General features: G+C 62.0%; 99 protein-coding genes and 1 pseudogene (1 of these 100 running past the window's edge). 48 read left to right on the top strand and 52 right to left on the bottom strand.

Annotation, left to right across the window (positions count from 1 at the left end; all coding sequences use genetic code 11):
• The 4 genes and pseudogenes from J2X76_RS28375 to J2X76_RS28360 form a co-directional block, all read right to left on the bottom strand.
• Positions 1-114, bottom strand: a pseudogene (locus J2X76_RS28375) ((2Fe-2S)-binding protein) (it extends 281 nt beyond the left edge of the window).
• Positions 115-179: 65 nt separating this feature from the next.
• Positions 180-3,632, bottom strand: a complete 3,453-nt coding sequence (locus J2X76_RS28370; RefSeq protein ID WP_310220863.1) for an error-prone DNA polymerase — start codon at positions 3,630-3,632, stop codon at positions 180-182.
• A complete protein-coding gene (locus tag J2X76_RS28365; protein WP_310220959.1) occupies positions 3,629-5,050 on the bottom strand; it encodes a DNA polymerase Y family protein in 1,422 nt (473 codons plus the stop codon). The genes J2X76_RS28370 and J2X76_RS28365 overlap by 4 nt, the downstream gene beginning before the upstream one ends.
• Before the next feature lie 40 nt (positions 5,051-5,090).
• Entirely contained in the window at positions 5,091-6,029 is a 939-nt protein-coding gene (locus J2X76_RS28360) for a hypothetical protein (RefSeq protein ID WP_310220862.1), read from the bottom strand.
• A 172-nt stretch (positions 6,030-6,201) separates the two neighbouring features.
• Between J2X76_RS28360 and J2X76_RS28355 the strand changes: the two genes are divergently transcribed.
• Positions 6,202-6,639 carry a metallopeptidase family protein gene (locus J2X76_RS28355; RefSeq protein WP_113125314.1) on the top strand — a complete coding sequence of 146 codons (438 nt, stop codon included), beginning with the start codon at positions 6,202-6,204 and terminating at the stop codon, positions 6,637-6,639.
• A 25-nt stretch (positions 6,640-6,664) separates the two neighbouring features.
• Here J2X76_RS28355 and J2X76_RS28350 read toward each other — a convergent pair whose 3' ends face one another.
• Positions 6,665-6,871: a DUF1737 domain-containing protein gene (locus J2X76_RS28350; RefSeq protein WP_113125315.1), complete on the bottom strand. Its 207-nt coding sequence runs from the start codon at positions 6,869-6,871 to the stop codon at positions 6,665-6,667.
• Positions 6,868-7,770 (bottom strand): CoA ester lyase, encoded by a 903-nt coding sequence (locus tag J2X76_RS28345; RefSeq protein ID WP_310220861.1) that lies wholly within the window; start codon positions 7,768-7,770, stop codon positions 6,868-6,870. Before J2X76_RS28345 ends, J2X76_RS28350 begins: the two co-directional genes overlap by 4 nt.
• Before the next feature lie 107 nt (positions 7,771-7,877).
• Between J2X76_RS28345 and J2X76_RS28340 the strand changes: the two genes are divergently transcribed.
• From J2X76_RS28340 to lpxE, 5 genes are all read left to right on the top strand, one after another.
• Complete coding sequence (locus tag J2X76_RS28340) at positions 7,878-8,105, top strand: hypothetical protein (protein ID WP_113125317.1); 228 nt, start codon at positions 7,878-7,880, stop codon at positions 8,103-8,105.
• Positions 8,106-8,246: 141 nt separating this feature from the next.
• The gene (gene leuD / locus J2X76_RS28335) at positions 8,247-8,852 is read left to right on the top strand and encodes a 3-isopropylmalate dehydratase small subunit (protein ID WP_113283849.1); all 606 of its coding nucleotides are present in this window, start codon (positions 8,247-8,249) and stop codon (positions 8,850-8,852) included.
• A gap of 16 nt (positions 8,853-8,868) precedes the next feature.
• Positions 8,869-9,258 carry a RidA family protein gene (locus J2X76_RS28330; RefSeq protein WP_310220860.1) on the top strand — a complete coding sequence of 130 codons (390 nt, stop codon included), beginning with the start codon at positions 8,869-8,871 and terminating at the stop codon, positions 9,256-9,258.
• 109 nt (positions 9,259-9,367) lie between these two features.
• Positions 9,368-10,477 carry a 3-isopropylmalate dehydrogenase gene (leuB, locus tag J2X76_RS28325; RefSeq protein WP_310220859.1) on the top strand — a complete coding sequence of 370 codons (1,110 nt, stop codon included), beginning with the start codon at positions 9,368-9,370 and terminating at the stop codon, positions 10,475-10,477.
• A 135-nt stretch (positions 10,478-10,612) separates the two neighbouring features.
• The gene (lpxE, locus tag J2X76_RS28320) at positions 10,613-11,425 is read left to right on the top strand and encodes a lipid A 1-phosphatase LpxE (protein WP_310220858.1); all 813 of its coding nucleotides are present in this window, start codon (positions 10,613-10,615) and stop codon (positions 11,423-11,425) included.
• A 98-nt stretch (positions 11,426-11,523) separates the two neighbouring features.
• Here the strand turns inward: lpxE and J2X76_RS28315 are convergent, their stop codons facing one another.
• Positions 11,524-13,407: an MFS transporter gene (locus tag J2X76_RS28315; RefSeq protein WP_113283853.1), complete on the bottom strand. Its 1,884-nt coding sequence runs from the start codon at positions 13,405-13,407 to the stop codon at positions 11,524-11,526.
• 75 nt (positions 13,408-13,482) lie between these two features.
• On the opposite strand from J2X76_RS28315, the gene J2X76_RS28310 reads away from it, so the two are divergent.
• The 3 genes from J2X76_RS28310 (at position 13,483) to J2X76_RS28300 (ending at position 15,962) form a co-directional block, all read left to right on the top strand.
• Positions 13,483-13,800 (top strand): hypothetical protein, encoded by a 318-nt coding sequence (locus J2X76_RS28310; protein ID WP_310220857.1) that lies wholly within the window; start codon positions 13,483-13,485, stop codon positions 13,798-13,800.
• 111 nt (positions 13,801-13,911) lie between these two features.
• Entirely contained in the window at positions 13,912-14,946 is a 1,035-nt protein-coding gene (locus J2X76_RS28305) for an aspartate-semialdehyde dehydrogenase (protein ID WP_113283854.1), read from the top strand.
• Positions 14,947-15,149: 203 nt separating this feature from the next.
• The gene (locus tag J2X76_RS28300) at positions 15,150-15,962 is read left to right on the top strand and encodes a lytic transglycosylase domain-containing protein (RefSeq protein ID WP_113125324.1); all 813 of its coding nucleotides are present in this window, start codon (positions 15,150-15,152) and stop codon (positions 15,960-15,962) included.
• Between the two features lie 18 nt (positions 15,963-15,980).
• On the opposite strand, the gene J2X76_RS28295 is transcribed toward J2X76_RS28300, so the two are convergent.
• Both J2X76_RS28295 and pdxY read right to left on the bottom strand, forming a co-directional pair.
• Complete coding sequence (locus J2X76_RS28295; RefSeq protein ID WP_310220856.1) at positions 15,981-16,655, bottom strand: carbonic anhydrase; 675 nt, start codon at positions 16,653-16,655, stop codon at positions 15,981-15,983.
• Between the two features lie 69 nt (positions 16,656-16,724).
• Positions 16,725-17,597, bottom strand: a complete 873-nt coding sequence (gene pdxY / locus J2X76_RS28290) for a pyridoxal kinase PdxY (protein ID WP_113283855.1) — start codon at positions 17,595-17,597, stop codon at positions 16,725-16,727.
• A 174-nt stretch (positions 17,598-17,771) separates the two neighbouring features.
• On the opposite strand from pdxY, the gene J2X76_RS28285 reads away from it, so the two are divergent.
• Together J2X76_RS28285 and J2X76_RS28280 are read left to right on the top strand one after the other, a co-directional pair.
• Entirely contained in the window at positions 17,772-22,538 is a 4,767-nt protein-coding gene (locus tag J2X76_RS28285; protein WP_113125327.1) for an NAD-glutamate dehydrogenase, read from the top strand.
• A 34-nt stretch (positions 22,539-22,572) separates the two neighbouring features.
• Positions 22,573-23,955, top strand: coding sequence for an MFS transporter (locus tag J2X76_RS28280; RefSeq protein WP_113283857.1), 1,383 nt, complete (start codon positions 22,573-22,575; stop codon positions 23,953-23,955).
• Between the two features lie 83 nt (positions 23,956-24,038).
• Here J2X76_RS28280 and purH read toward each other — a convergent pair whose 3' ends face one another.
• The 4 genes from purH to htpX all read right to left on the bottom strand — a co-directional run bounded on the left by purH (position 24,039) and on the right by htpX (position 29,906).
• Positions 24,039-25,655 carry a bifunctional phosphoribosylaminoimidazolecarboxamide formyltransferase/IMP cyclohydrolase gene (purH, locus tag J2X76_RS28275; protein WP_113125329.1) on the bottom strand — a complete coding sequence of 539 codons (1,617 nt, stop codon included), beginning with the start codon at positions 25,653-25,655 and terminating at the stop codon, positions 24,039-24,041.
• Positions 25,656-25,740: 85 nt separating this feature from the next.
• On the bottom strand, positions 25,741-27,423 hold the full coding sequence (locus tag J2X76_RS28270; RefSeq protein WP_310220957.1) for a heparinase II/III family protein: 1,683 nt from the start codon (positions 27,421-27,423) through the stop codon (positions 25,741-25,743).
• A 99-nt stretch (positions 27,424-27,522) separates the two neighbouring features.
• On the bottom strand, positions 27,523-28,941 hold the full coding sequence (locus J2X76_RS28265) for a transcription antitermination factor NusB (protein WP_310220955.1): 1,419 nt from the start codon (positions 28,939-28,941) through the stop codon (positions 27,523-27,525).
• Complete coding sequence (htpX, locus tag J2X76_RS28260; RefSeq protein WP_113283860.1) at positions 28,932-29,906, bottom strand: zinc metalloprotease HtpX; 975 nt, start codon at positions 29,904-29,906, stop codon at positions 28,932-28,934. Before htpX ends, J2X76_RS28265 begins: the two co-directional genes overlap by 10 nt.
• A gap of 124 nt (positions 29,907-30,030) precedes the next feature.
• Here htpX and J2X76_RS28255 point away from each other — a divergent pair, with 124 nt between their 5' ends.
• Entirely contained in the window at positions 30,031-30,249 is a 219-nt protein-coding gene (locus J2X76_RS28255) for a DUF1674 domain-containing protein (protein ID WP_113125369.1), read from the top strand.
• A gap of 49 nt (positions 30,250-30,298) precedes the next feature.
• Positions 30,299-30,745: a thermonuclease family protein gene (locus tag J2X76_RS28250; protein WP_113125333.1), complete on the top strand. Its 447-nt coding sequence runs from the start codon at positions 30,299-30,301 to the stop codon at positions 30,743-30,745.
• Here J2X76_RS28250 and J2X76_RS28245 read toward each other — a convergent pair whose 3' ends face one another.
• Positions 30,746-31,384, bottom strand: a complete 639-nt coding sequence (locus tag J2X76_RS28245) for a tetratricopeptide repeat protein (RefSeq protein ID WP_310220855.1) — start codon at positions 31,382-31,384, stop codon at positions 30,746-30,748.
• A gap of 129 nt (positions 31,385-31,513) precedes the next feature.
• A complete protein-coding gene (gene acs / locus J2X76_RS28240) occupies positions 31,514-33,466 on the bottom strand; it encodes an acetate--CoA ligase (RefSeq protein WP_113125335.1) in 1,953 nt (650 codons plus the stop codon).
• Between the two features lie 238 nt (positions 33,467-33,704).
• Between acs and J2X76_RS28235 the strand changes: the two genes are divergently transcribed.
• Entirely contained in the window at positions 33,705-34,415 is a 711-nt protein-coding gene (locus tag J2X76_RS28235; protein ID WP_310220853.1) for a DUF1013 domain-containing protein, read from the top strand.
• Between the two features lie 57 nt (positions 34,416-34,472).
• Here the strand turns inward: J2X76_RS28235 and J2X76_RS28230 are convergent, their stop codons facing one another.
• The gene (locus J2X76_RS28230) at positions 34,473-36,404 is read right to left on the bottom strand and encodes a propionyl-CoA synthetase (RefSeq protein ID WP_310220852.1); all 1,932 of its coding nucleotides are present in this window, start codon (positions 36,402-36,404) and stop codon (positions 34,473-34,475) included.
• A 106-nt stretch (positions 36,405-36,510) separates the two neighbouring features.
• Positions 36,511-37,170 carry a YggS family pyridoxal phosphate-dependent enzyme gene (locus J2X76_RS28225; RefSeq protein ID WP_310220851.1) on the bottom strand — a complete coding sequence of 220 codons (660 nt, stop codon included), beginning with the start codon at positions 37,168-37,170 and terminating at the stop codon, positions 36,511-36,513.
• A 196-nt stretch (positions 37,171-37,366) separates the two neighbouring features.
• Between J2X76_RS28225 and leuS the strand changes: the two genes are divergently transcribed.
• Genes leuS through holA form a run of 3 tightly spaced genes read left to right on the top strand, consistent with a single transcriptional unit; the run spans position 37,367 to position 41,566 of the window.
• Positions 37,367-39,997, top strand: coding sequence for a leucine--tRNA ligase (gene leuS, locus J2X76_RS28220; protein WP_310220850.1), 2,631 nt, complete (start codon positions 37,367-37,369; stop codon positions 39,995-39,997).
• Positions 39,987-40,547: a hypothetical protein gene (locus tag J2X76_RS28215; RefSeq protein WP_113125339.1), complete on the top strand. Its 561-nt coding sequence runs from the start codon at positions 39,987-39,989 to the stop codon at positions 40,545-40,547. The genes leuS and J2X76_RS28215 overlap by 11 nt, the downstream gene beginning before the upstream one ends.
• Entirely contained in the window at positions 40,535-41,566 is a 1,032-nt protein-coding gene (gene holA / locus J2X76_RS28210; protein ID WP_310220849.1) for a DNA polymerase III subunit delta, read from the top strand. Before J2X76_RS28215 ends, holA begins: the two co-directional genes overlap by 13 nt.
• 10 nt (positions 41,567-41,576) lie before the next feature.
• Here holA and J2X76_RS28205 read toward each other — a convergent pair whose 3' ends face one another.
• From J2X76_RS28205 to hemE, 8 genes are all read right to left on the bottom strand, one after another.
• Entirely contained in the window at positions 41,577-42,458 is an 882-nt protein-coding gene (locus tag J2X76_RS28205; protein WP_310220848.1) for a ParB/RepB/Spo0J family partition protein, read from the bottom strand.
• 28 nt (positions 42,459-42,486) lie between these two features.
• Positions 42,487-43,278, bottom strand: coding sequence for a ParA family protein (locus tag J2X76_RS28200; protein ID WP_113125342.1), 792 nt, complete (start codon positions 43,276-43,278; stop codon positions 42,487-42,489).
• A gap of 15 nt (positions 43,279-43,293) precedes the next feature.
• Positions 43,294-43,911 (bottom strand): 16S rRNA (guanine(527)-N(7))-methyltransferase RsmG, encoded by a 618-nt coding sequence (rsmG, locus tag J2X76_RS28195; RefSeq protein WP_113125343.1) that lies wholly within the window; start codon positions 43,909-43,911, stop codon positions 43,294-43,296.
• Positions 43,911-45,791, bottom strand: coding sequence for a tRNA uridine-5-carboxymethylaminomethyl(34) synthesis enzyme MnmG (mnmG, locus tag J2X76_RS28190; RefSeq protein ID WP_310220847.1), 1,881 nt, complete (start codon positions 45,789-45,791; stop codon positions 43,911-43,913). Before mnmG ends, rsmG begins: the two co-directional genes overlap by 1 nt.
• A 45-nt stretch (positions 45,792-45,836) precedes the next feature.
• Positions 45,837-47,144 carry a tRNA uridine-5-carboxymethylaminomethyl(34) synthesis GTPase MnmE gene (gene mnmE, locus J2X76_RS28185; protein ID WP_310220846.1) on the bottom strand — a complete coding sequence of 436 codons (1,308 nt, stop codon included), beginning with the start codon at positions 47,142-47,144 and terminating at the stop codon, positions 45,837-45,839.
• Between the two features lie 86 nt (positions 47,145-47,230).
• Entirely contained in the window at positions 47,231-48,496 is a 1,266-nt protein-coding gene (gene rho / locus J2X76_RS28180; RefSeq protein ID WP_110118995.1) for a transcription termination factor Rho, read from the bottom strand.
• Between the two features lie 193 nt (positions 48,497-48,689).
• Positions 48,690-49,235: a protoporphyrinogen oxidase HemJ gene (gene hemJ / locus J2X76_RS28175; protein ID WP_113125346.1), complete on the bottom strand. Its 546-nt coding sequence runs from the start codon at positions 49,233-49,235 to the stop codon at positions 48,690-48,692.
• On the bottom strand, positions 49,232-50,194 hold the full coding sequence (hemE, locus tag J2X76_RS28170; protein ID WP_405030113.1) for a uroporphyrinogen decarboxylase: 963 nt from the start codon (positions 50,192-50,194) through the stop codon (positions 49,232-49,234). Before hemE ends, hemJ begins: the two co-directional genes overlap by 4 nt.
• 476 nt (positions 50,195-50,670) lie before the next feature.
• Here hemE and J2X76_RS28165 point away from each other — a divergent pair, with 476 nt between their 5' ends.
• From J2X76_RS28165 to dnaQ, 5 genes are read left to right on the top strand one after another with little or no spacing between them, the layout of a single operon-like run.
• Complete coding sequence (locus tag J2X76_RS28165; protein ID WP_310220844.1) at positions 50,671-51,492, top strand: pyruvate, water dikinase regulatory protein; 822 nt, start codon at positions 50,671-50,673, stop codon at positions 51,490-51,492.
• A 33-nt stretch (positions 51,493-51,525) separates the two neighbouring features.
• A complete protein-coding gene (locus J2X76_RS28160) occupies positions 51,526-52,119 on the top strand; it encodes a Maf-like protein (protein ID WP_310220843.1) in 594 nt (197 codons plus the stop codon).
• Positions 52,112-52,969 (top strand): shikimate dehydrogenase, encoded by an 858-nt coding sequence (locus J2X76_RS28155; protein ID WP_310220842.1) that lies wholly within the window; start codon positions 52,112-52,114, stop codon positions 52,967-52,969. The genes J2X76_RS28160 and J2X76_RS28155 overlap by 8 nt, the downstream gene beginning before the upstream one ends.
• Positions 52,970-53,581: a dephospho-CoA kinase gene (coaE, locus tag J2X76_RS28150; protein WP_310220841.1), complete on the top strand. Its 612-nt coding sequence runs from the start codon at positions 52,970-52,972 to the stop codon at positions 53,579-53,581. It abuts the gene before it with no gap.
• Positions 53,574-54,278 (top strand): DNA polymerase III subunit epsilon, encoded by a 705-nt coding sequence (gene dnaQ / locus J2X76_RS28145; RefSeq protein WP_310220840.1) that lies wholly within the window; start codon positions 53,574-53,576, stop codon positions 54,276-54,278. Before coaE ends, dnaQ begins: the two co-directional genes overlap by 8 nt.
• A 51-nt stretch (positions 54,279-54,329) precedes the next feature.
• On the opposite strand, the gene secB is transcribed toward dnaQ, so the two are convergent.
• Both secB and J2X76_RS28135 read right to left on the bottom strand, forming a co-directional pair.
• On the bottom strand, positions 54,330-54,806 hold the full coding sequence (secB, locus tag J2X76_RS28140; protein WP_113125353.1) for a protein-export chaperone SecB: 477 nt from the start codon (positions 54,804-54,806) through the stop codon (positions 54,330-54,332).
• An 83-nt stretch (positions 54,807-54,889) separates the two neighbouring features.
• Entirely contained in the window at positions 54,890-55,405 is a 516-nt protein-coding gene (locus J2X76_RS28135) for an FxsA family protein (RefSeq protein WP_113283877.1), read from the bottom strand.
• A 126-nt stretch (positions 55,406-55,531) separates the two neighbouring features.
• Between J2X76_RS28135 and J2X76_RS28130 the strand changes: the two genes are divergently transcribed.
• The 5 genes from J2X76_RS28130 to gyrB all read left to right on the top strand — a co-directional run bounded on the left by J2X76_RS28130 (position 55,532) and on the right by gyrB (position 60,859).
• The gene (locus J2X76_RS28130; RefSeq protein ID WP_310220839.1) at positions 55,532-56,230 is read left to right on the top strand and encodes a Tim44/TimA family putative adaptor protein; all 699 of its coding nucleotides are present in this window, start codon (positions 55,532-55,534) and stop codon (positions 56,228-56,230) included.
• Positions 56,227-57,345 carry a murein transglycosylase A gene (locus tag J2X76_RS28125; protein WP_310220838.1) on the top strand — a complete coding sequence of 373 codons (1,119 nt, stop codon included), beginning with the start codon at positions 56,227-56,229 and terminating at the stop codon, positions 57,343-57,345. The genes J2X76_RS28130 and J2X76_RS28125 overlap by 4 nt, the downstream gene beginning before the upstream one ends.
• The gene (locus J2X76_RS28120; protein ID WP_310220837.1) at positions 57,342-57,923 is read left to right on the top strand and encodes a Smr/MutS family protein; all 582 of its coding nucleotides are present in this window, start codon (positions 57,342-57,344) and stop codon (positions 57,921-57,923) included. Before J2X76_RS28125 ends, J2X76_RS28120 begins: the two co-directional genes overlap by 4 nt.
• Positions 57,920-58,285: a helix-turn-helix domain-containing protein gene (locus J2X76_RS28115; protein WP_113125357.1), complete on the top strand. Its 366-nt coding sequence runs from the start codon at positions 57,920-57,922 to the stop codon at positions 58,283-58,285. Before J2X76_RS28120 ends, J2X76_RS28115 begins: the two co-directional genes overlap by 4 nt.
• Positions 58,286-58,423: 138 nt before the next feature.
• The gene (gene gyrB, locus J2X76_RS28110; protein ID WP_310220836.1) at positions 58,424-60,859 is read left to right on the top strand and encodes a DNA topoisomerase (ATP-hydrolyzing) subunit B; all 2,436 of its coding nucleotides are present in this window, start codon (positions 58,424-58,426) and stop codon (positions 60,857-60,859) included.
• Between the two features lie 252 nt (positions 60,860-61,111).
• On the opposite strand, the gene J2X76_RS28105 is transcribed toward gyrB, so the two are convergent.
• On the bottom strand, positions 61,112-61,711 hold the full coding sequence (locus J2X76_RS28105; RefSeq protein ID WP_310220835.1) for a nitroreductase family protein: 600 nt from the start codon (positions 61,709-61,711) through the stop codon (positions 61,112-61,114).
• A 151-nt stretch (positions 61,712-61,862) separates the two neighbouring features.
• Between J2X76_RS28105 and J2X76_RS28100 the strand changes: the two genes are divergently transcribed.
• The 9 genes from J2X76_RS28100 to J2X76_RS28060 all read left to right on the top strand — a co-directional run bounded on the left by J2X76_RS28100 (position 61,863) and on the right by J2X76_RS28060 (position 71,742).
• Complete coding sequence (locus tag J2X76_RS28100; protein ID WP_113125361.1) at positions 61,863-62,705, top strand: fumarylacetoacetate hydrolase family protein; 843 nt, start codon at positions 61,863-61,865, stop codon at positions 62,703-62,705.
• 262 nt (positions 62,706-62,967) lie between these two features.
• On the top strand, positions 62,968-64,251 hold the full coding sequence (locus J2X76_RS28095) for a polyhydroxyalkanoate depolymerase (RefSeq protein WP_310220953.1): 1,284 nt from the start codon (positions 62,968-62,970) through the stop codon (positions 64,249-64,251).
• 315 nt (positions 64,252-64,566) lie between these two features.
• Positions 64,567-64,989 (top strand): DUF2852 domain-containing protein, encoded by a 423-nt coding sequence (locus J2X76_RS28090; protein ID WP_113125362.1) that lies wholly within the window; start codon positions 64,567-64,569, stop codon positions 64,987-64,989.
• Between the two features lie 89 nt (positions 64,990-65,078).
• Positions 65,079-65,843 carry a M48 family metallopeptidase gene (locus J2X76_RS28085; protein WP_113125363.1) on the top strand — a complete coding sequence of 255 codons (765 nt, stop codon included), beginning with the start codon at positions 65,079-65,081 and terminating at the stop codon, positions 65,841-65,843.
• Between the two features lie 846 nt (positions 65,844-66,689).
• Positions 66,690-67,346, top strand: a complete 657-nt coding sequence (locus J2X76_RS28080) for a phosphoribosylanthranilate isomerase (RefSeq protein ID WP_113126954.1) — start codon at positions 66,690-66,692, stop codon at positions 67,344-67,346.
• Between the two features lie 11 nt (positions 67,347-67,357).
• A complete protein-coding gene (gene trpB, locus J2X76_RS28075; protein WP_113126955.1) occupies positions 67,358-68,578 on the top strand; it encodes a tryptophan synthase subunit beta in 1,221 nt (406 codons plus the stop codon).
• Between the two features lies 1 nt (position 68,579).
• Positions 68,580-69,419, top strand: a complete 840-nt coding sequence (gene trpA / locus J2X76_RS28070; RefSeq protein ID WP_310220834.1) for a tryptophan synthase subunit alpha — start codon at positions 68,580-68,582, stop codon at positions 69,417-69,419.
• Positions 69,420-69,460: 41 nt separating this feature from the next.
• Complete coding sequence (accD, locus tag J2X76_RS28065; protein ID WP_113126957.1) at positions 69,461-70,357, top strand: acetyl-CoA carboxylase, carboxyltransferase subunit beta; 897 nt, start codon at positions 69,461-69,463, stop codon at positions 70,355-70,357.
• A gap of 41 nt (positions 70,358-70,398) precedes the next feature.
• Positions 70,399-71,742: a bifunctional folylpolyglutamate synthase/dihydrofolate synthase gene (locus J2X76_RS28060; protein WP_405030110.1), complete on the top strand. Its 1,344-nt coding sequence runs from the start codon at positions 70,399-70,401 to the stop codon at positions 71,740-71,742.
• 84 nt (positions 71,743-71,826) lie between these two features.
• On the opposite strand, the gene trxA is transcribed toward J2X76_RS28060, so the two are convergent.
• The 12 genes from trxA to J2X76_RS28000 form a co-directional block, all read right to left on the bottom strand.
• Positions 71,827-72,147 carry a thioredoxin gene (gene trxA / locus J2X76_RS28055; RefSeq protein ID WP_113126958.1) on the bottom strand — a complete coding sequence of 107 codons (321 nt, stop codon included), beginning with the start codon at positions 72,145-72,147 and terminating at the stop codon, positions 71,827-71,829.
• A gap of 72 nt (positions 72,148-72,219) precedes the next feature.
• Positions 72,220-75,768, bottom strand: coding sequence for a double-strand break repair helicase AddA (addA, locus tag J2X76_RS28050; protein WP_310220832.1), 3,549 nt, complete (start codon positions 75,766-75,768; stop codon positions 72,220-72,222).
• The gene (addB, locus tag J2X76_RS28045; protein WP_310220831.1) at positions 75,761-78,964 is read right to left on the bottom strand and encodes a double-strand break repair protein AddB; all 3,204 of its coding nucleotides are present in this window, start codon (positions 78,962-78,964) and stop codon (positions 75,761-75,763) included. The genes addA and addB overlap by 8 nt, the downstream gene beginning before the upstream one ends.
• Complete coding sequence (locus J2X76_RS28040) at positions 78,961-79,707, bottom strand: nucleotidyltransferase family protein (protein ID WP_310220830.1); 747 nt, start codon at positions 79,705-79,707, stop codon at positions 78,961-78,963. Before J2X76_RS28040 ends, addB begins: the two co-directional genes overlap by 4 nt.
• Positions 79,708-79,719: 12 nt before the next feature.
• Positions 79,720-81,231, bottom strand: coding sequence for a tRNA (adenosine(37)-N6)-threonylcarbamoyltransferase complex ATPase subunit type 1 TsaE (gene tsaE, locus J2X76_RS28035; RefSeq protein ID WP_310220828.1), 1,512 nt, complete (start codon positions 81,229-81,231; stop codon positions 79,720-79,722).
• Complete coding sequence (locus J2X76_RS28030) at positions 81,228-83,822, bottom strand: ATP-binding protein (RefSeq protein WP_405030109.1); 2,595 nt, start codon at positions 83,820-83,822, stop codon at positions 81,228-81,230. The genes tsaE and J2X76_RS28030 overlap by 4 nt, the downstream gene beginning before the upstream one ends.
• Before the next feature lie 274 nt (positions 83,823-84,096).
• Complete coding sequence (gene ahcY / locus J2X76_RS28025; RefSeq protein WP_113126963.1) at positions 84,097-85,497, bottom strand: adenosylhomocysteinase; 1,401 nt, start codon at positions 85,495-85,497, stop codon at positions 84,097-84,099.
• A gap of 175 nt (positions 85,498-85,672) precedes the next feature.
• Positions 85,673-85,951 (bottom strand): HPr family phosphocarrier protein, encoded by a 279-nt coding sequence (locus J2X76_RS28020; protein WP_113126964.1) that lies wholly within the window; start codon positions 85,949-85,951, stop codon positions 85,673-85,675.
• 13 nt (positions 85,952-85,964) lie between these two features.
• The gene (locus J2X76_RS28015; protein WP_113126965.1) at positions 85,965-86,366 is read right to left on the bottom strand and encodes a PTS sugar transporter subunit IIA; all 402 of its coding nucleotides are present in this window, start codon (positions 86,364-86,366) and stop codon (positions 85,965-85,967) included.
• 126 nt (positions 86,367-86,492) lie between these two features.
• On the bottom strand, positions 86,493-86,957 hold the full coding sequence (locus tag J2X76_RS28010) for an HPr kinase/phosphorylase (protein ID WP_310220827.1): 465 nt from the start codon (positions 86,955-86,957) through the stop codon (positions 86,493-86,495).
• Positions 86,954-88,717, bottom strand: coding sequence for a stimulus-sensing domain-containing protein (locus J2X76_RS28005; RefSeq protein ID WP_405030112.1), 1,764 nt, complete (start codon positions 88,715-88,717; stop codon positions 86,954-86,956). The genes J2X76_RS28010 and J2X76_RS28005 overlap by 4 nt, the downstream gene beginning before the upstream one ends.
• Positions 88,718-88,812: 95 nt before the next feature.
• Positions 88,813-89,541, bottom strand: a complete 729-nt coding sequence (locus J2X76_RS28000; RefSeq protein WP_113126990.1) for a response regulator transcription factor — start codon at positions 89,539-89,541, stop codon at positions 88,813-88,815.
• Positions 89,542-89,868: 327 nt separating this feature from the next.
• Between J2X76_RS28000 and J2X76_RS27995 the strand changes: the two genes are divergently transcribed.
• The 3 genes from J2X76_RS27995 to J2X76_RS27985 all read left to right on the top strand — a co-directional run bounded on the left by J2X76_RS27995 (position 89,869) and on the right by J2X76_RS27985 (position 92,798).
• Positions 89,869-91,482: a phosphoenolpyruvate carboxykinase gene (locus J2X76_RS27995; protein WP_310220826.1), complete on the top strand. Its 1,614-nt coding sequence runs from the start codon at positions 89,869-89,871 to the stop codon at positions 91,480-91,482.
• Between the two features lie 243 nt (positions 91,483-91,725).
• On the top strand, positions 91,726-92,160 hold the full coding sequence (gene arfB, locus J2X76_RS27990; protein WP_113126969.1) for an alternative ribosome rescue aminoacyl-tRNA hydrolase ArfB: 435 nt from the start codon (positions 91,726-91,728) through the stop codon (positions 92,158-92,160).
• 26 nt (positions 92,161-92,186) lie between these two features.
• Positions 92,187-92,798, top strand: a complete 612-nt coding sequence (locus tag J2X76_RS27985; protein ID WP_310220825.1) for an alpha-ketoglutarate-dependent dioxygenase AlkB — start codon at positions 92,187-92,189, stop codon at positions 92,796-92,798.
• Between the two features lie 31 nt (positions 92,799-92,829).
• Here J2X76_RS27985 and coaA read toward each other — a convergent pair whose 3' ends face one another.
• Genes coaA through hisB form a run of 7 tightly spaced genes read right to left on the bottom strand, consistent with a single transcriptional unit; the run spans position 92,830 to position 97,491 of the window.
• The gene (gene coaA / locus J2X76_RS27980; RefSeq protein ID WP_113126971.1) at positions 92,830-93,825 is read right to left on the bottom strand and encodes a type I pantothenate kinase; all 996 of its coding nucleotides are present in this window, start codon (positions 93,823-93,825) and stop codon (positions 92,830-92,832) included.
• On the bottom strand, positions 93,822-94,145 hold the full coding sequence (locus J2X76_RS27975; RefSeq protein ID WP_113126972.1) for a phosphoribosyl-ATP diphosphatase: 324 nt from the start codon (positions 94,143-94,145) through the stop codon (positions 93,822-93,824). The genes coaA and J2X76_RS27975 overlap by 4 nt, the downstream gene beginning before the upstream one ends.
• Before the next feature lie 18 nt (positions 94,146-94,163).
• Positions 94,164-94,952, bottom strand: coding sequence for an imidazole glycerol phosphate synthase subunit HisF (gene hisF / locus J2X76_RS27970; protein WP_113126973.1), 789 nt, complete (start codon positions 94,950-94,952; stop codon positions 94,164-94,166).
• On the bottom strand, positions 94,949-95,692 hold the full coding sequence (hisA, locus tag J2X76_RS27965) for a 1-(5-phosphoribosyl)-5-[(5-phosphoribosylamino)methylideneamino]imidazole-4-carboxamide isomerase (RefSeq protein WP_310220824.1): 744 nt from the start codon (positions 95,690-95,692) through the stop codon (positions 94,949-94,951). The genes hisF and hisA overlap by 4 nt, the downstream gene beginning before the upstream one ends.
• A 29-nt stretch (positions 95,693-95,721) precedes the next feature.
• Positions 95,722-96,372, bottom strand: coding sequence for an imidazole glycerol phosphate synthase subunit HisH (gene hisH, locus J2X76_RS27960; RefSeq protein WP_113126975.1), 651 nt, complete (start codon positions 96,370-96,372; stop codon positions 95,722-95,724).
• Positions 96,372-96,863 carry a DUF2628 domain-containing protein gene (locus J2X76_RS27955; RefSeq protein WP_310220823.1) on the bottom strand — a complete coding sequence of 164 codons (492 nt, stop codon included), beginning with the start codon at positions 96,861-96,863 and terminating at the stop codon, positions 96,372-96,374. Before J2X76_RS27955 ends, hisH begins: the two co-directional genes overlap by 1 nt.
• 19 nt (positions 96,864-96,882) lie before the next feature.
• Complete coding sequence (gene hisB / locus J2X76_RS27950) at positions 96,883-97,491, bottom strand: imidazoleglycerol-phosphate dehydratase HisB (RefSeq protein ID WP_310220822.1); 609 nt, start codon at positions 97,489-97,491, stop codon at positions 96,883-96,885.
• A gap of 190 nt (positions 97,492-97,681) precedes the next feature.
• Here hisB and hslV point away from each other — a divergent pair, with 190 nt between their 5' ends.
• The 8 genes from hslV (at position 97,682) to J2X76_RS27910 (ending at position 108,041) form a co-directional block, all read left to right on the top strand.
• Positions 97,682-98,209 (top strand): ATP-dependent protease subunit HslV, encoded by a 528-nt coding sequence (gene hslV, locus J2X76_RS27945; protein WP_038547464.1) that lies wholly within the window; start codon positions 97,682-97,684, stop codon positions 98,207-98,209.
• Positions 98,196-98,714 (top strand): GNAT family N-acetyltransferase, encoded by a 519-nt coding sequence (locus J2X76_RS27940; RefSeq protein WP_310220821.1) that lies wholly within the window; start codon positions 98,196-98,198, stop codon positions 98,712-98,714. The genes hslV and J2X76_RS27940 overlap by 14 nt, the downstream gene beginning before the upstream one ends.
• Position 98,715: 1 nt before the next feature.
• Positions 98,716-100,023 (top strand): ATP-dependent protease ATPase subunit HslU, encoded by a 1,308-nt coding sequence (gene hslU / locus J2X76_RS27935; RefSeq protein WP_310220820.1) that lies wholly within the window; start codon positions 98,716-98,718, stop codon positions 100,021-100,023.
• Positions 100,024-100,235: 212 nt separating this feature from the next.
• The gene (locus tag J2X76_RS27930; RefSeq protein WP_113126979.1) at positions 100,236-101,171 is read left to right on the top strand and encodes a DUF1402 family protein; all 936 of its coding nucleotides are present in this window, start codon (positions 100,236-100,238) and stop codon (positions 101,169-101,171) included.
• A gap of 44 nt (positions 101,172-101,215) precedes the next feature.
• Positions 101,216-102,634 carry a cytochrome P450 gene (locus tag J2X76_RS27925; protein WP_310220819.1) on the top strand — a complete coding sequence of 473 codons (1,419 nt, stop codon included), beginning with the start codon at positions 101,216-101,218 and terminating at the stop codon, positions 102,632-102,634.
• A 52-nt stretch (positions 102,635-102,686) separates the two neighbouring features.
• On the top strand, positions 102,687-104,705 hold the full coding sequence (locus tag J2X76_RS27920; protein WP_310220818.1) for a hydantoinase/oxoprolinase family protein: 2,019 nt from the start codon (positions 102,687-102,689) through the stop codon (positions 104,703-104,705).
• A gap of 130 nt (positions 104,706-104,835) precedes the next feature.
• A complete protein-coding gene (locus J2X76_RS27915) occupies positions 104,836-105,756 on the top strand; it encodes a LysR family transcriptional regulator (RefSeq protein ID WP_310220947.1) in 921 nt (306 codons plus the stop codon).
• 113 nt (positions 105,757-105,869) lie between these two features.
• A complete protein-coding gene (locus J2X76_RS27910) occupies positions 105,870-108,041 on the top strand; it encodes a malate synthase G (protein WP_310220817.1) in 2,172 nt (723 codons plus the stop codon).
• Positions 108,042-108,260: 219 nt separating this feature from the next.
• On the opposite strand, the gene J2X76_RS27905 is transcribed toward J2X76_RS27910, so the two are convergent.
• On the bottom strand, positions 108,261-108,932 hold the full coding sequence (locus J2X76_RS27905; protein ID WP_113283409.1) for a L,D-transpeptidase: 672 nt from the start codon (positions 108,930-108,932) through the stop codon (positions 108,261-108,263).
• A 178-nt stretch (positions 108,933-109,110) separates the two neighbouring features.
• On the opposite strand from J2X76_RS27905, the gene J2X76_RS27900 reads away from it, so the two are divergent.
• Positions 109,111-109,599 (top strand): MmcB family DNA repair protein, encoded by a 489-nt coding sequence (locus tag J2X76_RS27900; RefSeq protein ID WP_310220816.1) that lies wholly within the window; start codon positions 109,111-109,113, stop codon positions 109,597-109,599.
• 1 nt (position 109,600) lies between these two features.
• Here J2X76_RS27900 and J2X76_RS27895 read toward each other — a convergent pair whose 3' ends face one another.
• The 4 genes from J2X76_RS27895 to J2X76_RS27880 all read right to left on the bottom strand — a co-directional run bounded on the left by J2X76_RS27895 (position 109,601) and on the right by J2X76_RS27880 (position 115,085).
• Positions 109,601-110,176: an ActR/PrrA/RegA family redox response regulator transcription factor gene (locus J2X76_RS27895; protein ID WP_038591703.1), complete on the bottom strand. Its 576-nt coding sequence runs from the start codon at positions 110,174-110,176 to the stop codon at positions 109,601-109,603.
• A gap of 66 nt (positions 110,177-110,242) precedes the next feature.
• Entirely contained in the window at positions 110,243-111,538 is a 1,296-nt protein-coding gene (locus J2X76_RS27890; protein ID WP_113126985.1) for an ActS/PrrB/RegB family redox-sensitive histidine kinase, read from the bottom strand.
• Between the two features lie 107 nt (positions 111,539-111,645).
• Positions 111,646-114,132 carry an ATP-dependent helicase HrpB gene (gene hrpB / locus J2X76_RS27885; protein ID WP_310220815.1) on the bottom strand — a complete coding sequence of 829 codons (2,487 nt, stop codon included), beginning with the start codon at positions 114,130-114,132 and terminating at the stop codon, positions 111,646-111,648.
• Positions 114,132-115,085, bottom strand: coding sequence for an ornithine cyclodeaminase family protein (locus J2X76_RS27880; protein ID WP_310220814.1), 954 nt, complete (start codon positions 115,083-115,085; stop codon positions 114,132-114,134). The genes hrpB and J2X76_RS27880 overlap by 1 nt, the downstream gene beginning before the upstream one ends.
• Positions 115,086-115,343: the final 258 nt, after the last annotated feature.

Below are 115,343 nucleotides of genomic sequence, written 5' to 3'. Positions count from 1 at the left end.
CGGTGATGTAATTGCAACTGCAAACCAGCATTCTCGGTCGACCTGCCAAACATGACCTGTAACATCCTCTTTTTGCGAAAGCGGACAGGAGATGTCAAGAAAGAATCGACATATATGCGCCCCTTCTTATGGAGGCTGTTGCAATCCTTTCTTCTCCCTTCGTGTTATTACAGCAGCATTCAGTGGAAATTACGGCCTTTCGGCATGACACTCCCTGGTCCGGTTCCGTAGGAATCGTGGGCTGCGGTTTCCTTCGCGCTCTCCCTGCCTGCCCCCTCCATTCCATTCGAGCGTCTTTTCTGCCGATGGTCGCCGCTGGACTGCAACACTTCATCGGAGCTGGCCGACACGCCGAACCGCCTTGCTTCCTTCTGCAGCAGCCCCAGCATCGGGGTGATATCCTCGATATGCTCGACCACCGTATGGATGACGCCGCTCTGGCTTTGCAGCCTGCCATGGATCTTCACGAGGCGGGCGCCCATGACGACCGGGCGATATTTGTCGAATGTCTTTTTCCAGACGATTGCATTCGCGACACCGGTTTCGTCCTCCAAGGTCATGAAGATGACCCCCTTGGCAGAACCTGGACGCTGCCGCACGAGAACGAGCCCACCGATCGTCACCCTCTGCCCGTTCGGAACCGTCAGCAGATCGACACTGCGCTTGATCCCCATCTGCTTGAATTCTTCGCGAAGGAAGGAGACGGGATGTCCTTTCAACGAAAGCGACAGATATCGGTAGTCCTCGATCACCTCTTCGCCCGGCAGCATTCCGGGAAGCTTTGCTTTCGGCTCCGGCCGGAGATCCGCACCATCGGCGAGCTCGAACAAGGATCGGTTCTCCGCCGAATTCCTTGCATCCAGTCCCCGAACCGCCCAAAGCGCGTCACGGCGCGGTAGCCTCATGCCTTTGAAGGAATCGGTAAAAGCATCCGCATCCGCAAGACGCTCGATATCCGATTTGCCGAGCCCCGACCGAAGCCAGAGATCATGGATGGACGTATATCCTTCCCCGCGATTGGCGATGAGCCTGTTAAGCACGTCATCTTCGGAAAGGCCTTTGACCTGGCGGAAACCCAGGCGCACGGCATATTTCGTCTTGATGACATCACGCATGGACTCGTGACGCCTGTCGATTGCGGTTCTATCGAACGGAGCCTCCTCAAGAGTGCAGTCCCATTGCGACCTGTTGACATCAACGGGAAGAATTTTCACCCCATGCTCACGCGCATCGCGAATAAGCTGTGCCGGCGCATAAAACCCCATCGGTTGCGAATTCAGCATCGCCGCGCAGAAGACGTCCGGGTAATAGGCTTTGATCCAGGACGAAACGTAGACGAGCAGGGCAAACGAAGCCGCGTGGCTCTCCGGGAACCCATATTCGGCAAATCCTTCGATCTGGCTGAAACAGCTTTCCGCAAATTCCTTGGTGTAAATTCCTTTCTTAAGCATACCCCCTACAAAGTCGCGCCTAAATTCTTCGACACGTCCCGACCGTTTGAAAGTTGCCATCGACCGGCGAAGCTTGTCGGCCTTTTCAGGAGAAAAACCGGCCGCAGTAATGGCAATCTGCATTGCCTGCTCCTGGAAAAGCGGGACGCCAAGCGTCCTCTCCAATACGTCTTCAAGCTCGGGACTGGGATAATCGATAGGCTGATTTTTTCTGACAGCTTCCCGCCGCTTCAAATAGGGATGGACCATGTTTCCTTGAATAGGGCCTGGACGAACGATCGCGACTTCGACAACAAGATCATAAAATTCCCTTGGCCGAAGCCGTGGCAGCATGCTCATTTGAGCACGGCTCTCGATCTGGAACACCCCGATCGTATCAGCCCGGCAAATCATGTCGTAGACATCGTCCCGCTCGTCCTTTTGAAGCCCGTCCAGGGTCGCCTTATACTGGTAGTGCACTTCCATGAGCTCGAACGCTCTCTTCAGGCAGGTCAGCATCCCCAGGGCCAAAACGTCGATCTTCAGGAGCTTCAGCGTATCGAGATCATCCTTGTCCCATTCAATCATGTAACGGCCGGGCATGGCCGTCTTCATGATCGGGACGACTTCATCGAGACGGTCGCGCGTGATCAGAAAACCACCGACATGCTGGGTGAGATGACGCGGAAACCCCATGAGCTCCTGGGCATGTGACATGACTTTTAATGTTGTGGTATCTTCCACATCAAGCCCAGCCGCTTTCGCATCCCGCTCCGAGAGAGCGTCTTCCGACCAACCCCAGACAAGGCTGGAAAGCGCGGCCTGTACATCCTCCGACAGGCCAAAAGCCTTGGCGACTTCACGCCCCGCCATCCGGGTCCGATAACTCGTGACTGCTGCTGTCAAGCCGGCATGGCGATAGCCGTAATGCTCATAGATATATTGGATGACCTCTTCGCGACGAGCATGTTCAAAATCGACATCGATATCCGGCGGTTCATTACGCTGTGTTGAAATGAACCGCGCGAAAAGTAATTTTGTCGTGGTTGGATCAACCTCGGTGATTCCCAGGCAATAACAGACCGTTGAATTGGCCGCCGACCCGCGCCCCTGGCACAGGATCTTCAATACATCCCGAGCATGCCAAACGATGTGACGAACCGTCAAAAAATAGGGTTCGTATTGCATTTCCTTGATGAGACCCAGCTCATACCCGATTTGATCTAAAACGGTCTCAGGAATCTTCTTCGGATATCTGCGTCTTGCCCCCTCCCATGTCAGTCGTTCCAGGGTTTCCGACAAGGTTTCGCCTGGCACAGTTTCATCCGGATAATTATGCTCCAGCTCTTCAAGAGAGAATTTGAGCTGGCCCGCGAATTTCCGGGTGTTCGCGATTGCATCCGGGTATGCATGAAAAAGCCGAGCCATCTCGGCCGCCTGCTTGATGTAGCGTTCTCCATTCGGAGCCAGGCGAAAACCGGCCTCCTGAATTGTAACATGTTCTCGAATGGCCGTTACGACATCCGATAGCGATCGTCGTTCGGGAAGATGGAAGAGCGGCTGGTTGGTTGCAATCAATGGCAAGCCGTTTCGAGAGGCGATCTGGGCAAATGCCGCAAAAACAAGCCTGTCCCGCCCATCATAGGTAGGAGACAAGGCAAGATAGACGTCCTTTTTGAACTTGCTTCGATAAGCCTTCAGTTTTTCGCTCAGGTCTGCCAGATAGGCGCCATCTTCAGCGCGGGAAAAATCCGGCACGACCGCAAGCCTCATCTCGTCGCACCATTCCAGGAAGTCCCATTCCTCAAGAATGCAGGAGCCTTTTTCGGTCCTCAGATTTCCCCGGCTCAGGAGCCGACAGAGATTAGCCCAGCCTTGACGGTTCTTCGGATAGGCCAGGACATCCGGCGTATCGTCCGAGAAGACAAGTCGGGCTCCGGGATGGAAAGCACAGGGCCAGACAGCGTCTTCTTCATCCTCCTTTTTGCCCTGCTCCTGCTGCCGTTTATAAGTCTCCTTCATCTCACGGACTTGATTATGCGCCCGCACCACGCCTGCAACCGAATTGCGATCCGCGATCCCAAGACCGGAAAGCCCAAGAATACTGGCGGTCAGCACCATCTCCTCCGGTCGGGCTGCGCCTTCCAAGAAGGAAAAATTGCTTTTGGCGCCGATCTCGAAAAAAGCAGCAACATCCGTCATGCGAAGATTCCATGGACGTGCCAGGTCGGCGGCTCATTCTTAGGGTTGTAGCGACCCTTTCTGAAAATCCAGAAGCGGCGGCCCATCTCGCTTTCGAGCCGGAAATAGTCACGCTCCTCGGCGCTTTCCTTGTCGGCCCACCATTCCGGCGAAATACGTTCCGGGCCTTCTGCGCGGATTACCTGGTGGACGGTACGGCGCCAGCGGAAGCGCTGGGGAGGTCCGTCCGGCACTTCCGCCGCAAAGGCTTCCATGAGTTCGGGATGCCGGAACAGCCGCAGGGGGCGATCGGCTTTCGGTGCAAAGACAAAAACCTCCTCGGTCTTTTCCGGAGCGACTTGCACGGCAATGGCCGGAACGAAAATCTGGGCGCGTTCCGGCATATGGCTCTGGCGGAGTTCAGCCACTTGCAAACAGTCCGTCCCTAACCGCGCCGAGACCCGATCGATAAAATCCGCCAGTGAAATTTTGCCATCGTCCTCGCCGGTGAAATCGCCCTGATCCGTCCTGAACGGATCGTGCTGCAACACGTTGAGGCGCAAGAGTTCGAAACCGTATCCGGCATCAATATCGTCATAAATCGCGGTCAGACGCTCGGCAAACAGTGCGGAGATACGGCACGGATCGCGAAGCGGTCGTGATGCGCCGGCGGCGATGCGGAAAACCCGGCCGTCGACCCGGAACAGCACGAGTTCGAAAACCCGGCCGCCCACGCCGCGCGCCTCCAGCCCCGGTTTCAGGGAACTGGCGATCTGGCCGGTCAATTGAAGGATATGGTCTTCCGCCTGGATCGGCTCGGCAAGTTTTCGCTCGGCGGAAAGTGCCGCCACCGGTCGGCGAGGCGAAATGGCCTCCTCGTTCACACCCAGGGCCTGATCCAGGCGAAGCAGAAGCTGTTTTCCGAAACGACGGGCGAGCGGGGCGCGCGGCAGCGGCAGCAGGTCGCCGATCCGCTTCAGCCCGAACTTGTGGAGCGAGGCGATCGTTGCGTGGTCGATCCTCAGGGCATTGACCGGCAGCCGCGCCAGAACCTCTTCCACCGGCCCCTCGGCAATCACCCCGCCCCGGCCGAAGCGACAGGCGGCCCAGGAAAGGCCGGGTGAGGAAGAAATCGCTCCCCTGACATCGAATCCCATATGGAGAAGCCGGCCGAGCACCTCCTTGAGCAAGACGTGTTCGCCGCCGAAGAGATGTGCGCAGCCGGTAATATCCAAAAAGAGACCATCGCGTCCGTCCAGCGCCACCAGCGGGGTATAACGGTCGCACCAGTCCGCAATCGCTTCGAGCAAAGCACGGTCGGCCGCCTCGTCCTCATCCACCACGTCGATCTTCGGGAACATCGCGCGCGCTTCCGCCAGACCCTGTCCGCGTTTAAGGCCGAGCCGCTCGGAAATCTCGTCCAGCGCCGTGAGCCGCATCGCGTTTTCGCGCCGCCCCGCACAGAGGATCGGCGGGTGCTCAGGACGCTCTTTCAAGCGCCACGACATCCCCCAGAGCCGGCGTGCGATCCTGTCGGTCGGCAGATGCGGGAAGACGAGTGCCAGGATGCGCTGGCCGCTTGCGGAAAGAGAAAGCCTCTCCTGCGTCTCGGGTAAGGGAAAATTGACGGTCATGGGGGTTCCACTCCAGAAGTAAGGACAGCGGAGCCGGGTTACGGCTCTTCTCCAGGGTGAGTCTGAAAACAGGATGACCGATACTGCCGCCAAACACGGATCCATCCGGAAGGTGCCGGTGAGCCGCCAGCGCCGGTTCGACAAGGAAGCGGAACGAGGCGCTGCTCGCCTCCTCCTCTCCCGCATGCCGCAGCAGGAAAAGCGGCCGCCCCGCCGCCTTTGCCCTGAGACCCAGCCTGCGGCTTTCGGTGAGCCCGAAATGCTTAGGGTTTCCCCGGATTTCGAGAATGGTGGCGACAAGAGCCCCGCTGGCCACCGCGGTCTCTGCAAGCCACAAGGCATCGTCCAGCTTGCGCGGCGAGGCGTAGAGAATATCCCGCGAGCTCAACCCGAACTGCCTGAGGCCGACGGAATAGAGAATACCGGCTTCCTGCCCGGAGACGACGTCGCCAATCCACAGAACCGGCGCTTCGCTCGGGTGCCTCGCTTTGAGGTGAGAGGCAAGCGAGAGAGCAAAACCGCTGGCTGCCCCGGCATCCCCCATCAGCAGCGAGCGGATTTCCGTGATGCCGTCGAGCGGCAGGCCACCTTCCAACGCGGTGTCCATCTGCATTATGCCGAATGGCAGACGCGGTTGATTACCCTTAACTTTCTGCCCTTCCGGATCGACGGCCGAGTCAGCCTGTTGCGCCGCGGCAAGCGCCGGCAGGCACTTTCCTTCCAGTCTGGCGATCTGTTCGCGCAGGGCAAAAAGCGTCTCCTGCGCCGTGGCGTGCTCAGCCATGGCGTCAGCTCCATTCATACATGTTCTCTTTATGTTCTTATGGATTCCAGAGGTGCCCGAAAGAGTCAACAGCCAAATCCTGGGAATCTTTTCCTCGGATCCTAGGCCGATGATTCTTCACTCGAAAAATATCGTGGGAGGTACTATATGGGCCTGATCAGAAGGAGAGCCTATGGCCCGCATTGACCAGACCGACGATTGGCAGGATCGCCACGCGCCGACGATCAGCACGTTCGAGTCGCTGGCGATCGAAGCCTATGGTCATTTGCCGGAGGAATTCCGGGCTCTCACCACCAATCTGACGATCGAGATCGAGGATTTCCCGGACGACGACGTTTTCGAGGACATGGCGCTCGAGACGCCTTTCGACCTGCTCGGGCTTTTCGAGGGCCGCGGCATTTCCGAGCGTTTCAACATGGAAACGGGCGAACTGCCGAACCGCATCCGGCTTTATCGCCGGCCGATCCTCGATTACTGGGCGGAAAACGAGGAAACCCTGGGCGATATCATCACCCATGTGCTGATCCACGAGATCGGCCACCATTTCGGCCTCAGCGACGACGACATGGAACGCATTGAGGCGAGCGCCGAGGAAGCGGCCCAGCGCTGATCCCGAGCCGATCCACCGACTGCCGTTATTGCTCGCCGAGCTTCATCTCGGGATCGTAATCCTTGCCGTGCACGGTTTTCGTCACCGCCTGACCGCATTGCATCTCGCCGGTCGTGGCGTTGAAGGCATAGGTCGGCGAGCCGGACAGTTCCCAGCCCTTGTTCAGCGCCGCCGTCACCTTGTGGCAGAAGGAGGCATCGTCGGGACCGGTGAGGAAGCGATACAGTTTCATGGCGTTTTCTTTCGTTCCGCAATGATCCGGGCCTTGGCGGCAAGCTTTTCGGCCTCCACCAGATGCAGCCGTTCGACCATTTTGCCGTTCAGGTTGATGACGTTGAGATGTTGCGCCTGCGGTTCCGCAAAGGCGGCGATCACCGCTTTCGCCTCTTCCACGGCCAGGGGGTCCGGCCCGAAATACCGGTTGGCGGGTTCGATCTGGGCCGGATGGATCAGCATCTTGCCCGAAAAGCCCATGGCGCGGCCCTGCGCGCATTCCGCCTCGAAGGCTTCCATATCCTTGAAATCGTTGAAGACGCTGTCGATCACGTCGATCCCATGGGCGCGGCCGGCGAGCACGATCTGCATCAGCCATGGCACCAGATAGGCCCGGCCGGGCTGGGGCACCACGCCCGTCTCCTTGCGCAGATCGTTGAGGCCGACCACGAAACATTGAAGCCGCTCGTCCACGGGGGCAATCGCCGACGCGTTCAGGACGCCTTTCGGCGTTTCGATCATCGCCCAGATGGCGAGACTGTCCGGAACTCCGGCCTCGGAAAGCATATCCGCCACCGCCTGGACCTGAGACATGTGCTCGACCTTGGGGATCAGCACCGCGTCGGGAGAGACCTCGGTCACCAGATCCATATCGGCCTTGCCGAACTCGGTTTCGAGCGGGTTGATGCGGATGATGGTTTCCCTGCCCCGGAGCGGATTTTCAGTAAACAGCCGACGCAGGTTGTCGCGGGCTTCGGCCTTCTTTTCCGGCGCAACGGAATCTTCGAGGTCGAAGATCACCATATCGCAATCCAGCCCCTGCACCTTTTCCAGCGCCCTCGTATTGCCGGCCGGCACGCTCAGGATCGAGCGACGAAGATGAACGGAGGAATAATTGATATCGGTCAAGGCGGTCATGGACGCTTTGTGCCAATCTTTTTGGTCTGCGGCAATACCGCACCGCGCAAAGCCCTTGCAAGACAGGGCGAAAGGCCCCACATTCTTCGATGAGAAAGGTATATACCATGCAAAACATCCGCGTATTCTTCGTCATCGTATCGGCCATTGCCGTGCTTGCCATGGCAGCGCTTCTGACCGCTTCACTGACCGTCGCCTTTGCCGGCATCCTTGCGGTTCTGTCCATCGGGCGGGCGCTTTCGGCACGGCTGAAGCAGGTTCCGGTGCGGGCCAAGGCGAGCAAGCGGGAAATGCGCGTCTGGAACGACGGCCGCGGCACGATTATCGATCTTTGATGCTTTCGAAGCGGTAATTAAGACCAAATGCGCCGGTTTCCGGCGCCTCGGCGTACCGGTTCACGTCAAACAGGCCTTCAAATCCGCGAGGATTTGCTTTATGGCAGCTTCCGCATATTAAGTCCCACGTGGAGGCAGATCATGGAAAAGTTCACCAAGCTCACCGGCGTTGCCGCGCCGCTTCCGGTCATCAATATCGACACGGACATGATCATCCCGAAGGATTACCTCAAGACCATCAAGCGCACTGGTCTCGGCAAAGGTCTCTTTTCGGAAGCCCGTTACAAGGACGACGGTTCGGAAAATCCCGATTTCGTTCTGAACAAGCCGGCCTACCGCAACGCCAAGATTCTGGTTGCAGGCGATAATTTTGGCTGCGGTTCCTCCCGCGAGCATGCCCCTTGGGCGCTGCTCGACTTTGGCATCCGCTGCGTGATCTCCACCAGCTTCGCGGACATCTTCTACAATAACTGTTTCAAGAACGGCATTCTGCCGATCGTGGTGAGCCCCGAAGACCTCGAAAAGCTGATGGACGACGCTGAACGCGGCTCGAACGCCATCCTCTCCATCGACCTCGAGGCCCAGGAAATCACCGGTCCGGATGGTGGCTCGATCCATTTCGATATCGATCCGGGCCGCCGCCATATCCTGCTCGAAGGCCTTGACGACATTGCCTCGACGCTGAAGAGCGATGCCGCGATCAGCACTTTCGAAAACAAGAACCGAGCCGATCGCCCCTGGCTCTGATTTCCGGAGCATCGTGATGGTCAAGCGGATTTCCTCCGGATCGCCCTTCGAAGCGCGGATCGGCTATTCGCGCGCCGTGGTGGATCGCGACATGGTCTATGTCTCCGGCACGACCGGCTATGACTATGCCAGGATGGAAATGCCCGCCGACGCGGCCGCCCAGACGCGCAATACGCTCGCGACCATCGAGAAGGCACTGAACGAGGCCGGCAGCGGCCTCCAGGACGTCGTGCGGGTGCGCTACTATCTTACGGACATGGCTGACTACGATGCCATCGTCCAGGTTCTCGGTGAAACCTTCTCCGAGATCCGGCCCGCGGCGACCATGGTCGTCTGCGGCCTCACCACGCCGGAAATGAAAATCGAGATCGAAGTGACTGCCCGCATCGGTGCCGGCAGTCCCTAAAGCCTTTTCCAGCCTCGTCCTTTGGCAGGCTCGGACGAGGTTTTGCCAGGCGCGGAGATCCCGCGCGGGAGGACGCGAGCCTGCGAAACCCGCAAGGACACCAAACGATATGGCAAAGAACCTCTTCCTCCTTCCCGGCGACGGCATCGGCCCCGAGGCCATGGGCGAAGTCCGCAAGATCATCGCTCATATGAACAGCGCCATGAAGGCCGATTTCGTCCTCGACGATGGCCTGGTCGGCGGCTGCGCCTACGACGCTCACGGCGCCGCCATTTCCGAAGAGGACATGGCCAAGGCGATGGCTGCTGACGCCGTGCTTTTCGGCGCCGTCGGCGGTCCGAAATGGGATGACGTTCCTTACGAGGTGCGCCCGGAAGCCGGCCTGCTGCGCCTGCGCAAGGACATGGAACTGTTCGCCAACCTGCGTCCCGCCATCTGCTATCCGGCGCTTGCTTCCGCTTCCTCGCTGAAGCCGGAGCTGGTTGAAGGCCTCGACATCCTGATCATTCGCGAACTGACCGGCGGTGTCTATTTCGGCGAGCCGAAGACGATTACCGACCTCGGCAACGGCCAGAAGCGCGCCATCGACACGCAGGTCTATGACACCTACGAAATCGAGCGTATCGCCGGTGTCGCCTTCGAAATGGCGCGCACCCGCAAGAATGCCGTCTGCTCGATGGAAAAGCGCAACGTCATGAAGTCCGGCGTGCTGTGGAACCAGGTCGTGACGGCGACGCACAAGGAAAAGTATTCCGACGTCAAGCTGGAACACATGCTGGCCGATGCCGGCGGCATGCAGCTCGTGCGGGCTCCAAAACAGTTCGACGTCATCGTCACCGACAACCTGTTCGGCGACATGCTCTCCGACGTCGCGGCCATGCTGACCGGCTCGCTCGGCATGCTGCCTTCCGCCTCGCTCGGCGCGCCCGACGCCAAGACCGGCAAACGCAAGGCGCTTTACGAGCCGGTGCACGGTTCGGCGCCTGATATCGCCGGCACCGGCGTTGCCAATCCGATCGCCATGATCGCCTCGTTCGCCATGTGCCTGCGTTATTCCTTCAACATGGTCACGGAAGCCGATAACCTTGAAAAGGCGATCGCCAACGTGCTGGATCAGGGTATCCGCACCGGCGACATCATGGCCGAAGGCGCCCGCAAGGTCGGCACCGCAGAAATGGGCGATGCGATCCTCAAGGAATTCGTCAGCCTTTCCGCCTGACACACCGATCGGTGCCTTTCCGCCGCAGGGCGAAAAGGCACCTCGGCATTTGGCGTTCGGCATCCTGCTACCCATATCGCGAAATCTATGGGAAGAAGCGGCGCGGGATCGGTCCCGCGCCACGGATAAAGGCCGATGAAACGGACAATCGAAAAACTGAAACATCGGCGGTATCGCCATCCATCCGGCCCACCGGCGCCGCGCTGGCTGTCTTTTGCGCTGGTCACGATCAACCTGATCCTGATCGCCTTCTTCCTGCTCGATGCGCCGGTCGGCTCATACGCCGCCCATACGCCCAACGTACTTCTGCCGATCGGCAAGGCGATCACCGATTTCGGCACGTCCGGCTGGATCCTGTTTGGGGCGGCGATCCTCTTTTTCGAAGCGCTTGCCGTCACCCGGTTGGCACAAAGCCTGAAAGCCCGATTCCAGGCGATGCTGGTCAGCCATATCGCGATCTACATCTTTGTGGCCGTCGCCGGGTCGGGCCTTCTCGTCAATCTGCTGAAGCGCATCATCGGGCGCGCGCGCCCCGGTCTTTACGAACAATGGGGCTTTCACGGCTTCAATCCGTTTTCCGGCTCCCGGTTCGAGAGCTTCCCTTCCGGCCATGCAACCACGGTCGGTGCGTTCCTGATGGCACTGGCGCTGCTTGCGCCGCGCTACCGCCTGTTCTTTCTGATCATGAGCCTCTGGCTCGGTTTTTCGCGGGTCATCGTCGGAGCCCATTATCCGAGCGACGTGATTGCCGGCCTCTCCTTCGGAGCCTGGTTCTCGGTGATCATGGCAATCGTCTTTTCCCGTTACGGGCTGCTCTTCCGGCAGGAGCCGGACGGTTGGCCGGTTCTGCGCCGGCCCATCCCTTTCCTTTTGCGCCCCGACCGGACGAGCATGCCATTCCCGCCCCGCGGCGTGCCGCCGAAGCGGGAGGCCGAAAAGGCCGAATGACCAGGCCAGCGAAAAGCCCGGCGAAGTGAACTTCGCCGGGCTTTTTTGTTTGACGGGATTCTCCAGGAACCCCGGGGCAGGGAACCAAATCTTCCCGCTTACTCGGCGTGGATGTCGCGATCCTTGGTTTCCGGAAGGAACAGGACGCCGATGACCAGCGTGATTGCCGCGAAGACGATCGGATACCACAGGCCGTAGTAGATATTGCCGGCGGCCGCGCTCATCGCGAAGGCCGTTGCCGGAAGCAGACCGCCGAACCAGCCGTTGCCGATGTGATAGGGCAGCGACATGCCGGTATAGCGGATGCGGGTCGGGAAGAGTTCGACCAGCAGGGCGGCGATCGGGCCGTAGACCATCGTCACATAGAGTACCAGGACGAACAGGATGGCGATCGTGCCGATCCAGTTCACACGGGCCGGATCGGCCGACATCGTGAATGCACCGCCCTTGGCGATCGTATAGACCGGCATGTCGGTGACGCCCTTCGCTTCGTCTGCGGTGAGCAGCTTCTGGCTGACGAGGTCGGCTGCGGGAACGGACGCCTTTTCGCCGCCGCGAACGGAAGCGGCATTGAGAGCGAGTTCCGGATTGGCGGCGATGAAGGCATCGAGCTTGGAATCCGCCACCTTGATCGCACCGCGGGTCAGCGGATAACCGGCATCGTGAAGTGCGACGTTGACGCCCTTTTCGAAGGCGCGCTGCTTGGCGGCGGCATCGGCGCCGGCGGCAACCGCGTCATAGCTGGTGATGCTCTTGCCAGCGATCTTCACCGTAGCCGGCTGGCCGGCGGGACCTACGACCACTTCGTAAGGCACCGAGTTGCGGGTGAGGAACGACGTGGCGATATCGCAGGAGCTGGTGAACTTCGACGTACCGGTCGGGTTGAACTGGAATTTGCAGTCCGCCGGGTCGGCCGTGACCGTCGCCTTGATCGTCGCCTGGGCTTCGGCAAGTGCGGGGTTCGCCATCGAGGTCATTGCCTTGAAGAGCGGGAAATACGTCACGGCGGCGATCAGCAGGCCCGCCATGATGATCGGTTTGCGGCCGATCTTGTCCGAAAGGCCCCCGAAGATGACGAAGAACGGCGTGCCGAGGAAGAGCGCGATGGCGACCATGATGTTGGCCGACTGGAGATCGACCTTCAGCACGTTCTGCAGGAAGAACAGCGCGTAGAACTGGCCGCCGTACCAGACGACCGCCTGGCCCATCGTGGCGCCCAGAAGCGCAATGATGGCGATCTTGGCGTTGCGCCAGGTGCCGAAGGCTTCCGTCAGCGGAGCTTTGGAGCCCTTGCCTTCTTCCTTCATCTTCTTGAACGCTGGAGATTCGTTCATTTTCAGACGGATCCAGACGGAAACGCCGAGCAGAGCGACCGAGACGAGGAACGGGATGCGCCAGCCCCATGCCGCGAACGCAGTGGCACCCATGATCCACTGAACGAAGACGATGACGATCAGCGAGAGGAACAGACCGAGCGTCGCGGTCGTCTGGATCCACGAGGTGAAATAACCGCGCCGCCCGTTTGGCGCATGTTCAGCCACGTAGGTCGCGGCACCGCCGTATTCGCCGCCGAGCGCGAGGCCCTGCAGGAGGCGCAGGATGATCAGGATGATCGGAGCTGCGATGCCGATCGTCGCGGCGCCCGGCAGGACGCCGACCAGGAAGGTCGACATGCCCATGATCAGGATGGTCATGAGGAAGGTATATTTGCGGCCGACGAGGTCGCCGAGGCGGCCGAAGACCAGCGCGCCGAAGGGGCGGACCAGGAAGCCGGCAGCAAACGCGAGCAGCGTGAAGATGTTGCGCGTCGCTTCCGGATACTGGGTAAAGTAGGTCGCGCCGATATAGGTCGCGAGCGAGCCGTAGAGATAAAAATCATACCATTCGAATACGGTGCCGAGCGAAGAAGCGAAGATGACCTTCTTCTCCTCCCGCGTCATCGGTGAGGCCTTTGTGCTCACCCCCGTTGCGACATTTGCCATTGTCGTCCTCCCTCAAGATGAAACTCGCGTGCCGGCTCCGGCCCGTTTCCCTCCTGGGCCGGATATGGCGACGCATTGTCGCAGATTGACAGAATTCAAGCGCCAAGAAGAGGGATGCTTTGGGATTATGACTTTCGTCTAATATCACGCTCGCCGTGCAGGACGGATGTTGCGGCGCGCAATGAGCGCAATGCAGCGCAGCATCTGCGTCAGCCATCGCTTGACTCGTTGCGAAAATCTTCTAAACAGCTTCGCGAACGGGAAAACACCCACATGCGCGCCTGCGAATTCAATCTCGCTGCCTCCGCACTGCCGGCTATGCAAGCCGCGCGGTGGATGTGTGTTTCCGCTTTCTCCAAAACCAAGGCCAAAACGACGACGAAAACCGTCTGACGTCTCTGGCCGCCGCTCTCTCCCCGGATGGCCGGGGACAAGGAATTCCGCGGACTTCAACCGCGGCTTCCCCCTCACCGGAAACGAGGAGAGACAGAAAGAGAGCAAAAAATGGGTTTCAAGATCGCAGTCGCCGGTGCAACCGGCAATGTCGGCAGGGAAATGCTGACGATCCTTTCCGAGCGCGGCTTCCCGGTTGACGAAGTCGTGGCGCTGGCATCCGCCCGCAGCCAGGGGACCGAGGTTTCTTTCGGCGACCGGACGCTGAAAGTTTCCAATCTCGAAAACTACGATTTCTCCGACACCGATATCTGCCTGATGTCGGCGGGTGGCGAGGTCTCCAAGAAGTGGTCGCCGAAGATCGGCGCGCAGGGCTGCGTCGTCATCGACAACTCTTCCGCCTGGCGTTACGATCAGGACGTTCCGCTGATCGTTCCGGAAGTGAATCCCGATGCGGTCGCCGGCTTCACCAAGCGCAACATCATCGCCAACCCGAATTGCTCGACCGCGCAGCTCGTCGTCGCCCTGAAGCCGCTGCACGACTTCGCCAAGATCAAGCGCGTCGTCGTCTCGACCTACCAGTCGGTTTCCGGCGCCGGCAAGGAAGGCATGGACGAGCTCTTCACCCAGACCCGCGCCGTCTTCGTCGCCGATCCGGTCGAATCGAAGAAGTTCACCAAGCGCATCGCCTTCAACGTCATCCCGCATATCGATAGCTTCATGGAAGACGGATATACGAAGGAAGAGTGGAAGGTTCTGGCCGAAACCAAGAAGATGCTCGACCCGAAGATCAAGGTGACCTGCACCGCGGTGCGCGTTCCGGTCTTCATCGGCCATTCGGAATCGGTCAACATCGAGTTCGAAAACGAGATCACTGCCGACCAGGCCCGCGATATCCTGCGCGAAGCCCCGGGCTGCCTCGTCATCGACAAGCATGAGAACGGCGGCTACATCACGCCTTACGAATGCGCCGGTGAGGACGCTACCTACATTTCCCGCATCCGCGAGGATGCGACGGTGGAAAACGGCCTCAACATGTGGGTCGTTTCCGATAACCTGCGCAAGGGCGCGGCACTCAATGCCATCCAGATCGCCGAGCTGCTCGTCAACCGTGGCCTGATCAAGCCGCGCAAGGTTGCTGCCTGATAAATAATAAATTTATTAAGCATGTTCCGATAGAAACCCCGTCAGAAATGGCGGGGTTTTTCTTAACGAATCACCTAAATCACGAACTATTCATGAACGGGTGAGTTGCGATTGTCTGCAACCGCCGCCATAAGGCCGAAACAAACACATTATCCGGACGCTTCCGGCTGAAGCGATCCGGCTCTCGGGACGGGTTTGACCGCATGAAGAAGACTTTGCTGGCAGGATTGATCGCAACCGGTTTCATGACCGCTAGTCCGGCTTTTGCCGCGCTCCAATGCGGCAACGATTCATCCGGCTTCGCCCGCTGGGTCGACGAATTCAAACGGGTGGCGCCTTCGAACGGCGTCAACCCATCCGTCGTCGAAAAGGCCTTCTCGAACGTCTCCTACAACCGCCCGACCATCAGCGCCGATCGCGGCCAGAAAAGCTTCAAGCTTTCCTTCGACGAGTTCATGAAGAAGCGCGGCGGGGCTGCCATCATCTCCCGCGGCAAGGGCATGAAATCCGGCAATGCCGCCCTCTTCGCATCGATCGAGCGCCGCTTCGGCGTTCCCGCCGGCCCGATCATCGCGATCTGGGGCATGGAAACCGGTTTCGGCAGCTTCATGGGCGATCAGCACACGCTGTCCGCTGTCGCGACGCTCGCTTACGATTGCCGCCGCTCCGCCTATTTCACCGAGCAGCTCTATGCTGCCCTTCAGCTCGTCGACCGGGGTGACCTGAGCGTCACCGCCCGCGGCGCGGCCCATGGCGAAATCGGCCAGACCCAGTTCCTGCCGCTGAACGTCGTCCGTTACGGCGCCGATGGCGACGGCGACGGCCATATCGACATGGTCCGTTCGCGTGCCGACGCGCTTGCCTCGACCGCCAACTTCCTGAAGGGACACGGCTGGAGGCCGGGCGCCGGTTACCAGCCGGGCCAGCCGAATTTCGTTGCCATCCAGGGCTGGAATGCTGCTACCGTCTATCAGCAGGCGATCGCTTATATGGGCGCCCAGATCGACGGCCAATAAGCCTCGTTCGTCGTGAAATCAGGCCGAGACCTGCTCGGCCTCGAGCGGCGGTTCATCCAGGTTGGGACGGACGAAATCTCCCTTGCCGTCCATGATCCAGAGCTCGCCGGTCGAAATGTCGAACCAGGCGCCGTGAATGCCGAGTTTCCCCTCTTGGTCGTGTTTTCGAACAAAGGGAAACGTCTGCAGATTGGCGATCGAATTGCGGATCGAAACCCGCTCCAATGCCGTTTGGCGTTCGGCCTGCGTCATCAAGTCGTTGTTCTGGATCTGCTCGGCGGCGGGCCTGACCAGCCCCATCCACTTGCCGATGAAATCCCCCGGTGACAGCGGCTTCATGGAAGGATCGAGCGCCGCCTGGATGCCGCCGCAGCGGCCATGGCCCATCACCACGATATTGTCGATCTCAAGCACCTGAACGGCATATTCGATCGCCGCCGACGTGCCGTGGAACTGTCCGTCCGGCTCGTAGCGTGGCACCATGTTGGCGACGTTGCGCACCACGAACATTTCTCCGGGGCCGCAGTCGAAAATTGTCTCCGGCGCGGCACGGGAGTCGCAACAGGCAATCAGCAGCGTATGGGGCTTCTGCCCCTTGTCCGCCAGCACACGGTAGCGCTCACGCTCGTCAACATAGCGACCGCTCATGAAATTGCGGTAGCCCGCCAGAAGTCTGTCAGGAAAATCCGTCATGGAGCAACGATTATAGCGCCGCCGAGCGAAGATCAACGGCCATTGTGCATATGCGAAATTCCTATGCCCTCAACGCTTGGTCCTCTGCAGGGGGTGCACGAGCCGGCGCATCTGGACCATCGCCATGGGTGTGGAGAGGCTTGACGCGTCGGTCTCCAGCGTCAGCTCGTCGCCGCCGCGTTTTGCCGTGCGCGCAAGGATCTCGAAAACGCTCGCCGTTGCCAGCTGCAGCGCCTTTTCCTCGTCCATGCCGGCCAGGATGCGCCCGAGGAACAGGGCGCCCAGAAGGTCGCCGAGCCCGTTCGGCGGATTGTCGATCAGCCGGTGTTCGGCAAGCAGTGCATGTTTGCCGGTCAGGTAGAGATTGCCGGTGCCGCCCGTCATCATCGGCACCGCCGAGGTCACCAGGATGCGCGGTGGCCCGAGCGCGATCGCGGCATCCATGATCTCGTTGTTGGTTTCGAGTGGCGCGCCGGAAAGCCAGGCGAGTTCGTAGCGGTTCGGCGTGGCGATCGTCGCAAGCGGAATGAGTTCATCGCGGATCGCTTCCGCCGTCGGCTGCGGGATATAAAGTCCGCCGAGATCCCCCATCACGGGATCGCAGACATAGAGAAGGTCCGGGTTCTTTTCCTTCAGCGCGCGAATGAGACGCGCCACCGAACGCGGCTGGGCGGCATTGCCGAAATAGCCGGTCAGCACCGCCTTCACTTCTCCCAGCCATGGCGCGCGAATAAGATCGTCTATAGCCTTGTCGAAATCTGATTCGGGAAAGGTCAGGCGGGTGGAAGGCCCATGACCGGGATGCCAGGGGAGAACGACTGTCGGCATGGCCCAGACGGGAAATCCAAGCGTCTCGAGCGCGAAAACGGCGGCGCGATTGCCGACCGAGCCGCGCACGACATGGCTGGAGATGACGAGGACGGCACTGCTGGTATCCTGCATGAGATTGACTTCCGGCTATGATGGCCTGTTGATCGTTTCTTCGTCGCCGCATGTCAACAAGGCTTCACGGAAGAATGAAACGTGTAGTGCCGACTGACATGGATCAGCCACGTTGCCGCATGATGACACAAATCTATTTTATTCCGTCCGGGCACGGAAAAAGGGGAGAGGGACATGGCCGTCAGGCAGAATCCGAAACGGGAAAAACAGATCGAAAGCGCGCGCAAGATCGTTGCCGCGAGCAAGGGGCCGCATCTCGACCCCCTCATCCTGTTCGGCCGGGCCAGCACTGACGACCTCGAAAGCTATACGCCTGAAATGCTGGCGCTTTCCGCCAATCATGCGGCCGAACGGCTGATGGCCTGGACCCGGGTCAGGGCCGATATCACGGTCCAACCGGTCGCCGGCGTTGAGCCGGACGGAATTCCGGTCTCGGTGCTGACCGTCGTCGATCGCAACATGCCTTTCCTGTTCGATTCCGTCATGGGCGAGGTGACGGCGACCCACCGCGACCTCACCATGGCCGTCCATCCGATCCTGGTCGTCGAACCGGGCAAGGAGCCGGTTCTGCGCTCCAACGAACAGCCCGGCAGCCCGGCCCATCATGTGAGCCTCATCCAGATCCACCTGTCGCCGCTCAACGAGGAACAGGCGGCTTCGCTCACCGAGCGCATCCGTTACATCCTCGACCAGGTGCACCTGTCGATCACCGATTGGGGCTCCATGCTGGAGGTCCTCGACGGCGCCGCCAAGCAGCTCAACAATTCGACAAGCCGCCGCAAGGCTGATCGTGACGAGGCGCTCGCCTTCCTGGACTGGCTGCGCGACGACAATTTCACCTTCCTCGGCATGCGCGAATACGTCTATTCCGGCAAGGGCGCCGAGGCCAAGGTTGAACGCGGCAAGGGCCGCGGTCTCGGCATCCTGTCCGATCCGGATGTGCTCGTACTGCGCCAGGGCAAGGACGCGGTGACGACGACGCCGGAAATCCTCGAATTCCTCGACGGGCCCGATTTCCTGATCGTGACCAAGGCCAACGTGAAATCGGTCGTCCATCGCCGCGCCTATATGGACTATGTCGGCGTCAAGCGCTTCGACGAGAAGGGCGAAGTGGTCGGTGAACTGCGCGTCGTCGGCCTTTTCACGGCGACCGCCTATACCCATTCTGTTCGCGATATCCCGCTTCTGCGCGCAAAGGCCGGTCGGATCGAGGAGCATTTCGGCTTCGATCCCGACAGCCATTCCGGCCGCATGCTGGAAAACACGCTCGAATCCTATCCGCGCGACGACCTTTTCCAGATCGATACGGAACTGCTTGCCCGCTTCTGCGAGCAGATCATGGAACTGAGCGAGCGTCCGCGCGTCCGGGTCCTGCCGCGCATCGACCATTTCGACCGTTTCGTCTCGGTGATCGTCTACGTCCCCCGCGAAGACTATAATTCCCTCGTGCGCGAGAAAGTCGGCGACTACCTGACCAAAGTCTATGACGGCCACGTCTCCGCCTATTACCCCGCCTTCCCCGAGGGCGGCGTTGCCCGCGTCCACATGATCATCGGGCGCCGCAGCGGCAAGACGCCGAGGATCGCCCAGGCCAAGCTCGAGGAAGCGATCCGGCTCATCGCCACGCCTTGGGAGGAACGTTTCGCGGCGCTTGCGGAGGAGGGGCCGCGGCTCTCCGTCACCCAGGCCTTCCAGGAAGCCTTCTCGCCCGAGGAGACCTTCGCCGACCTGCCCGATATTGCCGCCTGCGCCGCCGGCGAAGCGATCCGCATCGCCTTCTATCGCCGTCCCGGCGACACGGCCAATACGGTATCCCTGAAGATCTTCCACCGGGACCGGCATCTGTCGCTTTCCCGCCGCGTGCCGCTGCTCGAAAACCTCGGTTTCCATGCCGTCAGCGAGCAGACATTCGAGATCCAGGTCGGACCCGAGAATGACCGCAGGCTGGTCGTCCTTCACGACATGGAACTGCAGCTTGGCGACGGCCGCGAGGTTGACCTTTCCCGCGAGGGTCAGCTGCTGGAAGAGGCATTCCTCTCCGCCTTCGAAGGCCTGATCGACAACGACGGCTTCAACCGCCTCGTCCTGCTCGCTGGCCTCTCCGCCCGCGAAGTCACGGTGCTGCGTGCGTACTCCCGTTACCTGCGCCAGACCGGCATCGTCTATTCGCAGTCCTATATCGCCGATACGCTGGTCAAATACCCGGCCATCTCCGCCGCCATCTTCCGTCTTTTCCGCGACGGCTTCGATCCGAAGATCACTGAGAAGGCCCGCGTCAAGAAACTTACCGACCATCACGCCGAGATCGAGGAAGCGCTCGGCAACGTTCCCAATCTCGATGAGGACCGGACGCTTCGCCGCTTCGTCAACGCGGTCGATGCGACGCTCAGGACCAACTATTTCCAGCGCGATGAGAACGGCGCCCCCAACCGGATGTTCGCCTTCAAGCTCGATCCGAAGCTTCTGGACAGCCTGCCGGAGCCCCGCCCCTTCCGTGAGATCTTCGTCTACGGCACCGAGGTCGAAGGCGTGCACCTGCGGTTCGGCAAAGTCGCCCGTGGCGGCCTGCGCTGGTCGGATCGCGGCGAGGACTACCGCACGGAAATCCTCGGCCTCGTGAAGGCCCAGCAGGTCAAGAACGCCGTCATCGTGCCGGTCGGCGCCAAGGGCGGCTTCTTCCCGAAAATGCTGCCCCCCGCAAGCGCCCGCGACGCCTTCTTCAATGCCGGCAAGGAGGCCTACAAGACCTTCATCCGCACGCTTCTGTCGATCACCGACAATATCGTCGGCGCAGACATCGTCGGGCCGCCGGATACGATCCGTCTCGATGGCGACGATCCCTATTTCGTGGTGGCCGCCGACAAGGGCACCGCGACCTTCTCCGACACCGCCAACGGCCTCGCCCAGGAAGCCGGCTTCTGGCTGGATGACGCCTTCGCATCGGGCGGTTCGGCCGGTTACGACCACAAGAAGATGGGCATCACCGCCCGCGGCGCCTGGGAAGCCGTGAAGCGGCATTTCCGCGAGAAGGACATCGATATCCAGACGACGCCGTTCACGGTCGCCGGCGTCGGCGACATGTCCGGCGACGTCTTCGGCAACGGCATGCTTTTGTCGCGCAAGATCCGCCTCATCGCCGCCTTCGACCACCGCGATATCGTCATCGACCCCGATCCGGACATCGAAAAGTCGTTCGCGGAACGTGAACGCATGTTCGCCCTGCCGCGCTCGAGCTGGCAGGATTACGACAAGTCGGTGCTTTCCGAAGGCGCGATGATCATTTCCCGCTCGGAAAAGTCGGTCAAGCTCACCAGGCAGGCCGCGGCAGCAATCGGTATCGACAAGACGACCGCAACGCCCTTCGAGATCATGACCGCGATCCTGAAGAGCCCCGTCGACCTTCTCTGGTTTGGCGGCATCGGCACCTATATCAAGGCGGCCTCCGAAACCGATACGGAAGTCGGCGACCGCGCCAATGATCCGATCCGCATCACGGCGGCGGAGGTGCGCGCCAGCGTCATCGGCGAAGGCGCCAATCTCGGCATGACCCAGAAGGGCCGCATCGCCTATTCGCTGAACGGTGGGCGCTGCAATTCCGACGCGATCGACAATTCGGCCGGCGTCAATTCCTCCGACGTCGAGGTCAATATCAAGATCGCTCTCAATCCGGCCATGCAGGACGGCCGCCTGACCCGAGACAAGCGCAACCAGCTTCTCGCGTCGATGACCGAGGAAGTCGGTCATCTCGTGCTGCGCAACAACTACCTGCAGCCGCTGTCGATCTCGCTGACCGAACGCAAAGGCGCCGGCAACCGCGAGGAACTGTCGCGGCTGATGTCCGTCTTGGAATCGCATGGTCAGCTCAACCGCAAGGTCGAAACCCTTCCCGACGATGCGGAACTTGCGGAGCGTTATGCCTCCGGCAGGCCGCTGACCCGACCGGAAATCGGCGTGCTGCTCTCCTATTCGAAGATCGTGCTCTTCGACGCCCTGATCGAGAGCAGCCTTCCGGACGATCCGTATTTCTCCGCCGTCCTGAAGGCCTATTTCCCGGCCAAGATGCAGAAGGCCTATGCGGCGGACATCCAGTCCCACCGCCTGCACCGCGAGATCGTCGCCACCGCGCTTGCCAACGAGGCGATCAACCGCGGCGGCCCGGGTTTCGTTCAGCAGATGAGCGACATGACCGGCGCCACTGCGGCAAATGTCGTCAAGGCCGCCTTCCTCGCCCGCGACGGCTTCGAGCTTCCCAAGCTCTGGGCCGAGATCGATGCGTTGGACGGAAAGATCCCCGGCCAGCTGCAAAATGACCTCTACGCCCGCACCACCGGGACCTTCGCGGAAGCCACCCGCCTCATCCTGCAGACGCAGGTCGGCACCGGCGACATGGACGGCGCGATGAGCCGGCTGAAGGCCGCGATCAAGGGGCTGCGCTCGTCGCTCGCCGGCGGAGATTTCGTGGAAACCGCGGCACGCGCCGCAGAACTCGAAGCGCAGGGCATACCGGCATCGCTTGCCCGCGAAATCCTGCTGCTTTCCACACTCGTCCTGGTGCCGGAGATCATGCTGATCGCCGACCGCACCGGCGAAACCATGGCGCGCGCCACGGAAAGCTATTTCGCCGTCACCGAGACCTTCCGCGTCAACCGCCTGATCGGCGCAGGGGATCGGATCAGCACCTCGGAGCACTACGAAAGCCTGGCGCTATCCCGCAGCCTGCAGCAGCTCGCTTCGGCACGCCGCGATATCGTCATCGCCGCGCTGACGGCCCATCCGAAGGAGAAGAAGCCTCTGGAAGCCTGGGTCGGCGGCGATCGGATGCGGGTCAACCGCATCGGCGCCGAGCTGGTGACCTTGAGCGAAAGCGGCGAGCTGACGCTTCCGAAGATCACGGTCGCTGCCGGTCTCCTGAGCGACCTTGCGCATGGACGTGCGATGTAGGACAACGGACCGAACTGGTTGCGCCGGGGGAAAAATGGCCGTTACTGATGTGGACGATGCGCCGGTGAAAACGAGCCGGCGCGGCATCTGGGGCTGGATGTTCTTCGACTGGGCGGCCCAGCCGTTTTTCACCGTCGTCACCACCTTCATCTTCGGCCCCTATTTCGTCTCCCGGCTGACGGAGGATCCCGTCTCGGCACAGGCGGCCTGGAGCAACATGGCGACGATCTCGTCGCTGGTCATCGCCGTCTTCTCGCCGGTCCTCGGCTCGATCGCCGATCAGGCCGGCCCGCGGAAACCCTGGATCGCCTTTTTCGCGGTGATCAAGATCGCCTGCGTCTCCGCCCTCTGGTTCGCAGCACCCGGTTCGCCGATCATCTGGCCGATGATCTTCATGATCTTCGCGTCGATCGCCGCGGAATTTTCGACGGTCTTCAACGATTCCATGATGCCGCGGCTCGTCTCCAAGAAGGATGTCGGCCGGATTTCCAATGTCGCCTGGGGACTCGGTTATCTCGGTGGCATGATCGTGCTGATCGCCGTCGTGGCGCTGCTTGCCGCCAATCCCGAAAGCGGCAAAACCCTGATCGGCATCCCGCCGCTTTTCGGCCTCGACCCGCATCTGGGCGAAGACGCGCGCATTACCGGCCCGATCTCGGCGTTCTGGTATTTCCTCTTCATCCTGCCGATGTTCTTTTTCACGCCGGACGCCAGCAAGGGTCTGCCGCTCGGCGAAGCGGTCCGCTCGGGCATCCGCGAGCTCAGCGGCACGGTGCGCGAGCTGAAACAGCGCACCGGCATCACCCGGTTCCTGGTTGCCCGCATGCTGTATCAGGACGGCGTCAACGGCCTGCTGATCCTCGGCGGCACGTTCGCCGCAGGCATGTTCGGCTGGGCGACGATCGAGATCGGCATCTACGGCATCATCCTCAACGTCGTGGCAATTTTCGGCTGCATCGTCGCCGGCTGGCTGGACCGCCTGCTCGGCTCGAAGATCGTGGTGGTCATCAGCCTCGTCCTGCTGGTCGTCGCGACGCTCGGCATCATTTCCACCGGCCCGGGCTTCGTCTTTTTCGGCCTTCTGCCGCTCTCGGCGGAAGACGGCGGCGGCCTGTTCGGCACTGCCGCCGAAAAGGCTTATATCCTGTTCGGATTGCTGATCGGCATCGCCTTCGGCCCCGTTCAGGCCTCGTCCAGATCCTATCTCGCCCGCAGCGTCAGCCTCTCGGAGGCCGGCCGATATTTCGGCATCTACGCGCTGTCCGGCCGGGCGACGAGCTTCCTCGCCACCCTGTTCTTCTCGCTCATGACCTATGCCAGCGGCTCTGCCCGGCTCGGCATGGCGACGCTGCTGATTTTCCTCGTCGCAGGGCTGGTGCTGCTGTTTGCGACGCCTTATCCGGCGGACAGGAAGTAGGCGGGTAGCTATTCGGTTGGGGCGTGGATCCTCGGGCTCGACCCGAGGATCCAAGCCACGCCCTCAGAGCAAACATCAAGCCCTCAATGCCGGAAATGCCGCATCCCGGTAAACACCATCGCCACGCCATGTTCGTCAGCGGCGGCGATCACCTCGTCGTCGCGCATCGAGCCGCCCGGCTGGATGACCGCCGTGGCGCCGGCGGCGATCGCCGAAAGCAGGCCGTCCGCAAACGGGAAGAAGGCTTCCGAGGCAACGGCGGAGCCCTTGGTCATCGGTTCGGCCCAACCCATGGCCCTTGCCGCCTCTTCCGCCTTGATGCCGGCGATGCGGGCGGAATCGACTCGGCTCATCTGGCCGGCGCCGATGCCGGCCGTCTGGCCGTCCTTGGCATAAACGATCGCGTTGGACTTCACGTGCTTGGCGACCTTGAAAGCGAACTTCATGTCTTCCAGCTCGGTCGGCGTCGGCGCACGCTTGGTGACGACGCGAAGATCGATATCCTCGACCATGCCGTTGTCGCGGGTCTGGACCAGCAGGCCGCCCGAAACGGTCTTGGCCGTCAGGCCGCGAGAGCGCGGGTCCGGCAACCCGCCGGTCACCAGCAGGCGCAGGTTCTTCTTGGCGGCGATGATCGCCTGCGCCTCGTCGGACACTTCCGGCGCGATGATGACTTCGGTGAACAGCTTGACGATCTCCTCGGCCGTTTCCGCGTCCAGAAGCTGGTTGACCGCAATGATGCCGCCGAAGGCCGAGGTGGAATCGCAGGCGAGCGCCCTGAGATAGGCGTCCTTCAGGCTCGGCCCGGTCGCCACGCCGCAGGGATTGGCGTGCTTGATGATCGCGCAGGCGGGCGCCTTTTCCGGCGAGAACTCGGCGATCAGCTCGAAGGCGCCGTCGGTATCGTTGATATTGTTGTAGGAGAGCTGCTTGCCCTGCAGCAGCTTTGCCGTCGCCACGCCCGGGCGGTTCTCGCCGGTGACGTAGAAACCGGCGCTCTGGTGCGGGTTCTCGCCGTAGCGCATCTCTTCCTTGAGCACGCCGCCGATCGTCCGGTAGCGGGGGATCTCGATGTCGAGCGCTTCGGCAAACCAGTTGGAGATCGCCGTGTCATACGCCGCCGTGCGGGCATAGGCCTTGGCCGCGAGCTTCTGGCGGAAGGCATAGACCGTCTGCCCGTCATTCGAGCGCAGCGCCTCGATCAGCGCCGGATAATCGGAAGGATCGGTGACGGTGGTCACATAGGCATGGTTCTTGGCCGACGCACGGATCATCGCCGGGCCGCCGATATCGATATTCTCGACCGTCGTCGGATAATCGCCGCCCGCAGCGCGCACCTCTTCGAACGGGTAGAGGTTGATGACGGCGAGGTCGATGCCCTCGATGCGGTGTTCCTTCATGGCGGCGACGTGTTCAGCATCGTCGCGGATCGCCAGCAGGCCGCCATGCACCGTCGGATGCAGCGTCTTCACCCGACCGTCCATGATTTCCGGGAATCCGGTGACTTCCGAAACGTCCGTGACGGCAAGGCCGGCCGCGGCGATCGCCTTGTGCGTGCCGCCGGTCGATAGCAGCTTCACACCCTGTTCGGTCAGCGCCCGGGCAAGCTCGATGATGCCGGTCTTGTCGGAGACCGAGAGCAGCGCGGTACGGATCCTGATGCGGTCGGGAGCGGGAATTTTCTTGGAAACGACGGCCATCGGTCTCTCCTGGAAACGCGCCGCGGAACCTGGCGCAGGGTAAGATGGCCGCCCGTTAGCACAGCTTGGCGGAAGAAGAAACGCCCTATTCGCCGCGTCTCAGCATCCAGCGTATTTCCGAAGTCTCCGGCAGCGAAAACTCGATGACGAGCTGCTGGCTCGGCCGCACGCCGGAAACGTCGGCAAAGAAGATGTCCTCGTCGATCATCACCTGCAGCCCAGGTGCCGCGAAGATCCATGTCTCGCCGTCGGGCGCGCGCATGGCCACGCTTTCCTCGTCCCGCCGCGACAGCGTGATGACCGGATGGATGTGGAACCGCGCCACCGCCAGCAAAGGGCCGCCTTCCGGAGCCTCGCCTTCCGGCAGGAAGAGCCTGTCGCGACCCTTGATCTTGTTGCCCTTCACGTTGAGGCCGATCTCCCGCTCGTGGAAATAGCCGAACTGATGGAGGTAACCGTCATGGCTGGCACGCAGCCAGTCATTGCCGTGCATGTCGTCCCAGCGCTCGACCTCGACATCCGATACGCCGCCAAGCAGCATGGAGCCGGCGAGGCGGGAGCGGATGATGCGGCTGGACGATGTCTCGTTGAGCGTCACGGTGGAATGGGCGGGCGTCGAGCGGGCCATGTGCCGGTAGTTCCGCCCGGCATATTTCGGCGAGCCGCAATTGACGATGAAACGGTGCCGGCCGGCCGACATCTCGAAGGAAAGGCAGCCCGCATGCGCGCCGCGGGAAAGACCGGAAGAAAGCGGCCGGCCGGTATCGACGATCAACGTCGTGCCGTCCGCCGACATGCGGTGATAATGCATATGCGGCAGCGCCTTGAACGGCTTGCCGGCGGTCTCGTCGTAGCGCAGCACCGACATCAGCTCGCTCGCCGGCGTCGAACTGGCGCCGTTGAACAGCGCAAGATCGCCGTCCTGGTGCCGGAAGAAGCGAAGCGCCGGATACATGCGGTCGATCGTCGGAATGAGTTTTTGCGGCAGGTCGTGGCCGAGATTGATATAGGTCTGGCGCAGCGGCAGAAGATCGATCAGCAGATCGAGCACCGCGCGCGGGTTGCGAGACACATGACCGCCATCGGCAAGGATCTGCCGCTCGAGCTCCCGGTCGAGCCGTCCGCCCTCGCGACGGATATAGGCGGCGCGAGTCGGCATCGAAATCGAGGCCATCGCGAGTGCGATCCTGAGCCTGAGCCGCGTGTCGCCCTCCGGCGTGCAGCCGGCTATCTTCCTCAGATATCGGACCTGATAGGCGAGACTTTTCATGAAGCGCCGGTAGAAACCGGCCTCGGCGCCCTGCAGCACCACGGTCGAATGCGACAGCCAGGCGATCACCCGCTCGGCTGCCACATGCGCCTCCCAGGCAATTCCCTGCGGGCTTCGGCCATAAAGCGCGATCCAGTCGGCCACCACCTGACGGGCGCTGGCGCAGGCCGCTTCGGTCTTGTTCGTGCGGATATGGCGCAGCCAGGCGAACGAATGCAGCCTTTCCGCCGCCGCCCGCGACGGCAGTTCGACGGAGAACGGCGATTGCCCATAGGTTTCGAGGATCCGCCCGGCGAGCGGGAACCGGCCTTCCAGGATTTCCTCGGCCACGAACGGGTCGAGCGCCCGCAAATCCGTCGGCGCGACGATCAGCCGGTCCGGCACCTGCATCGAAAAGGAGGTCACGGCCAGGCGAAATCCGGCGGAGCGCCGGCAAAGGCGCCGCCAGATTTCCCGCAAGCCGAAGGACATAAGCCTTCGGCGATCCGCGAGCCGCATCTTCAATCTGGACACTCCGCTGGAATCAGCCTCCGCCCGGCCGGCGGGAATCAACTATTAGATTGTTCGAAAGTATCGGCCGGTATGGTGAATAAAGCTTTACCGGACCTGGATCACGCTCGCGAAGAAGCCATCCATGCCACCCACAAAATTTTCGCGGGCAGGCAGCATGGCCGGCGTGGTGCGGAATTCGCCAAGCGGCGAGATCGCAGTTTCCAGCCCAGGCCAGTTCCTGGGATTCACGGGCAGGCGTGCCAGTTCCGGATGGTCCTTGAGCACGCGCACGACCAGTTCCTCCCCTTCCAGCGAATCAAGCGAACAATTGGAGAAAACGATAATGCCGCCCGGTTTCACCAGCGTGACGGCGTGGCGCAGCATCTTTTCCTGCAGGGCCGCAAGCTTCGCCACATCCTCCGGCCCCTTGGTCCAGAGCACGTCCGGATGCCGGCGTGTCGTGCCGGTCGAAGAGCAGGGTGCGTCGAGCAGCACGCCGTCCAGCAGCTCCGCCGGCTTGAATTCGAACAGGTCGCCGCCGACCAGTTCTGCCTCGTAACCGAGCCTTCCAAGGTTTTCCTTGAGGCGTGCCAGCCGGTTGCCGGATTGCTCGACCGCGATCACCTCGGCACCGGCCGCGATCAGTTGCGCCGTCTTGCCGCCGGGCGCGGCGCAGAGATCGGCGACCTTCTTGCCCTTGATATCACCGAAGAGCTTTGCGGGAATGCTCGCCGCCACATCCTGCACCCACCAGGCGCCTTCCTCGAAGCCTTCGAGCGCGGAAACCGCCCCTTCGAAAGCCGTCAGGCGAATGCTGCCGGTCGGCAGAACCGTGCCGCCGAGCTTTTCCGCCCAGAGAGCGGGATCGGATTTCACCGTCAGGTCGATTGCAGCCGGAACGAGCTGGGCTTCGGCGATACGATCCCCTTCCGCCTCGCCGTAGAGAGCAACAAGGCGCTTGCGGAACCACGCCGGCACCGGAGAAATTCCCGCTGTCGCGACAAGAATCTCGTCCTTTTCCCGGTCCAGCCGGCGCAGGACGGCATTCACCAGCTTGGCGAAACGCCGGTTGCGCGGATCGCGGTTGGCCTGCTCGACCGCAAGATCGACTGCGGCATGCGGCGGCACGTCGAGATGCAGGATCTGCGCCGCGGCGATCACCAGCACATGGTGGAGCGCCCGCGCGCCTTCCGGCAACGGCGTGTCGATCAGCGAAGCGATTGCCGCCTCGATGCGCGGCAGGTGCCGGAGCGCCGTATTGAGAATGGCGCGTGTCAGCGCCCGGTCGGCATCGCTGAGGGCCTTGTAGGCCGGATTGCCATGAGTAAGGTCGAGCATGCCGTCTAGCGAGATCTTTCGATCGACGACGGCCGCCAGAAGCTTGGCGGCCGTGACGCGAACTTCGAGGCCTGCCTTGAACGGACCGTTTTCCCGCTCCGAATGCGCGGGTTTCCGGCGCTGTTCGGCTGGTTTGCCCGATGGCTTATGCGGCTTCTTGTTCTTCTTGGCGTCGTTCAAGACCAGGGACCCTTGCGCGGTTCATTCGAGCCGCGGCCCCAACCGGTATTCGGAACGGAGCGCGCGGTGCGCTGCGGTCTATCAGCCTGGAACCCGGCCGTCGAGGCACCGGCCCGAGAACCACCGGAGAACTCCCCGGCCATCTGCTGCAGGGCTGCGATACGGTTCTCGGTGTTCGGATGGGTCGAGAACAGATTGTCCATGCGCTCGCCCGAGAGCGGATTGATGATGAACATATGCGCCGTCGCCGGATTGCGCTCCGCCTCGTAGTTCGGGATCTGATGCGCCGCCCCGGCAATCTTGTTAAGCGCGGAGGCAAGCCAGAGCGGATTTCCGCAGATCTCGGCGCCACGGCGGTCAGCCGAATATTCGCGCGTCCGGCTGATCGCCATCTGCACCAGCATGGCGGCGAACGGGGCCACGATCATCGCAACAAGCACGCCGATGAAACCGAGCGGATTGTTGTTTTCGCGGTTGCCGCCGAAAAAGAAGGCGAAATTGCCGAGCATGGAGATCGCGCCGGCAAGGGTCGCGGTGATCGTCATGGTCAGCGTGTCGCGGTTCTGCACATGCGCAAGCTCATGCGCCATCACGCCGGCGACTTCCTCATGCGTCAGCCGCTGCAGGAGCCCGGTGGAGGCGGCAACGGCGGCGTTCTGCGGATTGCGCCCGGTCGCAAAGGCGTTCGGCTGCGGATTGTCGTAGACATAGACTTTCGGCATCGGCAGGCCGGCATTGGCCGAAAGGTCGCGGATCATGTTGTAGAATTCCGGCGCGCTGCGCGCATCCACTTCCTGCGCGTGATAGGCCGAAAGCACCATCCTGTCCGAATTCCAGTAGGAAAACAGGTTCATGCCGGCAGCGATCACCAGCGCGATCATCATGCCGCCCGTACCGCCGATCAGGAAGCCGATCCCCATGAACAAGGCCGTCATGAAGGCCAGAAGCATGGCGGTGCGCATTACATTCATCGTCATCTCTCCCGTTGCCGATATCGTCCGAGGGGGCGTTTGAGGGTTTCCCCAAGGGCGTGAACGCCCTATGATGTGGTCAATTCAACCAGAATTTTCAATGATCCACGCGGCGAAGTCCAAGATGCAAAGTGCAGACAACGACAATTCCGAAATCGCACCGGAAGACGGTGCGCCGAAAAAGCCGCTCTCCCCGGCCGCCCAGCGCGCCCTGCGGGAAGCCGAGGAACGCCGTCAGGCTGCCGCAAAGACCGACATGCCCGAAGAATTCGGCGGCCGCGGCGGCGCCGACCCCGCCCGCTTCGGCGACTGGGAGATCAACGGCCGGGCGATCGATTTCTAAGTAAATATTCCTATTGACTTTAACCATTGATCGGAATTTATTCCTTTCCATGGCTAAAGCACTTCTGATTCTTGCTGTCATGGCCGCGGTATTTGCCACCGCAGCAGAAGCGCGTGACGAGATTTCCGGCCCGGTCGCCGCCGAGATCCTGCGCGTCGTTGATGGTGATACGCTGCTCGTCGAGGCCCAGCCCTGGCCGCAGCAGAAGATGGAAGTTTATGTCCGCATCCGCGGCATTGATGCGCCGGAGCTCAAGTCGAAGTGTGAACGCATTCGCGAGGCGGGGCTCGATGCGCAGCGGGCGCTCGAGGCGCTCACTGCCCGGTCCCCCAGGATCCAGCTTACCCGTATTTCCGGCGACAAATATTTCGGCCGCATCGTGGCCGACGTGCTGCTCTCCGATGGCCGCAACGCCGGGGCGGATCTGCTGCTTGCCGGCCTGGTGCGGACCTATGACGGCGGCCACAAGCCGCGCGAGGTCTGCGATCTGAACTGATTATCGCTGGCCTTCGAGGATTGCCTCGGTCAGCTCCGAATTGGGCTCGAAATATTTCTCGAAATAGGCCCGGCCCTTGGTCTGGGCTCGGTCGAGCTGGTCTTTGGTAAGCATCGAAGCAAGCTGCATGGCGTTCTTCATGGCACTGTCGTCCATGATCGAGGCATGGGTCGCCGGATAGATCCAGGCAAATCCTTCGATGAGGTTCTTCTCGACGCCCTTGCCTTCGACATAAAGAAGCCCGAGCTCGTTGGACGCGCGGAAATCCCCGTGTTTGGCGGCGGCTTCGTACCATTTCGCCGCTTGCGAATAGTCATGCGCCACGCCGTCGCCCTTGCGGTAGATCTGGCCGAGGCTGAACGCTGCGAGCACGCTGCCGCCTTCCGCGCCCTTGCGATAGGCGGCAATGGCTTTCGCCATGTCGCGCGGTCCGGCCTTGCCCTCCGCATAGGCGACGCCGAGATTGTAATAAGCCTGCTCGTCGCCCTTTTCCGCCGCCGACTGCAATTCCTTCATTGCTCTCGCATAGTCGCCGCGCTGATAGGCCGCGATGCCTTTCGCGGTGTCGGACATGGCCTGCCCCCCGCCGACCAGCGAGATGAGTGCCGAAAGAATGCCCATGCGCAAGATCCCTCTCATGCCGTTCGCTCCGCCTGTTTGCACGAGAGGTTATAGAGCGCGCAAAGCCGCGGCCCAGGGCGGCCGCGCCGAAAACCGCGGTTGGGAGACATGAAAAAGCGGGCCTTGCCGGCCCGCTCCTCAAAGAACTCAGCCAGCCTTGTTCTGCCGGTTGGCGATCAGGTCGTCCACCACGCCGGGATCGGCGAGCGTGGAAATATCCCCCAGCGAGCCGAAATCGTCCTCGGCGATCTTGCGCAGGATGCGGCGCATGATCTTGCCGGAGCGGGTCTTCGGCAGGCCGGGCGCGAACTGGATCTTGTCCGGTGCCGCGATCGGGCCGATCTCCTGGCGGACATGTTTCACCAGCTCCTGGCGAAGCGCGTCGGTGCCCTCGTGGCCCGCCATCAGGGTCACGTAGCAATAGATGCCCTGGCCCTTGATATTGTGCGGATAACCGACGACCGCGGCCTCGGATACCAGATTGTGCGAGACGAGCGCCGATTCCACTTCCGCCGTGCCGAGCCGGTGGCCGGAAACGTTCAGCACGTCGTCGACGCGGCCGGTGATCCAGTAATAACCGTCCTCGTCGCGCCGGCAGCCGTCGCCGGTGAAATATTTGCCCTTGTAGGTGGAGAAATAGGTCTGGATGAAACGCTCGTGATCGCCATAGACCGTGCGCATCATGCCCGGCCAGGCATCGGTGATGCACAGATTGCCGTCGGCCGCCCCTTCCAGCACCTTGCCCTCGTTATCGACCAGCTCCGGCTTCACGCCGAAGAACGGCTTGGTCGCCGAACCCGGCTTCAGGTCGGTTGCGCCCGGCAGCGGCGTGATCATGTGGCCGCCGGTTTCCGTCTGCCACCAGGTATCGACCACCGGGCAGCGCTTGTCGCCGACCACGTTATAATACCATTCCCAGGCTTCCGGATTGATCGGCTCGCCGACCGTGCCGAGCAGGCGCAGGCTTGCCCGGGACGAACGCTTCACGAATTCGTCGCCGGCACCCATCAGTGAACGGATCGCCGTCGGCGCCGTGTAGAAGATGTTGACCTTGTGCTTGTCGATGATTTCCCAGAAACGGCCCTGGTCCGGGAAGTTCGGCACGCCTTCGAACATCAGCGAAGTGGCGCAGTTGGCGAGCGGCCCATAGACGATATAGGAATGGCCGGTCACCCAGCCGACATCGGCCGTGCACCAGTAGATGTCGCCGTCATGGTAGTCGAACGTGTATTCGTGGGTCATCGCTGCGAACACCAGATAACCGCCGGTCGTGTGCAGCACGCCCTTCGGCTTGCCGGTCGAACCGGACGTGTAGAGGATGAACAGCGGATCTTCCGCCTTCATCTTCACCGGCTCGCAATGTTCCTTCACGGTGGCGATTTCCTGGTGGTACCAGAGGTCGCGCCCGGGCGCCCAGCCGGTCTTGCCGCCGGTGCGGCGCACCACGACGACCTTGTTGACGATCACGTGCTGGCGCGCCGCGATATGGATCGCCGTATCGGTATTGTCCTTGAGCGGCACCGGCTTGCCGCCGCGCACGCCCTCGTCGCAGGTGATCACGAACGTGGACTGGCAATCGATGATGCGGCCGGCCAGCGCCTCCGGCGAGAACCCGCCGAACACCACCGAATGCACCGCCCCGATGCGGGCGCAGGCGAGCATCGCATAGGCCGCTTCCGGGATCATCGGCATGTAGATGGTGACGCGGTCGCCCTTCTTGACGCCGTGCTTCTTCAGCACGTTGGCCAGCCGGCAGACCTGATCGTAGAGCTGGTTATAGGTGATCTTCTTGTCGATATACGGGTTGTCGCCTTCCCAGATCAGGGCGGTACGCTCCCCATGGGTCTTCAGGTGGCGATCGATGCAATTGTAGGAGACGTTGGTCAGCCCGTCCTCGAACCACTTGATCGAGACCTTGCCCTTGAAGGACGTGTTCTTGACTTTCGTATAGGGCTTGAACCAGTCGATGCGCTTGCCGTGCTTGCCCCAGAACTTGTCCGGATCCTCGACGCTCTCCTCGTACCACTTTTCGTATTTGTCCTTGTCGATGAGCGCTTTTGCTTTTGCAGACTTGAGGACCGGGTAGACTTTTTCGGACATGAACACCTCCCTGGATTGGCACGCGTGACGGCGCATCGAACCGTCAGCGGATATGTGCCGCATTCATAACAGGTGAGGCAAGGCCGGCAATTAGACAAACGTTCATCCGGTGGCGACGATCTTATTCAAAGATTTGCAATTCCGTCCCAATTCGATTATAGGGCGGTAAATTCCCGGAAATTGTGGTTGATACCCACGGCCCGCGACACCGGCGCGGACGGACAGAGGACCTATACCCATGGCTCAACAATTGCTCATGCCGAAGGCGACCGCTGTATGGCTGGTCGACAATACCGCGCTTTCCTTTGATCAGATCGCCAATTTCTGCAAGCTCCATCCGCTCGAGGTGAAGGCCATTGCGGACGGCGAGGCGGCGCAGGGCATCAAGGGCCTCGACCCAATCGCCACCGGCCAGCTTTCGCGCGACGAGATCGAGCGCGGCGAGAAGGACATCAACTACAAGCTGAAGCTTTCCGAGCCGAAGGTTCGCGTGCCGGAATCAAAGCGCCGCGGCCCGCGCTACACGCCGGTCTCCAAGCGCCAGGATCGCCCCAACGCCATCCTCTGGCTGGTCCGCAACCATCCCGAACTGAAGGACGCCCAGATCTCCCGCCTCGTCGGCACCACCAAGTCGACGATCGAGCAGATCCGCGAGCGCACCCACTGGAACTCCACCAACCTGACGCCGATGGATCCGGTTACATTAGGCCTCTGCAGCCAGATCGACCTCGACCTCGAAGTCGAACGCGCCTCCAAGGGCCGTCCGCTGCCGACCGCCGCCGAACTCGGTGCTTCCCTGCAGCCCGCGAGCGAAACCGAAAACCTCGGCTTCAGCTATCGCAGCGAGCGCGAGGAAGAAAAGGAAATCGACGCGGACGCCGTGTTCGCCAAGCTCTCCTCGCTCAAGTCCACCCGTCGCGAGGAAGACGAGGAAGACGATCGCTACTGATCGAACCCTTTTGATTTACATCCCAAAAGCCCCGGAGACGATCCGGGGCTTTTTCGTTCAGGCGCTCTGTTTCAGGCCGCTGCCTTCGCGGGCATAACCGTTGGCCTTCAGGATCGCGGTAATCTCGTCCAGCACGCCCGCGTCCTCGATCGTCGCCGGCATCTTCCACGGCATGTCGTCGGCGATCTTCTGCATCGTGCCGCGCAGGATCTTGCCGGACCGGGTCTTCGGCAGCTTGTGCACCACCATCACCGTCTTGAACGCCGCCACGGGACCGATCTCGTTGCGCACCAGTTCGGCCACTTCCCGGGCGATATCGGACGTTTCCCGTGAAACATGGTTCTTGAGCACCATGAAACCGCAGGGAATCTGCCCCTTGGTCTTGTCGTGCACCCCGATCACCGCGCATTCGGCGACGTCGGGATGTTTGGCGCAGACCTCCTCCATAGCCCCGGTCGAAAGCCGGTGGCCGGCGCAGTTGATGATGTCGTCGGTGCGGGCCATCACAAAGATATAGCCGTCCTCGTCCATCATCCCGGCATCCGCCGTCTTGTAATACCCTGGAAACTCCTCCAGGCACGCCTCTCGGAACCGCTGGTCGGCGTTCCAGAAGCTGACCAGGCAGCCGGGCGGCAGCGGCAGCTTGATGACGATATTGCCGAGCGTGCCGCGCGGCACCGGATGTCCGGCGTCGTCCAGCACGTCGAGCGCGTAACCCGGCATCGGCCGCGTCGGAGAACCGTGCTTGACCGGCATCAGCCCGAGACCGACGGTGTTGGCGGCGACCGGCCAGCCGGTTTCCGTCTGCCACCAGTGGTCGATCACCGGGATCTTCAGCTTCTGCTCGGCCCATTTCAGGGTCTCCGAATCAGCCCGTTCGCCGGCGAGGAAAAGCGCCCGCATGCCTGTCAGGTCGTATTTCTCCACCAGTTCGCCATCGGGATCGTCACGGCGGATGGCACGGAAGGCCGTCGGCGCGGTGAACAGCACTTTCACGTCATGGTCGCTGACGACCCGCCAGAACGTTCCGGCATCCGGTGTGCCCACCGGCTTGCCCTCGAAGATCACGCTCGTATTGCCGGTCAGCAGCGGCCCATAGACGATATAGGAATGGCCGACGACCCACCCTATGTCGGATGCGGTCCAGAACACCTCTCCGGGCTTGACGCCGAAGATGTTCTCCATGCTCCAGTGCAGCGCCACCATGTGCCCGCCATTGTCGCGCACGACGCCCTTCGGCTGCCCGGTCGTCCCCGACGTGTAGAGGATATAGAGCGGATCGGTCGCCTTGACCGGCACGCAGGGCACGTCCCTGCCGCGCGCCTTTTCGACGGTCTGTGCAAAATCCAGCTCTCCCCGCTCCGCCCGCAACTCGGCGCGGAGCTGCTCACGCTGGAGAATGAGACAATGCTTCGGCTTCACCCGCGCAAGCTCGATCGCCTGGTCGAGCAGCGGCTTGTAGGCGACGATGCGGCCGGGTTCGAGACCGCAGCTGGCGCTGATCACCAGTTTCGCCTCCGAATCATTCAGCCGCGCCGCCAGTTCCTGCGCCGCAAAACCGCCGAACACGACCGAATGCACAGCACCAAGCCGGGCGCAGGCCAGCATCGAAAAGATCGCCTCAGGCACCATCGGCATGTAGATGACGACCCGGTCACCCTTGCTGATGCCGAGATCGACGAGAACCGCGGCAATCGCCTTCACCTCGTCGAGAACCTCGGCATAGGTGAAAGTCTTCTGCCTGCCGGTCATGGCGCTGTCGTGGATGAAGGCGCGCTGCCCGCCACGGCCAGCCGCCACATGCCGGTCGAGGCAGTTGTAACAGGTATTGGTCTCGCCGCCGGTGAACCAGCGGCCATAGACCCCTTCATCCCGGTCGAAAATCTTTTCCGGTTCCCTGAACCAGTCGATGGCGGTCGAAGCGCTTTTCCAGAACCCTTCCGGATCCTTTTGCCAGCCTTCATAAACGTCGAAATAGCGGCTTTGCATCTGCACCTCCCGTCACATGAGCACAGCCCGAAGTGAATAATCTAGGGTGTGCGAAAGGCGCCGGAAAGCCCGACGAAAGCGCTAGGCACTTGGCAAAAGCCTGTTTTCAGCGCGCCCCGAAAATGGCCGAACCGACACGCACGCTGGTCGCGCCGAATTCGACCGCCGTCTCGAAATCGCCGGACATGCCCATAGAGAGCTTTTCGACACCACATTCCTTGGCGAGCTTGGCAAGCAGCGCGAAATGCGGCCCCGGGTTTTCCTCGGCCGGCGGAATGCACATCAGCCCCTCGATCGAAAGCCCGAGCTCCCGGCGGCAAAGTTCGACGAAGGCGACGGTCTGTTTCGGCTCGATGCCGGCCTTCTGCGGCTCCAACCCGGTATTCACCTGCACATAAAGCTTCGGCGCCTTGCCCTGCTTTTTGATCTCGTCGGCAAGTGCGCGGGCGATCTTTTCCCGGTCCACAGTTTCGATGACATCGAACAGCGCCACCGCGTCCACGGCCTTGTTGGATTGTAGCGGGCCGATCAGATGCAGTTCGATACCGGGCGTCTCGGCCTTCAGCTCCGGCCACTTGCCCTGGCTTTCCTGCACCCGGTTTTCGCCGAATACCCGCTGCCCGGCCGCGATCGCCGGCCGGATGTCTTGCGCATCGAACGTTTTCGAAACCGCGACAAGCGTCACCGATCCTGCCGAGCGCTTCGACAGACGCTCCACCTTCCCGATCCGTGCCTTCACATCCTGCAGCCGTTCTTCGACGCTCATGACCCCATGCCTTCCGCTTTTACCAGTGCCTTCCGCTTTTCTTGCAAGCTCAGCGCTTAGCCCTCATATAACGCTCTGCCAAGGGTGTTTCGCCCTAAACCTGGCCTTCCCGACCCCGTAAAACTTGACGCTTGCGGGGTTTCATGGTGAAGGTCTCGCCCGACTCTTGATCCTGTTTTCCCGGAATATCATTGAAATGGCGACTGAACGTTATAATCCGCGCGATGCCGAGCCTCGCTGGCAGCAGATCTGGAACGATGCCAAGGTTTTCGAAACCGACAACGGCGATCCGCGCGAAAAATACTACGTTCTAGAAATGTTTCCCTATCCGTCGGGCCGCATTCACATGGGCCATGTGCGCAACTACGCCATGGGCGACGTCGTGGCCCGCTACAAGCGCGCCCGCGGCTTCAACGTCCTGCATCCGATGGGCTGGGACGCGTTCGGCATGCCGGCCGAAAATGCCGCGCGCGACAACAAGGTGCACCCGAAGTCCTGGACCTACCAGAACATCGAATCCATGAAGGCGCAGCTGAAGGCCATGGGCCTGTCGCTCGACTGGTCACGCGAATTCGCCACCTGCGACGTCGAATATTACCAGCAGCAGCAGCATCTCTTCCTCGACATGATGGAAAAGGGCCTCGTTTATCGCAAGCAGTCCAAGGTCAACTGGGATCCGGTCGACCAGACGGTCCTTGCCAACGAGCAGGTCATCGACGGCCGCGGCTGGCGTTCCGGTGCGCTGGTGGAACAGCGCGACCTGGTGCAGTGGTTCTTCAAAATCACCGATTTCAGCCAGGACCTGCTCGACGCGCTCGATACGCTCGACCAGTGGCCTGAAAAGGTCCGGCTGATGCAGAAGAACTGGATCGGCCGCTCCGAGGGCCTGACGGTCCGCTGGGAAATCGTCGGTTCGACGGCACCCGCCGGCGAGAGCGAAGTCGTGGTCTACACGACCCGCCCTGACACGCTGTTCGGCGCCTCCTTCCTGGCGATCGCCGCCGACCACCCGCTGGCCAAGGCCGCTGCCGCTCAGAATCCGGCTATCGAAGCTTTCGCCGAAGAATGCCGCCATCACGGAACCTCCCTCGCGGCACTGGAGACGGCCGAGAAAAAGGGCATCGACACCGGGATCCGCGTCAGGCATCCGCTTGACCCTTCCTGGGAACTGCCGGTCTATGTCGCCAATTTCGTGCTGATGGATTACGGCACCGGTGCCATCTTCGGCTGCCCGTCCGGCGACCAGCGCGACCTGGATTTTGCGCGCAAATACGGGCTGCCGGTCGTTCCGGTCGTCATGCCGAAGGACGGCGATGCCGCAACCTTTGCCGTCGGTGACACGGCCTATGTCGATGACGGCGTGATGATCAATTCGCGTTTTCTGGACGGCAAGACGACCGACGAAGCCTTTGCGATCGTCGCCGACCGCTTGTCGGAAACCCTGGTCGGCAACATGCCGCAGGGCGAGCGCAAGGTGAATTTCCGCCTGCGCGACTGGGGCATTTCGCGCCAGCGTTACTGGGGCTGCCCGATCCCGGTCATCCATTGCGATGATTGCGGCGTCGTGCCGGTGCCGAAGACCGACCTGCCGGTGAAACTGCCGGACGACGTGACCTTCGACCTGCCGGGCAACCCGCTCGACCGGCATCCGACCTGGCGCCATGTCGCCTGCCCGCAATGCGGCAAGGATGCTCGCCGCGAGACCGATACGATGGACACGTTCGTCGATTCGAGCTGGTATTTCACCCGCTTCACGGCGCCTTGGGAGAAAAATCCCACCGATCCGACTGTGGCCAACCGCTGGCTCCCGGTCGACCAGTATATCGGCGGCATCGAGCATGCGATCCTGCACCTGCTCTATTCGCGCTTCTTCACCCGCGCCATGCGCGAAACCGGGCATGTGGACGCCAAGGAACCCTTCAAGGGCCTGTTCACCCAGGGCATGGTCGTACACGAAACCTACCGCCGCGGCTCCGGCCCGAACGGCGAATGGGTGGCTCCCGCCGATATCAAGATCGAGGAAGTCGACGGCAAGCGCCGCGCCACCATGCTGAAAGGCGGCGAGGAAGTGACGATCGGCTCGATCGAGAAGATGTCGAAGTCGAAGAAGAACGTCGTCGACCCGGACGACATCATCGCATCCTATGGCGCCGATACGGCCCGTTTCTTCGTGCTCTCGGACTCGCCGCCGGACCGTGACGTCATCTGGTCTGAAGCCGGCGTCGAAGGCGCGCATCGTTTCACGCAGCGCCTGTGGCGCCTGATTTCCGAAGCCTCCGAGAACCTTGCCGGCGTTGATCCGGCGCCGGCCAAGGACGGCGAAGCCCTGGCGATCTCGCAGCTCGCCCACAAGACGCTGAAGGCCGTGCAGGGAGACTACGACAAGCTATCGTTCAACAAGGCCGTGGCGCGCATCTATGAGCTGGTGAATGCGCTTGCCGCGCCGCTTGGCCGGGTCGCTGCCGGGGAAGGCAATGCTGCCTATCGCGCCGCCGTTCGCAACGCCTCCGAAATCCTGGTCCAGCTCGTTGCGCCCATGACGCCGCATCTCGCCGAAGAGTGCTGGGCGGTTCTCGGCAACACGGAACTGCTCTCCCTGGCCGCCTGGCCGCGCTATGAAGAAACCCTCGTCATCGAGAACGAAGTCACACTGCCGGTCCAAATCAACGGCAAGAAGCGTGGCGAATTGACAATCGCGCGCGACGCGGATCAAAGTGCGGTCGAAGCTGCGGTTCTGGCGCTGGATGCGGTCAAGACGGCACTTGAAGGCCGGGCGCCGAAGAAAGTCATCGTCGTCCCACAGAGGATCGTAAACATTGTCGTTTGACCGCTCTCTTCGTCGCTTCGGGTTGGTATCCGGCCTGATAACGCTGACACTCTTGGCTGGATGCCAGGTACGCCCGCTTTATTCCGAAGCTTCCGGCACAGGCGAGCGCCTAGCTTCGGTGGGCTTCGAGCAGCCCCATAGCCGCATCGATCAGGTTGTCCGCAACCATCTGGTTTTCCTGACCTCCGGCGGGGCCGGCGAATCCACCCACCCCGCTTACGAGGTGAAGCTGAAGACCAAGAGCACGGCTTCGAGCATCATCGACGACGAGAATGACGACAACGTCTCCCCGACCGGCGTGCCGCTGCCCGGCCGCGTCCAGGTAGAAGGCACCTACACGATCACGCGCATCAAGGACGGACAGATCCTCAAGTCCGCCAAACGCGAAGTGGTGTCGCTCATCGACGTACCGGGCCAGGGCTTCACGAAGCTCCGTGCGGTTCGCGATGCGGAGAATCGTGCCGCGAGAGAACTCGCTGAATTCATCCGCGCCGAGATCGCCATCGTCCTTTCGCGCGAACCTCAGCCGCAGACGGTATGGCAGAAGTAAAGTCCCACGAATTCGATCGCTTTGCCGAGAAGAGCGCGGAACTCTACAGGATCTTCGTGATCTATGGCCCGGACCGCGGCCTCGTTTCGGAGCGCGCGGCCCTGTTGGCGGGCAAGACGGGCGTTTCGCAGGACGACCCCTTCGCCATGCTCAAGCTCGACGTCTCGGACCTGCAGGGCGATCCCGGCCGGCTTCTGGACGAGGTGAATTCGCTGGGCCTTTTCGGCGGTTCCAAGCTTGTCTGGCTGCGTGGCGCCGCCAATGAGAAACCCCTTCTCGACGCAATGCAGGTACTGGCGGACGGTCCCGCTCCTGCCAATATCCTGATCGTCGAGGCAGGCGACCTCAAGAAGGGCAGCGGACTGCGGAAGATCGCCGAACCATCACGATCGATCGCCGTCATTCCCTGCTATGCGGATGACGTGAAGGCCTTGAACAGCCTCATCGATTCGGAACTCGGGAGCGAAGGCCTGCGGATCAGCCCCGGCGGCCGCCAGAGGCTCCTCGAGCTGCTTGGCGGGGATCGCGTGGCCTCACGCAACGAGATCCGCAAGCTTGCCCTCTATTGCCGCGGTATGGGCATGGTGGAAGAGGGCCATGTCGATGAAATCATCGGCGATGCCAGCGCCGTTTCCGCGGACGAGGCGGTCGATGCCATCCTCAGCGGCGACCTGCCCGGCCTGCATCGCGCTATCCAGAAAGTCGTCTCGTCGAAAACCCCGGTTTTCCTCGTCTTGCAATCCTGCCTGAAACAGTTCCAATTGCTGGATCTGATGAAGGCGGAAATGGAGGAAAAGAAGCTCCAGACCGCCCAGGTCATGATGACGCTCGGCCGGCATATTCACTTCAAGCGCAAACCGCTTATGGAAAAAGCGCTGAGAACTTGGAGTTCGCCAGCGCTCGCACGTGAAACCGAAAGACTGCAGGCCGCCATCCTGATGTCGCGCCAGAAACAGAGCCTGGAACCCAATATCGCGTTCCACACCCTGATGGCCACGGCTATTCAATCAAGCCGTTGAATTTATTAAGCTATCTCCGCTCCAGGAGACGGCAGATCTCCTCGAGCTGCTCCAGCGTCCGATAGCCGATCCGGATCTGACCCGAACCGTTCTTGTGGTTGATCTTGACATCCAGTCCAAGGGAATCGGAAAGGGTCCGCTCAAGCGCAAGTGTATCGGAATCCTTTTGTTCCGCCTTCGAAACGATCGCTGGTTCTGACTGAGCCTTGATGTCGTTCTGGGCAAGCTTCTCCGCATCACGAACCGACATTCCTTTGGCAATGATCGTACGCGCCAAAGAAGCGGGATCGGATGTGGTAATCAGAGCGCGGGCGTGACCGGCCGACAAACTCCCGGCTGCCAGCATGTCGCGCACAGGCTCCGGCAATTTCAGCAGGCGAAGACTATTGGCAACATGGCTTCGGCTTTTACCAATGATCTCGCCGAGGTCGTTCTGGGTATAGCCGTGTTCGGCAATCAGCTGATCATAACCCAATGCCTCTTCCAAGGGATTGAGGTCCGATCGCTGGACGTTTTCGACGATCGCGATTTCAAGCGCCGTCCGATCGTCCACATCGCGAACAATGACGGGTATCTCAACCAAGCCAGCCAGCTGCGCCGCGCGCCAACGCCGTTCCCCGGCAATGATCTCATACTGACTGGAGCCTCGGGGCCGAACGACGACCGGCTGAACAATCCCGTGCTGACGGATAGAGCTCGCCAGATCCTGCAGCTCGTTCTCGTCGAAACTCCGGCGCGGGTTTTTCGGGTTACGGGATACGTGTTCAATCGGAACCATCCGGTCCGGATTGACGCTCCGGGCGCCGTTATCGACAGGCGCCGTCTGGTCCATCTCACCGATGAGGGCTGCAAGACCGCGCCCCAGGCGCCGTTTCGAGAGGTCGTCGTTCATTCTCACTACTCACTTGGTCTGCAAGGCTTCAGGCCGCCTTGCGCCTGCGTTCCCGCTGGATGACTTCAGAAGCCAGCTGCAAATAAGCCTGGCTGCCGGCGCATTTCAGGTCGTAAAGGATAGCCGGCTTACCATAGGATGGCGCCTCCGATACGCGGACATTGCGCGGTATCAACGTATGATAGACTTTCTCACCCAGATGCGTCCGCACATCGTTGACAACCTGCTGAGCAAGATTGTTGCGGGCATCGAACATGGTCAGCACGATACCCTGGATATCAAGCGACGGGTTGACACTGCGCCGCACCTGATCGACCGTCTCCAGCAGCTGGCTCAAGCCTTCCAATGCGAAAAATTCGCACTGAAGAGGCACAAGGATGGAATGAGCCGCCGCCATAGCATTCATGGTCAACAGATTGAAGGAGGGCGGGCAATCCAGCAGGATGTAGGAATAGGTCAGGGCGTCACTACTATCCAGCGCGCGACGAAGCTTGAAAGCCCGGTCCGAGGCCTGGGAAATCTCCATCTCGAAGCCAAGCAGGTCCATCGTCGATGGCACGATATGGAGATTGGGGACTGCCGTTTCCAACGCCGTTTCTGTGATGGAATTATAGCCCATCAGGAGGTCGTAGGAGGAGAGCTTGCGATCCCGACGCTCGATACCCAAGCCGGTGCTGGCATTGCCCTGCGGATCAAGATCCACAATAAGCACGCGCTCGCCAATGGCCGCCAGCGCCGTTGCCAGATTGATTGCCGTCGTCGTCTTCCCCACGCCGCCTTTTTGGTTGGCAATCGTGATAACCCGATTTCTTTCAAACATGCAGCACCTGAAAATCTAGGGTTCTTTGTGCCTTAAATTGCTGACTTCGAGAATGACTGAATCTGGCTCGACGGCACTTGGATGTTTTATCAGATCGAATGCCCAACGACCACGGGCTTTCTCTATTTCCGCGGCGTAATCCCGGCCTTTATGAAAAAAACCTCTTGCATCTTTCCCGATCATCCAACCCGAAGTGTAGGACAGGAGCAGATCGAGCTCCGCAAGGGCTCGCGCGGAGATACGATCGCAATCCGGCAGCGCCGATGACGCCGCCTCGATTCGTAGAGGATGGACCGAGCCCCTTGCTCCCGTCTCATTCAGAGCAACACGAAGGAACGCAGCCTTCTTCTGATTACTCTCAACCAGATGAACCCACCCTTCCTGTGTCTCTGCAAGAAAAATTGCAGTAATGACCCCGGGGAAACCACCACCAGAGCCGAGATCGAGCCATTTAAGAGGTGTCGGAGACAGCTGGAAGATTTGAGCGCTATCGGCAATATGCCTCTGCCACAATTCATCCAGTGTAGAGGGCGCCACCAGATTGATGGTCTTCGCCCATTTTTGGAAAAGCGCAGCAAAATGCTTGAGCTTCTCCTGCGTTTCACGTGAAACACTCTTGCCGTTCAGCAGCATTACAGGACTCGCTTAACGCGCTGCGGGGCAGCTTCTTCTTTTCTCAGTAGTGCCAAAATAAGCGCAAGGGCGGCCGGAGTCATTCCGTCCACCTTGGAAGCCTGTGCGAGATTCCCTGGATTTGCCGCTGTCAGTTTCATTTTAAGTTCGTTTGAAAGTCCAGGAAGTCCTGAAAAATCAAAGCCTTGCGGGATAATTCGTGCTTCGTCCCGATGGGTAGCATGAATATCGGCGGCCTGCCGATTCATATAGACCGCATAGGACGCCTCGATTTCCAACGCTTCGCCAACCTTTGGGGAAAGCTGTGCCAATTCTGGCCAGATGGGGATGAGCGCGGCCAGCGATTGGTCAGGATAAGCGAGCAGCTCATACGCCGTCCGCCGCTGACCGTCCTTGTTGAGCTTCAATCCATGTCCAATCGCTTCGTTCGGCGTCAGATTGCGGGACCGGAGAAGCTCGCGTCCACTCTCCAGGGATTCCATATAATCCCGGAACTTCGCCGCCCGATCGGAACTGACACAACCGAGCTCAATGGCTTTATCGGTCAATCTGACATCCGCATTATCGGCGCGAAGCGAAAGGCGATATTCGGCGCGCGAGGTAAACATCCGGTAGGGCTCGGTTACTCCGCGAGATGTCAAATCGTCGATCATGACGCCGATATAGGAGTCCGCGCGGCTGAAATGATAGGTTTCCCCGCCGGAAGCTTTACGCGCAGCATTGAGCCCGGCAACCAGCCCCTGTGCGGCAGCCTCTTCATATCCGGTCGTCCCGTTGATCTGGCCAGCGAGGAAGAGGCCGGGCATTTTCTTGACTTCGAGGGCGGCGGTCAGCTCGCGTGGATCCACATGATCATATTCGATTGCATAGCCGGGCTGGATGATGTCCACCGTCTCCAAGCCCGGAATGGTGCGGATGAAAGCTTCCTGCACCTCGGCGGGGAGGGACGTCGAGATTCCATTTGGATAAACGGTTGGATCGTCCAGGCCTTCCGGCTCCAGAAAGATCTGATGGCCGTCACGTTCGCCGAAGCGGACGATCTTGTCTTCGATCGATGGGCAATAACGCGGGCCGACGCCCTCAATCTGGCCGGAATACATCGCTGAACGATGGATGTTGTCAGAGATGATCTTATGCGTGGCATCCGTAGTGCGAGTAACGCCGCAGGCGATTTGCCGCGTTGTAATGCGGTCGGTCATGAAGGAGAAGGGAACCGGATCCTCGTCCGCTTCCTGCCGGCCAACCCGCGTCCAGTCGATCGTATTTCCGTCCAGCCGGGCAGGGGTACCGGTCTTTAACCTGCCAAGGCGGAGACCGAAGCGGGAAAGGGTCTGCGACAATCCGAGCGAAGGCGCCTCTCCCACGCGACCGGCAGGGATCTTCTGGTCGCCGATATGAATCAAGCCACGAAGGAAGGTACCCGTCGTCAGGACAACCGTTCCGCATCCGAATCGACGGCCATCCTTGAGTTCCACGGCCGCCACGCGCTCATCTTGGATGTCGATGTCAAACGCGTCACCTTCAATCACCGTAAGATTGGCATGGTTCAAGATCTCGCGCTGCATCGCCTGACGGTAAAGCTTGCGATCGGCCTGCGTCCGGGGCCCGCGCACCGCAGGCCCCTTCTTGCGATTGAGAAGGCGGAACTGAATGCCGGACGCGTCGGCCACCCGCCCCATCAACCCGTCGAACGCGTCGACTTCGCGCACAAGGTGACCCTTGCCGAGCCCGCCGATCGCCGGATTGCAGGACATGACGCCGATCGTTTCCCGGCTATGCGTTATCAGCGCCGTTTTTGCTCCCATGCGCGCAGCAGCACTCGCGGCCTCACAGCCGGCATGTCCGCCACCGATGACGATTACGTCGAATGTCGTTTCCATCTACCCACCTCATGAAACCGCGCCAAGCGCCCTGTTTCACGTGAATCACTTGCCGATGCAGAACTGCGAAAAAATCACATCCAGAAGCTGTTCCACATCGACCCGGCCGGTGATGCGGCCCAGTGACGACGCCGCGGCCCGAAGGCTTTCGGCGCGAAGATCAAGCTCCCGGCCGTTTAGCGCTTCTGCGATAAAATGGGAAGCCTCTTTGAGGTATTGAAGATGCCGCGCCCGATTGGGGACCAAAGATCCGGACCAGGTTTCCCGAAGCTTCTGCAGGATCAGAGACCGAAGTTCTTCAAGCCCATCTCCCGTCTGGCTTGAAATGGTGAGGTCGTATAGGGCCGATTGCCCTCGCATATCTGCCTTGGTACCCACCCTCAGAACTTCGGCTTTCACACCATCAAGAACATGTTTCGAGTCCGAATCGATTTCTTCGAGCTGGAGAACAAGATCCGCCTGCCCGATCGCTATCCTTGCCCTGCGGACGCCTTCCTGCTCGACCCGGTCAACGCTTTCACGCAATCCCGCCGTATCGAAAAACCGAACAAGATAACCCTCCATATCGATATCGACATGCAGAAGATCCCTTGTCGTACCGGCGATTTCGGTGACAATCGCAACATCGCGTTTCGCCAGCGCGTTGAGAAGGCTCGATTTTCCGGCATTGGGCGGCCCGGCGATAACCACCTTGTAGCCGTCCCGAATGATCTCACCGGCCTTCGCGGAAGCGATATGCTCCTCGATCTCGAGATAAAGATCAGCCACTTCCGCCCAGACCCTCTCCGAGACGGATCCCGGCACGTCGTCCTCGTCCGCGAAGTCGAGTTCCGCTTCGATCAGGGCACGTGCACGGGTCAGTCTCTCGGCCCAGGCCATATAAAGCGCCGACTGCCCGCCAAACCCCTGTTCCACGGCGAGGCGGCGCTGCATCTCGGTCTCGGCGGCTATCAAATCCGCCAGCCCCTCGACCTCCACAAGATCCAGCTTGCCGTTCTCGAAGGCGCGGCGGGAAAATTCCCCGGCCTCGGCCAGGCGAAGCCCGTCGATTGCCTCCAGTTCCTGGTAAACCGCCGAGACGACCGCTCGGCTACCATGCAGATGTATTTCCACACAATCCTCGCCCGTGAAGGATCCAGGTGCCGGAAAACTCAACACAAGGGCTTGGTCGATGATCAGACCGTTGCGGTTCCGAATCGTTCGCAATCCCGCCTTCCTGTCCGCCGGCAATTCGCCGGCAAGATGGACCGCTGCCTGAAACGCGCGCGAACCGCTCAGCCGCAGGACCGCGACCCCCGCCGGCAGAGTGCCGCTGGAAAGAGCAAAGATCGTATCGCTGTCTGACTGGGCCATGGGATCAATCTATCAGAGGCGGCTCTAAACTGAAAAGCGCCCGGCAAGACCGAGCGCTTCATGATCATCGCGAATCCGGCTAAGGATCAGGTGTTCATCGAGTCGAAGAAGTCGCCGTTGGTCTTCGTCTGCTTCAGCTTGTCGATCAGGAACTCGATCGCGTCCGTGGTGCCCATCGGGGCAAGGATACGGCGAAGCACGAAAATCTTCTGGAGATCCTGGCGCGGCACCAGCAGGTCTTCCTTGCGGGTACCGGACTTGAGGATATCCATTGACGGGAAGATACGCTTGTCGGCGACCTTACGGTCGAGCACGATTTCCGAGTTGCCGGTGCCCTTGAATTCTTCGAAGATGACTTCGTCCATGCGGCTACCGGTATCGATCAGCGCAGTCGCGATGATCGTCAGGGAACCGCCTTCCTCGATGTTACGTGCAGCACCGAAGAAACGCTTCGGGCGCTGCAGGGCGTTGGCGTCGACGCCGCCCGTCAGAACCTTGCCGGAAGAGGGCACGACGGTGTTGTAGGCGCGGCCGAGGCGAGTAATCGAATCGAGCAGGATGACGACGTCACGGCCATGCTCAACGAGGCGCTTGGCCTTTTCGATCACCATTTCGGCCACCTGCACGTGACGCACAGCCGGTTCGTCGAAAGTGGAGGAAACGACTTCGCCCTTTACGGAGCGCTGCATGTCCGTGACTTCTTCCGGACGTTCGTCGATCAGAAGGACGATCAGGTAACATTCCGGGTGATTGGCGGTGATGGAGTGGGCGATGTTCTGCAGGAGAACGGTCTTACCGGTCCGCGGCGGCGCGACGATCAGGCCGCGCTGGCCCTTGCCGAGCGGCGCCACCAGATCGATGACGCGGGCGGAGAGATCCTTGGAAGTCGGGATCTCCAGCTCCATCTTGAACCGCTCGTTCGGATAGAGCGGCGTCAGGTTGTCGAAGTGGACCTTGTGACGGATTTTTTCCGGATCGTCGAAATTGATGGTGTTGACCTTGAGAAGGGCGAAATAACGTTCGCCTTCCTTCGGACCGCGGATCGGGCCTTCGACCGTGTCGCCGGTCTTCAGCGAGAAGCGGCGGATCTGGGAGGGAGAGATATAGATATCATCGGGACCGGGCAGATAGTTCGCGTTCGCGGAACGCAGGAAACCGAACCCGTCCTGCAAGACCTCGACCACGCCCTCGCCGATGATTTCGACGTCCTGGCTCGCCAGAACCTTGAGGATGGCGAACATCAGCTCCTGCTTTCGCATCGTGCTGGCGTTCTCGACCTCGAGTGATTCGGCGAAGGTCAGCAAATCTGTAGGGGATTTGCTTTTGAGTTCTTGAAGCTTCATTTCAGCCATGAAGGGGGGACCATATTGAGAATTTCGGGGGAATGTAGGCGTGTCGGTGAAATTCGCTACCGCGGAAGATGAACCGGGGACGACGGGAAATTACACGCATGCCACGAGATGAGATGGCGAGGAAAATAGCGATTCACGTGGAACGCCGCAAGAGGCAAGACGTAAATCTTGCCAAAGAAAGACTGTGCTTGCCTCAGAACGGCTTGACGATCACCAGAATGACGATCCCGATCATCAGAACCGTCGGGACTTCATTCATCATCCGCCAGTAACGCGGCGTTTTTCGCAAACCATCGGCCGCGAAGTTGCGCACCGCGCGGCTGAACAGCACATGCACCATTGTAAGCAGCACGACAAGCCCGATCTTCGCATGCAGCCAGCCGCCGCGAAATTCGTAGACGTCCCACGCAAGGTAGAGACCGAGAACCCAGGTGATCATCATCGCCGGGTTCATGATGATCTTCAGCAGCCGCTGTTCCATCATCTTGAAGGTTTCGGACTGTGCCGAACCGGGCTCCGCGTCGCTGTGATAGATGAACAGACGCGGCATGTAGAGGAGGCCCGCCATCCAGGACATCACCGCGATCACGTGGAAAGCCTTGATGTAGAGGAGGAAGTCGTCAGGCCGGGCGAGATAGACCGCCGCCAGAATGGCGATGAAGACGGCAAGCGCGATGAATGCCCGCAGCGCCGATCGCCGGCCGGCCGGCTTGCCTGTCTGCAATTCCCCGCCGCTCACGCGGTTGCTCCGCGCACGCGCTCGATCAGCCTCGTAACATGATCCGGATTGGCCTCGGGCGTAATGCCATGGCCGAGGTTGAAGATCAGCGGCCCATGCCCGAGCGCGTCGAGAATGGCGTCGATACCGTCCTCCAGCGACCTGCCGCCGGCGACCACCCGCATCGGATCGAGATTACCCTGTACCGGGCCGTCCTTCTGCAGTTCGGCTGCAAATGAAAGCGGCACCGACCAGTCGAGCCCGATCGCGTCCGCCCCGGTCTTCTGGCGATAGGATTTCAGGTTCAGGCCGGCGCCCTTGGCAAAGGCGATGATCTTTGCCTGCGGCCGCTGGCGGCGAACGATCTCGATCATCCGGGCAACGGGCTTGACCGCATAAGCCTCGAACTCCTTCTCGCCCAGAACACCCGCCCAGGAATCGAAGATCTGCACGGCGTCGGCACCGGCATCGATCTGGGCGATCAGATATTCGGCAGAGATTTCCGCAAGCATCAAAAGCAGCCGCTCGAAAGCTTGCGGATGCCGATAGGCAAAAAGCCGGGCGGGGGCCTGGTCGGGCGTCCCGTGGCCGGCGATCATGTAGGTGGCAACCGTCCAGGGGGCGCCGCAGAAACCGAGCAGGGTGGTTTCCTCCGGCAGATCCCGTCTCAGGCGGCGGACCGTTTCCATGACCGGAGCGAGATGGGGAAGAACTCCTTCACCGTTCAGGGCCTGGATGCCGGCAGTATCGATCGGATCCATCTGCGGACCTTCACCCTGCACAAACCGCACGTTCCGCTTCAGCGCATCCGGGATGACCAGAATATCGGAAAACAGGATCGCCGCATCGAAGCCGTAGCGCCGGATCGGTTGGAGGGTCACCTCCACAGCCAGATCCGGCGTGTAACAGAGATCGAGAAAGCTTCCCGCCGTGGCCCGCGTCTCCCGGTATTCCGGCAGATAACGTCCTGCCTGCCTCATGAGCCAGACAGGAGGTGGAGTGAGGGTTTGGCCTTTCAGCACCTCGACGATCTTCCGGTATGCGCCGGTCAATGGGTTCTCCTAAAAACAAAGAAATGAATCTTAAAAGATTTTCTATTTCTTAGAGTCGGTGAGTAGCAAGGATTAAAGTCAAATCACAGCCGACGCGACGATCCGCCGCTTCATGCGCTTGTCGGGGGAAAGAAAATGGCCTGTGATGGACGTTTGCTGGGACAGCTTGAATTTTGCAAGCTATTTCATGAGGATGGCAGAAGCCGCCATTAGGCGCTGTCTGTGGATAAGCTGGGGAGAAAAAAGCGCGGTGGTGGCCTCATCCCCAGAACACACAAACCGGTCTGATCCGCATCCGCAGGATATGCGAATGTGGAAAACCGGGCGTTTTTCCCAGGGCCGGGTCCAAGCCCTGGAGAGCCCGATGGTCTCTCCCGAGTTATCAACAAAGGGTTAAGTTTAGCGTGGAGAACAGAAAAAACTTCTTCCATCTGCACCTCATATCTGACTCGACGGGCGAGACTCTCATCTCCGCCGGACGTGCCGCATCGGCGCAGTTCCAGTCCTCGCTGGCGGTGGAACATGTCTATCCGCTGATCCGCAACCGCAAACAGCTGCTTGCCGTTCTGGAAGCGCTCGACCGTGAACCCGGTATCGTGCTTTATACGATCGTTGATCAGGAGCTGGCCGAACTTATCGATCAGCGCTGCCGGGAAATGGGCCTGCCCTGCGTCAACGTCCTCGAGCCTGTCATGGTGACATTCCAGGCCTATCTCGGCGCCCCGTCCCGCCGGCGGGTCGGCGCCCAGCACGCCCTCAATGCGGATTATTTCAAACGCATCGAAGCGCTCAACTTCACCATGGACCACGACGACGGCCAGATGCCGGAAGATTACGACGAGGCGGACGTCGTGCTGATCGGCATCAGCCGCACCTCGAAAACCCCGACCAGCATCTATCTCGCCAATCGCGGCATCAAGACCGCCAATATACCGATCGTGCCGGGCGTCGAGCTGCCCGAAAGTCTCTACCGGGCAACCCATCCCTTGATCGTCGGCCTGGTGGCCACCACCGACCGCATCAGCCAGGTGCGTGAAAACCGCGAGCTCGGCGTCACCCAGGGCTTCGACCGGCGTCATTATACCGACCGTGCCACGATTAACGAAGAGCTGAAATATGCCCGGGCGCTCTGCGCCCGTCAGAACTGGCCGGTCATCGACGTGACGCGCCGGTCGATCGAGGAGACGGCGGCCGCAATCGTTGCGCTGCGCCCCAAGCTGCGTTAAGCCGAGCCGCTTTGTTGCCTTTGGGAGATTTGCGTGACAGTGCCCCTGGTCCTTGCCTCCTCCAGCCCGTTCCGCCGGATGCTGATGGAAAATGCCGGTCTCACATTTGAAAGCCGCGCGGCCGATATAGACGAGCGGAAGATCGAGGCGGGATTGGAAGGCGCCGCTCCCGACCAGGTGGCGCTGACGCTTGCCAGGGCAAAGGCGCTCGAAGTGAGCGGATATTTCCCGGGCGCGCTAGTGATCGGCTCGGACCAGACCATGTCGCTTGGAAATCGCGTCTATCACAAGCCGAAGACGCTTGCCGAAGCGAAGGAGAACCTACTGTCTCTTTCGAACAGGACCCACCGCCTGAACAGCGCCATCGCTTTTGCGCGCGATGGTGAAATCGTCTGGGAACATGTCGCCCGTGCGGACCTGACGGTGCGGATTTTGAGCGAAACCTTCGTTGACCGCTATCTGTCGCGCGTCGGCGAAAAGGTTTACGGCAGCGTCGGTGCCTACCAGCTGGAAGGCGAGGGCATCCAGTTGTTTTCGAAAATCGAGGGCGACTATTTCACCATTCTCGGCCTGCCGATGCTGCCGCTTCTCGAAAAGCTTCGCGAACTGGGAGCGATCGATGGCTGATTCACGTGAAACATTCTTGGTTAATGCTTTCATAACCGGCTGGCCGGTGAAACATTCGCGCTCGCCGCTGATCCACGGCCACTGGCTGAAGCAGTTTGGTATCGATGGGTCTTACCGCGCACAGGCCGTCACCGAGGCGGATTTCCCGGCCTTCATCCAGGCGCTGAAAGACGGCAGTTCCGGTTTCCGCGGCGGCAATGTCACCATTCCTCACAAGGAACTCGCCTTCAGGCTGGCCGACCGGCCGGACGAACTGGCGGAAGAACTCGGCGCGTCGAACACGCTCTGGATGGAAGACGGCCTGCTGCACGCCACCAATACCGACGGTCATGGGTTCACCGCCAATCTCGACGATCGACACCCCGGCTGGGACAGGAGCGGCCGCGCGGTGATCTTCGGCGCCGGTGGTGCGAGCCGCGCCGTCATCCAGGCGATCCGCGATCGCGGTATCAGTGAGATCCATGTGGTCAACCGCACCCTGGCACGCGCCGTCGAACTTGCCGATCGTTTCGGCCCGAAGGTTCATGCCCATCCGGTCGAAGCGCTGGCCGAAGTCATGTCGGGTGCCGGGCTTTTCATCAACACCACGTCGCTCGGCATGGAAGGCGGCGAAGTGCCTGAGATTGATTTCTCGCCGCTGGCATCGGGCGCCGTGGTCACTGATATCATCTACGTGCCGTTGAAAACTCCGCTGCTCGCCCAGGCGGAGGCGCAAGGGTTCCCGATCGTCGACGGGCTCGGCATGCTGCTGCACCAGGCAGTACCCGGTTTCGAGAAATGGTTCGGCCGCCGGCCGGTCGTCGATAACGTCCTGCGGGACCTCGTCATTTCCGATATGGAAAAACACTGAATGATCGTCATCGGTCTCACCGGCTCCATCGGAATGGGAAAATCGACGACCGCGAAAATGTTCGCGGACGAAGGCGTTCCGGTGAATGACGCCGATGCCGTCGTCCATGATCTTTACCGCACCGATGCCGTGGCGCCTGTCGGCGAGGCTTTTCCCGGAACTCTTAAGGATGGCGCCATCGATCGCCAGGAACTGTCACGCCAGCTTTCGGTATCTCCGGAAAAATTCCCTGTCCTCGAGGCGATCGTGCATCCGCTGGTCCGTCGCCGCGAAGTCGATTTTCTCGCCCGCCACAGACAGGCCGGCACCGAGCTCGTGCTCCTCGACATTCCGCTTCTTTTCGAAGTGAAAGGCGACAATCGCGTCGATGTCGTCGTCGTCGTCACCTGCGATCCACAGATACAGCGCGACAGGGTGCTTGCGCGCCCGGGCATGACCGAGGAAAAATTGGCGATGATTCTCTCCCGCCAGATGCCCGATGCGGAAAAACGGAAAAGAGCCGATTTTCTCGTCGATACCGGCCTTGGGCTGGAAGCGGCGAGGGAGCAGGTGCGCGAGATCGTCGCCCGCCTGAAAGCTGGAAAGCCGAGCGGGAAAAACCCACATGCGTGAGATCATCTTCGATACGGAAACCACCGGCCTCGAATCGAAACTCGACCGGGTGATCGAAATCGGCGGCATCGAGCTGGTCAACAATTTCCCGACCGGGAGAACGCTGCATCTCTACATCAACCCGGGCGACCGCAAGGTCCACCCGGACGCGCTCGCCGTCCACGGCATCACCGACGAATTCCTGAAGGACAAGCCGAGCTTCGGCGACGTCGTGCAGCAGATCATCGAATTTTTCGACGGCGCCAAGTGGATCGCCCATAACGCCACCTTCGACATGGGCTTCATCAACGCGGAATTCGCCCGTCTCGGCATCCCGCCTGTCATGTCCGACCAGGTCATCGATACGCTGGCCATGGCGCGCCGCAAACATCCGATGGGCCCGAATTCGCTGGATGCGCTCTGCCGGCGTTACGGCATCGACAATGCCCACCGCACCAAGCACGGCGCGCTGCTCGACTCCGAACTGCTGGCCGAAGTCTATATCGAGATGACCGGCGGCCGTCAGACCGCTCTTGGCCTGATGGGCAATGAACGGTCTTCGACGGTGGTCGAGGTCGAGGAAGTGATGATCGAGGTTGCCGGTCGTCCGCGGCCGCTCGCCAGTCGGCTGACCGAAGCCGAGTTGCAGGCGCACGCCGCCATGGTCGCATCGCTGAAGGACAAGGCGGTCTGGCTGAAATACAAGCCGGCCGAATAAAAAAGCCCGGGTCGCGAAACCCGGGCTTTTCTCAATCAAGACAATTCGATCTCAGCTGTCGAGCGCCTGAACCTTGGACCGGGCCTGTTCCTCGGCCATGCGCTGCGTGAACATCTGCGCGAAATCGATCGGGTCGATCATCAGCGGCGGGAAGCCGCCGTTGCGCGTCACGTCGGCGATGATCTGGCGGGCGAACGGGAACAGCAGGCGCGGGCATTCGATGAACAGCAGCGGCAGCATGTGCTCCTGCGGGAAACCGGTGATGCGGAAGACGCCGCCATAAACCAGTTCGGCCGCGAAAACGACCTTGTCGCCTTCCTTGGCTTCGGCGTTCAGCGTCAGGATAACGTCGAAATCGGCTTCGGAAAGCGGATTGGCATTGACGTTGACGTTGATGTTGATCGACGGCGCCTTGTCGCGCGACTGCAACGAACGCGGAGCGCCCGGGTTCTCGAAGGAGAGATCCTTGGTGTATTGCGCCAGGATGTTGAGGGACGGAGTTTCGGCCTGGTTGTTATCGTCTGCCATTGGAATTCCTCGAGGCTTTGGAGCGTTGAGGCCCTCTAACATTTCGCTTGGGGGCTTACAACCCTAGCCATCCGGCTGACCGATCAGGGTTCGCGGCCTTTCGGTCCGGCCCAGGGCGACGACGGGTTGGGCTCGCGATGATAATCCTCTTCGTCGAGATCGACCACCGGCCCCGTCTTTTTGGACTCGGGCGAGGGCTTCGGGCTTTCGTAACGATAGCTCTCGCTGCGCGGCGAGCGGACGACCACGATGCGGCGGCCGATCACCGACCAGATCAGGCTGCGCACAAAGGGAATGAACAGCGCCAGCCCGATGATGTCCGTGATGAACCCGGGCAGCAGCAGCATGATGCCGGCAACGACAATCATCGCGCCGTCGATCAGCGCCCGGCCGGGTGCGCGTCCGTCGCGGCTTTCGGCGGAAATCTGTCTCAGGATCTGTGTGCCCTGGCTGCGCAGGAGGATGGCACCGAGCACTGCCGTGCCGATCACCAGGCCGAGTGTCGCCCAGAGGCCGAGAGCTTTGCCGACAAGCACGAAACCCGCGATTTCGGCGAGCGGCCAGCCGATCAGAAGGAGCGGCACGAGAAAGAAGCGCATGATATTCCCTGTGTCGTGATATGCGGTTGCGCGCAAAGCGCTAACGTCTTCGCCATTTGAATGATAGGCGTATGCAGACTATATGAGAAACTGCACCGAATATTTAAACGCCAAATGCGGGTTAAGATGGGCTCCAACGACTTCATAACACTCTTTTTCCTTGTCGCAGCGGTTCTGATCTTCCTGCAACTGCGCAGTGTGCTCGGACGCCGGACAGGAAACGAGAAGCCGCCGTTCGATCCTTACAGCCCCCGCGACGTGGCGAAAAATCCGGGCGGCGACGACAGCAAGGTCGTGACCTTGCCGCGCCGCGACGCCACCGACGACGAGCAGCGTTATGCGGATGTCGACGCCGTTGCCAGGCCGGATACGCCGCTCAACGCAGCACTGCGCGAAGTGGTCAAGTCCGATCCCTCCTTCCGTCCCCGCGAGTTCCTCAACGGTGCCCGCATGGCTTACGAGATGATCGTCATGGCCTTTGCCGATGGCGACCGGAAGACGCTGAAAGGTCTCCTCTCGAAGGAAGTCTTCGACGGTTTCGATACGGCGATCACCGAGCGAGAATCCCGAGGCGAAGTGGTGAAGTCCACCTTCGTGGGCATCGACAAGGCGGATATCACCCATGCGGCCGTCAAGGACGCCGAGGAGCAGATCACCGTGCGGATCGTCAGCCAGCTCATTTCCGCCACCTATGACAAGGCGGGTGCGCTGATCGAGGGCGACCAGGAAACCGTGGCCGAGGTCACCGACATCTGGACCTTCGCCCGCGACATCCGTTCCCGCGATCCGAACTGGAGACTGGTCGCAACCGAATCCGAACAATGACCGTGAATTCTGCGGATTATACTCTTCGACCCGTATCCTTCTCCGACCTTGCGGGTTGGAGTGAAGACGATCCGACCGCGCTGTTTGCCGGCATGCGCGCGTCGCTGGAGCATATCCGCAAGGTCAAGCCCTATCGGACCGGCGCCCTCGGCCTGACTGCCGAAGAACTTGCCACCCTTGTCGAAGCCGCCCGGGATGTCCCGGGCGATCCTGTTTCCGCCAGGGCCTTTTTCGAAACGCACTGTCGGCCCTTCCTGATTTCCCGCAACGACGGCCGGCGCGGTTTCGTCACCGCCTTCTACGAGCCGGAGATCGAAGTCTCGGAAACGCGCGACGATATCTGGATCCATCCCTTCCATTATCGCCCCGACGACCTCGTCGATCTCGACGACGACAGCCGGCCCGCGGGATTGGACTCCGGCTACATGTTCGGCCGGCAGACGCCGGAAGGGATCGTTCCCTATCCGGATCGTGGTGAGATCGACCGCGGTTTTCTCGAAGGCCGAGGTCTGGAGATCGCCTATGCGAAATCGAAGGTCGATGTCTTCTTCATCCATGTCCAGGGCGCGGCGAGGCTGAAATATCCGGATGGAACCATCCGGCGGATCACCTATGCGGCCAAGGCGGGCCATTCGTTCTCGCCGATCGGCAAGCTGTTGATCGACCGCGGCGAGATCGATCCGTCAGAAATTTCCATGCAGAGCATTCGCGCCTGGCTGGCTGAGAATCCGGCTAAGGTTGATGAGGTCCTCTGGCATAATCGTTCCTATATCTTCTTCCGGGAGGCGGATGTATCCGATCCGTCGCTCGGGCCGGTCGCAGCCGCCAAGGTACCGTTGATCCCCGGCCGTTCGCTGGCGGTAGACCGCCAAATCCACACATTCGGTTTTCCCTTTTTCATCCGCTCCGAGACGCTGACCCATATCGACGGGGGAAAACCCTTCGCCCGGCTGATGCTCGCGCTCGATACCGGCTCGGCGATCGTCGGCCCGGCGCGGGGCGACATTTTCACCGGATCCGGTTTCGAGGCGGGTGAACTTGCCGGAACGGTGCGCAACGACGCGGATTTCTATATCCTCATCCCCAGGGCAGCGGCCGTCAGGTACGGCGGATGAAGGGCGGCCGCAAACTCGATCCGGAAGAGCGGATATTGTGGGGCAGGGTCGCCAAGTCCGCCCGCGCCCTGCCGGGCCGCATGAAGGAAATCCTCGAATTCGAGGAGGCCGAGGCTGCCAGGCTCGCCGCGGAAGAGGCAGCGGTCGAAGCCGCAAAGCCGAAACCTGCGCCGAGGCAGGAAAGTTTCGCGGTCGAGCTTCCGGTGTCGGTCCCGACCCGGCGGCCGGTGGGTTCTCATCAGCCGCTCGAAAAACCGGTCAAGAAAAAGCTCGCCAAGGGCCGGCTGCCGATCGACGCGCGCCTCGATCTTCATGGACTTTTCCAGGGCGAGGCCCACGACCTGCTTCTGGATTTTCTGCTGAGGGCGCATGAACGCGGTCTCCGCCACGTCCTGGTGATCACCGGCAAGGGCAGCTCGATGGGTAGCGAAGGCGCGCTCCGCCGTGCCGTCCCGATGTGGTTTTCGAAGGCCGAGTTCCGGTTCCTGATTTCCTCCTATGAATGGGCGGCTCGCCATCATGGCGGCGAGGGTGCCATGTATGTGCGTCTCTCTCGCGGCCGGGGGGATCGGGAATGACCCCCTTCGGTCATGCGCTTCGGGAGCTGCGCCGTCGCAGGGGCATCACCCAGCGCGAGCTCGCCGCGGCGATCGGCGTCACCCCCGCCTATCTCTCGGCGCTCGAACACGGAAAACGCGGCCGCCCCACCTTCGAATTGCTGCAGCGGATTGCCGGCTATTTCAACGTCATCTGGGACGAGGCGGAGGAGCTTTTCCGGCTGGCCGAAGCATCGCATCCGAAAGTCATGCTCGACACCGCGGGTCTGCCGCCATCCTACACGGGCTTTGCCAATCGGCTGGCGCAGCGGATTCGCTCTTTGCCACCGGACGTGATAGAAGAAATGGACACGCTCCTCAAAAAAGCCGAGATACGGGGCTGAATTCGCCACGCATCCACGGCTTTCGTGCCGTATTGGCGAGGCTCAACCTTTAGAAACCGCCCCGATTTCCCTATATTCTGAGGGTGGAATGGCTGGTGATTCGCTAACCGGCATCTCAAACGAATTGGAAGATAATTGATGACCGATACACCCGTCAGCGATAATGGCGCGAGTGCCGAATATGGTGCCGACTCGATCAAGGTTCTGAAGGGCCTCGATGCTGTTCGCAAGCGCCCCGGCATGTATATCGGCGATACCGACGACGGCTCCGGCCTGCATCACATGGTCTACGAAGTCGTCGACAACGCGATCGACGAGGCGCTGGCCGGCCACGCGGACCTGGTGACGGTCACGCTCAATCCGGATGGCTCCGTCACGGTAACCGACAACGGCCGCGGCATCCCGACGGATATTCACAGCGGCGAAGGCGTCTCCGCTGCCGAAGTGATCATGACCCAGCTGCATGCGGGCGGTAAGTTCGATCAGAATTCCTACAAAGTCTCGGGCGGTCTGCACGGCGTCGGCGTCTCGGTCGTCAATGCGCTGTCGGTCTGGCTGAAGCTGCGCATTCGCCGCAACGGCAAGCTCCACGAGATTTCCTTCACCCACGGCGTTGCCGATGCGCCGCTGAAGATTATTGGCGATTACGAAGGTCGCTCCGGCACCGAGGTCACGTTCCTTGCGAGCCCGCAGACCTTCACGATGACTGAGTACGACTACAACACGCTTGAGCATCGTCTGCGCGAACTCGCCTTCCTGAATTCGGGCGTCCGAATCCGGCTCACGGACAAGCGTAAGCCGGATATCCGCGAAGAAGAAATGCTTTATGACGGCGGCCTCGAGGCTTTCGTCCGTTATCTCGACCGATCCAAGAAGCCGCTCGTAGACAAGCCGGTTGCCATCAAGGGCGAAAAGGACGGCATCGCCGTCGAAGTGGCGATGTGGTGGAACGACAGCTATCACGAGAACGTCCTCTGCTTCACCAACAACATCCCGCAGCGTGACGGCGGCACCCATATGGCCGGCTTCCGCGGCGCCCTGACGCGCCAGGTCACCTCCTACGCGGACAGTTCCGGCATCACCAAGAAGGAAAAGGTGACGCTGCAGGGCGAAGACTGCCGCGAAGGCCTGACCGCCGTCCTGTCGGTCAAGGTGCCGGATCCGAAGTTCTCGTCGCAGACCAAGGACAAGCTGGTGTCGTCCGAAGTTCGTCCGGTGGTCGAGAGCCTTGTCAACGAAGCACTGAGCACCTGGTTCGAAGAACATCCGACTGAAGCAAAAATCCTAGTCGGCAAGGTGGTCGAGGCCGCCGTCGCCCGCGAGGCCGCCCGCAAGGCCCGCGAACTGACCCGTCGCAAGGGGGTGCTCGACATCGCCTCGCTGCCCGGCAAGCTCGCCGACTGCTCCGAGCGCGATCCGGCCAAGTCCGAATTGTTTCTCGTTGAGGGTGACAGTGCCGGCGGTTCCGCCAAGCAGGGCCGTTCGCGTGAGAACCAGGCTATTCTTCCTTTGCGCGGAAAAATCCTCAACGTCGAGCGCGCCCGCTTCGACAAGATGCTGTCCAGCCAGGAAATCGGCACGCTGATCACCGCGCTCGGCACCTCGATCGGCAAGGACGAGTTCAACGCCGACAAGCTGCGTTACCACAAGATCATCATCATGACGGACGCCGACGTCGACGGCGCCCATATCCGCACCTTGCTTCTGACCTTCTTCTTCCGCCAGATGCCGGACCTGATCGAGCGCGGCCATATCTATATTGCCCAGCCGCCGCTCTATAAGGTCAGCCGCGGCAAGTCGATCCAGTACTTGAAGAACGAGGCGGCGCTGGAGGAATACCTCATCACCATGGGCCTTGAAGAAGCGACGCTGACGCTTGGCTCCGGTGAAGTCCGGGCCGGTCAGGACATGCGCGAAGTCATCCAGGACGCGCTGCGTCTGCGCACCTTGGTCGAAGGCCTGCATTCCCGCTATAACCGTTCGATCATCGAACAGGCCGCGATCGCCGGCGCGCTCAATCCCGAACTGACGGACAATCGCGAACGGGCCCAGCAGACGGCCGATGAAGTCGCCCGCCGCCTCGACATGATCGCCGAGGAAACCGAACGCGGCTGGTCCGGCCATGTCACGGGCGAGGGCGGCCTGCGTTTCGAGCGCATGGTGCGCGGCGTCAAGGAAGTTGCGGCCGTCGACGTGGCGCTGATCGGTTCAGCCGATGCGCGCCATATCGACCAGATGACCACGCGCCTGCAGGAAATCTACCGTACTCCGCCAGTGCTGACCCGCAAGGAGGGCCAGCAGGAAATGTCCGGTCCCCGCGCGCTCCTGGAATCGATCTTCGCGACCGGCCGCAAGGGCCTTTCCATGCAGCGTTACAAAGGTCTCGGCGAGATGAATGCCGAACAGCTGTGGGAAACGACGCTCGATCCGAACGTCCGCTCGCTGCTGCAGGTTAGGGTCAACGATGCGACCGATGCCGATGGTCTCTTCTCGCGCCTGATGGGCGACGAAGTGGAACCGCGCCGCGAGTTCATCCAGGACAACGCGCTGAGCGTCGCCAACCTCGACATCTGAGCCGAAAAGCGGCGCGGGGGGCAGCTTGCCCGCGTCTTGCGCCTCGTCATCCTCGGGCCTGACCCGAGGATCTCCGGCTTTCAACCCTATCGAGGCGGTGCAGATCCTTGGGGCAAGCCGAAGGATGACGCCGGAAGAGATGGCAAGTCGGCTCCCATGGCCGACGCTTTTCGTTTGTCCAGCTCAAAAATGTTTCACGTGAATCTTTCCTGTGGATATGGATTCACGTGAAACAGATTCCTGAGGCGCCGCTCACGGCTCCCCGGTGAATTTTCCTTCGAAGGCGATTTCCGAAACGGGTTTGCGCTTGCTCGGGAATTCGCGTTCCGCAAGATCGTCGGGCAGGGTGATTCTGTCGGCGATCCTGCCGATAGCCGCCGCCGCTTCGACACGGTAACCTTCCGGTATGCCGAGCACCTCGACGGCTTTTTCCTTGTCGAGACCTTCCATGCCATGGGCATGGTAACCGAGCTTCATCGCCTGGCAGATGACGGAAAACCAGGCCGCGCCCGTGTCGTAGGAGTGGGTATAGGCAAGCCGGTGTTCGCCATTGCTGGCGACGCGATAGGTCTTCGAGACGACGATCAGCAGCGCCGCTGCGTTCTGCGCCCAGCGCTGGTTACCCGGCGAAAGAATATCGACCAGAACCGGAAACGACGGCGTGCCGCGCAGCGCATAGATGAAACGCCAGGGCTGATTGTTGCCGGAAGAGGGTGCCCAGTGCGCCGCGTCGAGGATCGTCAGCATGGTCGCCTGGCCGATCGTCTCTTCCGTAAACGCCCGAGGCGACCAGCGGTCGAGGAAAAAGGTATCGATCGGGAACTCCGAATCGCGGGTATTGCTGCTGGTCATGGCGTCCTCTGAAATCTGCGGGCTGCGATAAATTCACCCTCGACAATAGCGCATCGGCTTGCCCCGCGACAGGCTTTCGATCCGCCGAAACGGGGGTGACAAGCCGGGACGCATGTTCCATAAACCTCCCGGTAATTTGGAGGACCATGCTTTGAAACTGATGCGCATTGGCGAGCCGGGCCAGGAAAAGCCGGCACTTTTTGATAACAAGGGCAAGATCCGCGATCTGTCCGGCCATGTCGCCGATATTGCCGGGCCTGCCATCTCGCCGGAAGGCCTTGCCCGGATCGCCGCTCTCGATCCGGAAAGCCTGCCCGAACTGCAGCCTGCCCGCATCGGCGCCTGCGTCGCCGGTACGGGCAAGTTCATTTGCATCGGCCTCAACTATTCCGACCACGCCGCCGAAACCGGCGCCACCGTTCCGCCGGAGCCGATCATCTTCATGAAGGCGACGTCCGCCATCGTCGGCCCGAATGACGACGTGATCATCCCGCGCGGCTCGGTAAAGACCGACTGGGAAGTCGAGCTCGGTGTCATCATTGGCAAGACCGCGAAATACGTCTCGGAAGCCGACGCGATGGATTATGTCGCCGGCTACTGCCTGACCAACGACGTGTCCGAACGCGCCTTCCAGGCCGAGCGTTCCGGCCAGTGGACCAAGGGCAAGTCCTGCGACACTTTTGGTCCGATCGGCCCCTGGCTGGTCACCAAGGACGAAATTCCCGATCCGCAGAACCTCGGCATGTGGCTCAAGGTCAATGGCGAGACCATGCAGAATGGTTCGTCCAGGACGATGGTCTACGGCGTCCGGTATCTGGTTTCCTATCTCAGCCAGTTCATGTCGCTGCATCCGGGAGATGTCATTTCCACCGGTACTCCTCCGGGCGTCGGCCTCGGCATGAAGCCGCCGCGCTTCCTCAAGGCCGGCGAAGTTGTCGAGCTCGGCATCGACGGTCTGGGAACACAGCGCCAGACCTTCGTCGCTGACGTATAAGTGATCGAAGGACTCATGTCCGCCGGCGGACATGAGTCCTTAACCAGACTTGGAAGGTGGAACTTTAAGGCTTAAATGTCATTCTCATGACAGCAGAATGATCTGCAGCCCCCCGCCTTCCTCTTGGCAAATTCAGCCGGTATCCCCCACGATGTTGCACCGCAATGGAAAAGTGCTAGCCTATCCCCATCCTGCTCCTGAACCGATCGGTTCGATGTCCCTGTCGAACACGCTGTCGGAAATGACGAAAGGCAGCACCTCGATGTTCTATCAGTTCTACGAGATGAACCATGCGGCGATGGCGCCGGTCCGCGCTGCAGCGGATGCCCTGCAGTTCTTCTATTCCAATCCGCTCAACCCGTTTTCCCAGACGACGATGGGCCGGACGCTCTCCGCCAGCCTTGAAGTTTTCGAGCGCGTCACGCGCCGATACGGCAAGCCGGCATTCGATCTTCCGTTCACGACCGTCGATGGTGAGACCGTTGCGGTGACGGAAGAGGTCGTGTGGGCCAAGCCCTTCTGCAATCTCCTGCATTTCCGCCGCGATCTGCCCGCCGGCCGCGCTCCGGATCAGAGAATCCTGATCGTCGCGCCGATGTCCGGCCATTATGCGACACTGCTGCGCGGCACCGTGGAAGCGCTCCTGCCGAGCGCCGACGTCTATATCACAGACTGGATCGATGCCCGCATGGTGCCGATCACCGACGGCCGGTTCGATCTCGACGACTATATCGACTACGTCATCGAGATGCTGCATGCGATCGGCCCCGGCACCCATGTCATCGGCGTCTGCCAGCCTTCCGTCCCGGTGCTCGCCGCGGTGGCGGTCATGGAATCGCAGCAGGATTCGCTGGTTCCGGCGTCGATGATCCTGATGGGCGGCCCGATCGACACCCGCATCAATCCGACCGCCGTCAACAAGCTTGCCGAAGAACATCCGATCGAATGGTTCCGCGACAACGTCATCATGAACGTGCCGTGGCCGCATTCCGGCTTCCTGCGCCGGGTCTATCCCGGCTTCCTGCAATTGTCCGGCTTCATGTCGATGAACCTAGACCGGCATGTTTCCGCCCACAAGGAATTCTTCCAGCACCTCGTCAAGAACGACGGAGAGTCGGCCGAGAAGCATCGCGAGTTCTATGACGAATACCTGGCGGTCATGGATCTCACCGAGGAATTCTACCTCCAGACGGTCGAGACCGTCTTCATCAAGCATTCGCTGCCGAAGGGCGGGATGATGCACCGGAATGTCCCGGTCGATACCAGGCTCATCCGTCGGGTGGCGCTGCTGACCATCGAAGGCGAGAACGACGATATTTCCGGCCTCGGCCAGACCAATGCGGCGCAGACCATCTGCTCCAATATCCCGGATGACATGCGCATGCATTACATGCAGCCGGATGTCGGCCATTACGGCGTGTTCAACGGTTCCCGTTTCCGTCGCGAGATCGCCCCGCGCATCGTTGCCTTCACGCAAAAACATGCCAAGGCTGCACCGAAGAAGACGCCGGTCAAGCGTGTCATCAAGGGCGGCAAAGCCGATTGATCGCCCCGCCGCCCGGTCGGAATCCTCGGGTCGAGCCCGAGGATGACGATCGAGGGTGGGCGCCAAAGGCGCAATGAAGCAACCTTGGGACCTGCCGCAACCTCCCATGGTCTCTCGTCCGGCCATTCCTCCTCCTCCGTCATTCTCGTGCTTGACGCGAGGATCCAGGAAGGTCTCGCTCTCGATATTTCATCGCTATTTCAGCATTTTCTTGAATTTAATGATCCGTCTTCTTGAAGGCGGATCATGGGCTCACCAAATCGAATTCAGTCGGGCTGGCATGCGGCCACCCGCTGAAACATCAGGGTGTGACCAATGAACCAGTCAGCATTGATTCGTCCGGAGTGGACGCCGGCCACCATCGCTCTCATGGTGCTCGGTTTCGTCGTTTTCTGGCCTCTCGGCCTTGCCATGCTCGCCTATATTCTTTTCGGGGAAAGGCTGCGCGGCTTCAAGCGGGATGCCAATGACCGGGCCGACCGTATGTTCGCCGGCTGCCGTCGTGCGAAATCCCGTTACAACACGCATTTCAGCACCGGCAATGTCGCCTTCGACGATTGGCGCAAGACCGAAATCGACCGGATCGAGGAAGAACGCCGCAAGCTCGACGAGATGCGCGAAGAATTCGACAACTATGTTCGCGAGCTCCGCCGCGCCAAGGACCAGGAAGAATTCGACCGCTTCATGCGTGAACGTCAAAACCGCTCTTCCGGCCAGAACCCCGTGGTCGATCTCTGATCTTCCAAAGGATTCACGTGAAACGTGCTCGGGCCGGCGTCGTTCAGACGCCGGCTTTCTTATGCAAGGGAATCGGCTAAAAAGGGTCCATGTTCGCGCTTCTCAAAAAGCCAGTCCGCGCCGCCAAGCCCAAACCGCTCGAAACGGTGAAGCGGACCCTTCATGTCGGCGATCGGGCGATGCCGCTGACGATCAGGGAAAATCGCCGAGCCACCCGCATCACGCTCAGGATCGAACCCGGCGGCCGCGGGCTCAATCTCACGGTGCCGGCGGGACTGCGCAGCCGCGAGATCGACGATTTCCTCGACCGGCATCAGGGCTGGCTTGTGACCAAGCTGGCAAAATTCTCGACCGATAATTCGATCCGATCGGGTGGCCGCATTGCCTTTCGCGGCGTTCCCCATCGGATCGAACATACCGGCACGCTCCGCGGTCTGACCGAAGCGGTGCTGATCGACGGCGAACCGGTGCTGAAGGTGAGCGGCCTTGAGGATCACATGGGCCGCCGGCTTTCCGCCTTCTTCAAGAAGGAGGCGCGCAAGGAGCTCGAAGTGCTGGTCGCCCGCCACGCCGCCGCCATCCGCAAGCCGATCAAGTCGGTCTCCATGAAGGACACCCGCAGCCGCTGGGGCTCCTGCTCTTGGGATGGCAACCTCAGCTTCTCCTGGCGCATCGTCATGGCCCCGCCTCTCGTCATCGACTATCTCGCGGCCCACGAAGTGGCGCATCTGAAGGAGATGAACCACGGCCCGAAATTCTGGGCTCTCTGCAAAGAGCTCTGCCCGCGAATGGAAGAGGCCCGCAAATGGCTGAAGCAGCACGGCTCGCAGCTGCACGCGATCGATTTCGAGTGATCGCTGAGGCCGATGGATCCTCGGGGCAGGCCCGAGGTGTCGGAGGAGCGAAGCGGTCATTGCAAGTGCAGGAAACGGCTGGGCGCTGAGTGCGTGGCACCCCCCTCTGTCCTGCCGGACATCTCCCCCTCAAGGGGGGAGATCGGCTGGGGCACGCTCAAAGCCCTCCGGAGCGTTCGGAATAAGTACCAAGTGAGCGCCCCAAGTGAGGGCCCACATCTCGCGACAGCAGTTTGGGAACGGGGATCATGCCACTTGTGATCTCCCCACCTGAGGGGGAGATGCCCGGCAGGGCAGAGGGGGGCTTGCTTAGGCAAAACAGTCACTTGGGAAACAAAACCAAAAAAACCGACCCATTTTCATCCCCGCCCGTCAACCCGTGCCTACAATCCCCTCGTCCCGCTTCGGCTACACCGGCCCGCATGACCGGCGAGGCGGGACCGGTGCCCTGGTGGTCTGCCGTCATGCAGGCGGATCGTCAGGGGCTGCGCAGAAAATGGTCCCCCTCCCGCCTTCGGGTGGGGCGTGCGTGTGTCGCACACAACCCGGTATGGCATCCGTGCTCATTTCCACGGAGTTAAATTCCATACCGCCGCAGAGGGACCGGAGTTGCGCGGATAAATACACCGAACGGGGCACGTCGCGTGTCACCTAACTAAATTCATACGAGGCACACGACGTGTCCCGGCCGAAACTCGGGCTTGGCCCCGGAAATGAAAATAACCACGATCGCCAAGGGCGTATTGCGTCCTTCGTCATCCTCGGGCCCGTCCCCAGGACAAGGCTGCACTCCGTCCGCTATGATTTGCCTCGACTCCGTCGGAATTTCATGTCAATCCGCACGTCATGAAACCTGATATCAAGATCTGCGGGTTGAAGACCCCCGAGGCTGTCGATCGCGCGGTGGCGCGGGGCGCATCGCATATCGGCTTCATCTTCTTTCCGAAGAGCCCGCGTAACATCGAGCCCGACCTTGCCGGAGATCTTGCCGATCGCGTCCGCGGGCGGGTGAAGATCGTCGCGGTGACGGTCAATGCCGATGACGAGGAACTCGACGACATCGTCTCTATGGTGCGGCCGGACATCCTGCAGCTGCATGGCAATGAGAGCCCGGAACGGGTCCTGCATGTAAAAGCGCTTTACGGCCTGCCGGTCATGAAGGTCTTTTCGGTGAAGGAAGCCGCCGATCTCGACCGGATCGATCCTTATATCGGCGTTGCCGACCGTTTTCTTTTCGATGCCAAAGCGCCCGCCGGGTCCGAACTGCCGGGCGGCAACGGCGTTTCCTTTGACTGGAGCCTGATGGCTTCCCTTGACGAAGGCGTGGATTACATGCTTTCGGGAGGATTGGACAAGGATAACGCCGTTCTCGCCCTCAAATCGACGCGGGCAAGCGGTATCGACCTGTCCTCCGGGGTCGAAAGCGCGCCGGGTATCAAGGATCTTGGAATGATCGATGCGTTTTTCGATGCCGTCGCAGGGGCGGGTCGCAAAGGCGCGTGAGGGAGTAGAGAGTGAACGAGACGCCAAAACTCAATTCGTTCCGTGCCGGCCCCGACGAGGATGGCCGTTTCGGTATTTTCGGCGGGCGCTTCGTCGCCGAAACGCTGATGCCGCTGATCCTGGATCTCCAGGGCGAATGGGAAAAGGCGAAGAACGATCCTTCCTTCCAGAAGGAACTGGCTGATCTCGGCGCCCATTATATCGGCCGCCCGAGCCCGCTCTATTTCGCCGAGCGCCTGACCGAGCATCTCGGCGGCGCGAAGATCTATTTCAAGCGAGAAGAGCTGAACCACACCGGTTCGCACAAGATCAACAACTGCATCGGCCAGATCCTGCTCGCCAAGCGTATGGGCAAGACCCGTATCATCGCCGAGACCGGCGCCGGCCAGCACGGCGTTGCCTCCGCAACGGTCGCCGCCCGTTTCGGTTTCCCCTGCGTCGTCTACATGGGCGCCACCGATGTCGAGCGCCAGGCGCCGAACGTCTTCCGCATGAAGCTCTTGGGCGCGGAAGTCATTCCGGTGACCGCCGGCAACGGCACGCTGAAGGACGCCATGAACGAGGCTTTGCGTGACTGGGTCACCAATGTCGAGGATACCTATTACCTGATCGGCACGGCTGCCGGCCCGCATCCCTATCCGGAACTCGTCCGCGACTTCCAGTCGGTGATCGGCAAGGAAGCCCGCGAGCAGATCCTCGAAGCCGAAGGCCGGCTGCCGGATATGGTCATTGCTGCCGTCGGCGGCGGTTCGAACGCGATCGGCATCTTCCATCCGTTCCTGGATGACGAAGGCGTGCAGATCGTCGGCGTCGAAGCGGGCGGCCGCGGTCTCCAGGGCGTCGAGCACTGCGCCTCGATCACCGCCGGCGCGCCGGGCGTGCTGCACGGCAACCGCACCTATCTGCTGCAGGACCATGACGGCCAGATCCTCGAGGGCCATTCGGTCTCGGCCGGCCTCGATTATCCTGGCATCGGTCCGGAACACAGCTGGCTGCACGATATCGGTCGCGCCGAATATGTGCCGATCATGGACCAGGAGGCGCTCGACGCCTTCCAGGTCCTGACCCGTCTCGAAGGCATCATCCCGGCGCTCGAGCCGAGCCACGCCCTGGCGGAGGTAATCAAGCGCGCGCCAAAAATGCGCAAGGACCAGATTATCGTGATGAACCTCTCCGGTCGCGGCGACAAGGACATCTTCACGGTCGCCAAGATTCTCGGAATGGATATGTGACATGACCGCTCGTATGGACAACCGCTTCGCGGCCGTGAAAGCTGAAGGCCGCCCCGCTTTGGTCACCTATTTCATGGGTGGCGATCCGGATTTCGACACCTCGCTCGGCATCATGAAGGCTCTGCCCGGCGCCGGTTCCGATATCATCGAGCTCGGCATGCCATTTTCCGATCCGATGGCTGACGGCCCGGCGGTGCAGATGGCCGGCCAGCGCGCGCTGAAAGGCGGCCAGACGCTGTCGAAGACGCTCGATCTTGCCCGCGAATTCCGCAAGTCCGACAACGAAACGCCGATCGTCATGATGGGTTATTACAACCCGATCTATGTCTATGGCGTCGACAAGTTCCTGGACGATGCGATCGCCGCCGGCATCGACGGCCTGATCGTCGTCGACCTGCCGCCGGAAATGGATGACGAACTCTGCATCCCGGCGCTCGCCAAGGGCATCAACTTCATCCGCCTCGCGACCCCGACGACGGACGACAAGCGCCTGCCGGCGGTCCTCAAGAATACGTCCGGTTTCGTCTATTACGTCTCGATGAACGGCATTACCGGTTCGGCCCTGCCGGACCCGTCGCTGATTTCCGGTGCGGTCAAGCGTATCAAGGGCCACACGGCACTTCCGGTCTGCGTCGGCTTCGGCGTCAAGACCGCCGACCATGCCAAGGCGATCGGCGCTTCGGCCGATGGCGTCGTCGTCGGCACCGCGATCGTCCAGCAGATTGCCGGCAGCCTGACCAAGGACGGCAATGCCGGTCCGGATACCATCGCCTCGGTCGTAACCCTGGTTCGTGGCCTGGCGACCGGCGTCCGCGCCGCCCGCCTTGTTGCCGCCGAATAGTTTCCCCACATTAGGCCTGATTCCAACGGGAGTACGCCCAAGTGAACTGGATCACCAATTACGTCCGGCCGCGCATCAATTCCATGCTCGGCCGTCCCAACCGGGACGTTCCGGAAAATCTCTGGATCAAGTGCCCCGAAACCGGTGAAATGGTCTTTCATAAGGACCTCGAAGAGAACAAGTGGGTCATCCCCGCGTCCGGCTTCCACATGAAGATGCCCGCCAAGGCCCGCCTCGTCGATCTCTTCGACGGCGGTGTCTTCGAGGCGCTGCCGCAGCCGAAGGTCGCCCAGGATCCGCTGAAATTCCGCGATTCCAAGCGTTATGCCGACCGCCTGAAGGACAGCCGCGTCAAGACCGAGCAGGAAGACACGATTCTCGCCGGTCTCGGCGAGGTCCAGGGTCTGAAGCTCGTGGCCGTCGTGCATGAGTTCAACTTCATCGGCGGTTCGCTCGGCATGGCGGCCGGCGAGGCGATCGTTAGGGCCTGTGAACGGGCTCTCACCGAAAAATGTCCGCTGGTCATCTTCCCGGCCTCCGGCGGAGCGCGCATGCAGGAAGGCATCCTGTCGCTGATGCAGCTTCCGCGCACCACGGTTGCCGTCGACATGCTGAAGGAAGCGGGCCTGCCCTATATCGTCGTCCTCACCAACCCGACGACCGGCGGCGTCACGGCCTCCTACGCGATGCTGGGTGACGTCCATATTGCCGAACCGGGTGCCGAAATCGGCTTTGCCGGCAAGCGCGTCATCGAGCAGACGCTGCGCGAAAAGCTGCCGGAAGGGTTCCAGACGTCGGAATACCTCTTGGAACACGGCATGGTCGATATGGTGGTCAAGCGCCACGAGATTCCTTCGACGCTGGCGAAGATCCTGAAGATGCTGACGAAACAGGCTGTTCAGGAAGCGCTTCCGGCGCCTATCGCCCTCAGCGCCTGACCGAAGAGAGCATCGAAAGCCGGAGCGGCGGGATGACGACCATGAACGAGCCCGTTGTGAGCGAGGCAGAGCGGGAAATCGAACGGCTGATGACCCTTCATCCGAAGGGTTTCGATCTTTCGCTCGACCGGATTACCCGTCTCCTCGAAATGCTGGGCAATCCACACAGGAAACTGCCGCGGGTCATCCATGTGGCCGGCACCAACGGCAAGGGCTCGGTTACGGCCTTCTGCCGGGCGCTGCTCGAGGCGGGCGGTTACGCGACGCATGTCCATACGTCGCCGCATCTCGTCCACTGGCACGAACGCTACCGGATCGGCGTCAAGGGCGGACGTAGCCAGATCGTCGGCGACGCGATGCTGGCGGACGCCCTGCGACGCATCGCGGCGGCCAATAACGGCCAGATGATCACCGTCTTCGAAATCCTGACGGCCGCGACTTTCCTCTTGTTTTCCGAACAGCCGGCCGATGCGGTCATCCTCGAAGTCGGCCTCGGCGGCCGTTTCGACGCCACCAACGTCATTTCCGACCCCGCCGTTTCGGTCATCATGCCGATCTCGCTCGATCACCAGGCCTATCTCGGCGATCGCGTCGAACTGATCGCCGCCGAAAAGGCCGGCATCATGAAGCGCGGCCATCCCGTCGTCATCGGCCATCAGGAATTCGAAGCGGCCCGCGACGTGCTGATATCGACCGCCGAGCGGCTCGGCTGTCCGACCGCCGTCTACGGCCAGGAATTTTCCGCCCACGAGGAATTCGGCCGGCTGATCTACCAGGACGAGTTCGGCCTTGCCGATCTGCCGCTGCCGCGCCTGCCGGGCCGCCACCAATATGCCAATGCCGCAGCCGCCATCCGCGCCGTCAAGGCGGCCGGCTTCACGGTCACCGAGGCGATGATGGAAAAGGCGATGGCGACCGTCGAGTGGCCGGCCCGCCTCCAGCGGCTTACCGAAGGCAAGCTTTTGCAATATGCGCCGGCAGGCTCCGAGATCTGGCTGGATGGCGGGCACAATCCCGGCGCCGGCGAGGTGATCGCCGAGGCGATGGCCGCCTTCGAGGAGCGCCAGGCGCGCCCGCTCTACATCATTGCCGGCATGATCAATACCAAGGACCCGATCGGTTATTTCCGGGCCTTTGCGGATATCGCCGAGCACGTCTTCACGGTGCGGATCCGCGACAGCGAATCGGGCCTTGATCCGGTGGTTCTCGCTCACGCCGCCTTCGATGCCGGCCTGGTGGCCGAACCGGCCGGCTCCGCGGCCGAGGCACTGCAGGAAATCACGCGTCGCCAGGTGCCGGGCGGTCCGCCGCCGCGCATCCTGATCGGCGGCTCGCTTTATTTCGCCGGCAACGTGCTCGCCGACAACGGCACCCCGCCGACCTGACCTGGCAAAGGCTGCGACAAACACAGAAAAAGCCCGGCTGCAGGGATCAGCCGGGCTTTTTTACGCTTGGCATGCGACTGGAAGTCAGGCGGCGCTGGAAATCCAGGCCGAAAGTGCGGTCTTCGGAGCGGCGCCAACCTTGATGTCGGCGACTTCGCCGCCCTTGAACATGGCAAGCGTCGGGATCGAACGCACGCCAAACTGGGCAGCCAGCTCAGGATTTTCGTCGATATTCAGCTTGACGACCTTCACCTTGCCGGCGAGCTCGTTCGAAATTTCTTCGAGGCTCGGACCGATCATTTTGCAGGGGCCGCACCATTCAGCCCAGAAATCCACGACGACCGGCTCTGCGGCATTGAGGACTTCGGCCTGGAAGTTGCTGTTATCGACCTTAACGGTAGCCATAGGGCTCTCCTTCACGATTCTCTGTTGGCATAAATGTGAGCCTGCCGCTCAAAGTTTTCAATGGCCGCTATCTCACTTTGTTTTGAGTTCTGCAAGCGAGCGTGACAGCAGTTCCGGCGGCAGCGGCATGACCAGTGCCGATTCGGTGTAGACCAGCACGCATTCGAAACTCTTTGCCGGATAAAGCGGCTTCAGGATCTCGCGATAGATGGCGAGCTGGGCCCGGTGCGAGAGCGGCACGTCCTCCGGGCTCTTCGGCGGCACGCGGTTGGTCTTGTAGTCGAGGATGATCACCCGGTCCCCGGTCACCACCAGCCGGTCGATGCGGCCGGAAATCGCGTAGTCGCGGCCCTCCAGCGTAAGCGTGCCCATGATCGAGACTTCCGACTGGCTGGGCCCGGAAAAGACCGGCCCGAGTTCGGCATGCGTAAGCACCGACATGACACTGCCGATGAGCTTTTCCCGCTCCGCCGCCGGCCAGAAACGGGCGGCGCGATCCGCATAACGGCGGGCGGCAGCGGCGCGTTCGGCTTCTGGAAAGTCCGTCAGCATCTGCAGCATGCGGTGGACGAGTTTGCCCTTCTGAAGGGCGAGGCCCCCACTGTCTTTTTGATCGGCGGCAAACAGCGGCGAGGTGACGATCAGATCGTCTGCGTCGTCATCGATCATCGTGCCGGCGCCGGAGGGGCTGAGCGGTCGCGGCAGGGTTTTCTGGGCTGGCAGGGGGTGGGAAAGGGCGACGGGAAGCGGCCGTCTGTCGGCTGCCGCCTCCTCCTTGTGAGCAGCTTTCGGCGTCTGGCCGGGAGCGGCCGGAAGCCGCCACTTGAACCCGCCCCATTGGCCATCCGGCCCCAGAAATTCCGCCGGAGCGCAATGATGCTCGTCGGCGGCAAGCGCCTTCGAAATCATCGACTGCCAGGTGTCGGGATTGTCGATCTTGCCGCGATAACCGCAGACGATCAGCCGGTCGGCCGCCCGCGTCATGCCCACATAGAGCAGCCGGCGATATTCTTCCTCGGTCGAAGTCCTGATCCGGTCGTCATCGGCGGAGGTTACCGCGTTGGTCAGCATCCTGCCCGGCACCCAGGCCGGCACGTCCTCGCCGGCGATCCGAAGCAGCCGGAATTTCGGCACATGCGAGGAAATGAACGCCTTCGAGCCGCTGTCGACGAGGAAAACCACCGGCGCTTCCAGGCCTTTGGAAGCGTGCACGGTCATGATCCGCACCTCGTTGCGGCCACCGTCCTGCTCGCGCTTCACTTCCGGCGATTCGATCTCCAGCGTCGAGATGAAGGCCTGCAGGCCCGGCAGGCCGCTGGTCTCGTGATCGAGCGCGAAGGTCAGGAACTCGTCGAGAATATCGCCCGCCTCGGTCCCAAGCCGGCCAAGGAATTTTCGCCGCCCGCCTTGCGCTCCGAGAATCCGGGCAAACAGATCGTGTGGGCTGAGCAGCCGCGAAAGGCCGAGAAGATGCTGAAGCCGATCGGCGGCCTCGCGGAACCGGAGCGGTTGCTCGTCGCTCAGGCGATTGAGCTGCGCCCAGGCGCTGGAGTTTTCCGGCCGTAGCGCCGCGACTTCGAAGACGTCCTCTTCGGAGAGATTGAAGAGCGGGCTCTTGAGCAGCGCCGCCAGCGAAAGATCGTCCTGCGGCAGAAGCAGGAAGCGGCCGAGTGCCAGAAGATCCTGCACGGCGATGTGGCTGGTCAGCCGTAGCCGGTCTGCCCCGGCAACCGGGATGTTGTCGCGGCGTTTCAGCGCTCGGGTCAGCGCGTTGACGAAGGCATCGCGTTTTCTCACCAGAACGAGGATATCGCCGGCCTCGATGGACCGCTCGATACCCTTCTCAATGATCGTTTCCTTGCCGATCATCTCCTCGATTCGGTTGGCGATGCGGCTTGCGAGAATGGCAGATGGCGCCTTGTCGGGGGTCGAATCGAACGGCGCCGTCCAGTCCTCCTCCTGTTCGGAGACTTCCGGCACCACGACGTCCCACAGATCGACAGCGCCCGGATGGCCGATCCGGTTGGAGCGGTGCTGCACCGGCTCCCCAAGCGCGCTGAGACCGCGAAAATTATCCTCCAGCGAAAACACCTGGTCGACGGCCGCCAGCACGTCGGCCGTGGAGCGGAAGGAGAGGGGCAGCCGCACCGGATGGAAGGCCTGGCCGCTCGCCCGTACCCGCTTTTCCGTCTCGCTGCGCTCTTCGGCGAACCGTTCCGGCCGGGCGCCCTGGAAGGAATAGATCGACTGTTTTTCGTCGCCGACGGCAAAGACGGTGCGGCGGGTCTCGCGGGCGCTGGCTCCCGAATAGAAATCCTCGGCGAGCGACTTGATCACCGTCCACTGGATCGGACTGGTATCCTGCGCCTCGTCGACGAGGATATGGTCGATGCCCTGGTCCAGCTTGTAATGCACCCAGGCGCCGACGCCGTCACGGGTGAGAAGATCGGCGGTGCGGGCGATCAGGTCCTCGAAATCGAGCAGGCTGCGCTGCTTCTTCAGATCCTCGTAGTCGTCGTTGAGGCGCTGCGCCAGCGTCAGCGCCGCCCTGGTGGCGGAAAACATCCTGACCAGTCGCAGCCGGTCGCGGCAGGCGACGACATGGGCGCGGGCGGAGGCGATCGCATCGGCCAGTTCCGGCGCGGTCGTCGTCATCGCCTTGGCGATCAGCGAACTGTCGGCTTTCGGCTTGCCCTCGCGGGTGAGAAAGATCTGGTCGAGATGCTGTGCCCGCTTCAGCACGTCCGGTTCCTTGGCGACAAGCCGCAGACCGTAAGCCACTTCCGTGACCTTCTGGCCGCCCTTCTGGTCGGCGAGCGCCAGATAAAGATCGAGCGTCAGGCCGGAAAGGCCGGGCAGGGGCCAGTAGCCGGCGGCGATACTGTCCTCCGTGTCAGCCGAGCCGAGCCCCAGGGCCCGTTTCAGCTCGACGCCGATGCCGCCATGGCGTTCCGCATGGGCGATGAAGCGGCGGATCGCGGTGCGATTGGCGATGATATCGCCGAGCAGCGTTTCCAGCCCGGACTCGTCGCCGAGATCCAGCACATGCGCGAAGGCTTCGGCAAGCAGCGGATCTTCTTCCGCAGAGGTCGCGGTCAGCAGGGAACGGCGCGCATCGGAAAGCAAGGCGGAAGCGGCGCGGTCGTCGAGCACCGAAAAATGCCCGGCGACGTTGGCCTCCAGCGGAAACTGGTGCAGCAGCGCCTCGCAGAAGGCGTGGATGGTCTGGATCTTCAACCCGCCCGGCGTCTCCAGCGCCTTGGCGAACAGCCGCCGCGCTTCGGCGAGCTTCAGCTTGTCCGGCTCGGCACCCTCGATGCCGGCGATTCTTTTCCGCAGCTCGTCGTCGGAAAGTACGGTCCATTCCGACAGGCGCTGGAAGACGCGGTTCGACATTTCCGATGCCGCCGCCTTGGTATAGGTGAGGCAGAGGATGGACGAGGGCCGGCAGCCGGCAAGCAGAAGCCGGATAACCCGCTGGGTCAGGACATGTGTCTTGCCGGAGCCGGCATTGGCGGAAACCCAGGCGGAGCTGACCGGATCGGAAGCGAGCGACTGCTGCACCGTCGTCCAGTCGATCCACCGGATCGGATCGTCGCCCTCGGGAGCCAGATCATTCATCGGCTTCCGCCTCCTCGTCGTCGGCCGTCGACCATTCGGCCACGCGGGCGAGGTGGTCGTATTCGCCGCCGAAATCGTTCTGCGCCATCGGCACCAGCCGCGATGCGAATCCGGCTTCGCCATTGCGCAGCGTAATCACGAACCGGGTCAGCTGTTCCAGCGATTCGTCCGCCAGGTCGATCGCCGATTTCGGCTGCCGTTTTGCCGTCGCGCTCGACCCTTCGTTGTTGACCTTGTCCTCACGGAACCGGTCGCCGGGGCGAAGGCGGACATAGAGCAGCCTGTCAGGCGTCAGCGGCCCCGCACCCTTGAACGCTCCGGCTCTGAGCGCCGCCGCTTCCAGGCCGAGTTGCGGATCGAGCAGCGCCCTTGCCTGGGAGACGGAGGGGCTGAGGCCGGTCTTGTAATCGACGAGATCGGCAAGGCCCGATCCCTTGATGTCGATCCGGTCGGCAATGCCGGTGACGCGGATGCCGGCGGGCTCGACCTCCCAGCCGGCGCCGACCTCCGTCATCGTCTGGCGGATATCCGGAGCGCGCTCAACCTCCCAGTCCAGGAAGGCCCGGGCAACTTCCACAAACCGCGGGCGCCAGACGCGGTCGATATGCGTCGGCAACTGTTCCGCATCGAACAGTTCCTCGGTGATCCTGCGCATTGCCTCTTTTGCCGCAGGCGTGCCCGGCTTGTGGCCCTCGCGCGTATAGCGGTCGATGATCGCATGGTAGAGCGTGCCGCGCTCGGAGGCGCCCGGATCGCGGTTGAAGGGGTCGAGCGGATCGAGCTTCAGGATCCGGCGGGCATAGATGGAATAGGGGTCGCGGCGCAGCCGACCGACTTCGCTGAAGGAATATTTCGTCGGCTGCAGATCGGCCGGCGGTTTCGGAGCCGGGCGTTTGGCGACCGGCTGGTTTTCGCCGGAATCGATCATCGACGCCCATTCGCGATACTGGTTGCCGCGCGCCTTCAGCTCGTCCGCAAACTGTTTTCCGCCCAGCGCCAGCAGCCTTTGCAGCCAGCGCGAGGCGACGGTCGGCGTCGAGCCCTGCCGCATCGAGCGCGACAGGATCAGATGCCGCGTGCCGCAGGCCATTTCGAAATCGTGGGCAAGCTGGCCGATCCGGCGTTCCGGCGGCTCCAGCCCCATGTCGGTCTTCATGGTGCGCGACAGGAAAGGATTGTTGACCGTCTGGCCCGGCCATGATCCCTCGTTGAGCCCGCCGAGGATCATCGTATCGACGCTCTGCAGCCGGGCTTCCAGCGTGCCGAAGATGAAGATGCGCGGATGGCTGAGCGAACGGGGTTTGACGGCCTCGCCGGTCGTCAGCGCCAAAACGATGTCGATCCATTGCGGACCGTCGGCCTCCATCTGCCCGTCGGTCTCCATGACTTCGGACAACAGCCCCGCCAGCCGCTCGCCGGCCTCGCCGGACCAGAGCGCGGCGAGATTTGTCCGCTCGTCCACGCAGATGGCCTCGAGCGCGCGGCCGGTGCGATCGCCCCATTCGGACAGCGTGAGCTTCGCGGTGAGGCCGCGCCCGTCCGGCCGGCGGCGGACCAGGGCGGAAGCGAGCGGTTCGACCGCTTTCGCCAGCCTCCTTGCAAGGCCCCGGGCCCTGTCGGCGGCGTCCGAAGGCAGCGACAGCCGCCATTGCGGCGCATGCCGGTCTTCGAGCTGGGCGGCAAGCTGGATGTCGAGCAGCGGTTCCAGCGCGGAGATGTCCATGTCGCCGATGCCGCCGCGCAGTGCCAGGATTTCGAGTGCTTCCACGGCAGACCGCAGGTCCGCTGCCGGCAGGCCAAGCCGCATCAGGGGATGCTTGACGAGTGCGACGATCGCCACCGGGTCGCCGGGCCTGAGCGTTGCTTCGAGAAGAAGCTGGGTCAGCGTGCCCTGCGGCGTGCCCGACAGCGGTGAACCGGCGGAATCGTCGGCAAGCAGGCCGAAGCGGGAAAGCTCGGCGGTCACCCGGCGGGCAAGGGCGCGATCGGGGGTGATCAGCGCCGCCTGGCTTTCGCCGCCGTTTTTGCCGGGCTGCTCGAGCGCCAGCCGAAGCGCGATGGCAATCGCGACCGCTTCCTCGCGCTCGTTCGAGGCTTCGATCAGCGAGACGTCGGCAAAGGCCTTGGCCAGAAGGCCGGTATCGGCACCGTCGCGCCAGGTGCTCCAACGGTCGGTGGCCTTGGCCGGTACCAGCGCCTGGGACAGTGCTGCGGCCCGGAAGGAAAGGTCGTCGGCCACCTCGCCGAGCACGTCCACCTCTTCCCGGGTCACGCCGATCTTTTTCAGCAGGCGCGACAGGCCGAATTGCGAATGGCTGCGGCTGGCAGGCTCCGGCTTGCCGTCGAAAGCCTCTTCGCCGATCATCGCCCACTGATCCGCCGGCATCGCCAGATCGAGGCCGGGCAGCACGACGGTGCCGTTCGGCAGATCGGAAATTGCGGCGATCAGATCGGCGGCCGCCGGCACCGAGCCGGTCGAACCCGCAACGATCACCGGTCCCTTGTGATCTCTCGCGGAGATCCGCCGGGCCTCGCCGCGCAGAATGGCCGCCCGATGTTTCGCCGGCGAAGAACGGCGCAGTTCTTCGAGACGCAGTGGCCAGAAGGCGCTGGCGATCGACAGGAACTCGGCGGTCAGCTGCCACCAGAGCGCATGTTCGCCGGTATCGAGTTTTTTGAGATCGGCCCAATCGCGCTCTTCGGTCTCGACCGCATCGATGAGTTCCGCCAGGGCGCGGGCGAGCCAGATGGCGTCGGCCGGGCTCGCGGGCGCGACGAGCGGTGATTCGGAATGCACGTCGAGCACGATCTTCGGCAGCTGGTTGCGCCAGGCAAGGATCAGCCGGCCGAGTTCGAGCAGCCGCGCGGTGCCGCCGATCGGCAGCGCCAGGTCCATCTCCTCCGGCGCCACCAGATCGAAATAACCGCTGTCGTCGTCGGTTTCGCCGAGAGGGCGAATGACCGGCAGGATCGCGGAGCGGCCGCCCAGCAGATCGACGAATTCCGAACGCAGCACGCGGGCGGAGCGGCGGGTTGGTACGTAGATGGTCACGTCTGCAAGCGAAAGCGGATCGGCCGGATCGTAACGGAACGTCTCGTTGAGACGGCCGTCGCAGAGTGCGGCCGCTATGGTCTTGAGGAACGGTGCCCCGGCGGGAATCGACAAGACCCGCTTCCGGCCGGAGGGCCTGGTCATGCCTCCACCGGATAGCGCGCGATCACGGCTTCTGCTTCCGGCAGCGCCTCGGGCGTGCCGACGGTGATCCAGTGGCCGTCGAGGACTGTCCCGTAAAGCCGGCCGCGAGCGATCGCCTTGTCGAAATAGATGTTGATGTTGAAGGCATCGGACGGCGCGTCGTCGAGGAAGGACGGGTTCATCGCAAAAGCGCCGGCATAAACGACCGGATTGGCCGGATCGTCACGGTAACGCCTCAACCGGCCATCCGCGTCCATGCCGAAATCGTTGATGCCGTTATGCCCGGTCGTGTTGTCGATATCGACGCAGAGCATCGCCATGTCCATGCGGTCCGGATCGAAGAACTCCGCCAAACGCTGCAGATTGGTCGGTTTGCCCGGTATCTCGCCGATCCAGAACAAGTCGGCATTCATGACGAAGACCGTGCTGCGGTCGAGAAGTTTCAGCCCCTTCACGATGCCGCCGCCATTGTTCATCAGCGCGTCGCGTTCGTCGGAGATGAGGATTTCCATGCCGCGATAGGCGGAAAGATGCGCCTCCATCTGGTCGGCGAAATGATGCACGTTGACGACGGCGCGTTCCACGCCGGCTTCTTTCAGGGAATCCAGCACATAGTCGATCATCGGCTTGCCGGCGACCGGCACCAGCGGCTTCGGCATCGTGTTGGTGATCGGCCGCATACGGGTGCCGAGCCCTGCGGCAAGCACCATGGCCTGCTTGATGGCGGCTGGTTTAGTGGTCATCGGAAACCGTATTTATGATTCGGGCAGTTCTATTCCAGCCCGACGGCACCAATCGCGCAAGGGGGCGAGCACTTCGTGGCTCAACGCCGTCGCGAGATAACGGAGCGTCCGCGGCATGTGCTTCAGATAGCCCGGCTTGCCGTCCCGCTGCAAGAGCCGTACCCACAGACCCGCGAGCTTGCAGTTGCGCTGCGCCGCCATGATCGCCCAGGCTTTCAGGAAAGTCGGCTCGTCGAAGGCACCGAGCGCGCGGCGAAGCGTCACGTAATCGAGCATCAGTTGGTCGGCGAGAGCTTTGGGAATATCCACCCGCGCGTCCTGCACGAGAGAGGCGAGGTCGTAGGCAGTGGGGCCGATCATCGAATCCTGGAAATCGATCAGGCCGACGCGCCGGACGCCGGATTCATGCGGCCGCCAGATGATGTTGGGCGAATGGAAATCGCGCAGCAGCAGGTTCTTCTCGACCCCGTCGAGCTCGCGGATCAGGTTGTCCCAGATCGCCAGGTATTCCTGCCGTTCCTCGTCGGTTGCCGGCGTGCCGCGTTTCCAAGGCAGGTGCCAGTCGATCAGCAGCCGCGCCTCCATCTTCATCGCCGTCGGATCGAAATCGGGGATGTGGTGGATATGCCCGTCGCCGACCGTCAGGTCCTGGCGCATCTCGTGGCTGTGCAGGAAGGCCAGGCAGACGATGCTTTCGCGGTAGCGCTCCTCGATGGGATTGCCGTCGTCGTCGACGGCACCCTCTTCGCCGAGGTTTTCGATCAGCAGGATGCCCTGCTCGTAGTCCACATGCAGCACTTCCGGTGCCGCCAGCCCCAGTTCGCGCAGATATTCGTCGATCGCCACGAACGGGTAGGGGTCTTCGGCGAGATGCGCGACCTTGGGATAGGGCTTTCCGTCGAGAACCGGCGGGCCTTCCGCCGGGCGCGGCCAGTCCATCAGGATCAGCGTTTCGCCGCTTGTGGTTATCACGGTCTCATAGGCCCGGGTTGACGCGTCGCCGGTCAGGAACCGGCGCCGGGCGCCGGCATAACCATGTTTGTGGAGAAATTCGCGGATCGCCAGCACGCGGCGGATGCGGTGCATCTGCGCTTCAGGCGCGGTGACCGTTGCCGTCCGGCCGAGACCGTTCTGCTCGAGCCTGATTTGGATGCGGGACTGCGGCAGCAGCTCGTCGGCGACCTCAGGCCATTCGACCAGGCAGATGCCGTTGGCAAGCGCCTCGTCGAAGCCGAGTTCGTCGAGTTCCGAGGAATCGCCGAGCCGGTAGAGATCGAAATGCGAGACGGGGATGCGCAGCTCATAGCTCTGCACCAGCGTGAAGGTCGGGCTCGGCACTTCCAGCTCGCCATCATCCGCCAGCGCGCGCAAAAAGGCCCGGGCGAAGGTGGATTTGCCGGCTCCGAGATCGCCGGAAAGGGCGATCCACTCGCCCTTTTTCAGCGCCAAAGCGAGGTCTTCGCCGAGGCGGATCGTCTCGGCCTCGTCGGCAAGCGTCAGGGTAAGAGCTGCCTCACCACTCATTCGGCGGCGACGGACCGCGCCGTCGTGCCGCTCGGAATGCGGCACGTAACCGTGGTTCCCTGGCCGGGCTTGCTGTCGATCGCCACATCGCCGTGATGCAGCGTCACGAAGCTCTCGACGATCGAAAGGCCGAGGCCGGCACCGGAGCGCTTGCCGCCCTTGGCATTGGCCGAGAACCGGTCGAACACGGTCTTTAGCACGTCTTCCGGAATGCCCGGGCCCTTGTCGGTCACCGAGAAGAACACGTCGCTATGGGTGCGCCAGCAGTTGAGCGTGATGGCCGAACCTTCCGGGGCGAAATTGGTGGCGTTGGTGAGCAGCTTGATGAGGATCTGCTTCAGCCGCTGCTGGTCGGCGACGATGGTGCCGAGACCGGCGGGCGCGGTGATCGCCAGCGTCACGCCGTTTTCATGCAGCCGGTCGGCGATCTGCATCGCCACGTCGTCGAGCAGGTCGTCGATCGCCATTTCCGAATAGTTGAGCTGCATGATGCCGGCATCGACGGTCGCAAGATCGAGGATGTCGTTGACGATCGTCAGCAGCACCGAGGACGAGGTCGAGATATGGTCGATATATTCGGCCTGCCGCTCGTTGAGCGAGCCGATGCCCGGCGTCTTCAGAAGGTCGGTGAAGCCGATGATATTGGTCAGCGGCGAGCGCAGCTCGTAGGACACGTGCTGGACGAAATCGTTCTTCAGCTCGTCGGCCTTCTGCAGCGCCTCGTTCTTTTCCTTGAGCGCCCGTTCCGCCCTGGCACTCGCCGTCATGTCGACGAAGGTCAGCATCGTCTGGGCATTCGGCAGCGGCGTCACGGCGTAATCGAGCACAAGGCCGGAATAGAGCTCGAACGTGCCCTGCAGCGAGGGGCGCTCGTCGTCGAAATTGGTCAGCATCTGCCCGAAGCGGCGCCAGCCGTCCGGCTTGTCGTAGGACGGCGCGCAGGCGGCCTCGATCGCCTTGATATGCGTGCCGGATTTGGCTTCTTCGGCGGTGATGCCCCACAGCGCCCGGAAGGCCGGGTTCGACAGGCGGATGCGTCCGTCCGGCCCGAATACTGCGACGCCTTCGGAAAGATGGTCGATCGTTTCGCCCTGAACCTGCACCAGCGTGTTGTAGCGGGTCTCGAGATCCACCTGTTCGGTAAGGTTTTCGAACACCCAGGTGGCGCCGCCCTGCGGGTGCGCGGTGGCGATGACGCGGAGCGTCTGGCCGTTCGGCAGGTGCCAGAGGTCGGTCTGCGTGTCCGGTGACTGGTAGACGGAGAGCGCCGCTTCCTTCCAGCTGCGCCAGCTCAATTGTTCCGGCAGCTTGCCGTCGCTTCTCAGCTTGTCGAGCAGCTCGCTGTTGTCCGGTCGCGAATCGAGGAAGGGAAGCGTGAAACCCCAGAGCTGTACGAAAGCCTGGTTGTAGAACTGCAGCCGGCGCTCGCCGTCGAAGATGGCGACGGGCGTGGCGAGATGGTCCAGCGTCTCGGCATGGCTCTTGAGGGTGCGCTTCAGTTCCTCGCGCACGGCTTCCGCTTCGGAAACGTCGATCGCAAGGCCGGTGGAGCCGCCGGGCACGACGACGTCGACCACGTCGAACATGGTGCGGTTGCCATGCACCACCGTGGAAATCCGGTCGTGGAAAGGCGATGTGGACGTCGCCGTCGCCCTGATCTTTTCACGGGCGATCGAGCCCAGGAATTCGCGGCCGTCCTCGATGGCCTGGGCCGGTGTAGAGGCCTCCACCGCATCGCCATAGGCATGGTTCACCCAGGTGAGCTTGCCCTGGGAATCGCGGCGCCAGACCGGCTGCTCGATGGCGTCGAGCAGCGAATGGAACATCATGATCGAGTTGGTCAGCCGCTCGCGCTCGATCTTGAGCTCGGCGAGCTCGGCGCGCAGATTGTTGAGAGCGATGAAACGGACGAAGGCCTTGCCGCCGGAAACCCGGCCCTGCACTTCCAGGATCTCGTCGCGGTTGGTTTCCACCACCATGTCGAAGGAGCGGGCCTCGACCCGCAACAGTTCGATCGATTTTTCGAGCTCGCCGGCCGATGTGCCGCGCATCCAGCGACCGAAGGCGAGAAATTCGCGGTCCTGCTGCGGCGCGCCGGTTTCCGCCGGCAGCTGTCCGAGGAATTCCGGTTTCGAGGAGCCGCTTTCCCACACGACAATCCGCCGGTTCTTGTCGGCGATCAGCGCTTCGAACTTGGAAATCTTCTGCTGCGCGTCGGAAAGGGCGCTGCGCATTTCCTGGGATTCGGCTTCCATATTGCCGCGCTGGCGCACCAGCCAGATGGCCGAAAACAGGGCGGCGCCGAGCGCGCCCATCACCAGCGACGAGACGATGACTTCCGTGGAGGAGAACAGGCGCACGGCCGCATTGCCCGACTGCTGCGCAAGCGCGGCCGTCGCAAGCCCCGAAAGGGCGGTGCCCGAAAGGAACGCGCTGCCGAACAGCGCCAGACGGCGCAGCTTGGCGACCATTACGCCGCCTTCCGGGGATCCGGAAACGGAACGCCCGAAAACGGTACGCAAAGCCGGAGCTTTCGTTCCGCCGCAAAGGGGATCGGCCCGTTCTGACGAGCTCATTTTTTTTACCGACATATCCGGTCTGTCTCCGTCCAATTGCCGCTCATCGACAAGACATACCATTTCGCACCTTGCCCGTAGCCGGACGGCTCCCAATCGCATGGTGCAAGCGCGATGAAGCTCGAAAACCGCTGACGGTTTCCGGCATCACGCTCCAGGGGAAGGCGCGAATCAAGTTCTAAAACAATACTTGCTTAGGGAATCGCCGGGAAGGGATGCGCCCAAAAAAGAAGCCGCAGCCTTTGTCAAGGCTGCGGCTACCATATCTTGTGGATTAACCGGCTATTGATTAATAGCGGTAGTGTTCAGCCTTGAACGGTCCCTGCTGCGAAACGCCGATATAGGCGGCCTGCTCGTCGGACAGTTCCGTCAGCTTCACGCCGAGCTTGGCGAGATGCAGGCGGGCGACCTTTTCGTCGAGGTGCTTCGGCAGGATGTAGACCTCGTTCTTGTACTCGCCCTGCTTGGTGAAGAGCTCGATCTGGGCCAGCGTCTGGTTCGTGAACGAAGCCGACATCACGAAGGACGGATGGCCGGTGGCATTGCCGAGGTTGAGCAGGCGGCCTTCCGACAGAAGGATGATACGGTTGCCCTTCGGGAACTCGATCATGTCGACCTGCGGCTTGACGTTGGTCCACTTGAGGTTCTTGAGCGCCGCGACCTGGATCTCGTTATCGAAGTGGCCGATATTGCCGACGATTGCCATATCCTTCATCGCGCGCATGTGGTCGATGCGGATGACGTCCTTGTTGCCGGTGGTGGTGATGAAAATGTCGGCCGAGGATACGACGTCTTCGAGCACGACGACTTCGAAACCGTCCATGGCGGCCTGCAGGGCGCAGATCGGGTCGACTTCCGTCACCTTGACGCGGGCGCCGGCCCCGGCGAGCGAAGCGGCGGAACCCTTGCCCACGTCGCCGTAACCGCAGACCACCGCAACCTTGCCGGCCATCATCACGTCGGTGCCGCGGCGGATGCCGTCGACCAGCGATTCCTTGCAGCCGTACTTGTTGTCGAACTTCGACTTGGTGACCGAGTCGTTGACGTTGATCGCCGGGAAGGGCAGCAGGCCCTTCTTGGAGAGTTCATAGAGGCGGTGAACGCCGGTGGTGGTTTCTTCGGTCACGCCCTTGATCGCGTCGCGCTGCTTGGTGAACCAGCCGGGCGAAGCCTTGAGGCGCTTCTTGATCTGCGCGATGAGGATTTCCTCTTCTTCCGAACCCGGGTTCGAGAGAACGTCCTCGCCGGCTTCCGCACGGGCGCCGAGCAGGATGTACATGGTGGCGTCGCCGCCGTCGTCGAGGATCATGTTCGAGAGGCCGCCATCGGCCCACTGGAAGATCTTGTCGGTATAGTCCCAGTACTCGGTCAGCGATTCGCCCTTGACGGCGAAGACCGGGATGCCGGCGGCGGCGATCGCCGCGGCGGCATGGTCCTGGGTCGAGAAGATGTTGCAGGACGCCCAGCGGATTTCCGCGCCGAGTTCGCGCAGCGTCTCGATCAGAACGGCCGTCTGGATGGTCATGTGGAGCGAGCCCGAGATGCGGGCGCCCTTCAGCGGCTTCGACGTGCCGAACTCTTCGCGGCAGGACATCAGGCCCGGCATTTCGGTTTCAGCGATGTCGAGCTCCTTGCGGCCGTAAGCGGCAAGGTTGATATCCGCGACGACGTAATCCTTCTCAGTGCTCATAAAGCTCTCCATGTTCGGTGGTGCCGCTCCGGCGGGGTGCCTGACGGAGGCGGCAAGACCCGCCTTGGCAGACGGAAACTGGCCAGCGGTTTAGCAGGCTTCCGGCAAACTGGCAACGGGGATATAAAGAGGTCTTTATATGTTTATGTCAGGGAGAGGTTAAGTCGCGGCGGCGTCACGCTTCTTCGCCGAATTTGTTGGCGACGAGCTGCTCCAGCGCATTCAGCGCCTCCTCCGCCTGAACACCTTCGGCGCTGACTTCGATGGAGCAGCCGGTGCTGGCCGCAAGCATCATCAGGCCCATGATGGAGGTTCCGCCGACGGTTGTCCCATCCTTGGAGACGGTGATCTGCGCATCGAAGCTCTCCACCATCTGTACGAACTTGGCGGAGGCGCGGGCATGCAGGCCGCGTTTGTTGACGATCAGGAATTCGCGGGGAGAGGGAGATGACATCCGGTCTGGGTTCTCATTTGCCGCTGAGGACGCGGCTTGCGACATTGATGTATTTGCGACCGGCCTCGGAGGCTTCGGCGAGCGCTCTTTCCATGTTGTTGTCGCTGCGCACGCCGGCAAGCTTGATCAGCATCGGCAGGTTCATGCCGGCAATGACCTCGATGCGCCCGCTCTCCATGACGGAAATGGAAAGGTTGGAGGGTGTGCCGCCGAACATGTCGGTCAGAATGATGACGCCATGGCCGTCATCGGCATTGGTGACGGCATCGACGATATCCTGCCGCCGCTGATCCATGTCGTCCTCGGGACCGATCGATACGGTTTCGATGAATTTCTGAGGTCCGACGACATGCTCGACCGCATGACGAAATTCCTCAGCCAGCTTGCCATGAGTGACAAGCACTAGTCCGATCATGAAAACTGCCCCCTGCTATGGAAACTCGGCGCCATTATCGCATTGCAATAAAGCGGTCCAGCGGTGGGATGCCATCTTCTCCAAGTAGATTCGAAGTTCAAGTCAAAAAATCAGGCTTCCGGATGATCAAAACGGCATCTCGTGGTAAAAATCAGGCGTAAATGCCGACAGAATAGCCAGCGGATCGGGTGCGCCGCGCCATATACGGATCAGCGGAAGGTCGCCGAGACCAGCAATCTGGAAGCGTTCGTTTTCGGGCGGAAGCCTTTCGCTTTCCGGCAGAGAGATGACTTCGACAGCCAAGTCCAGTGCCGCGGCGGAGACGCTCTCCACCTGAGCGATGCCGGTGCCGCGCAGTTCGATGAAGCCGGCGATCGCATCCGGCCGGGTGGCGAGCAGATGATCGTCGTAGCGGTTGACGAGGACCTGATCGTCGGCGACCAGAGCCCCGAAGGCGCCCCGGCGCTTCGCGGCGGCGATACAGGCGAAGGCCAGCATGGATTTGCCGCTTCCGGACGGGCCGGTAAAGAGAAGGCCTCTGGCGCCGATGACGATCGCGGTCGCGTGGATATTGACAGGCCCCCGGCTCATGGGGCTTCGCCGCCCGGCAGCGACAGCGTGAAGCGGGCGCCGGTCATCGCGCCTGTCTTGGCGTCGTGCACGTTTTCCGCCTTCAGCGAGCCGCCATGGGCCTCGGCGATCTGCCGGCTGATCGACAGGCCAAGGCCGGAATTCTGGCCAAAACTCTCGCCCTCCGGCCGGTCGGTATAAAAGCGCTCGAAGATCCGGTCGATGTCCTCGGCCTGGATGCCCGGACCGTTGTCTTCCACCGTCACGACGACGCGGTCTTTTATCCGCGAGAGCCGGATCGAGATGTGCCCGCCCTTTTCCGGCACGAAGGAACGCGCGTTCTCGATGAGATTGGTGATGATCTGCCCGAGGCGCAGGTCGTGGCCGTTGACGAGGTAGGCGGACTTGTTGCCCGCCTTGTTGTCGACCGCAAGAGCGATCTCCACCGGCTTACGCCCGGTGCGGATCTGCCGCGAGATATCGACCAGGTTGCCGAGCAGGTTTTCCATGTCGACCGGCGTCGAATCCGAGCGGGCAAGCTCGGCGTCCAGCCGGGAGGCGTCGGAAATGTCGCTGATCAGGCGGTCGAGGCGGCGCACGTCGTGGAAGATGATTTCCGTCAGCCGCTGTTTAGACTCCTCGGATTTCGCGAGCGGCAGGGTCTCGACGGCGCTGCGGAGCGACGTCAGGGGGTTCTTGAGCTCGTGGCTGACATCGGCCGCAAAACTCTCGATCGCGTCGATCCGGTCGTAAAGGGCGTTGGTCATCTCGCGGAGCGCGATGGAAAGATTGCCGATCTCGTCCTGGCGATAGGCAAAGTCCGGGATCTCCTCGCGCTGCTTGGCGCCGCGCCGCACCCGGATCGCCGCCGCCGCCAGGCGCCGCAGCGGATTGGCGATGGTCGATGACAGCAGCAGCGAGAGCAGGATGTTGACGAGCGTCGCGACGCCGAAGACGCGCATGATCGCCAGCCGTTCCGCATGCACGATCTTGTCGATGTCGCCGGCCTGGGTCGAGAGCAGAAGCACGCCGAGCACGGCGCGAAAACGCTGGACCGGCACGGCGACCGAGACGATCAGCTCGCCGCGCTCGGTGACGCGCACCAGCGCGCCGCGCACGCCTGTCAGCGCGTTCATGACCTCTGGATAGATCGAGCCGTCGCCGCCCGGCGCTTCCTTGTAGACTGGCAGGTTGCCCGGCTGCAGCAGCCGGTTGATGAGGCCGGCGAACCATTCGCTCCAGGTCTGTTGTTCGTTTTCCACCGGCGGCAGGTCGAAACGCAGCACCTGGCCGCGGGAATAGAGATGGCGGGAATCGAGCAGCAGGTTGGCATCTGCGTCAAAGATGCGGGCGCGGGTACGGGTGGGCGAGATGAGCCGCCGGAGGACCGGCGCGACGCGCTCGGGATCGATCGGGAAATCCAGGTCCTCGTCGTTCGGCACCGGCGTGATGCTTTGTCCCGCCTGCAGTTCAAGCAGTTTCTGCGGATCGATGGTGATCGAATTGGTATCGACCGAGGCGGAGGCGGAAATCGCGCCGGCGATGATCTCGCCCTGGGTCAGAAGGCTTTCGACGCGCGCGTCAATCAGCCCCTCGCGGAACTGGTTGAGGTAGAGAATGCCGGCGACCAGCACCACGGTCGCGGCGATGTTGAAGAACAGGATGCGGCGGGTGAGGCTGGAAAACACCGCGTGGCCGAACACCCGACGAATGAGCGTGAAGGGGCGCGACCAGAAGCGCCGCGGTGCGCGGCGTGCCTCGGTCTTCTCCACCCTAGCCAGTTCGTTGTCGAATGTCTGATCTGCCACTGCAGTCCTTCCACCGGGCCAGCTTAACGCTGGTCCGGCCGTGGCCTCAAGTTAACCTTTCGCAAGGATCAGGCCGCCTCGCGGAATCGGTAACCCACGCCGTAAAGCGTTTCGATCATATCGAAGTCTGTGTCCACCATCTTGAACTTCTTGCGCAGCCGCTTGATGTGGCTGTCTATGGTGCGGTCGTCCACATAGACCTGCTCGTCATAGGCGGCATCCATCAGCGCGTCGCGGCTCTTGACCACGCCCGGCCGCTGGGCCAGCGAATGCAGGATGAGGAATTCGGTTACCGTCAGCGTCACCGGCTCGCCCTTCCAGGTGCAGGTATGGCGCTCCTGGTCCATGGCAAGCTGGCCGCGCTCGAGCGTGCGGGCCGCCTGCGCATCCGCAGCCGCCTTGGTGCCGGTGCCGCCGGCAGCCTGCGCCTCACGGGCACCTGCCCGCCGCAGGATCGCCTTCACCCGCTCCACCAGCAGCCGTTGCGAGAACGGCTTGGTGATGAAATCGTCTGCGCCCATCTTCAGGCCGAACAGCTCGTCGATTTCCTCGTCCTTCGACGTCAGGAAGATCACCGGCAGGTCGGATTTCTGCCGCAGGCGGCGCAGCAGCTCCATGCCGTCCATGCGCGGCATCTTGATATCGAAGATCGCCAGCTGCGGAGGGCGGGCGATCAGCCCGTCGAGCGCGGAAGCGCCATCCGTATAGGTTTCGACCTTGTATCCTTCCGCCTCCAGTGCGATCGACACCGACGTCAGGATATTGCGGTCGTCATCTACGAGCGCGATTGTTTGCATACTCTCCATCTCCGTCATCATCTATGCGCATCTCCTGGAATCGCCCCCAGCCAGGCGGCATCAGCCGACGCGCTTCTTGAGTATAAAGGTGGAACAAATTGTGGCAAAGATAAAGAGGACGCTTGCGGCGCGTCTTTCGGCAATGAGGTTTATGATAGCGCGAATGCGGATTGAAACCGTTCCTAAACCGATTTAAAGAGGAATAAAATTTTTTAAATCGATTAAATAATTGATATTATTAAAGAATTTTGCGGGCTCCTCTTGCCCTTTTAGAAATCTGTCATTAATTTCGCGTCAGTTCCCACGGCAAGCTGAAGGAGTGCGCGCATGGAGGAGTTTGGACTTCACAACCCGTCAAAGGGTTTGGCGGCGATCGGTCTCGGCGGTGTATCGCGTGTTTATTACAATTCGTCCGAGGTCGAGTTGTACGAAGAAGCAATTCGTCGCGGTGAAGCCGATCTGACCATCGATGGTGCGTTGCGCGCCGTTACCGGCCAGCACACCGGCCGCTCTCCGAAGGACAAGTTCATCGTCCGCGACGCCGGCACCGAGAACCGCGTCTGGTGGGGTGCCGACAACAAGCCCATGAAGCCCGAACATTTCGAAGCCCTGAAGAAGGACATGCTCGCTCATGCCGCCGGCAAGACGCTGTTCGTCCAGGACCTGGTCGGCGGCGCCGATGCCGAATACGCCCTCCCCACCCGGGTCGTCAGCGAATTCGCCTGGCACGCCCTGTTCATCCGCAACCTCCTCATCCGCCCGGATCGTTCGACGCTCGAGAGCTTCGAAGAGAAGCTGACGATCATCAACCTGCCGAGCTTCAAGGCGGATCCCGCCCGCCACGGCTGCCGCACGGACACCGTGATCGCCTGCGATTTCACCAACGGCCTCATCCTGGTCGGCGGCACCTCCTATGCCGGCGAGAACAAGAAATCGGTCTTCTCGGTTCTCAACTACTTCCTGCCGGAACAGGGCGTGATGCCCATGCATTGCTCGGCCAATGTCGGCCCGAACGGCGATACGGCGCTGTTCTTCGGCCTGTCGGGCACCGGCAAGACGACGCTTTCGGCCGATCCGAACCGCACGCTGATCGGCGACGACGAGCACGGCTGGGGCGAAAACGGCGTCTTCAATTTCGAAGGCGGCTGCTATGCCAAGGCCATCAACCTGTCCGCCGAAGCGGAACCTGAAATCTATGCCGCGACCCGCCGTTTCGGCACCGTGATCGAGAACGTCGTGCTCGACCAGAACCGCGTGCCGGATTTCAACGACGATTCGCTGACCGAGAACACCCGCAGCGCCTATCCGCTGCATTTCATTCCGAACGCCTCGAAGACCGGTACCGCGCCGCAGCCGAAGTCGATCATCATGCTGACCGCCGACGCTTTCGGTGTCATGCCGCCGATCGCAAAGCTGACGCCTGAACAGGCGATGTACCACTTCCTGTCCGGCTATACCGCCAAGGTCGCCGGCACGGAAAAGGGCGTGACCGAGCCGGAAGCGACGTTCTCGACCTGCTTCGGCGGTCCGTTCATGCCGCGCCATCCGGCCGAATACGGCAATCTGCTCAAGGAGTTGATCGCCCGCCACGGCGTCGATTGCTGGCTTGTCAACACCGGCTGGACCGGCGGCGCCTGCGGCGTCGGCCGCCGCATGCCGATCAAGGCGACCCGCGCGCTCCTCAGCGCTGCCCTCGACGGCAGCCTCAAGAATGCCCAGTTCCGCACCGATCCGAATTTCGGGTTCGCGGTGCCGGTTGCCGTTGACGGCGTCGACAATGCGATCCTCGATCCGCGCTCGACCTGGGCGGATGGGGCCGCCTTCGACGCCTATGCCAAGAAACTCGTCTCGATGTTCATCCAGAATTTCGAGCAGTACGAAAACCATGTCGACAGCAATGTGAAGAGCGCGGCTCCGGGCATCCTCGCTGCCGCCGAGTAATCCTTGAAGGATTCACGTGAAACCGCCGGCCCGGGGATGACATCCCTGGGCCGGCGGTTTTCTTTTTGCCGGGCTATCCGTCTAGGCGTCATCCTCGGCCTTGTGCCGAGGATCTGCTACGTATCGATACGGTAGCCGGCAGCAGATTCTCGGCACAAGGCCGAGAATGACGTTCGTAAGGCTCGTCCGCCGTTCTCGTTGCCGGTGGTTTTCTTTTGCCGCGCTTTGTGTGAAACAGGCGACATGGCCAGCAATCCCCTCATCATCAACAACCGCATCACCATCGCCGGATGGGAGCTGACGGAACAGTTCGTGCTGGCGGGCGGGCCGGGTGGACAGAACGTCAACAAGGTCTCGACGGCCGTCCAGCTTTTCTACGACATCGTCAACACGCCGTCCCTGCCCGAGCGGGTGAAGGAAAACGCCATCAGGCTCGCCGGAAAACGGGTGTCGAAGGATGGGGTGCTGATGATAGAGGCGAACCGGTTCCGCAGCCAGGAGCGCAACCGCGAAGACGCTCGCGAGCGGTTGAAGGAATTGATCCTCAAGGCTGCCGAACCGCCGCCGCCGCCGCGCAAGAAGACCAAGCCCACCAAGGGTTCGGTGGAACGCCGGCTGAAGGAGAAATCCGGCCGTTCGGATGTCAAGAAGATGCGCGGCCGGCCGAGCGGAGACTAGGCTCGGGAACAGGCGCGGAGATTGATTTGGCGACGCTTGCAAATGGCATCAGGCATTTTCCGGATTATCTGGATCGACAGGCGCAGGAGCATCTGGTCGAGCTGATCCGCGGTGTCGTGGCCGAGGCGCCTCTCTACACGCCGGAAATGCCCGGCACCGGCAAACCCATGTCGGTGCGCATGACCAATTGCGGCTCCCTTGGCTGGGTGACGGACAGGGACAAGGGCTATCGCTACCAGCCCTTCCATCCGGCGACGAAGAAGCCCTGGCCCGCCATCCCGCCGGAACTCCTCGATCTCTGGGAAAAACTCGCCGACTATCCGAAACCGCCGGAAGCCTGCCTGATCAACTTCTATTCCGACGACGCAAAAATGGGCCTGCATCAGGACAAGGACGAGGACGATCTTGCCGCCCCGGTTCTCTCCGTCTCGCTTGGCGATAGCTGCCTCTTTAGGGTCGGCGGCCTGAACCGCAAGGACCCCACGGGTTCTTTCCGGCTGGCCAGCGGCGATATCGTGGTGCTGGGCGGGGAGGGGCGTATCGCATTCCACGGCGTCGACAGGATTTACCCCGGCACGTCGACGCTGTTGAAGAATGGCGGGCGCATCAACCTGACGCTTCGTCGGGTGAATAGCTGACGATTTTACTCAATAGCCGGCGATCTATCGCTTACAGTTTGCGCAGTTCGACCGTTTCGACGAGGTGATTGCGGCCCTTGCGCAGGATCAGGTCCGCACGCGGGCGAGTCGGCAGGATGTTCTGCCGCAGGTTCTTGAGGTTGATGTTTTCCCACAGTCCTTCGGCGACGGCGCGGGCGGCGTCGGCATCGATCGCGGCGTATTTCTTGAAGAACGAGGTCGGATCGCGAAAGGCGGTCTGGCGCAGCTTCATGAAGCGCTGGACATACCAGGTGTGGATCTGCTCTTCGTCGGCATCGATATAGATCGAGAAGTCGAAGAAATCCGAGACGATCGGCACGATCTTGCCGTCGGCCGGCAGCGCCCGCGACTGCAGCACGTTGATGCCCTCGAAGATCAGGATGTCCGGCCGGTCGACCAGGGTATATTCGTCGGGCAGCACGTCATAGGTGAGGTGCGAGTAGCGCGGCGCCCTGACATTCGGCTCGCCGGCCTTGATCGCCGACAGGAAGCGAAGAATGGTGCCGATGTCGTAGCTTTCCGGAAAACCCTTGCGCTCCATCAGGTTTTCGCGCTGGAGAACCGCGTTGGGATAGAGGAAACCGTCGGTGGTGATGAGATCCACTTTCGGGCTGGACGGCCAGCGGGCGAGCAGTTCCTTGAGGATACGGGCCGTGGTCGACTTGCCGACCGCCACCGACCCGGCAATGCCGATGATGAAGGGCGTCTTGGTGATGTCGGAAAGGCTCAAGAAGCGGTTGCGCTGCTGGAAGAGGCGTTGCGTCGCCTCCACATGCGTCGACAGAAGACGCGACAGCGACAGATAGATGCGTCTGACTTCGTCGAGATCGATCGGGTCGTCCAGCGAGCGCAGCCTCTGGACCTCGTCGGCGGTCAGCGTCAGGGGCGTATCCGCGCGGAACTTCGCCCATTCCTCCGCGCTGAAGCGGTGATAGGGCGAGTAATATTCCATGTTCGGGCCGGTTTCGGGGGCGGGTGCCTCGGCGGTCTCGGAAGCAATGCTCATGATGTCGGCCGGCTTGCCTTTTCTTGAAGGCCGGACCGGCCGGTCCTTCTCTGGAGTTCGTCGAGCACATCCTGCAACGGCACCGCTGCGATATTCAAGACGACTAAAAGATGATAGAGGAGGTCGGCGCTCTCGGCCGTCAGATTTTTCCGATCCTGCTGGATGGCAGCGATCACCGTTTCGACCGCTTCCTCACCGAGCTTCTTGGCGGCCTTTTCCTGGCCGGCGGCAAAAAGCTTCGCCGTCCAGGATTCGTCCGGGGAAGCCTTGGCCCGCTCGGCAACGATCTTTTCGAGATCGCTCAGGGAAAATTCACTCATAACATTCTTCCCGATGGCTCAGTCGAGCCGCATGGCGATGCCGTGCTCAGCCATATAATGCTTTGCCTGGCCCACCGTATAGGTCCCGAAGTGGAAAATTGACGCGGCAAGCACCGCCGTCGCATGGCCCTGCTTGATGCCGGCGACCATGTCGTCCAGGTCTCCGACGCCGCCCGACGCGATGACCGGCGCGCGAACGCTGTCGGCAATCATGCGCGTCAGCTCCAGATCATAGCCGCTCTTGGTGCCGTCCCGGTCCATCGAGGTGACGAGCAGTTCGCCCGCACCCCGCTCCACCATCTTTATGGCGAAATCGACCGCGTCGATGCCGGTCGCGTTGCGACCGCCATGCGTATAGATCTCCCAGGCGCTCAGATTGTCGCCGCCGACGGCCTGGCTGCGCCGCCGCTTGGCGTCGATCGACACGACGATGCACTGGTTGCCGAACTTGTCGGCGGCCTCGGCCACGAAATCCGGATTGGCGACCGCCGCCGAATTGATCGCCACCTTGTCGGCGCCGGCAAGCAGCAGCTTGCGGATATCGGCGACGGAACGCACCCCGCCGCCAACCGTGAGCGGCATGAAGCAGTGCTCGGCGGTGCGGGCGACGACGTCGAAGATCGTCTCGCGATTGTCGGAAGAGGCGGTGATGTCGAGGAAGCAGAGCTCGTCGGCACCGGCGGCGTCATAGGCCTTGGCCGCCTCCACCGGATCGCCGGCATCGATGAGGTCTACGAAGTTGACGCCCTTGACCACACGGCCGTCCTTGACGTCGAGGCAGGGGATGACGCGGGCTTTGAGGGTCATGCGGCACGTCCTTGTCTGCTGCGGATCAGCGCCAGTGCTTCCTTGGGATCGATACGCCCGTCATAAAGCGCACGGCCGGAGATCGCGCCTTCGAGCCGGGCGGCGTCCGGCTCCAGCATGCGGCTGATATCGTCGAGCGAGGCAAGCCCGCCGGACGCTATGACGGGGATGGAGACGGCATTGGCGAGTTCCAGCGTCGACGCCCAGTTGATGCCGGCCAGAATGCCGTCGCGGTCGATGTCGGTATAGATGATCGCCGAAACACCGGCGCCCTCGAACTTTTTCGCGAGCTCGATTACACCGAGCTCGGATGCTTCCGCCCAGCCTTCGACGGCGACCTTGCCGCCCTTGGCGTCGATTCCGACGGCGACCTTGCCGGGAAACTGCCTGCAGGCCTCGATGACGAGAGCCGGATCGCGCACCGCGACGGTGCCGAGGATGACGCGGGCCAGCCCGCGCGCCAGCCAGTTTTCGATATGATCGAGCGTGCGGATGCCGCCGCCGAGCTGGACCGGGTTCCTGGTGGCTTTCAGGATCGCGTCGACGGCGGCGCCGTTGACGCTTTCACCCGCGAAGGCGCCGTTCAGGTCGACCACATGCAGCCACTCGAACCCCTGGTCCTCGAATGCCTTGGCCTGGGCTGCCGGGTCGGGATTGTAGACGGTGGCCTGGTCCATGTCGCCAAGCTTGAGGCGCACGCACTGGCCGTCCTTCAGGTCGATTGCAGGAAAGAGAATCATGTCTTTGGTCCTTGGTCGTGTGCGCGAGCTTAAGGCTTCCAGCGCAGGAAATTGGAGATGAGGGCAAGACCTAATGCCTGGCTTTTCTCAGGGTGAAACTGGGAGCCGGCCACGTTGTCGCGGCCGACGAAGGCCGTCATCGACCCGCCGTATTCGGTGGTCGCGATCACGTCGCCGCGGTGCTTTGCCGCCAGATGGTAGGAATGCACGAAATAGGCGTGCAACCCGTCCGACCCGGTCGGAATGCCGTCGAACAGCGGATGCGGGTGATGGATGTCGAGCGTATTCCAGCCGATCTGTGGGATCTTGAGATGGGGATCGCTCGGCGTCATCTCGACGACATCCCCCTCGATCCATCCGAAACCTTGCGAAATGGTCTTTTCAAGCCCGCGCGACGACATCAGCTGCATGCCGACGCAGATGCCGAGGAAGGGGCGGCCCTTGTGCTCGACCACGTCGAGGATCGCCTCGCGCATGCCCGGCACGGCATCGAGGCCGGCGCGGCAATCCGCATAGGCGCCGACGCCCGGCAGCACGATGCGGTCGGCGGTCGCCACCGCTTCTGCCTTGTCGGTGAGGTCGATCACGGCATTGATGCCGGCTTCGCGGGCGGCCCGTTCAAAGGCCTTGGTCGCGGAACGCAGATTGCCGGACCCGTAGTCGATGATTGCGACGCGCATCAGCGTCCTCCATGTTCGAAAAGGCCCATATGGGGGGCCTGCCATCCGGCGGCGGGCGGCCTTGCCTGTTTTGCCCACTCGGCCGAGACCGGCATCGGTTGTTGTTCAGGCTGCGGCAGACCGGAGAAATAAATCTCCTCGGCGGTGCGCAGATCGTGAGCGGAGATTACCGTTTCCAGGCTCCAGCCGCGACGGATCAATGCTTCGGAGCGATAATGTCGGCCCTCGAGCGCAACGAGCAGGCTGATGGCGACGCCGAACAGCAGCCCCGCGGTCCAGAAACCCGGGATCTGCATCAGGACGGTGCTGCCGAGCTGGGCAAGCAGGATAACGACGCCCGCAATCCACAGCCTGTGCCAGAAAAGCCAGATCCACGGAAACAGCAGGGCAAGCCAGGAAAATCCGTCGCGCAGGACGAGGGTCGACTGACGATCCCTGTCGGATCCGCTTTGTTGCGCAGCGGGCGGTGTCAGAACGAGGTAGCTTCTCAAGGATCGTCTCCTCAAGCAGTCAGACCAGCATTCCCTTCGTGGAGGGAACGCGATTGGCCTGCCGCGGGTCGATTTCAATGGCGGCGCGAAGTGTCCGCGCCACGGCTTTGAAACAGGTCTCGGCGATATGGTGGTTGTTGGCGCCGTAATGGTTCAGGATATGCAGCGTGATGCCGGCATTCTGCGCCAGCGCCTGAAAAAATTCCCGCACCAGTTCCGTATCGAACGTGCCGATCTTCGGGGCGCTGAACGCGACGTTCCAGACGAGGAACGGCCGGCCCGACACGTCGATCGCCGCCTTGGTCATCGTCTCGTCCATGGCAAGGTCGAGCGAGGCGTAGCGGGTGATGCCGCGACGGTCGCCGAGTGCCTTGGAGATCGCCTGGCCGATCGCGATACCGGTATCCTCGACCGTGTGGTGGTCGTCGATATGCAGGTCGCCCGTGACCTCGATATCCATGTCGATCAGCGAATGTCGCGAAAGCTGGTCCAGCATATGGTCGAAGAAACCGACGCCCGTCGAAATCTTGGTCGCACCGGTGCCGTCGAGATTGACGGAAACGGAAACGGAGGTTTCGTTGGTCTTGCGGACGATGTTGCCCACGCGTGCGGTTGTCGTCTCACCCATCTGGGTCTGCTCCATGCGATCGATCTGCGCTCCTTATCAGGCACGACATCAAATATCCAGCAAAAGCAGGGGTGTCGCTCAGGCATCGCGTCATGAGATTGCATTCGCCCGGGACCGTCTTACATAAATGCCCAACGGGGCCGAAATGCCCTCGAAACCAATGCCCGCCAGGCGGGCCAACAGGTGCCTTATGACAACCATTATTACTGTTCGCAAAGGCGGCAAGGTCATCATGGCGGGCGACGGCCAGGTAAGTCTTGGCCAGACCGTGATGAAGGGCAATGCCCGCAAGGTGCGCCGCATCGGCAAGGGCGAAGTGATCGCCGGTTTTGCCGGCGCTACCGCCGATGCCTTCACGCTGCTCGACCGGCTTGAAAAGAAGCTCGAGCAATATCCCGGCCAGCTGATGCGTGCCGCCGTGGAGCTCGCCAAGGATTGGCGTACCGACAAATACCTGCGCAATCTCGAAGCGATGATGCTGGTCGCCGACAAGTCGACCACGCTCGCCGTCACCGGCAACGGCGACGTGCTCGAACCCGAGCACGGAACGATCGCGATCGGATCGGGCGGTAACTATGCCTATGCGGCGGCGCGGGCGATGATGGACTCCGACAAATCGGCCGAGGAGATCGCCCGCAAGGCGCTCGATATCGCTGCCGATATCTGCGTCTATACCAACCACAACCTTGTCATCGAAACGCTGGATGCCGATGGCTGACGGCGCGCCCCGCTACACGTTCCGTGATGTGGCACACGAGGATTTCCCCCTGTTGGCGACATGGCTCGCCGAGCCGCATATCGCGAAATGGTGGGGCGAGGTCGATGAGGAACTGGCAAGCATTGAATACTCGATGACCAGCGTCGAGACCCGGCCGCTGATCGCGGAACTGGACGGCAGACCGATCGCCTATCTCCAGTATTACGATCCGCATCTTGAAGAGGGTCATCCCTATCAGGATCAGCCAAAGGGCACGCTTGGCATCGATATCTCGATCGGCAATCCTGAGCTTGTCGGCATCGGCCATGGCAATGCAATCATCCGGCAGCTCGTGAGCGAACTTTTCGAAAAGGGCGCGAGAAGGATCGTCATCGATCCGGATCCCGAGAACGCCCAGGCGATCCGCGCCTATGAGAAGGCGGGCTTCCGCTACGTCGACACCAGGACAACTATCTACGGTCCGGCCCATTTCATGGCGCTGGACGCATCAGAAGAACGGATTTGACATGAGTAACTTTTCACCCCGGGAAATCGTCTCCGAGCTGGACCGCCACATCATCGGCCAGCACGACGCTAAGCGCGCGGTGGCGATTGCGCTCCGCAACCGCTGGCGTCGCCACCAGCTCGACGAGACGCTCCGCGACGAAGTGATGCCGAAGAACATCCTGATGATCGGCCCGACCGGCGTCGGCAAGACGGAAATCTCCCGTCGGCTCGCCAAGCTCGCCGGCGCGCCTTTCATCAAGGTCGAGGCGACCAAGTTCACCGAAGTCGGTTATGTCGGCCGCGATGTCGAGCAGATCATCCGCGACCTCGTCGAAATCGGCATCGGCCTGGTGCGCGACAAGATGCGCGCCGATGTGCAGGCCAAGGCCCATATGAGCGCCGAAGAACGGGTGCTCGATGCGCTGGTCGGGGCCACGTCCTCGCCCGCCACCCGCGAAAGCTTCCGCAAGAAGCTGCGGGCCGGCGAACTCGATGACAAGGAAATCGACATCGAGGTATCCGATACCGGTTCCGGCATGCCCGGCTTCGAGATTCCCGGCATGCCGGGCGCCAATATCGGCGTGCTGAACCTGTCGGAAATGTTCGGCAAGGCCATGGGCGGCCGCACCAAGAAGGTTCGCACCACCGTCAAGAAGTCCTATGGCGAGCTGATCCGCGACGAATCCGACAAGCTGATCGACAACGAGGTGATCCAGCGCGAGGCCGTCCGCTCGGTCGAAAACGACGGCATCGTCTTCCTTGACGAGATCGACAAGATCGCCGCTCGTGACGGCGGGCTCGGCGCCGGTGTTTCCCGCGAGGGCGTGCAGCGCGACCTGCTGCCGCTCGTCGAAGGCACGACGGTCTCGACCAAATACGGGCCTGTCAAAACCGATCACATCCTGTTCATCGCCTCGGGCGCCTTCCACGTCTCCAAGCCTTCCGACCTTCTGCCGGAGCTCCAGGGCCGCCTGCCGATCCGCGTCGAGCTGAGGCCGCTCACCAAGGAGGATTTCCGCCGTATCCTGACGGAAACCGAGGCGAGCCTCATCCGCCAGTACAAGGCGCTGATGGAAACGGAAGAGCTGACGCTCGATTTCACCGAGGACGCGATCGATGCGCTGGCGGATGTCGCCGTGCACCTCAACTCCTCGGTCGAGAATATCGGCGCCCGCCGGCTGCAGACGGTGATGGAACGGGTGCTCGACGAAATCTCGTTCAACGCGCCGGATCAGGGCGGCACGACCGTGATGATCGACGCGGAATACGTCAAGAAGCATGTCGGCGATCTCGCCGCCGATACGGATCTGTCGCGCTACATTCTCTGAGCGGCAATCGTGGCAGCCGGGCAACGTCCGGCTGCTCATTTGCGGGCGCTGACGGGATTTTGAACGCCCACGTCTCGACACGGTCCTTACGCCTCGCGTAAGGGAAGCGCGTTTTCATGGAAATGTCCGGCGCTTGACTGAGTCGGTCTGGAATGGCTTTGAGCTTCCCGTGCCGGAGATCGGCATAGTCGCAGTCCTGGGACACGCAAATCTTGAAACGCATTCTTCTGGCATTGATCCTTGTCGTCGCGACATCCGCGGCCTCGACCGCGTTTGCAGGCGGCTTCACGATGGTCCCGGAGGGAAATCGTAACGCCGAACAGCCGAAGATTCCGGGCGCCTCGGTGCGCCGGACCCGCGCCGGCCGCACCACCTTCGATGACAAATACGAGAAGATCCGTGACCTCCTGGCATCCGACAAGAAACTGATCGCCAAGATCAAGTCGACGGCCGCCGACTACGGAATCGATCCGATCCACATGATCGGCGCGATCGTCGGCGAGCATACCTACAATGTCGATGCCTACGACCGTCTGCAGACCTATTACGTCAAGGCTGCCGCCTATGCCGGCAACAGCTTCCGGTTCGGATATGGCGACGAAAGCATCGCCCAGTTCCTCGACCGGCCGGAATTCGGCAAATGCGAGGATTTCGCCGATTCCTACAAGCTCTGGACATGCCGCGAAGGCGTCTGGGAAAAGAGCTTTCGCGGCCGGTCCGTCGGCGGCACCTCGTTTCCGGACAATCGTTTCAGCGCCGTCTTCTTCCAGCCCTTTTATGCCGGCCAGACTTTCGGCCTCGGCCAGGTCAACCCGCTGACGGCGCTGATGCTGTCGGACATGGTGGCCAAAAACTCCGGTTATCCGAAGCTCGACGAGAACAAGGCCGCCGCCGTCTATGACGCGATCATGGATCCGGACAAGTCGCTCGCCTATATGGCGGCCAATATCCGCCGCTCGATCGACGACTACAAGTCGATCGCCGGCATGGACATTTCCCGCAATCCCGGCATCACCGCGACGCTCTACAATACCGGCGGTTCGGCGCAGCGCGCCGCAGCGCTCGCCGCCCGCGGCGGCCTGCCGGAGGAGAATTATTACGGCTGGCTCGTCAACGACAAGCTTGCCGAGTTGAAATCCCTCCTCTGACGGCTGATATTCCTTTTATAGGAAACCCTTGAGGAGGGCTGTCCATGGACATGCGCCCCGACCCTTTCGTTCCGCCGGCACCCGCCCATCGGGACCGGCTGCTGAACCCGATCGAGGTGATCTGGACGGCGCTGCGCAATCCGCTGGAGCTCTGGGGCAAGGATTCCTACACGCAGCCCTGGCTTGAGACGAAATTCTTCAAGGAACGGACCCTGATCGTCAATCATCCGGGTCTCATCCGGCATATCCTGGTCGACAATGTCGGCAATTACGAAATGTCGGAGATCCGCCAGCTCGTCCTGCGCCCGATCCTGAGAGACGGCCTGCTGACGGCCGAAGGCGAGGTCTGGAAGCGCTGCCGCAAAGCCATGGCGCCCGTCTTCACGCCAAGGCATTCCCGCGGGTTTGCCGGGCAGATGCTGAGCCAGACCGAAGAGTTCTCGAAGAAATACGCCAGGGCCGGCGCGGCGGGCGAGACCCTCGATATCTCTGTCGATATGACCGAGCTGACCTACGCCATCCTCGCCGAAACCCTGTTTTCCGGCGAGATCGCCGGTGAAAAGGAGACGGTCGCCGACGATGTCGACCAGCTTCTGCACCGCATGGGCCGGATTGATCCGATGGACATGCTGCGCGCCCCGAGCTGGGTGCCGCGCGTCACCCGCATCGGCGGCAGGAAGATACTCGACAAGTTCCGCGGCGTGGTTGCCGAAACCATGGTTATGCGGCAGGAGCGGATGCGCGCCCGCCCGGACGACGTCCCCCAGGATTTCCTCACACTGCTGCTGCAGCTGGCCGGTCCCGACGGGCTGACCATGGACGAGATCGAGGACAATATCCTCACCTTCATCGGCGCCGGCCACGAAACGACGGCCCGCGCGCTCGCCTGGACGCTCTATTGCGTGGCGGAATCGCCGCCGGTGCGACGGGCCATGGAAGAAGAGATCGACCGCGTTCTGGCAACCGGCGCCGATCCGGTCGAATGGCTGGAGCTGATGCCCTGGGTGCGGGCGGCGTTCGAGGAAGCGCTGCGGCTCTATCCGCCGGCACCCTCGATCAACCGTGAAGCGACCAGGGACGACAGCTGGACAAGCCCCGAAGGCCAAACGATCAGGATCGACGCCGGGGTGACCGTGCTGGTCATGCCTTGGACGCTGCATCGCCACGAGCTCTATTGGGAAAAACCCCGCGCCTTCATGCCGGAACGTTTCCTGCCCGAAAATCGCGGCAAGCTGAACCGTTTTCAGTACCTGCCTTTCGGCGCCGGCCCGCGCACCTGCATCGGTGCGACCTTCGCCCTGCAGGAAGCGGTGATCGCGCTTGCGGTGCTGATGCGCGATTATCGGTTCGACGTTACACCCGAAACCAAGGTCTGGCCGGTCCAGAAGCTGACCACCCAGCCGCGCGACGGCCTGCCGATGCGGGTCACTCCGCGACATCAGAAGTCTCCGCTGGCGAATTGATCTTGGCGGCCTATGCGCTATTGATCCATAGATCGACCTCCAGGATTTTCGCGTGGCTTCATCCCTTCCTTCCGGCCCCCTCCTTCTCGGGATTGATACCGGCGGCACCTATACGGATGCGGTGCTGTTGCGCGAGGGCGAAGGCGTCGTCGCCAAGGCGAAATCGCTGACGACGCGGCACGACCTGGCCGTGGGCATTGCCGGCGCCGTCGATGCGGTGCTGGAGAAAAGTGCGGCTTCCGCCTCGGCAATCGGGTTGGTTTCGCTGTCGACCACGCTCGCCACCAATGCACTGGTCGAAGGGCAGGGCGGGCGTGCCGCCTTGATCATGGTCGGCTTCACCCCGGAGGATCTGACACGGGGCGGGCTTGCCGAGGCGCTCGGAAACGATCCGGTGATCTTCCTGCCCGGAGGCCACGATGTGCATGGCAACGAGACGCCGCTCGACATGGCGGCGATGGAAGCAGCCATGCCGGTGCTGGCGGAGACGGTCTCGTCCTTTGCAGTCGCCGGTTATTTCGCCGTCCGGAATCCGGCTCACGAAATCCGGGTGAGGGATCGGATTCGCACGCTGTCACATCTGCCCGTCACCTGCAGCCATGAGCTTTCGTCGAAACTCGGCGGCCCGCGCCGCGCCCTGACCACGCTTTTGAATGCCCGGCTGGTGTCGATCATCGACCGGCTCGTCGGTTCCTGCGAGGGTTTTCTGACCGAGCGCGGCATCACCGCACCGATGATGGTGGTGCGCGGCGATGGTGCGCTGATCTCTGCTGCAGAGGCGCGGTTGCGGCCGATCGAAACCATCCTTTCCGGCCCCGCCGCAAGCCTTGTCGGCGCGCATTTCCTGACTGGGCTCGACCAGGCGGTGGTCTCCGATATTGGTGGCACGACCACGGATGTCGCGGTTCTCGATGGTGGGCGGCCGAAGCTGGCGGAAGAGGGCGCGGTGGTCGGCGGCCATCGCACCATGGTGGAGGCGGTGGCGCTGCGCACCTACGGGCTCGGCGGCGATTCCGAGATCCATATCGACGACCGTGGCCTCGAAGCGCGGCTGACGCTCGGCCCGCGCCGGCTTTTGCCGCTGAGCCTTGCCGCGATGGCACATGGCGAGATCATTGTGTCGACGCTGGAGAAGCAGTTGCGCGCCAGCCATGCCGGACGGCATGACGGCCGCTTTGCGGTGCGGACCGGCGTGCCGGATGTCCTGGCCCAGGGCCTGCAGCCGCCCGAACAGGCGCTTTTCGCCCGAATCGGTGCGGTGCCGGTTTCGCTCAACGATCTTCTGACCATGAATTCGCAAAGGGCGGTTCTCGACCGGCTGGTCGCAAGAGGGCTGGTGCATCTGTGCGGCATCACCCCTTCCGACGCGCTGCACATTCTTGGCCGGCAGAGCCAATGGTGCAAAGACGCCGCAAGCCTGGGTCTCGAACTTGCCGCCCGGCGCAAGGACGGCGCCGGACGCCAGATCGCCGTCTCGCCGGAAGATCTCGCGGAAAAGATCGTCAGCCGGCTGACACGCCAGTCCTCCGAGGCTGTGCTCGCCGCCTGTCTCGCCGAAGACGGCGCCGAAGCCATCGATCCGGCGGTCTCGCTGGCCGTCGATCGGGCCTTGAAGCGGGTGCCCGGCATAGCCCGGTTTTCCGTAGCCCTTGATCGCCCGCTGATCGGGCTCGGCGCTTCGGCACCCGTCTATTATCCGGCTGTCGCCGATATGCTGGGGGCGCGGCCGGTCATTCCGGCCGATGCGGATGTCGCCAATGCGGTCGGCGCCGTGGTCGGCCAGGTCCGCGCCAGCGTCACTATTGTCGTCACTTCACCGGAAGAAGGCCGCTTCATCCTTTCGGGGGGAGGTGAGCGTCTTGTCATCATAGGCGAAACCGAGGCTCTGGCTGTCGCTCGCGATCACGCGGTCGCCGCTGCCCTGGCGCAGGCGAATGCGGATGGCGCCAGCGATGCGGTGGTGACGGTCTCGGAAGAGCTGGACGCACCCGAAATCGAAGGGTCGCGAAAACTCGTCGAGGCGCGGATAACGGCTGTTGCCGTCGGCAGGCCGAGCATCGCTTTTAACTGAGGCTGGCGGGGCTGCCGCTATGCTTCCGCATCCCCTGCTCGTTCTCGGGGCCTGCTGCCGCACCTTTTAAACGTCTTCAGCAGGGCGTAAATAGAGCGACACTTATTCCAGCGGGGAACAAATCACGGTGATCACCAATCTTGCCGATCTGGAAATCTTCGTCAAAGTCGCGGCCAGCGGAAACATGTCGGCCGCGGCCAAGAGCCTTGGCATTTCCCCGGCGGTGGTCTCGAAGCGCATCAAGCGGCTCGAGGAGCAGCTGGGAACGCGCCTCCTGCAGCGCACGACGCGCCAGATCGGAATGACTGACGCCGGCAAGAGTTTTTACGACAGGATCGCCAACATCCTGACCGGCATTGAGGATGCCGAGCAGTTCGTCTCGGGGCGATCGACGGAGATCGCCGGCAATCTGCGCATCTCGGCGCCGACCTCGTTCGGGCGAATGCACATAGCGCCCCATCTGCCGACCTTCATGCAGGAAAATCCGCATCTGTCGATCGACCTGATCCTGTCGGACGAGTTCACGGATATCATCGCCCAGGGTTTCGACGTGGCGATCCGCATATCCGAATTGAAGGATTCGAGCCTCGTCGCCCGCAAGCTCGTTCAGGTCCGGCGCATCCTCTGCGCCTCGCCATCCTATGTCGAGCGGCATGGCGCGCCTAAAAGCATCGAGGAACTGGCGAACCATCACTGCCTGACGGCCCATAATGGCGAACCCTGGAGGCTCGAAGGTCCCAAAGGCCCGCTGGTCTATCGGCCGGCAGGGATGCTGAACACCAATTCCAGCGAGGTCATCCGCGAAGCGGTGATCGCCGGTCTCGGCATCGCGCTGAGATCCACCTGGGATATCGGCAACGAACTCAAGGACGGGCGCCTGGTGATGGTGATGCCTGGCTACGAGGGTTCGAAGAACGTTTCCGTTTCGGCCGTCTATCCGAGTCGGCAGCATCTCCCTTCCAGGGTCCGCGCGTTTATTGAATATCTCGCCGAACTCTATGGTCCGGTGCCCTATTGGGAGCGGCATTCCCCGGACGCGAGTCGGCGATAGATCATTCGCGAGGATTGTTTCCGATTCGGCACAAGTCATTCAATATTTGTGCAATTGCAATTTTCCCCGCTACCAAAGAGACTTGCCAGCGACTTTAAAATTTGGAGGCACCGATGGCCCGCATCGAAAAAAATGGTCTCGCGCTCGACGAGACGCTCTACGATTTCCTGGTGACGGAAGCGCTGCCGGCCACCGGTGTCGATGCCGACCGGTTCTTTTCCGAGTTTTCGAAGATCGTCCACGACCTTGCGCCGAAGAACCGCGACCTGCTCGCCAAGCGCGACGCCTTCCAGGCAAAGCTTGACGATTGGTACCGCAAGAACGGCGCGCCGACCGATCTGGCCGTCTATGAAGCCTTCCTGCGCGACATCGGCTATCTGCTGCCGGAGGGACCGGATTTCACCGTCTCGACCGACCGGGTCGATCCGGAAATCGCCGAGATCGCCGGCCCGCAGCTCGTCGTTCCGGTGATGAATGCCCGTTATGCGCTGAACGCCGCCAATGCCCGCTGGGGATCGCTCTACGATGCGCTTTATGGCACCGACGCCATTCCCGAGACGGACGGCGCCGAAAAGGGCAAGGGCTACAATCCGGTCCGCGGCGCCAAGGTCATCGCCTGGGCGCGTGACTTCCTCGATCAGTCGGTGCCGCTTTCCGGCGCGAGCTGGACCGACGTCACCTCGTTCGTTGTCACCGGCGGCAAGCTGACGGCCGCAGCCCAGGACGGCAACACGGTCAATCTCGCCGATCCGGCTCAGTTTGTCGGCTATCTCGGTGAGCCGGCGGCACCGACGCATCTGCTTTTGAAGAAGAACGGCCTGCATGTCGAAATCCTGATCGATGCCACGACGGCGACTGGCAAGGGCGATCCGGCCCGGATTTCTGATGTCTGGCTGGAATCGGCGATTACCGCGATCATGGACTGCGAGGACTCGATCGCCGCCGTCGATGCCGAGGACAAGGTCGTCGTCTATCGCAACTGGCTCGGCCTGATGAACGGAGATCTTCAGGAAGAGGTTTCCAAGGGCGGCAAGTCCTTCATCCGCAAGCTGAACCCGGATACCGTCTTCAAGGCGCCGGCCGGCGGCGATGTTACGGTCAAGCGCCGCTCGTTGATGCTGATCCGCAATGTCGGGCACCTGATGACCAATCCCGCGGTGCTGGACCGCGACGGCCGGGAAGTGCCGGAAGGCATCATGGACGCCATCGTGACGGCGCTGATCGCCATCCGCGACATCGGTCCGAACGGGCGCCGCCAGAATTCGCGCACCGGCTCCATGTATGTCGTCAAGCCGAAGATGCACGGGCCGGAAGAGGTCGCCTTCGCCTGCGAAATCTTCACCCGCGTCGAACAGGCGCTCGGACTTGCCTCCAATTCCATGAAGATGGGCATCATGGATGAGGAACGCCGCACCACGATCAATCTCAAGGCCTGCATCCGCGAGGCGCGCGAGCGCGTCGTGTTCATCAATACCGGCTTCCTCGACCGCACCGGCGACGAGATCCACACCTCGATGGAAGCCGGCCCGATGATCCGCAAGGGCGACATGAAACAGGCGGCCTGGATCGCCGCCTACGAGAACTGGAATGTCGATATCGGCCTCGAATGCGGCCTGTCCGGCCATGCACAGATCGGCAAGGGCATGTGGGCCATGCCGGACATGATGGCGGCGATGCTGGAGCAGAAGATCGCCCATCCGAAGGCCGGCGCCAACACCGCCTGGGTTCCGTCGCCGACGGCGGCCACGCTGCATGCCACGCATTATCACAAGGTCGATGTCGCCGCCGTCCAGGCGGGCCTGAAGAGCCGCACGCGGGCAAAACTGTCGGACATCCTCTCCGTGCCGGTCGCCGTGCGGCCAAACTGGACGCCGGAGGAAATCCAGCGCGAACTCGACAACAATGCGCAAGGCATTCTCGGCTATGTCGTGCGCTGGATAGACCAGGGCGTCGGCTGCTCCAAGGTGCCGGACATCAACAATGTCGGCCTGATGGAAGACCGCGCGACGCTGCGCATCTCCGCCCAGCACATGGCGAACTGGCTCTATCACAAGCTGGTTACGGAGGAGCAGATCGTCGAGACGATGAAGCGCATGGCTGCCGTCGTCGACGGCCAGAATGCCGGCGACCCGCTCTATATGCCGATGGCGAAGGATTTCGCCGGTTCCGTCGCCTTCCAGGCGGCGCTCGATCTGGTGCTCAAGGGGCGCGAACAGCCGAACGGTTATACGGAACCGGTCCTGCATCGCCGCCGTCTGGAACTGAAGGCGAAGCTCGCGAGCTAACCTCTGCCCCTCATCCGCCTGCCGGCACCTTCTTCCCGCACGCGGGGAGAAGGACGCAAGACGCGACCTCTCCATCTTTCCCCAACGTTGCATGGTCCACGTCCCCTCGCCCCGCGCGCGGGGAGAGGGTGAGGGGCAAACGCCAAACCAATAGCAAAACGAAAAAGGCCGCCTGGGAATATCCCGGCGGCCTTTTCGTATTCTCGTCGAATTTCGCGATTACTGGATCACGACGACCTTGGTTTCGCGGCCCGGACGGACGCGGCTGTAGAGGTCGATGACGTCCTGGTTGATCAGGCGGATGCAGCCCGAAGAGGCGGCGGTGCCGATGGAATTCCATTCCGGCGTGCCGTGCAGACGGAAGAGGGTGTCCTGGCCCTTTTCGTTGAACAGGTACATGGCGCGTGCGCCGAGCGGATTGCTAAGGCCCGGGCCCATGCCGTCTTCGACATATTTGGCGACGTCAGGACGACGGCCTGCCATTTCCTTCGGCGGATGCCAGGTCGGCCATTCCTGTTTCCAGGCGACGTAAGCCGTGCCGGACCAGGCGAAACCCTGCTTGCCGACGCCGATGCCGTAACGCATCGCCTTGCCGTTCGGCATGATGTAATAGAGATGACGCTCGCGCGTGTTGACGATGATCGTGCCCGGCTTTTCGCTGGTCTGATAGCTGACGATCTGACGGACGAACTGCTTGTCCACCTTGTTGATCGGGATCGCCGGAAGCGTATAACCGGCATCCCGCACCGAACCGTAGGAATCGCTGAAGATCTGGTCGGTATAGGTGACGGAAGCTACCTGGGTGCCGCCACCGGGAGCCGTGGAGGCGCAACCGGCCAAGGCAGCAGTTGCCAACAGGCCGAGTGCGAGCATGCTATTGCGAAAGCGCATGGAAATCTCTTGGGTAAACGAATCGATTGAGACGGGCGGATGACCGCCTTTGATGACGGGTTATTTTCGATTAGATTACGCTTGGCAAGCGCTGCAGCGCATCAAAACAGAGCCGGCGCATGATTGGAAAAAGCCATTGTGTTTTTGCAACATCATTTGACGCGGTATCCGGGATTTCATGACTATACTCAACCTCGCCAGTAACAATCCGTTAATAGATGGGCGGCAGTCGGCCCGCGCCATGATGGTGCGCAAGGGTGTCCAGCTCCTGCTGCACGACATGCGGCACGCGATCCTGCCGGAACTCGTGCTGTCGAGCGGCAGGCGCGCCGACCTGGTGTCGATTTCGGAAAAGGGCGAGATCTGGATCGTCGAGATCAAGACGTCCATCGAGGATTTTCGCGTCGATCGCAAATGGCCGGAATACCGGGACTATTGCGATCGCCTGTTTTTCGCCACGCACAAGGAGGTGCCGCTCGACATCTTCCCGGAAGACTGCGGCCTCTTCCTCTCGGACGGTTATGGCGGGCACCTGCTGCGCGAAGCGCCGGAACACAGGCTGCCGCCCGCCACCCGCAAGTCGATGACGCTGAATTTCTCCCGCGCCGCCGCCCAGCGACTGATGTTGGCGGAATGGGCGACCGGCAGGAGTTTCGACAAGATGTGACTTATTTCGGTGCGCGCTTGGCGAGGATGCGCTGCAGAGTGCGGCGATGCATGTTGAGCCGGCGCGCCGTCTCGGACACGTTGCGTTCGCACATCTCGTAGACCCGCTGGATATGCTCCCAGCGCACCCGATCCGCCGACATCGGGTTCTCCGGCACGTCCGCCCGCTCGCCCGGCCGCTGCGTCAGCGCCCCGAAAATGTCGTCGGCGTCGGCGGGCTTGGCGAGATAATCGAGCGCACCGAGCTTCACGGCCGTCACCGCCGTTGCGATATTGCCGTAGCCCGTCAGCACGATCACCTTGGTATCCTCGCGGCTCTGGCGGATCGCCTCGATCACATCAAGCCCGTTGCCGTCGCCGAGACGCAGGTCGACCACGGCATATTTCGGCGGCCGTGCCTTGGTCTTGGCGATGCCTTCCGCGACGGACTCCGCCGTGTCGACCAGGAAGCCGCGGGTCTCCATGGCGCGGGCAAGACGACGCAGGAACGGTCCGTCGTCATCGACGATCAGCAGCGACGGGTCGGGCCCCAATTCGGGGTCGGCATGAACCTTGGTCGGTTCCGGGTGTGTTTCCATCTCTTTTTCTCCGCGGGTTTTAGAAGGCCCGCTTGCCTTTTCATGATGATCGGCCGGCCGGCCGGCTTATTTCAAGTCCTGTGCGTCCATTACCGAACGCGGCCATTCGATATGAATGCGGGCACCCGGTTCGCCGCTGTCGCGATTGCCGAAGCGGATCGAGGCGCCGGACCGTTCGAGCAGCGTCTTGGCGATGAAGAGGCCAAGCCCGAGGCCGCCTGCCCGTTCGTCTTCCCTGGGTCTCTTCGTCATATAGGGTTCGCCGATCCGGGAGAGAATATCCGGCGCATAACCCTGGCCGTCATCCTCGATGGTGATCGCCACCCGCTCGGCATTGTGCTCGACCGTAACGATCACCTTGCTCCGGGCATAGTCGACTGCGTTTTCGATCAGGTTGCCGAGCCCGTATATAATGCCGGCATTGCGGTTGCCGATGGGCTCGTTACCCCGCCCGTCCTTCTCGACCAGTTCGATCTCGATGCCGAATTGCCGATGCGGCGCCACCACCTCCTCGACCAGGGAGGAAAGCGGCAGCCGGCGCATGTGTTCCTCGCTCTCGGCGGAAAGGGAGGTGAGCCGGCGAAGGATGTCGCGGCAACGTTCGCTCTGGCTTCTCAGCAGCAGCACGTCCTCGCGAAACCGGTCGTCAGCGCCAAGCTCGCGTTCCATCTCCTTGGCGACGACGCTGATCGTTGCGAGCGGCGTGCCAAGCTCATGGGCGGCGGCGGCTGCCAGTCCGTCGAGCTGCGAAAGATGCTTTTCGCGCTCCAGCACCAGTTCGGTCGCCGCCAGCGCATCGGCAAGCAGCGTCGCCTCATGGCTGACGCGATAGGCATAAAAGGCCGCGAACATCATCATCGAGGCGATGGAACACCAGACGCCGAGCTGCATCACCGGCTGGATCCGCAGCGGCTCGCCCTCGTACCAGGGCACCGGATAGGGCGAAAAGGCGAGCACGGTGGTGCAGACCAGCGCAAAGACGATCAGGACCAGCGAATGGCGCAGCGGCTGGGAGGCAAAGGCGATGATGACAGGCACGCAGATCAGCGGCGCGAAGGGATTGGCGAGCCCGCCGGTGATGAACAGCAGCGCCGCCATCTGCAACAGGTCGAAACCGAGCAGCGCCAGTGCCGATTTCGGGCCGAGCCGGTGGGTCGGCGGAAACCAGGCCGACAGCGTGAGATTGGCGATCGCGAGCGCCCCGACCAGAATGCCCGCCTCCTGCAGAGGCAGCGGAAACTGCAGCAGCAGCCCGACGATGACCACGGTGATCGTCTGGCCGGCGACCGCAAGCCAGCGCAGCCGCACCAGCGTCTGAAGCCGGATTCGTCGGCTCGAAGGACCGAATTGTGCAAAACGCACTGAAGGACTGTCTACGCTCAACCGCCTGCTCTTTACCTTGCCACGCGCCCGTCATCTCAGGCCGCCTTCATAAACCGGCTCGACTTCAGGTCGCAGGCGGCATTCTGTCACGTCCCGCGCGGTTTGGCACGTGTCGTCGGCACAGCCTCGGCCGGTTCCTCCGGCCAGGGGTGTTTCGGATAACGGCCGCGCATCTCGGCGCGCACATCCTTCCAGGAACCGGCCCAGAAACCGGGCAGGTCCCGCGTCGTCTGGATCGGCCGGTGCGCCGGCGAGGTGAGTTCGAGAAGCAGCGGCAGCTTGCCGCCGGCGATCGCCGGATGTTTCTTCAGCCCGAACAGTTCCTGCACCCGGATCGCCAGGACCGGTTCCTCGCCGTCGTAGCGGATCGGATGCCGCTCGCCGGTCGGCGCCTCGAAATGCGTCGGGGCCAGCTTGTTGAGATCCTGGGAGACCTCGTGCGGGATGAGCGATCGCAGCCCTTCCGAAAGACTACCGGGATTGATGGAATCGAGGCCCGACGCATTGCCCTGGAACGGAACGAACCAGTCGTCGAGCCGGGCCAGCAACGCCTCGTCGCTCATATCGGGCCAGGGCTCGCCGATCGACCGGTTCAGGAAACCGATCCGGTCACGCAATTGCGCGCCTTCCTTGGAGAACGGCAGAACCTGGAGCCCCAGTTCCCGCAGGCCGTCCGCCAAGGCCTGCGCCGCCCGTTCGCCGCTCGGCCTTGGCAGCGGCCTTTCCTCGAAGACGATGGCGCCGAGCCGCGTCACCTTGCGGGCGCGCACCTGCCGGCTTGCGCGGTCGAAGAAACACTCGTCGCTCTCCCGGATCGCGCCGGAAAGCTCGGCCTCCACATCCGCCCGGCTGATCTCCGCCGCAGCCAGAATGCGCGCCTGCGCCGCCCGCCCGGTCAGGTCGGCGATGACCAGCATCTGCGATGCCGCCAGCCGTTCCGTTTCCTGCAGTTCCGCACCACGCCCGTTCGCCATCACGAAACGCCCGCGCCCGCCGCGTTGCAGGGCGATCCGGTCCGGATAGGCATGCAGGAGAAGCCGGCCGGCCGGAACCGCCTCATTGGATTGCGATCTCTTCGGCAGGTTCGAGAAAATCCGGTCCGCCAGCTTCCGGGCCGCATCGGCCCTCTCGCCGCGTTCGTTGCGGAACCGGCGCAGCCGCTCATCGAGGTCGATATCGCTGCCCCCGAGCCCCTGTTCCGTCAGAAGCACCGCAAGCAGGCAGGCAGGCCTGCCGAAACCTTCCTCGGCCGCCGAGATCGCCATCGCCGAAAGCCGCGGCGGAAGCGCCATTTCGCGCATCAGCCGGCCCTTTTCCGTCAGCCCGCCCTGGGGGACGAGCGCACCGAGCTGGACGAGCAGCACCTTTGCCTCATTGAAGGCCGGCCCGGGCGGCGGATCGAGAAAGGCAAGCGCTGTCGGATCCTGAACGCCCCAATGTGCAAGATCGAGAACCAGGCCGGAAAGATCGCTCGCCAGGATCTGCGGCGGCGTGAACGCCTGCAGTGCCGCCGTCTGGCCCGGATGCCAGAGGCGGATCGCGATGCCCGGCTCGGTTCGCCCGGCGCGGCCCGCCCGCTGGTCGGCCGAGGCGCGGGAAACGCGCACCGTTTCCAGCCGGGTGATCCCGGTCGAGGGCTCGAACACCGGCAGGCGCTGTTGCCCGCTGTCGATGACGATCCTCACTCCATCTATGGTGATCGAGGTTTCGGCGATCGACGTGGCCAGCACGATCTTGCGCTGCCCGGCGGGTGCCGGCCGGATCGCGAGATCCTGTTCTTTCTGGGACAGATTGCCGTAAAGCGGCACGACCACGGTCTCCGGCCCGAACCGGCCCGCAAGCCGCTCGGCGGTCCGCAGGATTTCCGCCTGTCCCGGCAGGAAAGCGAGGATAGAGCCGGTCTCGCTCGCATGCGCCTCGGCGATCGCTCGCGTCGTCGCATCCTCGATCCGCTCGTTCGGCGCACGGTCGCGATGCCGGATGTCGATCGGAAAAGTCCGGCCCTCGCTCCTGATGACCGGCGGCTCGCCGAGCAGTTCCGCGACGCGCTCCACATCCAATGTGGCCGACATCACCAGGATCCTGAGGTCGTCGCGCAGCGCCGATTGCACGTCGAGCGCCAGCGCCAGCCCGAAATCCGCATCGAGCGACCGTTCGTGGAATTCGTCGAAGATCACGGCGGAAACGCCGGAAAGCTCCGGATCGTCAAGAATCATCCGCGCGAAAACGCCCTCGGTCACCACCTCGATCCGGGTTTTCGCCGAGATCCTGTTGTCGAGCCGCATCCGGTAACCGACCCTGTCGCCCACCTGCTCGCCGAGCAGCGACGCCATGCGGGATGCGGCCGCGCGTGCCGCAAGCCGCCGCGGTTCGAGCAGGATGATCTTTCCCGCGCACCACGCCTGGTCGAGCAGCGCGAGCGGCACGAGCGTCGTCTTGCCGGCCCCCGGCGGCGCCGACAGCACGGCACGTGTGCCCTTGGTCAGCGCCTCCATTATATTGCCCAGCACTTCGGTGACGGGAAGCCTTGGCAGGGCTCCGGTGATCGGGCCTGCCTCCTGCACCGTGGTCATCAGCGTCTAACCTGTCCGCTGACATGTCGATAGGCAAGGATTGCTCCGGCAAGATCCTCGAGCGCTGCACCGACTGACTTGAAGAGCGTGATCTCTTCGGGGCTCGTGCGGCCCGGATGCCGTCCATGGGCAAGCTCGGCCAGTTCCGCCCTGATCCCGTCCTTTGCCAGCACGCCGCTCTGCAACGGCAGGACGATATCCCCGCCTTCCTTCATGGCGCCGGCGCGCGTATCGACGAACACCGATGAGCGCCGCACCGCCTCGTCGTCGCTCTCGCGCATGTTCGGCTTGAAGGCGCCGACCAGATCGAGATGTGTGCCCGGCTTCAGCCATTCGCCGCGGATCAGCGGCTCGCTCGACAGCGTCGCACAGGAAATGATGTCCGCCTGCCCGGCCGCAGCGGCGAGGTCCTCGACCGCCACCGCATCGAGACCGAGCGCCCTTGCCTCGCGCGCGGTCTCCTCCGCCTTCTCTATATGACGCCCCCAGATGCGGAAATGCTCGAGCGGCCGGGTGACCGCATGCGCCTGCATGAGATTGAGCGACAGGCGCCCGGTTCCGACCATCAGCATGGTCTGCGCATCCTCGCGCGCAAGATAACTTGCCGCGAGAGCGGAAGTCGCGGCGGTGCGCCGCGCGGTCAGTTCTCCGCCCTCGACGATCGCCAGCATTTCGCCGGTCCTGCCCGATGACAGGAGATAGCTGCCGAAGATGGTGGAGAGGGACCGCAGATGGTTGTCCGGAAACAGATTGAGGATCTTGACGCCGATATGGTCGCCCGGCACCCATGCCGGCATCAGCAGCATGACGGCGCTTGTTTCGCCCGGCACCTCCATCTCATGGTGATGGCGCACCGGCATTACGCATTCGCTTTTGAACATCGCCTCGATCGCGTCGATCAGTTCCGCAAAGGGTAGGGCATCCCGGGTCTGCACCTCGTCCAATACCAGCATGTCACACTCCAGCCGCCAGAAACCGCTTTCACCCTAACAATGGGAAATCGCCGCGTAAAATCGGTTTTTATGGGCAACCAAGCTGCCCTTTCGTTAATCGCTGCTTATTTTCTGGCCGGAAATCGACTGTTTTGGGCGGGTCGCAAGAAAAATGACAGTTTTTTGAAAAAGGCAGTTGACTTGAAACTGGGGAGGGCACTATAACCCCGATCACTGACGAGGGCGGCGGCGCTGCTGGCGACGAACTCCTTCGTTCTG

Origin of the sequence: Neorhizobium sp. 2083 (assembly GCF_031455615.1) — a bacterium.
Lineage (GTDB): Bacteria > Pseudomonadota > Alphaproteobacteria > Rhizobiales > Rhizobiaceae > Neorhizobium.
The sequence above is the reverse complement of the archived record's forward strand: the minus strand, read 5'-3'. Positions and strand labels throughout refer to the sequence as shown.

Excerpts from the sequence above, each read along its gene's own strand:
- J2X76_RS28370 (WP_310220863.1), bottom strand. The coding sequence starts at position 3,632 with ATGACGGATGTTGCTGCTTTTTTCGAGATCGGCGCCAAAAGCAATTTT.
- J2X76_RS28365 (WP_310220959.1), bottom strand. The coding sequence starts at position 5,050 with ATGCGGCTCACGGCGCTGGACGAGATTTCCGAGCGGCTCGGCCTTAAA.
- J2X76_RS28360 (WP_310220862.1), bottom strand. The coding sequence starts at position 6,029 with ATGGCTGAGCACGCCACGGCGCAGGAGACGCTTTTTGCCCTGCGCGAA.
- J2X76_RS28355 (WP_113125314.1), top strand. The coding sequence starts at position 6,202 with ATGGCCCGCATTGACCAGACCGACGATTGGCAGGATCGCCACGCGCCG.
- J2X76_RS28350 (WP_113125315.1), bottom strand. The coding sequence starts at position 6,871 with ATGAAACTGTATCGCTTCCTCACCGGTCCCGACGATGCCTCCTTCTGC.
- J2X76_RS28345 (WP_310220861.1), bottom strand. The coding sequence starts at position 7,770 with ATGACCGCCTTGACCGATATCAATTATTCCTCCGTTCATCTTCGTCGC.
- J2X76_RS28340 (WP_113125317.1), top strand. The coding sequence starts at position 7,878 with ATGCAAAACATCCGCGTATTCTTCGTCATCGTATCGGCCATTGCCGTG.
- leuD (WP_113283849.1), top strand. The coding sequence starts at position 8,247 with ATGGAAAAGTTCACCAAGCTCACCGGCGTTGCCGCGCCGCTTCCGGTC.
- J2X76_RS28330 (WP_310220860.1), top strand. The coding sequence starts at position 8,869 with ATGGTCAAGCGGATTTCCTCCGGATCGCCCTTCGAAGCGCGGATCGGC.
- leuB (WP_310220859.1), top strand. The coding sequence starts at position 9,368 with ATGGCAAAGAACCTCTTCCTCCTTCCCGGCGACGGCATCGGCCCCGAG.
- lpxE (WP_310220858.1), top strand. The coding sequence starts at position 10,613 with ATGAAACGGACAATCGAAAAACTGAAACATCGGCGGTATCGCCATCCA.
- J2X76_RS28315 (WP_113283853.1), bottom strand. The coding sequence starts at position 13,407 with ATGGCAAATGTCGCAACGGGGGTGAGCACAAAGGCCTCACCGATGACG.
- J2X76_RS28305 (WP_113283854.1), top strand. The coding sequence starts at position 13,912 with ATGGGTTTCAAGATCGCAGTCGCCGGTGCAACCGGCAATGTCGGCAGG.
- J2X76_RS28300 (WP_113125324.1), top strand. The coding sequence starts at position 15,150 with ATGAAGAAGACTTTGCTGGCAGGATTGATCGCAACCGGTTTCATGACC.
- J2X76_RS28295 (WP_310220856.1), bottom strand. The coding sequence starts at position 16,655 with ATGACGGATTTTCCTGACAGACTTCTGGCGGGCTACCGCAATTTCATG.
- pdxY (WP_113283855.1), bottom strand. The coding sequence starts at position 17,597 with ATGCAGGATACCAGCAGTGCCGTCCTCGTCATCTCCAGCCATGTCGTG.
- J2X76_RS28285 (WP_113125327.1), top strand. The coding sequence starts at position 17,772 with ATGGCCGTCAGGCAGAATCCGAAACGGGAAAAACAGATCGAAAGCGCG.
- J2X76_RS28280 (WP_113283857.1), top strand. The coding sequence starts at position 22,573 with ATGGCCGTTACTGATGTGGACGATGCGCCGGTGAAAACGAGCCGGCGC.
- purH (WP_113125329.1), bottom strand. The coding sequence starts at position 25,655 with ATGGCCGTCGTTTCCAAGAAAATTCCCGCTCCCGACCGCATCAGGATC.
- J2X76_RS28270 (WP_310220957.1), bottom strand. The coding sequence starts at position 27,423 with ATGCGGCTCGCGGATCGCCGAAGGCTTATGTCCTTCGGCTTGCGGGAA.
- htpX (WP_113283860.1), bottom strand. The coding sequence starts at position 29,906 with ATGAATGTAATGCGCACCGCCATGCTTCTGGCCTTCATGACGGCCTTG.
- J2X76_RS28255 (WP_113125369.1), top strand. The coding sequence starts at position 30,031 with ATGCAAAGTGCAGACAACGACAATTCCGAAATCGCACCGGAAGACGGT.
- J2X76_RS28250 (WP_113125333.1), top strand. The coding sequence starts at position 30,299 with ATGGCTAAAGCACTTCTGATTCTTGCTGTCATGGCCGCGGTATTTGCC.
- J2X76_RS28245 (WP_310220855.1), bottom strand. The coding sequence starts at position 31,384 with ATGAGAGGGATCTTGCGCATGGGCATTCTTTCGGCACTCATCTCGCTG.
- acs (WP_113125335.1), bottom strand. The coding sequence starts at position 33,466 with ATGTCCGAAAAAGTCTACCCGGTCCTCAAGTCTGCAAAAGCAAAAGCG.
- J2X76_RS28235 (WP_310220853.1), top strand. The coding sequence starts at position 33,705 with ATGGCTCAACAATTGCTCATGCCGAAGGCGACCGCTGTATGGCTGGTC.
- J2X76_RS28230 (WP_310220852.1), bottom strand. The coding sequence starts at position 36,404 with ATGCAAAGCCGCTATTTCGACGTTTATGAAGGCTGGCAAAAGGATCCG.
- J2X76_RS28225 (WP_310220851.1), bottom strand. The coding sequence starts at position 37,170 with ATGAGCGTCGAAGAACGGCTGCAGGATGTGAAGGCACGGATCGGGAAG.
- leuS (WP_310220850.1), top strand. The coding sequence starts at position 37,367 with ATGGCGACTGAACGTTATAATCCGCGCGATGCCGAGCCTCGCTGGCAG.
- holA (WP_310220849.1), top strand. The coding sequence starts at position 40,535 with ATGGCAGAAGTAAAGTCCCACGAATTCGATCGCTTTGCCGAGAAGAGC.
- J2X76_RS28205 (WP_310220848.1), bottom strand. The coding sequence starts at position 42,458 with ATGAACGACGACCTCTCGAAACGGCGCCTGGGGCGCGGTCTTGCAGCC.
- J2X76_RS28200 (WP_113125342.1), bottom strand. The coding sequence starts at position 43,278 with ATGTTTGAAAGAAATCGGGTTATCACGATTGCCAACCAAAAAGGCGGC.
- rsmG (WP_113125343.1), bottom strand. The coding sequence starts at position 43,911 with ATGCTGCTGAACGGCAAGAGTGTTTCACGTGAAACGCAGGAGAAGCTC.
- mnmG (WP_310220847.1), bottom strand. The coding sequence starts at position 45,791 with ATGGAAACGACATTCGACGTAATCGTCATCGGTGGCGGACATGCCGGC.
- mnmE (WP_310220846.1), bottom strand. The coding sequence starts at position 47,144 with ATGGCCCAGTCAGACAGCGATACGATCTTTGCTCTTTCCAGCGGCACT.
- rho (WP_110118995.1), bottom strand. The coding sequence starts at position 48,496 with ATGGCTGAAATGAAGCTTCAAGAACTCAAAAGCAAATCCCCTACAGAT.
- hemE (WP_405030113.1), bottom strand. The coding sequence starts at position 50,194 with ATGAGGCAGGCAGGACGTTATCTGCCGGAATACCGGGAGACGCGGGCC.
- J2X76_RS28155 (WP_310220842.1), top strand. The coding sequence starts at position 52,112 with ATGGCTGATTCACGTGAAACATTCTTGGTTAATGCTTTCATAACCGGC.
- coaE (WP_310220841.1), top strand. The coding sequence starts at position 52,970 with ATGATCGTCATCGGTCTCACCGGCTCCATCGGAATGGGAAAATCGACG.
- dnaQ (WP_310220840.1), top strand. The coding sequence starts at position 53,574 with ATGCGTGAGATCATCTTCGATACGGAAACCACCGGCCTCGAATCGAAA.
- secB (WP_113125353.1), bottom strand. The coding sequence starts at position 54,806 with ATGGCAGACGATAACAACCAGGCCGAAACTCCGTCCCTCAACATCCTG.
- J2X76_RS28135 (WP_113283877.1), bottom strand. The coding sequence starts at position 55,405 with ATGCGCTTCTTTCTCGTGCCGCTCCTTCTGATCGGCTGGCCGCTCGCC.
- J2X76_RS28130 (WP_310220839.1), top strand. The coding sequence starts at position 55,532 with ATGGGCTCCAACGACTTCATAACACTCTTTTTCCTTGTCGCAGCGGTT.
- J2X76_RS28125 (WP_310220838.1), top strand. The coding sequence starts at position 56,227 with ATGACCGTGAATTCTGCGGATTATACTCTTCGACCCGTATCCTTCTCC.
- J2X76_RS28120 (WP_310220837.1), top strand. The coding sequence starts at position 57,342 with ATGAAGGGCGGCCGCAAACTCGATCCGGAAGAGCGGATATTGTGGGGC.
- J2X76_RS28115 (WP_113125357.1), top strand. The coding sequence starts at position 57,920 with ATGACCCCCTTCGGTCATGCGCTTCGGGAGCTGCGCCGTCGCAGGGGC.
- gyrB (WP_310220836.1), top strand. The coding sequence starts at position 58,424 with ATGACCGATACACCCGTCAGCGATAATGGCGCGAGTGCCGAATATGGT.
- J2X76_RS28105 (WP_310220835.1), bottom strand. The coding sequence starts at position 61,711 with ATGACCAGCAGCAATACCCGCGATTCGGAGTTCCCGATCGATACCTTT.
- J2X76_RS28095 (WP_310220953.1), top strand. The coding sequence starts at position 62,968 with ATGTTCTATCAGTTCTACGAGATGAACCATGCGGCGATGGCGCCGGTC.
- J2X76_RS28090 (WP_113125362.1), top strand. The coding sequence starts at position 64,567 with ATGAACCAGTCAGCATTGATTCGTCCGGAGTGGACGCCGGCCACCATC.
- J2X76_RS28085 (WP_113125363.1), top strand. The coding sequence starts at position 65,079 with ATGTTCGCGCTTCTCAAAAAGCCAGTCCGCGCCGCCAAGCCCAAACCG.
- J2X76_RS28080 (WP_113126954.1), top strand. The coding sequence starts at position 66,690 with ATGAAACCTGATATCAAGATCTGCGGGTTGAAGACCCCCGAGGCTGTC.
- trpA (WP_310220834.1), top strand. The coding sequence starts at position 68,580 with ATGACCGCTCGTATGGACAACCGCTTCGCGGCCGTGAAAGCTGAAGGC.
- J2X76_RS28060 (WP_405030110.1), top strand. The coding sequence starts at position 70,399 with ATGAACGAGCCCGTTGTGAGCGAGGCAGAGCGGGAAATCGAACGGCTG.
- trxA (WP_113126958.1), bottom strand. The coding sequence starts at position 72,147 with ATGGCTACCGTTAAGGTCGATAACAGCAACTTCCAGGCCGAAGTCCTC.
- addA (WP_310220832.1), bottom strand. The coding sequence starts at position 75,768 with ATGAATGATCTGGCTCCCGAGGGCGACGATCCGATCCGGTGGATCGAC.
- addB (WP_310220831.1), bottom strand. The coding sequence starts at position 78,964 with ATGACCAGGCCCTCCGGCCGGAAGCGGGTCTTGTCGATTCCCGCCGGG.
- J2X76_RS28040 (WP_310220830.1), bottom strand. The coding sequence starts at position 79,707 with ATGACCACTAAACCAGCCGCCATCAAGCAGGCCATGGTGCTTGCCGCA.
- tsaE (WP_310220828.1), bottom strand. The coding sequence starts at position 81,231 with ATGAGTGGTGAGGCAGCTCTTACCCTGACGCTTGCCGACGAGGCCGAG.
- J2X76_RS28030 (WP_405030109.1), bottom strand. The coding sequence starts at position 83,822 with ATGTCGGTAAAAAAAATGAGCTCGTCAGAACGGGCCGATCCCCTTTGC.
- ahcY (WP_113126963.1), bottom strand. The coding sequence starts at position 85,497 with ATGAGCACTGAGAAGGATTACGTCGTCGCGGATATCAACCTTGCCGCT.
- J2X76_RS28020 (WP_113126964.1), bottom strand. The coding sequence starts at position 85,951 with ATGTCATCTCCCTCTCCCCGCGAATTCCTGATCGTCAACAAACGCGGC.
- J2X76_RS28015 (WP_113126965.1), bottom strand. The coding sequence starts at position 86,366 with ATGATCGGACTAGTGCTTGTCACTCATGGCAAGCTGGCTGAGGAATTT.
- J2X76_RS28010 (WP_310220827.1), bottom strand. The coding sequence starts at position 86,957 with ATGAGCCGGGGGCCTGTCAATATCCACGCGACCGCGATCGTCATCGGC.
- J2X76_RS28000 (WP_113126990.1), bottom strand. The coding sequence starts at position 89,541 with ATGCAAACAATCGCGCTCGTAGATGACGACCGCAATATCCTGACGTCG.
- J2X76_RS27995 (WP_310220826.1), top strand. The coding sequence starts at position 89,869 with ATGGAGGAGTTTGGACTTCACAACCCGTCAAAGGGTTTGGCGGCGATC.
- arfB (WP_113126969.1), top strand. The coding sequence starts at position 91,726 with ATGGCCAGCAATCCCCTCATCATCAACAACCGCATCACCATCGCCGGA.
- coaA (WP_113126971.1), bottom strand. The coding sequence starts at position 93,825 with ATGAGCATTGCTTCCGAGACCGCCGAGGCACCCGCCCCCGAAACCGGC.
- J2X76_RS27975 (WP_113126972.1), bottom strand. The coding sequence starts at position 94,145 with ATGAGTGAATTTTCCCTGAGCGATCTCGAAAAGATCGTTGCCGAGCGG.
- hisF (WP_113126973.1), bottom strand. The coding sequence starts at position 94,952 with ATGACCCTCAAAGCCCGCGTCATCCCCTGCCTCGACGTCAAGGACGGC.
- hisA (WP_310220824.1), bottom strand. The coding sequence starts at position 95,692 with ATGATTCTCTTTCCTGCAATCGACCTGAAGGACGGCCAGTGCGTGCGC.
- hisH (WP_113126975.1), bottom strand. The coding sequence starts at position 96,372 with ATGCGCGTCGCAATCATCGACTACGGGTCCGGCAATCTGCGTTCCGCG.
- hisB (WP_310220822.1), bottom strand. The coding sequence starts at position 97,491 with ATGGGTGAGACGACAACCGCACGCGTGGGCAACATCGTCCGCAAGACC.
- hslV (WP_038547464.1), top strand. The coding sequence starts at position 97,682 with ATGACAACCATTATTACTGTTCGCAAAGGCGGCAAGGTCATCATGGCG.
- J2X76_RS27940 (WP_310220821.1), top strand. The coding sequence starts at position 98,196 with ATGCCGATGGCTGACGGCGCGCCCCGCTACACGTTCCGTGATGTGGCA.
- hslU (WP_310220820.1), top strand. The coding sequence starts at position 98,716 with ATGAGTAACTTTTCACCCCGGGAAATCGTCTCCGAGCTGGACCGCCAC.
- J2X76_RS27925 (WP_310220819.1), top strand. The coding sequence starts at position 101,216 with ATGGACATGCGCCCCGACCCTTTCGTTCCGCCGGCACCCGCCCATCGG.
- J2X76_RS27910 (WP_310220817.1), top strand. The coding sequence starts at position 105,870 with ATGGCCCGCATCGAAAAAAATGGTCTCGCGCTCGACGAGACGCTCTAC.
- J2X76_RS27905 (WP_113283409.1), bottom strand. The coding sequence starts at position 108,932 with ATGCGCTTTCGCAATAGCATGCTCGCACTCGGCCTGTTGGCAACTGCT.
- J2X76_RS27900 (WP_310220816.1), top strand. The coding sequence starts at position 109,111 with ATGACTATACTCAACCTCGCCAGTAACAATCCGTTAATAGATGGGCGG.
- J2X76_RS27895 (WP_038591703.1), bottom strand. The coding sequence starts at position 110,176 with ATGGAAACACACCCGGAACCGACCAAGGTTCATGCCGACCCCGAATTG.
- hrpB (WP_310220815.1), bottom strand. The coding sequence starts at position 114,132 with ATGACCACGGTGCAGGAGGCAGGCCCGATCACCGGAGCCCTGCCAAGG.
- J2X76_RS27880 (WP_310220814.1), bottom strand. The coding sequence starts at position 115,085 with ATGCTGGTATTGGACGAGGTGCAGACCCGGGATGCCCTACCCTTTGCG.